Consider the following 115,343-nt stretch of genomic DNA (forward strand, 5'->3'; position numbering starts at 1 on the left):
GGTAACCATCCTGCTCAAACTGATTGAGCTTACCGCCAGGGTAGTTATTGGCTTCATAAACCTCAACGCTATAGCCTTTTACTGCCAAACGGATAGCTGCAGCAATACCCGCTATACCGGCGCCAACAATTAAAGCTTTTTTAGAGAGGGGCATAGGGGTAAAGATAACCGGGATTTGGGGAGATTTTCCTGATTAACTGGATTTTTCTTTGATTTGATAGTAAAATCCGGCCAATCAAAAAAATCCTATAAAAATCCCGGTTCAGACAGTGTGTGTAGCGCAAAATTGATAAAGTTACTCGTCAACCCATAATCCTCAGTACCCTTGCGGCGGATAAAAAAGAAATCGCGTGTTATTTTAAGGCCTTCAACAGGCACTTCAACCAGGTCGCCTTCGGCTAATTGACGAATGATGGATGGCCGGGGCATAAAGCCGAGGCACTGATCGGCCAGCAGGAAATTCTTTAACGCTTCGGTACCGCCAAGGCGAATCTTTACCGAAAGATCTGCCGGTTTAATATGCAATGCCGAAAGGGCTTTCAATACCGCATTCAAAGTACCGGAACCGCGCTCTCGTACAGCCAAGGGTGTTTTTACAAACTGCTTTAAGGTTAATGATTTACCGGCCAGCGGACTTTTAGCCGAGCAAACCGGGATCACTTCGTCGCTCATAAAAGGTTTGTATGATACTGTGGTGAGCTTGTTATCAACCTCAATAATACCGATATCAACCTCATGGTTAAGCAGGGCATTCAAAATATATTCGCTGTTGCGGTTTACCAGTTGTACATCAACATTGGCATACTCACGCTGAAAACCCGAAAGTATCGAAGGTAAAATATACAGGGCAATGGTTGTACTTGCCCCCAAACGCAAATGCCCGGCAGCCTGCGAAAGATTGCTTAATACCGAAAGATCATATTCTATCTTCCGCTCAATCTCCGTTGCCTGTTGCAGGTATTCATTTAGTTTGTTGCCGGCTTCTGTGAGTAAAATGCTGTTGCCCTTGCGTTCAAACAGGGGAACTTTGTATTGATCTTCAAGCGCCTTAACATGCTTACTTATGGCAGGCTGTGTTATAAACAGCACCTGCGCGGCCTTACTGAAACTCAGGTTGGCGGCAACTTCCATAAATACGCGGTGGGCAAAAGAGATCATGAGGGCAAAGTTAATTTTTTACCCGTTCAAAATACTTCCCGGTAAATTTATACACGATATAATTATGCGTAACCTGCCTTTTAGCATCGACCAGCGGACTATGAATGGTTTGCGTTTTAGCATCAAAATAAATAGTAGGGATCACTTTCCAGTTAACAACCGAAAGAAAGTTGTAATCAAAATACAGCTTGCTATGCATGCCTGTTGCCGTTTTAACAAGCAGCACCGTACCGTTTAATTTATCCTTTTCGATGGTAAAAAACTGGATACCCTGGGTTGCATCAATACTTGATCGTACCGAATTATATACCCCTAAATAATAAACTTTATTATTGGCCCTTAAGGTATAAAGCCTGGAATACCAGTAAACCGGGTTATGCTTTTTCCCTACCGAATCCATTTTTAAGGACGAGAATACCTGGCCATTAACTTTATATTGTAAAACATTGTCAAAATCATACCCTGTAGTACCCAGTTTGGTGTCCCATGAATATGTACGGAACAAGCCATCGGCCGAAGTAGCTATTACCACCCGCTCTTTAACCAGTTCGGTAAAAGGATAATTAATGGTTTCGGGATACCTGGAAGTATAATACTTCAGCTTAAAGCCAAAGATCTTATTCATTTTTTCTAACGAATCAATAGCTTTCCACTCTTTTTTGTGAGTGCCGTAGTAGTTCACCCTTTTAAAAATCCGTAACAGATCGGCCTCAATGGCCTGTGGACTTTGGGCAAACAAATTTGCTGAGTAAAAACAGCAGCAGAAAACAATTATAAACTTAAAGGTTTTCATCGGTAAACAAGATACGCAAAAAAAGCAATTCCGATTGATATTCGTATCAAATCGCTATCAGTTGCTTGTTTTTTAGCCTTTTATTTTTTCAAAGTATTGCCCGTTGAATTTATAGTTGATGAATTTTTTAGTTACCTGCCCCTTTACGTCAACCAGTGGTATATGGATGATCTGGGTAGCTTGATCAAAAGTGATGGTGGGGCGTTTTTCAAAAGTGATGTCAACTACCGAAAAGAAATCATAATCGTAATAGATTTTGCTTTTCAGGCCCGATCCTGTTTTGATGATCTTTACATCATCATTTAACTTGCCATTTTCAATATCAAACACTTTAATACCTGTACCGGTATCTTTTGAGGAATAAATATTACCGTAGATACCCAGATAGTAAGTTTTATCGCCTGTTTTGAAAGTATATAAGTTTGAGTAAAAGGGTGCATCTCCGTACTCAAGGTCCCCCGATAAAGTTGACTTAGTTTTACTTTCCACTTTGTATTGTAATACATTGGCAAAAATGTGCTTGGTGCCACCCAACCAGGTATCCCATGAATAAATTCTAATTAAACTGTCAGTCGAAGTAAAAATATCCAATCCCGCTTTTTTAAGCAAATTGAACGAAAGGTTTATCGAAGCCGGGTAAGTTTCAGTATACTGCTTTAACTTCTTACCAAACATGTCATTAGCTTTAAAAAGGGAGTCGCCTGCATTAATATTCCCTTTCTTCTCTTGCTCGTCCCAATAGTCTATCTTTTTAAATGATCTAAATAAGTCGGCCTCAATAGTTTTTGGAGTTTGCGCCAAAAGGCTAACAGGTAATAACAATGAAAAAATGATAAGCGTTAAGGTTTTCATAGAAAAATATTACTGCATAAAAATAGGGATAATCAAGTGACTATCCCTATCCCAATATTTCGAAATAATATTATTCCTTATGCCTCAACCGGCTGACCGATCAAATGCTTTTCTGCCAAATATTCGGCAATCTGCACAGCGTTGGTAGCTGCACCTTTACGCAGGTTGTCAGATACAATCCAGCAGTTAAGGGTATTGTCCTGGCTTTCGTCGCGGCGGATGCGGCCTACAAATACCTCGTCTTTGTCGTGCGCGTCAAGCGGCATCGGGTATTTCAGGTTAGCGGTATCATCAACCACAACAATGCCCGGCGAGTTAGCTAACAGCTCACGTACTTCGCCCAGGTCAAAATCATGCAAAAATTCAATATTAACCGACTCAGAGTGGCCGCCCATAACCGGGATACGCACGGTGGTAGCAGTTACTTTAATGCTGTCATCGCCCATGATCTTTTTGGTTTCGAGGATCATTTTCATTTCCTCCTTAGTATAACCGTTTTCGGTAAATACATCAATCTGCGGGATCACGTTCAAATCGATAGTATAAGGATAAACCTTCGGCCCGTCGATACCTTTACGCTCGTTAAATAACTGTTCAACAGCTTTAACACCAGTACCGGTAACCGATTGGTAGGTTGAAACCACTACCCTTTTAATTTTGTATTTATCATGCAGCGGTTTTAAAGCCACTACCATTTGTATGGTTGAGCAATTTGGGTTAGCGATGATCTTATCTTCGGCAGTAAGTACATCAGCATTTACTTCAGGCACAACCAATTTTTTGGTTGGGTCCATACGCCATGCCGATGAATTATCAATAACAGTTGTACCAGCAGCCGCAAATAAAGGGGCCTGCTGTAATGAAGTGCTTCCGCCGGCCGAGAAAATTGCTACGTCCGGCTTCATCTTAATCGCATCCTCAACAGAAACCACCTTAAACTGCTTACCCTTAAAAGTAATTTCTTTACCAATACTTTTTTCTGAAGCTACGGGAATTAATTCTGTAACGGGGAAGTTGCGTTCTGCAAGAACCTGCAACATTTTGGTGCCTACTAATCCTGTAGCACCTACTACTGCGACTTTCATTTTTTAAATTGTTTTTGAAATGTATCAGGCTGCTTCACAGCGCCTGTTTTTAATTAATTATGTGTTTTAAAAGTTAAACCCTCAAATATGCACATTTTTTTGCTTACGCGAAAATATAAAGTCTATAGTTTTGGTGGGGAATTAGTGAGTGGTTGGCTTTATGGTGAGTGGTTGATTGGGTGGATTAGGTGAGTGGTTGTCTGAACCCAATACTGGCGCAAGTCTTGATCTCATACTGGCGCAAGTCTTGAGCGAAGGCCAGCAGGTGGCGGACTTGTGACTTCTATCTAATTCTAAAACGTCGATATTTTCATATCAGGGATTAAACAGCTTCCAATGTCCCTCGGAGATGACCTCAATTGTCCCGTCGGTTACTTTTATGGCGGTTTGATCATCAATTGCATATGATGGCACCGGTATCGTTGCGGCCAACTTTTCTATGTTGGCTAACGAATTCTTCGGAAACCATTCATGATCCAGGTGCGGATGAATTGCGAAATCGACCAGTCCCAACGATTTATCACTTTCGGCTGGCAGGATATGGTTACCATAAGTGGTTCCAAAGCGGGTCATGATCATACTCCCGGCGCTCAAACCCACATACACCATTTTGTGCAGCAGCGAAGGCAATAGGCCTGCCAGCCCGGATTGCTGCATCCAGTAGCACAGATACTGGCAGTCGCCACCGCCAACCAGCAAGGCGTCGGTTTCCTGTAGCATGGGTACCCAAAGCTCCTGTTTGATACTGGGCAGGGCCGTTAGCTCCAATATTCCCAACGACTTCCAGCCCAACTGACAGAAAGGGTCACCTAATGATCCGCAAATCACCTTTTGGGCTATGCTTGCACCGCCGGCTATAGCATATATTGCTGTGGGGATGAAAAGGGCATTCGCCTCCGCAATCGGTTTTCCCAAAAGTTCAATCAGCGTGTTATGAATACTCATATTGCTGATACCGGCGGAAGTGAGAAGAAGCTTCATAATTTCTTTTTTTGGATGTATCGTTGCTCTGTTTGATACGCCTGTTTATTATGTTAATTTAAAGGCTCAAACCAATTTCGGTAAGATTCCCCACATTGCCAAACTGGATTATAATAACTTAATCAACCACTCACCTCATCAACCCAATAAACCACTACTCAAAAAATCAGCGTAATCAACGCAATCAAAAATAATCAACGGTCAATTTCCTACCTTTGCGCCGTAAACTCAAAATTGCATGAGCGAAAAGATTTTAGTGATAGGCGCCAACGGCCAGATAGGTACCGAATTGGTAATGGCTTTGAGAAATATACACGGGGCCGAGGCCGTAATAGCTTCGGATATTAACAACCCCACTTATGCCATTCGCAACAGCGGGCCATACGAGCTGGCCAACGTGCTTGATAAAGACAACCTGCACCATATATTTGACAAACACCGCCCCACACAGGTGTACCTGTTGGCAGCCATCTTATCAGCTGTGGGTGAACAAAAGCCCAAAATGGCCTGGGACCTGAACATGACCGGTTTACTGCATGTGCTTGATTTTGCAGTAGAGTTTAAAGTATCCAAAGTTTTTTGGCCAAGCTCCATAGCCGTTTTCGGTCCACATTCACCGCAGCATGATACACCACAGTATTGTGTAATGGATCCTAACACGGTCTACGGTTTCAGTAAACTGGCCGGCGAACGCTGGTGCGAATACTATTTTAATAAATACGGACTTGATGTGCGCAGCATCCGTTACCCGGGTTTAATTGGCTGGAAAGCTAACCCCGGCGGCGGCACTACTGATTATGCCGTACATATATTTCATCATGCCTTAAAAACCGGCAGCTATGAAAGCTTTTTGGCCGAAGGTACTGCCCTGCCCATGATGTATATGGACGATGCCATCAGGGCTACCATCAGTTTGATGGATGCCCCGGCAGAGCAAATCGATATCCGTTCATCATATAACCTTGCCGGTATCAGCTTTACGCCCGAACAGCTGGCAGCTGAAATAAAGAAACTGATCCCTAACTTTGAGATCAGCTATAGCGAAAATGATCCGCGCCAGGCCATTGCCAATAGCTGGCCAAAATCTATCGATGATAGCTATGCACAAAACGACTGGGGCTGGAAACTGGAATATGACCTGCCCAAAATGGTAGCCGATATGCTGGAGAATCTGAAAAACGTTATTTAAGGTTAAAGGCGAAAGGATAAAGGTTAAAGGTTTTTATCTGTCGTTATATAAACAAATATTATATTTACCGCCTTGTCTTTATAAGGCAAAGCTTTGTAAAACAACAAGGTTGATCCATGAACCATCAACCATGAACAATGAACTAAAAAAACATGGGAAGAGCATTTGAATTCCGCAAAGAAAGAAAGTTTAAGCGCTGGGCCAAAATGGCAGTGCAGTTTACCCGTTTAGGTAAAGAAATTGTGATGGCTGTTAAAGCCGGCGGCGGTGATGTTAACACCAACTCGCGTTTACGTACCGCGGTACAAAATGCCAAGGCCGTGAACATGCCTAAAGACCGTGTTGAGGCAGCTATTAAACGTGCCAGCAGCCGCGATGAAAAAGATTACGAAGAGCTTGTTTACGAGGGATACGCGCCTTACGGTGTTGCCGTTTTGGTTGAAACTGCAACCGATAATACCAACCGTACCGTTGCCAACGTACGCAGCTACTTTACTAAATATGGTGGCTCATTAGGTAAAACGGGCTCGCTTGATTTTATCTTCACCCGTAAATCGGTTTTCACCTTTGAACCCGGCGAGCGCGACCTGGAAGAACTTGAATTTGAACTGATTGATGCAGGTTTGGAAGAGATCTTTGTTGAGGCTGATGAAAACGGCAATGATATTGCTGTAATCCATACAGCTTTTGAAGATTTTGGCAAAATGCAAAAAGCACTGGAAGAAATTGGTATCGAAGTAAAATCGGCCAAATTGGAGCGTGTACCACAATCATTCCATGCTGTTACCGAAGAACAGGTTACCGATATCATGAAACTGATTGACCGTTTGGAGGAAGACGACGACGTACAGGCGGTTTATCATAATATGGCGGAGTAATTTAGATATCGGATTTCGGAATTTCGATTTCGGATTTAATATAAACAACGCGTCATTGCGAGGTACGAAGCAATCCCCGATCAGCAGGTCCGCCCTGTATAGTTTGGGATTATTAATAATTATAATTTGATTTTTATAGGTATTAATGAGCTCTCTACGTTCGGTTGTCTTCGTACCTCGCAATGACGGCTTAATTAAGCATTATCATGCCACTATTCAACACACGTAAGGGAGAAAAAAAAGTAAAGGTTACCTTTGCTAACGGGCTTCTTTTTGTTGAAAGTGATGGTGGCAAACCTCAGGCTTTCCCGTTGGAGTGGTTCCCGAAACTACTTAACGCTACCGACGAGGAACGTGAAGACTGGAGCCAGACTGATAAAGGCATCCGGTTTAATAAACTGGATGTAGACGTTACGCTTTAGTAGTGTAGACTTAAGACAACAAGAGTCAGGAAGCAAGAAAAAACTAAGAAGCCAAATTTTCATCTTACAATCTTGATTCCTGGTTCTTACATCTAAACAAAAAATGGTTTTTGAAGAATTTTTAAAGAAGAAAAGAATTGACCTTGCAGCTCTTGAACAGGGCGAGCCGGCTTTGTTTTCTGAATTTAAAGATCACTTTGAGCAAATGGGCGAAAAAAGCTTCGACCATACCAAAAAGTACTGGTTCAATAAATTAAGGCGGCAGTTTCCTGTCCCAATTGAGGTTAAAACCGAAAAAGTACACATCAAAAACCCGCTTGCCGAACAAACTATTACCGAAAGCTTGATAGAACCCGGTACACCGGCCAAAGTTGGATTTACACCAAAATTTCGTCCGGGCGTTACTGCCAAACCTGCAGCACCTGCTGAGGACAAAAAGGACGAACCAATTGCAGAACCGGCTAAGTCAGAACCTATAGAAGCTGAAACTACAGCAGCTAAACCGGCATTTAAACCGCGTTTTAATCCGGGCATGGTGAAACCCAAACCAGCTGAAGGCGAAATTATTCCTGAAGAAAAACAAGAGATACCTGCCGAAGACACACAGGTTCCCGCTGTTAAACCGGGCTTTAAACCACGCTTTAATGCAGGTATGTTAAAGCCGAAACCTGCAGAAGCCGATGCAACATCGGACGATAAAAAAGAAATACCTGCTGAAGAAGAACCTCAAGCTCCGGTAGCTGAAACGCCTGCTCCAAAAATGGGCTTTAAACCACGTTTTAATGCGGGTATGGTAAAACCTAAACCGATAGAAAGCGAAGCACCTGCTGAAGATAAAAAAGAAGACGCTCCCGCTGAAGAATCTCAAACCCCAGTTGCTGAAACATCTGCACCAAAGATGGGTTTCAAACCACGCTTTAATGCGGCAATGATGAAAACCAAACCTGCTGAAAGTGAAGAACCGATAGAAGATAAAAAAGAAGAAACTACTACTACTGAAGAACCGCCAGCCACAGAAGCTCCTGCACCAAAACTGGGCTTTAAACCAAGGTTTAATGCGAAAAATCTTCCAAAAGAAGGAGAGGGATAATCTCTTATCTAACTTAATACTATCAATTAAAACCCATTCCTGGTCGAAGTTTAGCGATAGCGTAACTTCGTCCAAAAACGATGGAAGCATCCTGCTTCCGCGATCAAATTACTAACGTAAAACGCGTTCTTCGATATTTTAAAAGCTTTCCGTTTTTAATTATTATATAAGTTAAGCTGAAAGCTTAACCCATTTTAGGACGAAGTTACGCTATCGCTAAACTTCGACCAGTGGAGAGATGTTATTTCTACTACTAACCCTTTACTTACTATGCGAAAACAACCAGTGCAACAAATCCGGCTCATTAAAGGCATTATCCCAGCTGTTATGGCCTACTCCTGGGTATAAAGTAAACCTTGGATTTCCCCCAGCCTCTTTAATAGCATCAACCATCACCTGCGAATGATCTGCAGGTACTACGGGGTCATTATTACCGTGGAAGATCCAGAGGGGGACTTTTTTGGCATACTTTTTTGCGTTCAGGGTATTATCGCCGCCGCAAATGGCAAATGCTGCGGCAAATACTTTGGGTTCGCGGCCAATGATCTCGAATGTGCCCATGCCCCCCATGCTCAGGCCCCCAACATATATTTTATGCTTATCAACGAAAGGTTTATCTAAAAACTGATCTACCAGCCCCATCAGCATGATCATGGCCATGGTTGGCGGCGCATTTTCCTGGAAAATAAATTTGCGCTTGTTGGTTGCCGAGTCAGTAACCTGCTTCACATTGCTCCAATAACTTTTTGCCGGGCATTGCGGAAAAACTATTATAGCTTCATACATTTCACGAACGCTATCCTGCAAAAGTCTTTGCGCCCCATAAGCCAGCTGCGATTCATTATTGTTTCCCCGTTCGCCCGAACCATGTAACACAAACAACAAGGGGTACTTTTGACCCGGGTTAAAATGTTTGGGGAATAAAATACGGTATGGCAGCGTATCTACTTTAAAAATAAAGCTGCCCCTGTCAAACGAAGTCAAATTTTGGGCTCGGGCTAAAAAAGAGAATGCTAAGAGCAAGCTTAGCATTCCGGTAATTCGTATTGCTTTAATCATGGTTAAAATGCTTCTTTGTTTTACAACCAGCGTGATCGCCACTGGTGCTTTAAAACAAATTTAACTTCTTTAACCGCCTTTTGTTTATTTTTTTGTTCCGATTTAATTCTTAGCGATAACCGGGCTTTCAAAACCAAGCTTTTTTAAGCCTCCCTGCACTTCGGGGCAGCTCATGAAAAGCTTCCAGAGCAGGCCTGTACGATAATTTTCAATCATCACAATGATAGGCCCCTGGTCAATGGCTAAATAGGAGTTGGCGTACCAGTTATGCGATTCGCTGAAAGCATCGGTAAAACCATATTCGCCCCAGATCTTATCGCCCAGGTCATAATAAAAATGGCGCAATGCCTTCATCGAATACTCTGGAGTATAGGGGAATGCCGACAGTGCAGCTGTTGGTGTAATTACGCCCAGGTCATTAGTTGGCGAGTGTGCGTTGTACCCCTCAAAGTTGTCACTTGCAGTTAAGCCCCAGCAATTTTCGCCGTAGCCTTTAAACTTTTTAGGGTTATCAACACAGTATGCATGATTGATCAAGCTGTGGTTTTTATTTTGCTCCCAGTAATCGGCATACTCATCTTTTAAGCCTTTGGGGTTAAGGCCAAGGAAAGAATATTGTGAAAAGAACAGCGGACCACCATAATCAAAACCCAAAGGCAGTTTAAAGCCATAAAAAGTTTTACCGTTTTTAAAGAAATCGCTTTGAGCCCAGCCCCGGTGGTATACATCTGCGCTAACCGGATAACGCTCTGCCGATGCAGCCAGCACATAGGTTATCAAACATTCATTAAAACCATGGATCGGGAAATTCATGGCCCAGCCATTATTAGGGCTCCAGTGCCAGTAAAGGGCGTCACGGCCATCGCGGGTATACCAGCTCCATTCCATTTCGCCCCACATCCAACCGATCATATCACGGATCCGGCGTTCTTTCGGGTCATCAGCATTAAAATACTGTCTTGCACATAACAACCCCTGGAAAAGATATGCCGACTCAACAATATCTCCCCCATCATCTTTACGGCCAAAGCGGATCACTTTACCTGTTTCGCCATTTAACCAGTGCGGGAAAGCGCCATGAAAAGCATCGGCCTTGTATAAAAAGCTAACGATCTTCACCATACGGTCAACCGCCTGCTCATGGGTAATCCATTTGCGGCTATCAGCCACAATGAGCGCCATAATGCCAAAACCTGAGCCTCCTGTTGTTACCACCTCATTGCCATAATCAAAAGAAGTATTGCTGCGCTCGCGGGCCAGGCCGCTCACGGGATGACCAAAATCCCAAAAATAACGGAACGTTTGGCGCTGCACTACATCAAGCAGGGCGCTATCAGTAAGGTTTTTGATAATGCCAACAGGTTTAATGCCATCTTCTGCTTTTTTTGCAGCTTTTTGAGCAAAACAGCAAACAGCAAACAATATCAGTACGGGGGTAATAAATAGCTTTTTCATAGGATAATTGTTACGGAGTATGAAAACAATGTTTTCATAAAAGAAAAGAGATTAAAAAGAGGCTGCCCTTTAACCCAATAGGGCAACCTCATAATCAATTGTGTGTATTATAATAGCTAACTAATAGCCGGGGTTTTGTTTTAACCTGTTATTACTCAAATCAATTTGTGCCTGCGGAATTGGGAACAAAGCAGCAGTAGCTTTCCATGTTTTGCCATGGGCGGCAAATGCAGCAGCAGCACGGCCCGGTTTAACTGATTCCTGGCGAACAATATCAAAGAAACGATCATGCTCTTCGGCCAGTTCCATACGGCGTTCGTGCCAGATGTTCTCTAAAGTTGGAGCAGCAGCACCTAAACCAGCCCTTGTCCTGACCAAAGTAAGATCGGTACTTGCAGCACCAGTATTACCTAATTGAACAGCAGCTTCGGCATTAATTAACAAGATATCGGCATAGCGTAAAATCCGCACCTGTTTAGGCAGCCTGTCGGTATTACCGCCGCAATTATCCTCGGCAGTACGGCTGTGGTAAGCTTTATAGCTGTAGGTATCGTTTTGAACAGAATCACGGCTTGGGATGCGGAAACCATCAAATAACGTTGTACCATGAGGTAATATAGTAATTACTGTACCAGCCCTGCGCACATCACCTGTTTCATATTCGTTCAGCAGGCTTGTTGATGGGTTATTAAATCCAAAGCCCAGATCAGACCAGCCGAATTTACCACCGGCACGAGGGCCCTGTGATACGGTGTACAAATTAATACCTGACGAACAAGCTTTGTTTATCCCTGCCTGAATTTCGAATATCGATTCGGAGTTGTTATTACCTCCATCGCCATTTATTGCTTTTTGCCTCCAGATCAGCGAGTAATCTTTCACCAGTGTATATTTACCACCATCAATTACTGCTTTTGATAAATCGTAAGCTTTTTGATAATTTTTCAGATACAGGTAAACCTTTGCCTCAAGTGACTGGGCTGCACTTTTTGTAGCACGACCAACGTCAGTAGCGCCTTTATCAGGCAGGTTAGCTACTGCGAAATCCAGATCGCTGATAATAAATTTATAAACATCATCGGCACTTGCACGGGTTTGATATTTATCCTGGTTTGCTTCGGCCGGTGTAGGCACCTTGTCAAGCAAAGGCACACCACCGTAAAGGCGCACCAGGTTAAAGTAAAAATAAGCCCTTAAAAATTTAGCTTCGCCGATGAGCGCGTTTTTGGTTGCTGCATCAAACGTGGCATTCTGCAATTTATCAAGCGCCTGGTTTGTTCTTGCAACCCCCTGGTAATGGCCTGTCCAAACGTTATTTACAACACCATTACTGGCTGTAGTCTGCAGGTTATCAATTTGTTTGGCATCACCATAATCATCGGGCGAGCTGCCTTTATCTGCATCGTCGGATGCGATATCCGTCATGATCACAAACTGGAAGCTATCTATATCAGGATCGAAGCCACCGATGTAAAATACGTTGTAAATCCCCAATACCAGGTTTTTGGCCTGTGCAGGGTCTGATGCTATCTGATCTTGCGTTATCTGGCCCTGTGGCTGTACATCAAGGTAATTTTTGCACGCATGCAGTGTGCCCGATAATACGGCAAGGCAGGCGACGATGATGGTTAATTTATGTTTATATATCTTTTTCATGACTGTGCTGTATTAAAATTGAACATTTACACCAAATGCAAACGTGCGGGTTACGGGATAGTTAGTTGCATCGATACCCTGTGTTAAGGCTCCGGAGTTAAACAACTCAGGTGATTGCCCGCTGTAACGTTTAGCTGTAAATAAATTTTGCGACGTTAAAAACACCCTGATCTTTGCAATTCCTAATGGTTTAAGCAATGTTTTAGGTACCGTATACCCTACAGTTAAGTTATTTAAACGCAGGAATGCGCCCGACTCAATAAAGTAGGTTGAAGGCGGGGTTTGCTGGGTAATTGTTGCCGGATCGGTTGTCGACGGATTGGCGGTTGTATAACGGGCATCAGCATAGGCAGCCTCAATATTATCATTTTCGGTACCGCGCGAGTTTTTCTTGGCGTTATAAATTTTATTACCCCAGTTGCCGTAAAAATCTGCGCTTATATCAAAGTCATAATAATTTACGCTAAAATTAAAGCCGCCAAAATATTTAGGCTGATATGAGCCCGCATACACACGGTCATTGGCATCAATCTTATGATCGCCATTGATATCGGCATATTTTAAACCACCAACATGGTTTGCCTCACTGGTATAATTATTAGGCGCAGCAGCATCAACTTCGGCCTGAGTTTGGAATACACCAATGGCTTGCAATACATAGTAACTGCCAATGGGTTGCCCGTTATCTGTACGGGTAATGGTTTTACCGTTGGCGCCGCCATCCTCAATAGCTGTACCTCCGTTTAAGCCAATAACCTTGTTTTTGTTATAGCTGATATTTGCACCAACATTATATGATAAATGCTCGTTTATCCTGTCATTCCATCTCACAGCTACTTCAACACCTTTGTTTTGGATGGATGCGGCATTGGTTACATATTTATTATCAGGATCGCCAAGGATACCCGGAAGACCGATATTGATTAATGCATTCTTTACTTTTTTATCGTAGTAATCAATTTCGCCGGTTAGTCGGTTATTTAAGAAAGCATAATCCAAACCGATATCCAACTGCTTGGTAGTTTCCCACTTCAGGTTGGTATCCTTAATATCCTGGATAATTGTACCGCCAACCAGGGCACCATTAAAAAAATAAGGCTGATAAGGTACGCCGGTAATTACATATAACGATGATGGAATATTATCGTTACCCAATTCACCATAGCTGCCACGCAATTTTAAATTATTGAAAACGCCATCTTTCAAAAAGTCCTCTTCTGATAGTACCCATCCTGCACCTACGGTATAAAATGTACCCCATTTTTGCTTGAAGCGAGAGCTTCCGTCGCGGCGAAGGGAACCACTTAACTGGTATTTACCGGCATAACTGTAATTAACACGGCCAACGTATGACTGACGTGTGAACAGATCGCCGTTATTATTGTCAACCGCATTCACATCGGGGTTGCCAACATCTAAAAACCATTGATTTGGGTTGGTAGGAACATCAATGCGGGTGCCGCTTATAAAATTTGATTTACCTTTTTCAGTAACTATACCACCCAAAACAGTTAAATGGTGTTTGCCAAAGGTCTTGTCAAACGTAACGGTGTTATCCCACTGATACTGGTATGAATTGTCGTTTTGAACAAATAGCCGGCTATCGGTATTACGCTGGTTGCCGCCGCCAACAGTAAATGTTGATCCATCCGCTTCAAACGCGTAATCATAGTTCTTTTGATTATTAAAACGCTCGTCAAGATTAAATGCCGAATGGAATGTCAATGATTTTATCGGATTATAATCTAACGCCACGTTACCCTGTACACGGTTGTTCAGTGTATTATCCACGCTTTTATCCAGTTGCAGCAGCGGATTGCCCACATTGCTCCAGGCCGAGGTATTACCATATAATCCGTTCACTATAGCCGGAATTATCGGTGCGGCGCGGTAAACGTTACCATAAATGCCGCCGATATCAACCGGTCTTTCGTCATTACGGCTTAATGAAATCTGATCAGAGAATTTTAGCTTATCGGTTATTTGTACCTGGTTATTTGCCCTGATAGTAAAACGCTTAAAGTTGTTTGTTTTGATGATACCATTTTCATCAATATAATTGGCGCTGATAAAATACAAAGCTTTATCACTACCGCCGGATACAGAAATGTTATGATTGGTTTCAAAGGCTTTTCGTGAAACAGCAGCGGCCCAGTCTGTAGTACCAGGAATTGTTAGCGGCGCTTTATCATCAGCTACCTTTGTTGGGCTTGCAACTTTAAGGTAATCGATGTATTGTTGCCTGTCGGCCAGTTTAACGGTGTTTGCACCTTCCCTGAAACCAACGTTGGCATCATAGCTAACTACAGGCGCGCCAGCCTTACCTCTTTTAGTAGTTATAATAACAACACCATTGGCAGCACGAACACCGTAAATAGCCGCCGATGCATCCTTCAACACATCAACACTTACGATATCACTGTTATTAATGTTACGGATATCATCGGTTAAAACACCGTCAACAACATACAGCGGGTTTGCACCGGCCAATACTGAACCTGTACCCCTGATACGCACAATTGGTTGCGAGTTTGGCTGGCCTGATGACAAGATCTGCACGCCCGCAACTTTACCCTGTAAAGCTTGTGTAGGCGTTTGCACGGGTTGCCTGGTAATTATGTCGCCGCTTACGCTGGCAACCGCACCGGTTACATCGCGCTTCTTTTGCGTACCGTAACCAATAACTACAACCTGTGCCAGTTCTTTAGATTCGGACTTTAGTTTTACATCTAAAGCTGTTTGATTATTGATCGGCAGCGATGAGGCGATATAGCCGATATAGGTAAAAACGAGTGTGCCATTGCCGGGGGCTTTGATGCTAAACGCTCCGTTTACATCAGTTTGTACGCCGGTGGTGGTCCCCTTTAAAGAAACGCTTACGCCAATTAAGGCTTCGCCCGTTGTTGCATCGGTAACTTTACCTTTTACAACAACATCTTGTGCAAATGCAGCGTTAATAAAAAAGAAACAGGAAAGCACCAGCACTGAAACAGTAAAGATTCTTTTCATAGTGGTTAATAGATAAGTAAGCTGTTAGAAAATAATTGGTTTATTATTATTGGTTATTATTTGACAAAGCTGAAAAGATATCAGCCTTTTATCAAAAAATTTAACTCAACATTAATACATCACAAAACAACAACTTTCTCAAGCGCAAGTTTTATTTTTTTTAACCTAATGACAATCAATTGATTAAAATGCCTTAGTGTATGCCACACATACTACACATTAACAGTTTATACTGTTACAAACCAGGAGGCTTATGAGAGGTAATGATGTAGTATTATAGCTCGATGAGAAACTCTGTAAGGTTTTTATCATGCTCAAGGTTGAGCTTTTTACGCAGCCTGTAACGCCTGATTTCCACACCGCGCAATGAAATATTAAGCAGGGATGCCATCTCCTTACTGCTCATGTTCATGCGCAGGTAAGCGCATAATTTCAGATCATTTGGTACCAGGTCGGGGTGACCGGCCTTCAGTTTTTTAAAGAAATTTTCGTGGGCCTCGTTAAAGCTGTTCTCAAAAATGTTCCAGTCGCGGTCATCACTCATACCTTCATCAATCACTTTCTGGATACGGCGAAGCTGTTCATCGGCGAGTTTTTTTCCATGGCCATCTTTAAGGTGCCCAAGCTCGTCACTTATTTTTTGCAGCAGCTCATTCTTATAAACAATGTTCATGGCCGAGTTTGCCAGCTCGCGGCTTTTGCTGGCCAGGTCGGCCTGGAGCTGCTCATTTTTTATGTTGATGATGTGCTGTTCATTAGCAATGGCTTCCTGCTTTAAAAATTCTTCTTTTTCCTTTTGAAGCTTTTGGTGGATGTGCTGCTGATGCCGCTTTAATTTAAGACGGTAATAATGCCTGATGATATAATACGATAGCACCATCAGCAGCAGATAAAACACTATGGCAATTGTTCCGGCATACCAAGGCGGCAAAATGGTAAAGGTAAAAACAGTTTCGGCCGATACCAATTGATCATTGATCTTGGCACGTACCTTAAAATGATAGGTACCCTGGTCAAGATTGGTAAACTCTTTTTGGCTTTGCGGCGCCCAATCACTCCACTGGTGCGAATAGCCATCAAGATAGTACTGGAATTTAATTTTTGCCTGCTTAAAATACGGTAGTGAATAAGCTATGCGGATATTATTTTGAGCATAGGGTATTTCAATCAGATCTTTGCCAAAACCGCCTTCGCTTATCAATGATACTTTATCGGTAACGTTCTCCACCCTCCTGATGAGCACACGGGGGATAGTTGCTTTGTTATCGGCCAGCGCATCGCCATCATTGAGTATTACAAAACCGTCGTCGACACTAATTAAATAAGTTGAGTTGTTAATGCGGTTTATAGTTTCATAATGCTGTACCATTTGCCCGCTGAGAATGGTAAAGCGGTTGGTATCGATAGTTAACTTCCCAGGTACCGAAAGATCGGCAAGGGCCACCCTGCCCTGGTTAATGAACCAATATTTTTTGCCTATAGCTTTTATTATTTTACTTGACGTAGCAAAGGTGCCCAGCTTTTTATTCAACTGCTGGTATTTAAAGAAGCGGTCGGTAATGTCATCATACACATAAAATCCCGAATCGGACGAAAAAACGATGCGGTTATCCAAGTCAAACACATTGATATTATAGCTGCCCGGCAGGCCGTAGCTTTTATCGTAATAAACCCGAGATACTGCCTTTTTCTGATCGGTGCTGAGGGACAATTTATAGATGCCCTTGTAAGCATGGCTTACCCAGATCTGCCCTTTACTATCCTGCTCCACATAACGGGAGGGTTCGCCAAAATCGGCAAGCTTATGACTATAATGCCAGTTTCCTGCTGCATCTTTTTTATAGATCACCAAACCTGTATAAGTACCCTGGATCAGCATATCGGATGCTATTTTTTTGATAGTCCAGCCGCCGGTGATTTCCGAGATTTTGGTTAACGAATTGCCGTTTACCTGGTAAGTACCATCATTATGGCCGCACAGCAATCGGCCATCCTGCAGGGAAAGGTCCCATACCTGCCCCTGTGAGCCCGGGATCAGTTTAAAATCAAATGACTGGAAGGGGCCTTTGTTACTTTCGGGCAGCCAATCACTGTAAAACAAGCCCTGGTTGGTACCCAGGTAGATCTTTTTGTCGAAAATAATGCTCGAATAAACGGTACCGAACAAGCCAGTCTTATCGAAATAAAAATACAGCGGCGAGTTAATTTCAATCCGGTCGATACCGTTATCCAAACCCGCCCAAAGGTTTTGTTCAGCATCGGTATAAAGGCTTAAAACCGTATTGTTTTGCATACCGCTTGCCTTGTTAATGTGCTGCACCACCTTACCTGCCGTATCAACAATAACAATACCGTTAAGGATAGTTCCGTAGGCAAAGTATTTGCCGGAGATAGCCACGCCATTATTAAGCTGGTAAGTTTTTAAAAACTCATTTGATTGGCTGGCCCAGGGCTTTATGGTTTGCCCATCGTAAATGAATAATCCACTTTTTGCCGTACCTATAATGTAGCTGTTATGCTGAAACGGAAGTATAGACAATACCCCGCTTGTACCCAAAATCCCACTGCCTGCTATGTATTCGAGTTTAGTCCCCTTAAGCTCAAAAAGCCCTTTTGATACCTGTTCTACAAAAATACGGCTACCGCTTTTAAACATGAAAAGATATGGCTGCGGCGATTTTATCACAGTTATCTTACCTCCCGAATAAATGTAAATTGAGCCGAACGATTGGAATATGATCCTGTCCTTATCGCAGTAAATTTTCCAGATCTCCTCGTTGATGGGCAAAAACTTTTTGGGAACCAGGTTTATGAGCGATGTATATTTTAAAAACCCTTTATCATCATTTTGCCAGTAGCCAAATTCACCATAGCCTCCCGCATAGATCTTCCCTTTAGCATCGGCACAAACCGAACGTACAATAAGGCCATTGGGCATGTGGTATTGCTGCCAGTATTTGCCGTCAAATGCCAACAGGCCCTGCGCATTGCCGAAATACATAATGCCATGCTCATCGCGCGTTGCCGACCAGTTTTGATTACCAAACTGGTAAAGCGCCTTGGTATAATTTTGCACATACGGAACCCCTATACTCTTGATATCAACCGCAAATGTTTGCCCAACCGAAATACAAAGCAGGTAAATAAAAACTAACAGGGATTTACGCATGGTTAAAATAAGGTAATGCTAATGTAATTCAACTTACTAAAGTAATGTTTGAATCAGATAAAAGAAAAAAGCCTACCCTTACGGATAAGCTTCATATCATTTATAGCTGTGCTATTTTTTAATTTGCCGGTTGCAGTTTGCTTTTGCTCACGTTTACTTGCTGAGGCACCTTTACATAGTAGCCTGTACCATCATAAACGCGTTTACGCGGATGCTCTTTACAGGCATCGCTGCAGCAGCCATCCATAGCAGTGCCACATTCATCGCACTGGGTAAAATGCTCATTGCACTCGGGGTTGGCACAATTGATCATTTTTGGTGTGGTTTTACCGCAATTAAAGCAGGTTGAAATAACAACCGGATTAACGCTGTTTACATCAACCGAAAGGCGGTTATCAAACACGTAACATTTACCCTCAAAATCTTCGCCGCCCGCTTCTTTACCATATTTAATGATGCCACCATGCAACTGGTACACTTCAGGAAAGCCTTCATGTAAAAGCAAGGCCGATGCTTTTTCGCATTTAATGCCGCCGGTGCAATAAGTAAGGATCTTTTTATCCTTGTACTTAGCCAGCTCATTGATCATTGCCGGAAAATCGCGGAAGTTATCGATATCAAGGGTTACCGCATTTTTGAACTTGCCTAAAGAGTGCTCGTAGTTTGAGCGTACATCAAGCACAACAACATCATCCCTGTCCTTCATAGCCAAAAACTCTTTTGGCTCCAGGTGTTTGCCGGTTTGTTGTTTTGGGTCGATGACATTAGGGTCGCGCAGACCTGAGTGTACGATCTCCGATTTATAACGCACGTGCATTTTCACAAACGAAGGCGTATCTACTTCATCAATTTTAAAGTCGATACCGGCAAAACGTTCTTCGGCGTGTAAGGTATCCATATAGGTTTTACAAGCTTCGGCAGTACCCGAAACCGTGCCGTTAAGCCCTTCATCGGCCACAATAATGCGCCCGGTTAAACCTAAGCTTTTACAAAATTTTAAATGATCGGCAGCAAATTGCTCCGCATCAGCTATTGTTGAGTAACAATAGTACAGTAGGGTATTATACATTTCCATAAAATCATCGATACTGCTGCAAACAGTGTTAAATGAGCGGCGCAAATGTACTAATTTGAGCTGAAAGCTCAAAGCAGAAAGCTTAAGGCTAAAAGCACAAAGCAATATTTAAAAAGCTTTGGGCCTTCAGCCTTCGGCTTTAAGCTTACCTGATTCCGTAAAAGATCCTGAACCCCTGGATATATTTTTTGTCGCCGGCGTAGGAGATACCGTAGTCAACCCGGAAGATGAGGCGCTGTACACCTACATAGAACTCGCGGTAATTACGGTTGTTTTTGGTGGTGAGGTAGTTGGCGCCGATGATTTCTTCGAGCTTCCATTTCCTTACAAGCGGGATATGGTTAAACAGTGACCCGGCAAAGTTATGCTGATAATGCGCCTCCAAAAAAGCGCCGTTGGTACTGTAGGTATAAAATGGCAGGAAGTGGAAACTGCCCACATAGGTAGGGTCGAAAGTAGTACCCTGGTTACCTAAAAAGTGGTTATAATCCATATAGTACAGGGTGTTATTATTGAAAAATCCGCCTCCTGATACTTTAAATGATGAATAGCCGGAAAGCCCTACGCGGATATGGTCCTGCGAAAGATCTACGGAAGCAAAATCATAATCCACATCCGAGCCTATAATGTTTTTAAATCCTTTACGATAGTTTACCGTTAATGTTGGATATTTTGAAGGCAGGTTGAACTTGCCTGTAGGCCTGGTTTCATAACGCTGGTCAAAAGTAAACGTGGCCGATGCGTTAAACACCAAAGCCTGGTTATCCGGGAACAGGAACGAATGATCATCAGCCGGGGTTCCCGGCGGAGCTAAGGGGTTGTTGGAAGTAAATTCGCGCTGTTTATTATCTTTTATCTTGCTAAAGGATGTATTATACAATTGCGAACGGCTTGAATAAGAAAAGCCTCCTTTCAAAAACACGCCATTCAGCACTTCGCGCTGGTAGCCAAAATTGCCATAATGGCTGCGGTAATATTTAACGTAATTGTTTTCGCTCAGGAGCGTACTCAGCGTATTGAAATATAACGAACGTGTACCCACATTATTCAGATCGAGTACATCGCTGCCAAAATCGGCATAAAACTTAGCGTTATGGAAAGGATCGTTCTTATAGTCAATACCCATGTTGGCACTAAAGATTTTATTGGAGAAGCCATAACGCACGGCCGGTGTAATTGTCAGGGAATGAAAATCATCAATAGTACGGATATAGCTTACCCTGGCATTTATACCAAAACCCTCAACTGTGTTGTAATAAAAGGTTTGTATAAACGGGAAGATATACAATGAGTCCCTGTTGCTTTTATTACTTGCCGCGTAACCAAAAATCAGGTAGCCCGGATAATTGATATGGTTTTTATGATGCTGAAGCGAATCAAGATAGGTATCCGTCTTTTTATATTCTTCAAAAGCATCTTTTTTACGGTAGTCACGATCCTCTGAGGCTGTTAAGGGTATGGGTCGTGCATCGGCCCAGTAATTAGGCTTTTTACTATTGGCTACGGTATCGTTTTTAAGGATCTCTCCTGAAAAAAAGCCATCAGGAAAAGTTGGATTTATTTTATAATTATTGTAAACAGCTGCGTAATATCCGCCAAACTTAAATCCAAATACAGCCCCTTTAAAGTTATACTGGGTTGATGCGGGCATCCACACACTATCGGTAATGGCTATATATTGCTGCCTGATCTTTAAAGTATCAACGAGGTTAAGATTACTTGTTTTATTTTCAACAAACAGGTCAACACTGTAAATGCGCCAGTCGCCATCAACAATATAAATATCGCCCTGAAAATATTGTCCATGCCCTCGTTTAGGGATCACGTGAATTTTATGAATGGTATGGCCGTTTTCAACCGAGGTGCCTAATAGCTGATAATTGTAAAACAAAGGCCCATATGATGCAACCGGCGACACAAACCCCCGTGTAGCCAGGCCGTTTATGATAAATACATTCTGATAAAAATTGGCCTGTAGGTCAGATGCTTTTTTATAGCCGAAAGCCGTGTTTTGCCCGGCCATCCGGTTTGCAATGGTGATTTCCCTTACTTTATTGGGCTTTTGAAAGTTATATTCAGATAATGATTCGGACTGATAAAGGATCCCCCGGCCGTTCGAGTCAAGGTCGAGCGTTTTCCTTACCTCCTTCCCCAGCATTGATTTAGGCACACTCAGTAGCTTTTGTACACCTTTAATGTAAACCGCACAGGAGTATGATGAGGCTTCTTCAACATAGTATTTGCGCTTTTTCAGTACCTGTTTCATGATGGTATCAGCGGCATCACGGTTTTTGCGATAGGTTTCGGCCACCCTGCTGGTGGCAAATACCTCATCGTCCAGTTGCACATTGTGTTCCTGATCCTGATCGGTTACAGTAACCTGCTCTATTTTTTCGGTATAACCAACATAGCGGTATATCACATTATAAGTACCAGGGCTAAGCTTAAACTGGTAAATACCGTTTTCATTGGCTGTGGTGCCATATGTTGAATTGCGGATGTAAATTGAAACAAAGGGGATAACCTGCCCATTTTTATCGGTTATTTTTCCTGTTAAAAGTGATTGCTGTGCGGAGACTGTTATTACGCTGAAAGCGATGATCAATAGTAGTATGTATTTTCTCATATGTTACTTATGTATAATGCTTTATAGCTTAAAAATGTTTTATTATACACTTAATAATTATTTAAGGTTTAATAAACCTTACCAAATGCCCGCGAATGCTTAATTTTGCCCTCTTTAAAACACGCACACTATGTACAACACACTACAGCCGGTTTTACAACAGGAACTAACCGAAATTGAAAATGCCGGGTTATACAAAAAGGAACGGATAATTACTTCGCCCCAGGGTGCCGATATCACTGTGCAGGGTGGAGCCGAAGTAATTAACTTTTGCGCCAATAACTACCTTGGTTTATCGGGCAATGCCAAAGTGATTGAAGCTGCCAAAAATGCTATGGATACCCACGGCTACGGCTTATCGTCTGTACGTTTTATATGTGGTACACAGGATATTCATAAAGAACTTGAAAAAAAGATAGCCGAATTTTTAGGCACTGAAGATACCATTCTTTATGCCGCGGCATTTGATGCCAACGGTGGTGTGTTTGAACCTTTGTTCAATGATCAGGATGCTATAATTTCTGACGAATTGAACCATGCATCCATTATAGATGGTGTGCGCCTGTGCAAAGCCCAGCGTTACCGCTACAAACATGATGATATGGCCGACCTGGAAGAAAAGCTAAAAGCTACACAGGAGTTACGTCACCGCATTATTGTAACCGATGGCGCCTTCAGCATGGATGGTACCATTGCCCAGTTAGATAAGATCTGCGATCTGGCCGATAGATACAATGCGCTGGTGATGATTGACGAAAGCCATTGCTCTGGCTTTATGGGTAAAAATGGTCGTGGTACGCATGAGCACCATAATGTTATGGGCAGGATTGATATTATTACCGGTACGTTGGGCAAAGCTTTAGGTGGTGCATCGGGCGGTTTTACATCGGGCCGTAAAGAGATCATTGATATGCTGCGCCAGCGCTCACGTCCGTATCTGTTTTCCAATACTTTAGCACCGGCCATTACCGGAGCTTCAATAGCAGTACTGGATATGCTGAGCGAAACCACCGAGCTGCGTGATAACCTGGAAACTAATACGCAATATTTTCGTAAAAAAATGACCGAAGCAGGTTTTGACATTAAACCTGGCGTGCATCCTATAGTCCCTGTAATGTTATATGATGCCAAGCTGGCGCAGGAGTTTGCCTCAAAAATGCTTGACGAAGGTATTTATGTGATAGGTTTTTACTATCCGGTTGTACCACAAGGCAAAGCAAGGATCAGGGTACAGATCTCGGCAGCACATGAAATGCATCATTTGGATAAAGCTATAGCAGCGTTTACCAAGGTAGGTAAGGAGTTGGGAGTTCTTAAATAGTCTTATATTTGCTGTCCTGCGTATAGCGATCAACTCATAACTTATATCTCTGCATCCGAAAAACAATCAGGAAGCCGGGGATAACAACAAAAGAATTACAAACAATACATTATAATGCAAGCTCAGATAGACCAATATACCGCCGAGATCAATGCCTTTTCGCCTGCCAATGCAGATGAACTGGAAGCTTTCCGTATAAAATTTTTAGGCACCAAGGGTATCATTAAAGACCTGTTTGAGCAGTTTAAAAATGTTGGCCCCGAAGAAAAACGCACCTTTGGTAAAGTACTTAACCAGTTTAAACAACTGGCCGAAGCTAAATACAACGATTTAAAGGAAAACGTAACAGCTGATACCGGTGCTGCCAAATCAGACCTTGACCTTACGCTGCCGGGTGATGGTTTTACTGTTGGCTCTCGTCACCCGCTGTCATTGGTTCGTAACGAGATCATCGATATCTTCAAACGTTTAGGTTTTGTTGTTGCCGAAGGGCCGGAAATTGAAGACGACTGGCATAACTTCTCGGCACTTAACTTCCCTGAGGAGCACCCGGCACGTGATATGCAGGATACCTTCTTCATTAAAAAGAATAATGGAAAAGATGATATCGCCCTGCGTACCCACACATCATCGGTACAGGTACGGATGATGGAAGCGGGCAAGCCACCTTTCCGCGCTATTATGCCGGGCAGGGTTTACCGTAACGAGGCCATTTCGGCCCGGGCGCACTGCTTTTTCCACCAGGTTGAAGGTTTGTATGTTGATGAAAACGTATCTTTCTCCGATTTGAAACAAACGCTTTACCACTTTGTGCAGGAGCTTTATGGCGAAGGTACGAGGGTACGTTTCCGTCCATCATACTTCCCGTTTACTGAGCCATCGGCCGAGATGGATATTTCATGTACCATTTGCGGTGGCAGTGGCTGTAACATGTGTAAATACAGCGGCTGGGTAGAGATATTAGGCTGCGGCATGGTTGACCCCAACGTTTTGGAAAACTGCGGTATCGACAGTAAAAAATATACAGGCTTTGCCTTTGGTATGGGTATGGAACGTATTGCCAACCTTAAATACGTGATCCGCGACCTGCGCCTGTTTTCAGAGAACGATGTGCGCTTCCTTAAACAGTTCCAAACCGAAATGTTATGAGGAAATTATTGTTAATGATATTGGTAAGCATCACCTGCTTTTCGTGCGGAAAATCAGGTGATGTGGTGCCGAGCGTTCCAATAAATTACACTGGTCAAAAATTTTCGCCACCATTAAATAAACTGAGCAACGGCGGACCACCTCAATTCATTAGCGGATATGGTGTCGCTGGTTTAGTAATATATAAATCTATACAGGGAACTTACAGGGCATATGACAGATGTAGCAGTTATCAGCCCGAAAAGAAATGTGCGGTTAATGTTGATGATACCGGACTTTCATTAATAGATCCCTGCAGTGGATCAAAATTTTCACTGGAGGATGGGTCACCTGTAAAAGCGCCGGCAACGCACTCACTTAGGTCTTATCAAGTGATAGAGACGCAGTTCACTATCCAAGTTCTTAATTAATATATGGAAGCCGATAAAATAAAAGATAGCATTAAACGTGCGGCGCAGGAACTTTTCCGCAAATTCGGGTACCATAAAACCAGTGTTAATGAGATTGCCAAAAAGGCCAAAATTGCCAAGGCAACTATCTATAAATACTTCGACAGCAAAGAGGCTGTATTACACGTTTTGCTGATGGACTACATCAAAGCCAGTGTTGACGACCTGGTACAAAGCAATGCGAACGATATTGATGAAGAGGCATATCTCAATAACCTCATCATGAAAACCTGCCGTCTCTCCTACACCGTTTGTAATGAGTTTATCGGCTGGGATTTTATCCGCGAATCGACCAATTCGCAGGATTTTTTAAAGAACCTCTCCAACGAGCTTGAAGAACTGCTGATGGCATCGTTTATCCAACTGCCCGGCATCCGCAAGCATGAAACTTACCAGCAGCGCTTACGCTTCCTGATCAAGTGCAGCAAAAGCATTGTATTCAGCTTCGCCTTTACATCGGTAAGCGATTCGGACGTGCGTAAGAATTTTGTTTCTTTTCAGAAAGAGATTTTGCCTTATTTGGTTAAGGCGGCGGTTTCGGTTTAAAATACATTTCAATTAAAAGCTGCCTAAAAAAATCCTACTCATTGCCGTTGACTTTAGTCAACGGTTAAAGAAAGGATCAGCCGGGCTTAGCCCAAATCCAAGTAACATTTTGGCTAAAGCCTCTTTTCTCCCTGAAATTATTCCGTTGACTAAAGTCAACGGAAATGAATTTCGCCTGATTGTTATCTAAGCGATTTTCAAACATTCTCTAACCCTCTTATTTTTTTTATTATTTTACTTTGAAATACAAAGTACTTTATATTATCTTTGTCAAGGCTTAACCAAAGCCTTTCTTTTTGAATAACAACTTTGAAATACAAAGTACTTTATATCTAAACAATCATGATAGAGGAAAACATATCAAAACAAACAACATTAAGCTGGCTCAAGGAATCGGCAACTTTTAAATTTATCTTTATCGGGATATTGGCGCTGTTGCTGTTAATTCCTTCAGCCTTCATCCAAAACCTCGTAACCGAACGTGCCGTCAGGCAGGATGAAATGGCAAAAGAGGTATCAGATAGCTGGTCGGCCAGCCAGGTGATCAAAGGCCCGGTACTGGTTATCCCCTATAAAAAAGGAATAAATATGACCGACACCGCAAAGCAGGCGTCTGTAGAAAACCTGTACATATTACCTGATAATCTGCACATTCAGGCTGGCCTTACAACACAGCTTCGGCACCGGGGTATTTTTGATGTAGCTGTATATAATACCCAGGTAAAAGTAAGCGGTAATTTTTCCAAACTCGACCTCTCATCACTCGGTATAAATATAAACCAGCTTCTTTTAAACAAAGCGAGATTTGAATTTAGTGTGAGCGACCTGAAAGGTTTGAAAAGTAACCCGGTTATAAAAACAACTCAACCCACACTTAGCGCCGAGCCTTCGTTTGAATCTGTGTTTGGGAATGGTTTGCAAGCCGCTGTTGATCTTTCATCAATAAACAATAACGAAATCCCCTTTGATTATACGCTTGATTTAAAAGGCAGTGAGGGGCTTAGTTTTCTGCAACTCGGCAAAGCTACCGATGTACAGGTTAAGGGTAACTGGAGCAGCCCCAGCTTTGACGGCAATTACCTGCCTGATGAGCATAAAGTTGATGCCGGAGGCTTTAGTGCCAGCTGGCGTATGATGTACTATAACCGGCCATTCCCGCAGCAATGGGCCGGTCAGCAAAAAACGCTGGATAATGACAAAAAGTTAGAAGATGCTACTTTTGGAGTAAAGCTTCATCTCCCGGTTGATCAGTATCAAAAAACCATGCGCACCAGCAAGTATGCCATATTTATTATACTGCTCACCTTTATCTCCTTATTTTTAACCGAGATTATCCGCAAACAACCGATACATATGTTTAACTACATACTTATTGGTACGGCTATGGTTATTTATTACACGTTGCTGCTATCGTTTTCGGAACAGGTTGGTTACAATATGGCTTACCTCATTGCATCTGCATCAACCATAGCACTTATATCCGTATTTATATCATCACTATTGAAAAACGGAAAGGCTGCCATGCTGTTCGCCTTCATTTTATCGGTGTTTTACGCCTTCATCTTTGTGATCATTCAACTGGAAGACCTCGCCTTAATGGTTGGCAGTATCGCCTTGTTCATCATTATAGCTGTATTGATGTATTTCTCTCGCAAAATAAACTGGGATAAAAATTAATATCAATAAACATCAGAAGCTTGGGTACCCTCTGATGTTTACAAAAAATACCTTATACCGATTTGGTTTTTAGTTTAAAAATTACTATGTTAGCATAGTAATTTTTAATTTTATGAGCCGCGAACTAACAGACTTTTCAGACCTGATTGATGAGCAATTTGAGATAGAAGATATCGACACCACCGATATGGTTAAATATCTGCTAAGCTTATTTGCTTAATAATCCCGGTTTAATATCGTAACGTCTTTTAAAGGCGAACGGCTTTCTTTTGTCTCTTCCCTCCCATTTTCAGGATTAAATAAATACGGTTAACTTTACAGCCTGATGAGTAAAGCTAACAAACCAAAGTTTTTTGAGAACGTACAGATCATTGACATTGCCGAAGAAGGCAAAGGCGTAGGCAAAGCTGATGATTTTGTTCTTTTTGTAGATAAGGCCGTACCTGGCGATATTGCCGATGTACAAGTGTACCGAAGTAAGAAAAACTTCGGTGAAGGTAAGATCACTGAATTAAAAAAATCTTCAGAATACCGCACAACCGCTTTTTGTGAGCACTTCGGCACCTGCGGGGGCTGTAAATGGCAGCATATGACCTATGAAGCCCAGCTCAAATTCAAACAAAAATCGGTTGTTGATGCCTTAAGCCGTTTAGCTAAGATTGATGTTGATGGCATCATGCCTATTGTGCCCTCTCCTGCTGACAGGTATTACCGTAACAAGCTTGAGTTTACCTTCTCAAACAAACGCTGGCTTTACGATGGCGAGAACAAGGAAGACGGCGCCCTGAACATGAACGCCCTCGGTTTTCATATCCCCGGCCGTTTTGATAAGATCCTTGATGTAAACCATTGCTACCTACAGGCTGAGCCATCCAACAGTCTGCGTAATGAGATCCGTGATTTTACGATACAGCAAGGCTATACTTATTATGATCTGCGTAACCATAGCGGGATGCTCCGTAATCTGATCGTGCGCACCTCATCAACCGGCGAAATCATGGTGATCGTGGTTTTTGCTTATGCAGAACAGGAAGAGATCAATAAACTGATGAGTCATGTTGATGCCCGTTTCCCCGAGATCACCTCATTGCTGTACATCGAAAACCAGAAAAAAAACGATACCATATTTGACCAGGATGTTGTAGCCTTTAAAGGGCCTGAATATATCCACGAGGAAATGAACGGCATTAAATTTCGTATCGGGCCAAAATCATTTTATCAAACCAACTCCATCCAGGCATTGCGCCTGTATGAAATAGCCCGCGATTTTGCCGGTTTTAAAGGCAATGAGCTTGTATATGACCTTTACACCGGCGCAGGCACCATTGCCAACTTTGTTGCCGGTCATGTACGTGAGGTTGTAGGTGTTGAGTACGTGCCAACCGCCATTGAAGATGCCAAAGTAAACTCAGCCATCAACAATATCACCAATACCAAGTTTTACGCCGGCGATATGAAAGATGTGCTGATAGCCGATTTTGTGGCCGAACATGGCAAACCAGATGTGATCATAACCGATCCTCCGCGCGCAGGCATGCACCCGGACGTAGTAGCCCGCCTTATGGAAATTGAAGCGCCTAAAATTGTTTACGTAAGCTGCAATGCCGCCACCCAGGCCCGCGATCTGCTGGTATTGAAGGAGAAATATGATACCGTAAAGATCCAGCCGGTGGACATGTTTCCGCATACACAGCATGTGGAGAATGTGGTATTGCTCACTTTAAGAGATTAGAGGTTGGAGATAAGAGGTTAGTTGTGGTTGGCCTATGGTTCATGGTTCATGGTTGATAGTTCATGGCTATGGCGAAAAATGAGTGTAACCATCATCAAACAATCGGTGAAATCAAAATAAACAATCGGTGAAATCACAAAACAAAAAAAAATCAACGAAATCATCGTAATCAAAAAAATCAACGGTCATGAACCCCGAAGAACTGCTTAACGAAGGAAATGAACGCAACAAGCCGGCGGCGGACAGTCCGCTGATAAGTTTGGAGCGCGACCTGAAATATTTTAATGAATCAATCAAAGAGGTATCAGAAGAGATCATGAACGAAGGTCTTTCTTCTTACCCAATTTTCATTGCCCACCAGCATGAGTTAAGTATTGGTGAGCTGATACTCGACCGGCATGATTTAAACTCCGAATGGAGCATCCACGCCTCAACCCTCGAAGAATTTGTAGAACGTGACGTTATAAAGCCCGTACTAAAGGAGCGTTTTATTAAAAGCTACAAAGATCCGTATGAATATATGTGCGTGTTTGTCGTAGTGCCCGAAGGTGCAAACTTTGTATACTTTCCCTACGTGAAATAATTATTGAAAGTTAAAAACTGCGGGGTTGCTTGTATGAGCGTTACTTGTATATTTACCACAGTTTAGCCAACGTTACAACAATAACATGTCTGAAAAAAAACTCCTCATATTAAACAAGCAACAAATCCAGCAAAAGCTCGACAGAATGGCCTACCAGATACTGGAGGATAATTTTGACGAGGAAGAAATACTGATAGCCGGTATCCTGCCGCGTGGCAATCACATTGCCGAACGCCTGAAAACCATCCTCGACGGCATTGCCCCGTTCCAAAGCCGCCTGCTTACCATCGAACTTGAAAAACAAAGCAGTAGCCTCAGCGCTAATATTGATTTTGAGGTAGAAGAATGCAGCAACAAAGTGGTGATACTGGTTGATGATGTATTGAACAGTGGTAAAACGCTTGCTTACGGCTTTGGCGTATTTTTAGATGTACCGCTAAAAAAACTTCGTACCGCGGTATTGGTAGACCGTAATCATAAAAGTTTCCCTATTACTACTGATTTTGCCGGCGTAGCCTTATCAACCGTTATTAAAGAGCATGTTGACGTAGTGCTTGATGAAGAAGATGGCGAAGAAGATGCAGTTTATTTGAGGTAGGGGTATAATCATTTTCTATAGATCGTCATTGCGAGGTACGAAGACAACCGAACGTAGAGAGCTCATTAATACCTATAAAAATCAAATTATAATTATTAATAATCCCAAACTATACAGGGCGAATTAGTAAAGTTTGCAATGTCGATACTTGTAATCAACTTTTCTTTAATTTTATTGATAAAGATGATAGAAAATATTAATCAACCAACAGATTGGTGGGAAAATTTATCAGAAGCACAAAAACAGCACATTCAGACAGGGATAGCTGATGAAGAAAATGGCAGAACAATTTCTTCCAAAGAGTTTTGGGATAAACTAAAAGACCAAAACGAGAATTAATATTCTTGTATTTTAGGCGTTCCTCCGGCCGGGCTTTACACTCATACTACACCGGCCTTAGCCACAAGGCCGGTATCCGTTTCAATCCCTAACGCAAAAAGAAGGTTTTTTATATGCTTTCCCCCAACGCCTCTTCCAGCTTCTCAACCGACATATCTATCCCTTCAACAATATTACTGGCCTGCAGGTAAAAGCTTTCACGCTCGGCCAGTTTGCCGGTTATAAACTCAACTAACTCATCGCCTTTTTTACCCTGTAATACAGGGCGTATGGTTTTGCTGTTCTCCAGCCTGTCGGCCAGCGTTTTGGGCGATAGCTTAATGTAGAGGGTTTTGCCGTTGGCGTTCATCCAGTCCATATGGTCAAAAAAGCAGGGCAATCCCCCGCCGGTTGAAACCACGGTATTTTTATGATACTCGGTTTCCTTCAGCACCTGCGATTCCAGCTTTCGGAAGGCATCTTCGCCAAAAGAAGAAAAATATTCAGCAATGCTCATGCCTGCTTTGGCTTCAAGCACCTGATCAAGATCAATAAATTCATAGCCCAATTTGGTGGCCAGTTTGCGGCTCCAGGTTGTTTTGCCACAACCCATAAAACCCACAATAAAATATTTCATATAATTTCTTTCAGCTTAATTTTACCCGCGGATCTATCCACACATAAATAATATCCACCAGGATACTGATCACTACAAATATAAACGCGATAAACAATATCGAGCCCATCACCACCGGAAAATCCGACATTTCCAAAGCATCAACCGTAGCTTTACCCAATCCGTTATAACCAAAAATGTATTCCACAAAAAAAGAACCTGCCAGCAAGGATGCAAACCAATTGGCAATGGCGGTAATTACCGGGTTCATCGCATTTTTAAGTGCATGGCGGTAAATGATAGTTCGGTTACTTAATCCTTTAGCTTTGGCTGTACGGATATAATCCTGCCCCAAAACATCAAGCATTGCATTGCGGGTAAGCTGTACAATAATAGCCAATGGCCGCAAACCCAAAGTAATAACCGGCAGCACCAGGTTTTTCAGTGTGATCACCTCGCCTTTAAAAGGATCATAACTATATAAACTGCCCGACATGTTTAAGTGCGTGTAACTGCTCAGCACAAAGCCAAAAATCCAGGCAATGATAATCCCCGCAAAAAATGATGGAGCAGAGATGCCCAGTGTTGAGAAACTGATAGCCAGCTTATCAATCCACGTATCTTTATTCACGGCACTTGCCACGCCCAAAAACACACCTATAATGATAGCGAAGATCATAGCCGCCGCGGCAAGCACCAATGTATTTGGGATCACTTCCATCAACAATGAGGCTACGTCCTTACGGGTTTGGTATGAACGCCGCAGGTAAGGCCATTTAAGCGCCAGCACTTTACTTTTGCTCACCGGGAATAATTTAACGTACCCATAACGCTGTTGCTCATCGACCGTATTGAGGTGGATACCCAAAGGCGAAAGGTCATTCAGGTAATAAGCAAACTGCACGGGAACCGGCTTATCCAACCCAAACTCCTTACGTACGGCCTGTAACGATTGCACATCTGCCCGCTGCCCCTGAGTCATGCGGGCAGGATCAACAGGGAGGATATTGAACAGAAAAAAAACAACAAATACCACCCCCAGCATTACTGCCAGTCCGTATAATAATTTGCGGAGCAGGTAGGGGATCATTTTATTATTTCTGTAAGTACTCTTTTACAATATCCTCGTATTTCGGCACCGAATGGTAATGCCATTTATTCACGACTGTTCCATTCTTGATCAACAACACACCCGGGTTTGAACGCACCATAGATTTCAGCGGAACGCCATCAACATAAAAGATCTCGCTGATGAGCTTATGTTCCTTTGCAAACGCTTTGGCATCCGCGGCCGAATTGGAGGTGAGCAGTATAGTACGGATATTATAATTATCAGTAAGGTTTATAGCCAGTGCATTGAGGCGGTTAATGGCGTCTTTATCCGTTTCGCTTAAATCATAGGCAACTATGAACAGGCTATAAAAAGGACTTGAAAGCAAGTCTTTCGTATAGTCATTACGCTGGGCATCCTGGATAGCCAGGTCACGAATTTTAGGTTCATACCCTTTTTTCACGAGCCTATTTTCCGGGTCGCCGATAACTTCCCAGTTGGCATCCTTCCAGATATTGGTTTTAAGGTATTCCTTATCGTTCATCACCTTGGTAGCCCCTGTCTTTTTGTTTTTGAGGTGATAGGTCAACTCAAACTCATCAAGCGGTGCACCGGGAGGGATCTTCATCTCATCCGGCAGGTTAGCGCCTATTTTATACGGAAGAAAATCAATAACCGGCGAAAAATTGTAGGTGTACACACCAAAGCCCACTGAAACAATAGCAGCGCCAATAAGCCATTTATCACCTGCTTTGGCGTTAAATAGCGGGGTGATCTGTTTACGCTTAACAAACAAGATCAGCACCAAAGCCAGCAAAACCATATCCTTACTAAACGATTGCCATGGAGTTAACGGAATAGCATCACCAAAACATCCACAGGTTTGCACTACCTTAAAAAAGGCCGAATAAAAAGTGAGGAAGCCAAAAAAGATGATCAATAGCAATAATCCCCAGGCTACTTTAACAGCTCTTGCACCAATAAGTAAAGCAAAGCCAAGCAGCATTTCAAGCGCACACAACACAATAGCCATGGTAAGCGCCAGCCCATTCAGAAATGTGATATGAAATACCTCAAAATACTCTACCAGTTTATAAGAAAAACCCAGCGGGTCATTAGCCTTGATTAGTCCCGAAAATATAAACAACAGGCCCACCAATAAACGCGGGATCCATATAACGGCACTGTTTGATGATGTATTTTTCATAAGCCCCCTCTAAATCTACTCCGCCAACCAGCGGATAGACCTAATTTTTATAATTAATAAAGAGTTTTATTTACCGTGATGAACGTTAAGCTTAATCAGCGCGAACACGGCATAGTTCAACATATCCTGGTAGTTGGCTTTTACCCCTTCTGATGCCTCGGTAAGTCCCTGATTATCTTCTATCTGTTTTACGCGAAGCAGTTTCATAAGTATCAGGTCAGTCAATGAGCTGATCCGCATATCGCGCCAGGCCTCGCCGTAGTCATGATTTTTGGCAAACATCAGCTCTTTGGTTTCGTTAACCTTCTCGTCAAACATCTGGCTTACATGATCGGGGTTAAGTTCGGTCGACATTTCGGGTCCGCACTCCAGCTGCATCATAGCAATAACACAATAGTTAACAATACCAATGTATTCGCCGGTAATGTCGTCGCCTACCTTTGATACTTTTTTTTCTTCTAAAGTGCGGATGCGCTGGGCTTTGATAAAAATCTGGTCGGTGATGGATTGCGGACGGAGGATACGCCATGCGGTGCCGTAATCGCGGGTCTTTTTCATGAAAAGGCCTTTACATATATTAATTACGCCTTCGTATTCTGCTGCTGTGTTAGTCAAAGGTTGATATATTATGGTGTTGTAAAGTTTGAATGTTGCAAGGTTGTAAAGCCTAAGCTTACAAAGTTAATTAACTTTACCACATTAAAACTTTACAACAAGCAACTAACCGTGGCAAAAGATACATTTTTCGGTAAAAAAGTTACACTTAACGCCGGCGGCCGGCTGATTGATCTTTCATCACCAAAAGTGATGGGGATCATCAACATTACCCCCGATTCCTTTTTCGCTGACAGCCGCAAACCCAGCGTTGATGAAGCCTTACAACAGGCGCAAAAAATGCTGACCGATGGTGCAACATTTTTGGATATCGGCGCTTACTCATCACGCCCGGGCGCAGTTGATATTTCAGCACAGGAAGAAACTGACAGGTTATTACCTATTGTTGAGGCTATTGCTTTGGCATTCCCGGAAGCCATTATGTCGATAGATACTTTTCGCGCCGGTGTTGTTGAAGCTGCCGTTAAAGGCGGTGCCCATATCATCAATGATATTTCGGGCGGTATGCTTGATGCTGATATGTTTACCACCGTTGCCCGGTTACAGGTGCCATATATTTTGATGCACATGAAAGGTACACCCCAAACCATGAACCAACTGGCAGAGTACGACGATGTTTTCAGCGAGGTGTTTGATTATTTTGTATCAAAATACAGCGAGTTAAAACGGCTTGGCGTACACGATGTGATCCTTGATCCAGGCTTCGGTTTTGCAAAAAAAGCGGAGCATAGTTATGAATTAATGAGCCGAATGAATGAGTTTGATGTGTTTGGATTACCTGTGCTTACCGGCATTTCCCGTAAACGGATGATCTATGGTTTGTTGGAGAATACCGCTGGTGAAGCACTGAACGGAACTACGGTTTTAAATACCATTGCACTTACAAAAGGCGCTGCTATTTTAAGGGTACACGATGTGAAAGAAGCGGTAGAGGCGGTGAAGATTTGGGAGGCTTGTCAATGATATCAGCTCGACAAAACGGTCTTTAGGTTGTTTATAAACCTTATGCCGTTTTCTTCATCAGGCCTTTCATTAAAGCTGCAAAAAAGAGTGCAAATATCAAAAGCCCGGATGATGCCATAACAATACGAAGTGTGTTATAGGTTTCAATGCCCTTGTTCAGCCCGGTAATACCCATTATAATTAATGGAATAAACAAAAGTGAAGACGAAATCAATACCGCTGGTTTATTTTTCATTGCTTTTTATTTATGCTGCAATATAATAAATAAGGCCGGTAATAATACTGAGCTTAAGCTTTAATTTTTCTTGATTCTTATAATCCTGATTCTAATTCCCTACCAGCTCCATCATCTTCAAAATAGCATCAACATACTCCCGGTCATTAGCCAAACGCGGTACCTTATGCTGACCGCCCAGCTTTCCTTTTTCCCTCATCCAGTTAAAGAATGTACCATCAGGAGCGCGGCGTACTATAGGCCGACGCAAAGCAAGGTCTTTAAAACGCTTGGCATCATAGTCGGAATTAATGCGGCGCAGGGTTTCATCAAGCAGGTCAACAAAACGTTCAAATTCGGCAGGCTTCTTTTCAAACTCAATGATCCATTCGTGGGCGCCGCATTCATCGCCGTTAAAATAAACAGGGGCAGCGGTGTATTCCCTGATAATGGCGCCGGTTTGTGTGCAGGCTTCTTCCAAGGCACGTTCGGCGTTGTCAATGATCACTTCCTCGCCAAAGGCATTGATAAAATGTTTTGTGCGACCGGTGATCTGGATCCTGAAAGGTGAAAGTGATGAAAACTTAATAGTATCCCCTATCATGTAGCGCCATAGGCCGGCATTGGTTGATATGATGAGCGCGTAATTTTTATTCAGTTCTACCTCATCAAGGGTGAGCGTTTCAGGGTTTTCATCGTGCAGGTTTTCGAGTGGTAAAAACTCGTAAAAAATGCCATAATCAAGCATCAGCAGCATATCCCCCGCCTCTTTGGTATCCTGGATGCCGAAGAACCCTTCGGATGCATTGTAATTTTCGAGGTAATACATTTCCTCGTTCGGGATCAGCTTTTTAAACTGTTCACGATAGGGCGTAAAATTCACTGCACCATGAAAATACATCTCCAGGTTGGGCCATACTTCAAGCAGGTTATTTTTGCCCGTGATTTCAAGGATGCGTTTAAATAGTACCAGGTTCCAGGTGGGCACACCGCTGATACTGGTAACATTCACATCTTTGGTAGCATGGGCTATCTTCTCAATCTTTTCCTCAAAGTTTTCGAGCAGGGCGATATCCAGATGCGGTGTGCGATGAAACTCGGCCCACATGGGAAGGTTTTTCATAATCACTGCCGAGAGATCGCCAAATGAAGTATCCTGGCTTAGCTGACTGATCTGGTGACTGCCGCCAAGCGTCAATATCTTCCCCGTAAACATCCGGGGGTTGGGTTGATTATTGAAATAAATGGTAAGCAGGTCCTTACCGCCTTTAAAGTGGCATTCTTCCAGGGCCTCTTCACTTACCGGGATAAACTTGCTCCTGTCGCTGGTAGTACCCGACGATTTTGCAAACCAGCGGATCTCTGACGGCCACAATACATTTTTTTCGCCTTTGAGCATCCGCTCAATATAAGGCTTTAGCGTATCGTAATTTTGAATAGGCACCCGCTCCTTAAACTGGCTCAGGTTTTCGATACTTTTATATTGATATTTTTTACCCCACTCCGTATTTTCAGCAACTGATACCAGTTGCTCAAACCATTCTTCCTGCACTTCATTCGGGTATTTCATAAAAAGCTCTATCTGATGGATACGCTTTTTCATGAACCAGGTAAATACGGAGTTAAAGAGGGTCATATGGCTATTATTGAGGGAAAACCTTTCTTTTCAGCACAAAGTTTGCCCCAAGATACACTTTCCTCACCATTTCATTCTCGGCCAATACCTCGGGCACGCCTGATTCTAATATTTTACCTTCAAAAAGCAGGTAAGCACGATCGGTTATCGATAGCGTTTCCTGCACGTTGTGGTCGGTTATCAGGATGCCGATATTGCGGGTACGCAGCTTGGCCACCATCGCCTGGATCTCTTCAACTGCAATCGGGTCAACGCCGGCAAAAGGCTCATCAAGCAGGATAAAGTTTGGCTCGGCGGCAAGGGCACGGGCAATCTCGGTACGGCGGCGTTCACCGCCCGATAGCAGGTCGCCCCGGTTTCTGCGTACCTTGTGCAAACTGAACTCGTCTATCAGTTCTTCCAGCTTATCCTTTTGTTTATCCTTGGGCATGTTGCCCATCTCCAGCACGGCCTTAATATTATCCTCAACCGAGAGCTTCCTGAACACTGATGCTTCCTGCGCCAGGTAACCTATTCCTTTTTGGGCACGGCGGTACATTGGGTCCTGGGTTATATTTGCGTCATCCAGGTGGATGGTGCCTTCGTTAGGTTTTATCAAACCTACAATCATATAAAACGAGGTAGTTTTACCGGCGCCATTAGGTCCAAGCAAACCAACAATCTCACCCTGCGCCACATCAAACGATACATCGTTTACAACGGTACGCTGTTTGTATTTCTTAACTAAATTATCTGCTCTTAGTATCATTATGTCTGAACCATGATTTATGGGATTCATGGATTACCCTGATATTAAATATCTTTTAATCGTCATTGCGAGGTACGAAGCAATCCCAAATTGACAGAGCCACCCGGTATAATTTAAGATTACTTTGTTCCTTATAATGACTTAATTATAATTATTGATTATCAAATATATTTTCCGATCAACTTTATAAATATGGGCGTTACCTGCGGCCCGGGCTTTTCGTTCCAAGTCCTCGCCTTTCCTGCCCTCATTTCCAACGCTGTGGGCTTTCCACTACAATCCCTAACGCGGCCCCCCTCAACATCCCCGGCAAAGCTAAAAACCAATCTCCAATCGCTAACCTCTAACCACTAAATCGTATCCCCTTCACATTCAACTGTATCGTTCTTCTTTCGCGCCAAACGTTTTCTTCTATCGAGTAACACATTTCAAACGGCATGCCCTGTTTTAATTGTTCCAGGTACTGGCCGTGGTTAAAGGCTATGCAATCAAATACTGCCGAATCTTCCTGCATTACGCTCATTTTAATGTGCGAGCCACCCACCAAACCGGCGTTACCACTAACATACACATTTTTACTTATGAAAACCGGCGCCATATTCTCAGGGCCGAAAGGAGCAAACTGATTCAAGATCCTGAAAAATTTGGGTTCTATCTGGCTTAAACGTAATTCGGCGTCAATTTGTATCTGCTGTATTAATTGTTCCGGTTTTATCGTCGAACTTACTACCTCTTCAAACCTTTCAATAAAAGCTTCCAAATTTTCGGGCTCCATTGTCAAACCGGCTGCATACTTATGCCCGCCAAACTGGATCAGCAGATCTTTGCAACCGCAAAGGGCCTCGTACAGGTCATATCCCAAAACAGAACGGGCCGAACCGGCCACATGCCCGTTTGAGCGGGTAAGAACAATAGTTGGGCGATAATATTTTTCGGTAAGGCGCGATGCCACAATGCCGATTACGCCCTTGTGCCAGCTTTCATTGAAAACCACGGTTGATTTACGGGCAACCAGCACCTCATCATTTTCTATCATACCAAGCGCTTCGTCGGTAATGGTAAGGTCATGTCCTTTTCGTTCGGTATTGCGCACGTTGATCATGGCGCTTTTTTCTTTGGCAACGTCTTTATCCGTAGCTATCAGCAATTCAACAGCATGTTTGGCATCATCTATCCTGCCGGCAGCATTTATCCGCGGACCAAGCAAAAATACCACATCCGATATGGTATAGGTCCCCGTGCGGCTAGCTATCTCCATCAAAGCTTTAACACCGATACACGGATCGGTATTTATTTTTTGCAGACCGAAGTGTGCTAACACCCGGTTTTCGCCGGTGATGTGAACAATATCACATGAGATGCTGATCACCACCAGGTCGAGGTAACAGTTCACTTCTTCAACAGGGATATCGTTCTTTTCGGCATAGGCCTGGATCAGCTTAAAGCCAATACCGCAGCCCGATAATTCTTTATAAGGGTACTCGCAATCCTCACGTTTGGGGTCAAGTACTGCTACCGCGGCCGGGATTGAAGCTCCTGGTAAGTGGTGATCGCAGATAATAAAATCGATGCCTTTTTCATTAGCATAATCAATTTTATCAATTGATTTAATGCCACAGTCAAGCGCTATGATCAGGGTAATACCGTGCTCAGCAGCATAGTCAATTCCCTGTGCCGAGATCCCGTAACCTTCCTTATAGCGGTCGGGGATATAATAATCGATGTTAGGATAAAGCTTTTTGAAAAAGCTGTAGGTTAGCGCGACAGCTGTGGTGCCATCTACATCATAATCACCGTAGATCATGATCTTTTCGCCCGCGGCAAAGGCTTGCTCAATGCGGAGAATAGCCTTTTCCATATCCTTCATCAGGAATGGGTCGTGCAGGTGCCGGTGATCGGGCCTGAAAAAATAACGGGCATCTTCAAAGGTAGTGATACCGCGCTGCACAAGCATGGAGCTTAAAACGGTATCGATGTTGAGTTCGGCGGCTAATTTTATTACATCATCATGGTTTGTATTATCCTTTAGCGCCCAACGTTTATTCATATCTTTGCAGCTTGAAACAGTAAATATACTTATGCTCTGTTAAAGAGCCAAAGGTACATTCAAAATCTGATACTACGTTTACTATGGAATTTTTTGCTTTAGGTGAGGGTTCGTATTCGGTTGATGCAACCAAGAAATTTATCCCCTTCAACCCGGAAATGGATAACCCAAAGGATCGTCCGGCTTCATTGTTCATCCACGTTAACCCTTTCCTCATCAAAACAAGAACCGACCTGATAGTATTGGATACCGGGCTTGGTTTTAAAGATACCCGCGATGAACTGATGTTGCATCAAAACATCCGCAACGCAGGTTTTGATCCGGATGATGTTACGTTGGTGATGATGTCGCACTTACATTATGACCATTCGGGCGGTTTGGTAGTGGAGCGCAATGGTAAGTTAGTACCGAGCTTTCCGCAGGCCGAGCATGTGATCAATAAACAGGAATGGGAATTTGGGATCAGCGGCAAAGGCTCATCATACCATGTCGAAATATTTGAAGCTTTGCAGGCAAGCGCCAGGATCACTTTTATTGAAGGCAATGGCGAGTTTAAACCCGGTATCAGGTATGAGCACTCGGGCGGTCACTGCCCCGCACACCAGGTATTTTGGTTTGATATGGAAGGCGAAAAAGTATTTTTTGGCGGCGACGAGCTTCCCGAGCCTGAGCAGTTACTAAGAAAGTTCATAGCCAAGTACGACATGGATGGCCGCAAGGCTATGATGCTGCGTGAAGAATACGGAAAAAAGGCCGCCGCCGAAGGCTGGAAATGCCTGTTTTACCATTCCAAATCATTTGCTATCGGAACGGTTGAAACAGAAGGCGACCACTTTAAAGTTAAACCGGTTTAGCTTTCTGTAGCTACCTCAAAAAGTTCCTTTATTTTTTCAACGTTAAGCGGCTTGGAGATAAAATCCTTCACCAGGGGGTATGAACGCGCTTTGTTGATATCGTTGCTGAAAACGGATGATGAAATGATATAGATTTTGCTTTTACCCAGGGGATCAAGATTGAGGCGCTTATACTCATCCAAAAATTCCCAGCCATTCATAATGGGCATATTAATATCAAGTAAAATATAATCGGGCAGTTTATTAGGGTCTTTACGCTGAATATCTGAAAGCTGCTCTATAGCATATTTCCCGTTCAGGCAAGCCATAATTTCTGTGTTCAGTAAAGCTTTCTTTATCAGTTTTATGGAGATGAAGTTGTTTATCTCGTCATCATCAACCAGTAATACACTAATGGCTTTATTGTTAATGTTCATATCTATAATTTAAGCACTCCCTCTTTATACGAGGCCACGATTTAAAAAGTTATATTCCTTATAGTTGTAAATCCTAAAAATGTGGATCTCGCAAAATTCATTTAAATAACCCATTTATGGGGCATTTTATTTTAGTCAGGAAATTAAATAAAGTATAAAAATTGGGAAACCTAAGGTAAAAAACTAACCGTAGATACTATGATTTAAAAAGTATAATCATGTTCAACCCGGCAAATGCGCACCTTATAATTCAGGTACCATTTATCGCGTCCCTGCTGCTGGGCAAACAAGTGCCTTGCATTAGCTTTCCAATTCTTAATGGCATCCACCGACTCCCAATAAGACACCGTAATTCCGACATTGTTACGCGCCGACTCAACACCCAGGAAACCTTCCTGCTGCCGGGCCAGTTCAACCATTTCAACAGCCATATCGCCGTAGCCTTCGTCAATATTGGTGCGTACAGAAGTAAATATCACTGCGTAGTAGGGAGGTTGTGGGGTTTGGGCAATCATGCTTTAGATTCTTAAATGTGCAGATTTCAGATGTGCAAATGAATAAAAAATGTGCAGACAATTCATCATCATCTGCACATTTGCACATTTATAATTTGCACATCTTTTAAATGTACAGATTTCAGATGTGCAAATGAATACAAAATATACAGATGATAGATGTGCAAAATAAAAAATGTGCAGATAAACATCGTTCACCTGCACATTTGCACATCTATAATCTGCACATTTTATCGCTTATTCAATCACGCTTTCTTCAAATTCATACTCTTCAAGCGGAGGGCATGAACAGATCAGCGTTCTGTCGCCATAGGTATCATTAACCCGGCCTACCGAAGGCCAGAATTTATTGGCAGCTACGTAAGGCAGCGGGAATGCAGCTTTTTGACGGCTATATGGGTGCTCCCATTCGTTGCCGGTTATTACAGCTACGGTATGAGGTGCATTTTTTAACGGGTTGTTTGTTTTATCAGATAAGCCATCAACCACATCAGCAATTTCATGACGGATAGAGATCATGGCATCGCAAAAGCGGTCAAGCTCGTGCTTTGGTTCTGATTCAGTTGGCTCAACCATTACCGTACCCGCTACCGGGAACGAAACTGTTGGCGCGTGGAAACCGTAATCCATTAAGCGTTTGGCAATATCTGTAACCTCGATGCCTGCTGATTTAAATGAGCGGCAATCCAGTATCATTTCGTGTGCACAGCGGTTGTTGGCACCAGTGTACAATACCGGGTAATGTTCCTGCAGCCTTGCTTTAATGTAGTTGGCATTCAGGATAGCGTAACGGGTGGCGTTAGTTAAGCCTTCGGCGCCCATCATAGCAATATAAGCATGTGATATGATCAGGATTGAAGCCGAGCCCCATGGCGCTGCAGAAACGGCATGGATTGATTTACCCCTGTCGATATCAACTACAGCATGGCCTGGCAAATAAGGCACCAGGTGCTTTGCAACACCAATAGGGCCCATGCCAGGACCGCCGCCACCGTGAGGGATACAGAATGTTTTATGCAGGTTAAGGTGACAAACGTCGGCACCGATATTGGCCGGACTGGTTAAACCAACCTGGGCATTCATGTTAGCGCCGTCCATATAAACCTGGCCGCCATTTTCATGAATGATCTCGCAAATTTCGATGATGCTTTCTTCAAATACTCCGTGGGTTGATGGGTAAGTAACCATCAAACATGAAAGTTCATTTTTATATTGCTCAGCTTTGGCGCGCATATCGGCAACATCAATGTTACCGTTATCGTCGCATTTAACCACCACTATCTTCATACCGGCCATAGCTGCCGATGCAGGGTTTGTACCGTGTGCTGATGATGGGATTAAAGCAATGTTGCGGTGGGTATCACCCCTGTCATGATGATAGGCACGGATCACCATTAAACCAGCATATTCGCCTTGAGCGCCGGCATTTGGCTGCAGGCTCATCGCTGCAAAACCGGTGATCTCGCTCAACCAGTTGTTGATCTCATCAAACAGCTGCATATAACCGCCAACCTGATCGGTTGGTGCAAAAGGGTGAATTTTGCTAAACTCGGCCCAAGTAACAGGCACCATTTCGGTAGTAGCATTCAGTTTCATAGTACATGAACCTAAAGCTATCATCGAGTGACATAAAGAAAGATCTTTTGCCTCTAATGATTTGATATAACGCAGCATTTCATGTTCAGACCGGTGGGTATTGAACAAACTGTGGGTTAAGTAAGCCGAAGTACGCTGAAGCTCTGTTGGAATAACCGTTTCAAGGCTTGCATTGATGCCGTCAAAATCAACATCGTTAAGCGTTTTGCCTTTTACTTTGGCGAAGAACCTTACCATGGTTTTGATATCCTCAACCGAAGTTGTTTCGTCAATTGCAATGGTAACTATCGAACCTTCATAGTTCAGGTTCATTTCGTTATTTAAAGCCTCAGAATGAATAGGGCCAGCAAGATGGCCTACATCAAACTTAACGGTATCAAAATAAGCTTCATTTAACTGCTCATAGCCAAGCTGTCCTAAGGTTTTGGCTGCTAACACTGCTAAACCATGAATCCTTTCGGCAATAAGTTTGATGCCATCGGGACCATGGTACACGGCGTACATACCGGCCATAATGGCTAATAGTGCCTGTGCAGTACAGATATTTGAAGTTGCCTTATCGCGGCGGATGTGCTGCTCGCGGGTTTGCAGCGCCATACGCAGGGCATAGTTATTGGCGCTATCGATAGTAACACCGATAATGCGGCCCGGGAGTGAACGTTTATACTCTTCTTTAGTTGCAAAGAAAGCGGCATGCGGGCCACCAAAACCCATCGGCACACCAAAACGCTGCGATGAACCAACAACGATGTCGGCACCCCATTCGCCCGGAGGCGTTAACAGGGCAAGGCTCATGATATCGGCAACAACAGTAAGTTTAATGCCTTTTTGATGCCCTTCTGCAGCAAAATCAGCATAGTTATAAACTGCACCATTACCGGCGGGGTATTGTACTATGGCGCCAAACATATCGTCGGTTAATTCAACGGTACGGTGGTCGCCTATTCTTAACTCAATGCCATAAGGCTCTGAGCGGGTTTTTAAAATATCAATGGTTTGCGGAAACAATTCTTCCGAAACAAAGAAAACATTGGCACTGTTGTTTTTGCGAAGGCTGTACTGCATAAACATAGCTTCGGCAGCAGCCGTACCTTCGTCAAGCAATGAAGCATTGGCAATTTCCATACCGGTAAGGTCAATAACCATGGTCTGGAAATTTAACAAAGCCTGCAGGCGGCCCTGCGCAATTTCGGCCTGGTACGGGGTGTACTGTGTATACCAGCCGGGGTTTTCAAGAATATTACGCTGAATAACGCCCGGTACAATTACATCATAGTAACCTTTGCCGATAAATGACTTGAAAACTTTGTTTTTTGAAGCAGTTTGCCTTAAAGTGTTCAGGTAATCGAACTCGCTTTTTGCTGCAGGCAGGTTAAGCGGTTTGGTAAGCCTGATCTTTTGCGGTATTGTTTGCCCTATTAATTCATCAAGTGAATTTACACCGATGGTTTTTAACATTTTGGCCGTGTCGGCCGCACTTGGAGCAATGTGCCTCGACTGAAACTGCTCCTGATAGGTTGTACTCAACTTCATGAATTAATCGTCCCTCTTAAATTTACCGCAAAGGTACGGTTTTACAATATGAGTAACAATTAGGTAATATGATATTGACAGTACATTTACAGTAAAAAAATGCATTATCCATTGGGTTTATATACTCCTTATTTTAAATCCCCGTAAAAATCGTAACTTACTGGCGGGCAACACCTCCCAACATATAAACCAATTAATTTATAAACTAACATTCAGATTAAGGCGGCGTCATGAAACACAGGTTGTTTCTGTTTATATTTTTTTTGCTGGCCAGTGTGCGTGCATGGTCATCGGTATTTACCGTTACCAGTAATGCCGATGCCGGGCCGGGTACCTTGCGCGATGCCCTTACTAAAGCCGCGGCCAACGGAACCGTTCAGCAGGATGTTATTAATTTTAATCTGCCCAGTCAGGCCCCTATAACGTTGTTTACCCAATTACCCGAGGTTACCTCAAACCTAATTATTGACGGAAGCACACAACCGGGGCAAAAACTTGGTAAAAGCGACGCCAGGGTTTATATAATACCTGATGTAAGTTATACTTTCCCGGGCACCAAAGCAGGCGCATTGATCATGACCGAAGTTACCGATGTTGAAATTTATGGCCTGTGTATAAAAGGGTACAATGGCACACTGACAAATTTTAACGGGAACCTTCTTTTTACTGCTATATCAGCTTATGATTGCACCAATATCACCATAGGCGCACCAGGTAAAGGAAACGTTTTCAGCGATAATATCTATGGCGTTTATTGCGGTACCAACTCATTAACCGATTCAAAAAACAACGATAACATAGTTATCAAATCAAACTTTATTGGTTACGATGAATCTGGAACAAATGTTTTTGAATTAGGCTATGCGCTTGATATCACTGCTGATAATTCAATAGTAGGAGGCAACGCATCACAAGACAGAAACTATTTAGCCACAGCTGTGGCCCTGAACGGGATTGATAATAAATTTATCAATAATTCGCTTTCGCTTGATGTAAACGGACAGTACAACCGCGGTGGCGGCTCAATCCTTTTACGGTTCCAGGGAAGCAACGCACAGATAACCGACAATGATTTTTGCGCTACAACATTTCAGTTTGTATCGGTAAACGGGTTCTCGTTTGTACGCAATAAACAAAGCAGCATACCAAGCAGTATACAAGGTAATTCGGGCATGTCGTTATTTAAATGCAGCAATGCATTTATAGGCGATGATAATGATAATGATATCAATATTTTCAGCAATGATGGCGGCGCGTTCTATTCGGTCGAATCAACCAATATCACTATAGCTAAAAACAGTATCTCCTGTAATACAATACCTTATCTCATATCACAGGGCACGGATATCCCCAATATTAATGTACTTGTAAATAATGCCACCGAATTTTCAGGAACAGCATCGCCCGGGGCCGCTGTTTACATTTATAATGATAATACCGATTGCTCCGTTTGCAACCCGGTACAATACCTGGCTACAGTTACTGCCGATGCCGGGGGGAACTGGAAACTTAACGGCGATCTTCACAATAAAAAGCTGGTGGCAAATGCCACGCTTAATAATAGTTCGTCTGAATATACCCAGCCCTTCATTTCATCAGCAGCAGCCGATTACGTTAAGGTTAATCCAACTTGTTTTAAAAATAACGGATCAATTACCCTGCAAAATTTAAAGAATGTTATCGGGGTAGACTGGTATAACGATCAGAACCAATTGGTACAGTCGGGAGGCCCTAAGCTGGTAAATGCCAGTGCCGGCACCTATTATGCCAAATGTTATAACGGCAATTGTTTTGCTCAATCTATCCCGGTAACTTTAACAAGCTCAAATCCAGGTATAGATGATTCAGGGCTTCAAAAAGTCAATGCCTCCTGTGATGCGGCCAACGGCAGCATCAGTAACTTAAAACTAATAAATACCAATGATGCCACGCCGCCATTAAAATGGACAAATGAAGCCGGGGATAATGTAGGCAGCACGCTGGATATTGACAATCTTCCCGGCGGTACCTATACCCTCACCGTCGACCCGGAAGGCTGTGCTATACCGTATCACGTTACCCTTCTTAACCAGGAGCTTGTACTCGATCCGCCATCGGTGAGCAGTTTCCAGTTATGCGGCCCCGGCGAAGCCATAATACCGGTAAATGCCCCTGTAGCAACATCTACCTACAGGCTTTATGCTAATGAAACCGATGCCACACCGCTCGATGAGGAAGCTAATGGCAAATTTAAAGTGAACGTTACTGCAAACCGGAGTTATTACATAAGCCAGTTTAATAACGCGTGCGAAAGCACCCGTACAAAAGTTGACATAAGCGTAGGCCTTTCAAACCTGAGCATAGCCAATGTAATAACCCCTAATGCCGATGGTGAAAATGATTACTGGCAAATACCTGGCATTGAAAATTACCCGGCTGCAACAATTAAAATATTTAACCGTTACGGGCAAAATGTATTTGATTCAAAAGGATATGCCCATCCTTTCAACGGCACGCAAAACGGCCGTAAACTACCATGCGGCACCTACTATTACATTGTTAACCTTAATAGCAGCTGCGGGATCCGGTCGGGAAATTTAACTATTATCAGGTAAAGCCAGTTGCCTCAGGTACATCTGGATGGTATTTTCCAAACCGTAATATAAGGCGTCGCTTACCAGGGCATGACCAATACTTACTTCAAGCAGGCCGGGTATGTTTTCGGCAAAATATTTCAGGTTATGCAAATCAAGGTCGTGCCCTGCATTGATGCCAAGGCCAACACTTTGAGCTACTTTTGCAGCCTCAACATAAGGAGCAATAGCAAGTTCTTTTCCCTGGTGATAATGGGTGGCGTACCCTTCAGTATAAAGCTCAATACGGTCGGTGCCTGTTTTAGCAGCGCCTTCAACCATTTCTGGCAGGGGATCAACAAAAATAGATACCCGGATACCGGCTTCTTTAAATACCGCTATCATATCTTTTAAATAATGATAGTTGGTGATGGTATCCCAGCCGTGGTTTGAGGTGATCTGCCCTAATACATCGGGTACCAGGGTAACCTGCTCAGGCTTATTGGCCAGCACCAGGTCGATAAATTTTTGTTCCTGGCAATTGCCTTCGATATTAAACTCGGTGGTAACAATTTTTTTGAGCTCAAATACATCGTTATAACGGATATGGCGTTCATCGGGCCGCGGATGCACAGTTATCCCCTGCGCACCAAAACGTTCACAATCTTTTGCAACCTGGATCAGATCAGGATTATTACCACCACGCGAATTACGAAGCGTGGCTATTTTGTTGATATTGACAGATAGACGGGTCATACTTCAAAGTTATACATCATTTAGATAAATTGCCCGATATATTTAACTTTAAACCATGAAGCCTAAACAATTTGTTATCGAGCTGGCTATACTAATAGCCCTGTATTTATTCATAGTTATCGGTATACGTTTTTTATTGGGTATCTTTTTTGGGAATATAAGTTTAGATATTTCACCACATGACACCTATTTCTCACTTCCTTTCAGCTGGATAAATTTTACGTTATTTCCCTTTATACTACTTACAGTTGTTGTTTATTTGATTCGGGCAATAATTAACCGCTTTAAAAAGCCTATTTTAAATATCATACTGATAATAAGCAATCTATTTTTAATAATTTTAACTCTTGAGATTTACAAAATAGTTTTGTTTTTTGAACAGGAAGCAATTCCCGCAGGCAACGGATGGACAATTTATCCTCCCCTTTCTGCACTTCCTAAACAACAGCCAATTTCCCTGTTATCAGAACGTCCGCATTTTGATCATTATGTAATAACTTTTATCATCATTTTTATGTTAATATTGGTTGTAAGCAGTATCCTTACGGGCAAAAACTGGAGAACTAAAACTAATGAACCAACAGCTCAATAAAATAATATTATCCCTTTTTCTGGCAGCAGGTATTTACACAGATGCGTTTTCGCAAACCATCTACCGCAAAATCGAAAACTACAAAGTTTACTATGGTTGGGCGCATAACTATCCGCAGGATTGGATGATCCTGCGTCGTTTTGATAATGAAGGGCGCAATTACCTGCTGATGGTAAACCCGCAAACGCTCGAAACCAAGATAAACGAAAGCAGTTTTTACCAGGTAAAACCCATGACCATGGAGCAGGCCCGTGATTTTTTTAAAAGCACACCCTATAAAAAAGCACTCGACAAAGCCGAAAAACAATCCATAAGTATCCAGGATGCAGGCATTGAAAGCGGCATCCCCAAACAAACCGGCATCAGCCTCACTGCCGATCTATGCCCATCGCACCGCCCGCTGGATAAACGCATTTTCACTGATATTTTTACTGAATTTAAAAAGGTAGAGCGCCCGGTGCCGATAGCACTTTCTGTAACCGGTATTTGGATGCGCCAGCACCCGCAGGACCTGGCCTGGCTAAAACAAATGCAGGCCAACCGCGAGATCTATATTACCTGGATTAATCATTCCTTCAATCACCGGGTAAGCCTGAAAGCTCCGCTTAAAGAAAATTTTTTACTTGAACCAGGCACCGATATCAATTATGAAGTACTGGAAACGGAGAAGGCTATGCTGCGTAATGGGCTGTTACCCTCTGTATTTTTCAGGTTCCCCGGCCTCGTGTCCGATCAGCAGTTGGTATACCAGATCACCAACTTTGGCCTTATCCCGGTGGGTACTGATGCCTGGCTGGCTAAAGGTCAGCAGCCTCAAAACGGGAGTATTGTACTTATTCACGGTAATGGCAACGAACCTGTTGGAGTCAATGATTTTATAAAACTGTTACAATCAAAAACACGGTCAATTGCCGGTAAACAATGGTTGCTGTATGATTTACGCGAAAGTGTGGATGAAGAGTTTAGCGAAGCGCCGTAAGGTTTAGTTAGCAGTAGGCAGTGGCAGTTAGCAGTAGACATGCAGACTTACGAAGTTTTAAAAACTCCGTAAGTCTTTCTAAGCAACAAATTAAAGCCCCTTTCTGGCGCAAGTCTTGTTTGGTTGGCATGCGGGCGGATGACTTGTTGCCTTTAGGACAAGGCAGGCAAAATAAAAGCCCCATAGCACTCGCTGCATGGGGCTTTAAACCTAAACCTTATCACAAATCCGGGTTTGGACACCCGTTATTGAATTGTAAATTTAATATGATTTTTAATATTTGTATCGCGTTTGTTACAATTTAATTCTTTTGTATCGGATAGTATTCCTTGATATTAATTTCTCAGTTTTTCATATTATTTACGAAAAAATTCACAATTGAAACCCAATTCACATATAAACCCCGTTGCATGTTAAAACAAGATTACTTAAGTGTAAACAATGTTTTAAGTCAAGGTACCTTAAAAACACAGGAATTCTTTTGCACGAATCTTGTAAGGCTGGTATGTAGCGGATAATTTGTACTGTAGAAGTCGGAGAAATCGCATTTGCAGTTTAGAATGTTTTATGGTTTAGTCTGATCTTTTACAGCAGTTCTGATTGCAGTAACAATCGCAACAATAAATAACAATGTAAGGTAGATGCATGTAATGGCAACATCCCAAAACAGGAAGGATCCCTGCTTCGCCGGCGCTATAAAACTTAATAACAGTTCCCCATACAATCACGTTTGTGTGCCTGGCCTTCGGGAGGATGACTTGTGCTTTTCGAGTTGGGTTACTGAAAATAATTAAAATACTATAAAGAAAGCTGTTTTTTGCGAAAGTCTTGTGTGGCTGGCCTGTGAGAGGATGACTTGTGCCTTTCGAAATACATTCAGCATTTAAAGCATAGAAAGCACAAGTCCTCCACCTATTTTGGCGCAAGTCTTGTGTGGCTGGCCTGTGAGGGGATGACTTGTGCCTTTCGAAATACATTCATTTAAAGCTTAGAAAGCACAAGTCTCCCACCCCTATTTCCGTCCCTCAAGACTTGCGCTATAAAAGGCTCCTCATTAAATAAAAGAAATAAAGCACGAGCCATCGCTATTCCTACCCTCAAGACTTGCGCTATCGACAGGAACAAAACAAAAAAGGCACGGTTTAAAAAACCATGCCTTTCATATTTTCAAAACAAAAACCTTTCAGCTTTCGCCTTTAACCTTTTACCTAAAAGATTAGTACCTGTAATACTCCGGTTTAAACGGACCTTCAACAGTTACACCGATGTATTCGGCCTGATCCTGGTCAAGTACTTCCAGTTCAACACCAATTTTAGCAAGGTGCAGACGGGCTACTTTTTCATCAAGATGTTTTGGCAGGGTGTAAACTTTGTTTTCGTAAGCACCGCCGTTTGTCCAAAGCTCAAGTTGAGCTAAAGTTTGGTTGGTGAACGAATTACTCATTACAAAGCTTGGGTGACCGGTGGCGCAACCTAAGTTAACCAAACGACCTTCAGCCAATACGATAACATCGCTGCCATCAATAGTATATTTGTCAACCTGTGGTTTGATTTCGATTTTGGTATTGCCGTATGCACTGTTTAACCAGGCCATGTCAATCTCGTTATCAAAGTGACCGATGTTACAAACGATAGCTTTATCTTTCAAAGCACGGAAGTGCTCTTCGCGAACGATGTTTTTGTTACCTGTTGCTGTAACAACGATATCAGCTTCTTTAATAGCAGTACCTAATTTTTTAACTTCAAAACCTTCCATTGCTGCCTGTAAAGCACAGATCGGGTCAATTTCAGTAACGATAACACGTACGCCGGAGTTGCGTAATGAATCGGCCGAACCTTTACCTACGTCGCCGTAACCGCAAACAACAGCTACTTTACCGGCCATCATTACGTCGGTAGCACGACGGATAGCATCAACCAGTGATTCGCGGCAACCGTATTTGTTATCAAATTTCGATTTGGTAACCGAGTCGTTAACGTTAATGGCAGGCATTGGCAGGGTACCTGCTTTCATGCGCTCATATAAACGGTGTACACCGGTAGTAGTTTCTTCTGATAAACCTTTAATTGCGGCAATAAGTTCAGGGAACCTGTCTAACACCATATTGGTTAAATCACCACCATCGTCAAGGATCATGTTAAGCGGCTGGCGCTCTTCGCCAAAAAATAAAGTTTGTTCAATGCACCAGTCAAACTCTTCGGCGTTCATACCTTTCCAGGCATAAACAGAAATACCTGCAGCAGCAATAGCAGCAGCAGCATGATCCTGCGTTGAGAATATATTACATGACGACCAGGTAACTTCCGCGCCAAGTGCAATCAGGGTTTCAATTAAAACAGCGGTTTGGATGGTCATGTGCAAGCAACCGGCAATCCTTGCGCCTTTAAGCGGCTGGCTTGGGCCATACTCTTTACGTAAAGCCATTAAGCCTGGCATCTCAGCCTCAGCCAGTTCAATTTCCTTGCGACCCCACTCTGCCAGCGACAGATCTTTTACTTTGTATTTAACGAATGCAGTTTCTACTGATGACATATCGATTTTTATTTTTGAGAGTGCAAAGTTAACTTATATCCTTGTGAAAATGAAATGTTTGGTTTGGGTGTTTGATGACGTTCGATAAATGAACTTGCAACTTAAAAGCTAAATAGATATTAATTTTCTAAGTCCTTTAATATCCGTTCTAACAACAATGGATCTATCCTAAAGTTTGTTGACTTAATCAACTCAAAATATGGCCTGAGCGATGGGATTTTATTTTGTTGCTTAGCCGCAATCAAAACACCTAAGGTACCGGTAAATTTTATATTAAGCTGGCTGGCGAGTCGCCGACCTTTAAAATCATCTACAATAAGTAAAGCATCCGGTACTTCCTGTGCTAAAGCTATAGCGCTTGCTTCGCCCATGTCAACCTGCAAGCTGTAGATGGTTATTAGTTGGGTATTTCTTACAGGCATTACTTGTACCCATTCGGGTAAAGGCTTTTTGAACTCAGCCGCAACCTCTGCCGTGGTTATGATGTGGTTATAAACAGATTGAAGAATATGCAGTGCCTGAATATTATCTAACAAAATCAAACAACTGGTATCTGTAATAACAACGTATTCAACCATTGATCCGGGCTACATCGGCCAATATATCATCGTAGCTATACTGTATATAGTTAACATTCAGTTCAGCCAATACCGCCGGAAAATCAACCTTGTCTATTCCACACATTTCGGCAGCCTGCCCTAACGATAATTTACCTGCTTCATATAACTTGGCAGCAAGAAAACGCACAGTTTCGTCATGCGCTTTTTCAAGCGCATCCGGCACATTTAAAGTCATCGTAGTCATAATATAAAGATACGGATTTCAATATCAAAACAAAAACAAGACTTACGCCTGCAATTGTTTCTGCTTCTCTCCCTGCTGCATGGTCAGGTTGCCGTTATAAACCCCGCCATTCTCCACCACTAAATTTTGTGTTTTGATATCACCTGTAATATGGCCTGTTGCCCTTATTTCAAGCGAAGTGGTAAAAATATCACCGCTTACAGTGCCGTAAACAACAATTTCTTTGGTGTTGATGTTCCCTTTAACCTGTCCCTTTTCGCCCAGGATCAGGCCTTCATCAATAATTACATCGCCGTTAACCAGGCCATCAATACGTGCAAATGCCGGGGCTTTTAAATTACCCTCCAATACACTTCCTTCACTGATGAGGGTTGAGATTGCCTGCAGGTCGAGCGCAACCTTATCTTTTTTAGAAAAAATAGCCATATTGTTAAAGTCTTAAGTTCAAAATCGTAAGTCCTAAGTCAAATACTATTAATCTCAAAGCCACGGGTCATCCATCACAAACTACTGACTTGTGACTTTAGACTCCTGACTTAAAACTTATTTATTCAGGGTTAAAAAATTTACCGGGTTAATTGGTCTGCCATTTTTACGTACTTCATAGTGCAGGTGTGTACCTGTTGAATGGCCGGTTGAGCCAACCTTGCCTATGTTATCGCCAACCGTAACCTGCTGACCAACCTTTACTTCAATTTTTGACAGGTGACCGTACAGGGTTTCCAGATCATTAATATGTTTTATCCTGATACAGTTACCATAACCACCTGCCCATCCCGCAAAAACAACTTTGCCGCTGGCAGTACATTTTACTTCATCACCACGGTTTCCTTTAAAATCAATACCGGGATGAAATTCGGCATGTTCCGAATTAAAAGGATCGCTCCGGTAACCAAAAAACGAGGTAAATGAGCTGATCCGCGGGTAGCCCATCGGGGTAAATGCAATGGTGCTTGTTAAATGTTTAAGATAGTCGTCGTACAGGCTGTAAGCTTCGGTATCGGGCAGCTTTACCCCTTCTTTATTGCTATCGCCACCGGTACCCTTTATGGTGAAACCCTTAAGGCCCCGCCTTCTTAAATACTCGTTTATAGTTTTAAGTTTTACCTCGATAGACTGGATATATGATTGCGCCGTAACCTGTGTATTTACCGGCGTTTTAATTACCGGCACGGTGCCTTTAAGCTTAGCTATTTGCGCCTGTAACTGCAGGTTTTCGGCTTCCTGTGCAGCGCTTTTATGGTGCAGATAAAACACCAGGCCGCCAAGTACTGCAACAACTGTTGCTATACTCCATGCATAGTGCTTAAGCCTGTTAAGGTGCTTGGTTTTTATTTGTAGTGATTTTGTATGCTGCTGGTTTTTGTTGATGATAACAACGGTACTGATATCAGATGTTTTAGATTTCATCAAGTTTAAATAAGTTAGGGTACGCAAGTTATAAATTACCGATAATAAAACAATATTAAATGTATGTAAACAGGTTATCAATAGAATAGCGTTATACGGCATTCGTCAACCAATTGTTATTATTAAGTTTTTATAAACGTAAACCAAGTATCATTTCTTATTTTTGTAATACTGATTTTATTGTAAAGCAAAAAAGAGATGATGTATCCGGAATATTTAGTGACCCCCATGCGGGAAGACCTGACCAAAGTTGGTTTTGAAGAATTGAAAGATGCTGATGCTGTTAAAAACGCTATTGAAGGCGAAGGTACAGTATTTGTAATGGTTAATTCGGTATGCGGTTGTGCTGCAGCTAATGCACGCCCGGCTGCTAAAATTGCTGCTGCTAACGGCAAACATCCCGATAAACTGGTAACCGTGTTTGCCGGTATGGAAAAAGATGCGGTTGACACTGCACGTAACTATATGCTGCCTTATCCACCGTCATCACCAGCTATGGCCCTATTTAAAGATGGCAAACTGGTACACATGATTGAGCGTTACCAGATTGAAGGCCGTCCGGCGCAAATGATTGCCGATAACCTGATCGACGCATTTGAACAATACTGCTAATTGAGCTTAAGGCTGAAAGGCTAAAGCGGAAAGCTAAAAAACAAAAAAGAGCTGAAGGCAAATCCTCCGGCTCTTTTCTTTTATGTATGATAGTACTCTTCCGGAGAGTCTGCTTTAAGCCTTCGGCTTTTAGCTCAAAACGGGGATAAGGCAAAAGCCGAAAGCTCGCCTTTCGGCTTTTGCAGTTTACAACAATCTCATTTCACCTCTATTGTTTAAACTCCTTCTGTATCCCGTATCGTAAAGATAAGCCCAAATGTAAAATACAAAGCGTTACTGGAATGTTATATTTTGTTGCCGCCGGATAAAGTATGATCATGTCATTATAAGTGAAGCGTGGCAATCGCGTACAATACAGAGCGGATTTGCTTCTGTGCGATTGCTTCGTGCCTTGCAATGACATTTTTGATACTCATCTAATCTCCCTACTCCGTTTTCAAGCTTTTTACCGGGTTCATCGTGGCGGCTTTTATGCTTTGATAACTTACCGTAAGCAGCGTGATCACTATGGCGCCTATGGCCGTTAAACCGAAGATCCACCATGACAAATCAGCCTGGTATTTATAATCTTTCAGCCAGCCCTGCATAAAGTAGTAGGCTGTAGGTATCGCCACTAATAACGATATCGACACCAGGATTACAAAATCCTTCGACATTAATTGCCACAGGCTAAATACCGATGCACCTAAAACCTTCCGTACGCCAATTTCCTTGGTACGTTGCTCGGCCATGAACGATGCCATACCAAACAAGCCCATACAACTGATAAAGATAGCCAGCAAGGTGAAGAACCCGGCCAGTTTACCTATCCGTTCCTCGTTAGTGAATTTGCGGGCGTATTCCTCATCGGTAAACTTATATTCGAAAGGGCTTCCGGGAGCGTATCGTTTGTAAACGGTTTCTATCCTGCCCAAGGCATCATGAGCGCTCATTTTGGGATTTAGCCTGATATCAAGCAATCCCGGCGTATCATTATCCAACAAAAATATCGACGCCTTAACCGGCTCATATGGTGATGACATCACCATGTCCTGTATCACACCTATGATCTTGAATTTTTTGCCCCAGTCAATCGTTTCACCAACGGCATGTTTAAAATTCATGAAACGGGCAGCGGTTTCGTTCACAATCATGTTTAACGAATCAGCAGCATTGTTGCGTTCAAAATCACGGCCCTCAATGATCTTCCACTGGGCCACTTTCCCAAACTCCGGACTAATGGTTATGGTACCAAAATCATCCTGCAAACCGGCCGGTTTATCGCGCCAGTTAAGGCCGCTGTTATTTGAATAAACACTCGTAAGCGGGCTGCCCGATTCGGCTATTTCAATAATAGCCCCCGATTTAAGCAAGTCGTTCCTTACTGCTTCAAAATGCTTGTGAATCTCATTTGTACGCATTTCCATCTGCACCAGGCCGGTACGGTCATAGCCTATGGGCCTGTTTTTGGTAAATTGCACCTGCCTGAAAACAATGATGGTACCAATAATCAGCGTAACCGAAACGGTAAACTGTACCACAACCAGCACCTTGCGCGGTATGGCTGCAAAACGCCCCGCCTTAAAAGTACCCTTCAGCACTTTAACCGGCTGAAACGACGACAGGTAAAACGCAGGGTAGCTGCCGGCTATTAAACCGGTAAAGATGCTGAACCCTATACCCAATAACCAGAAAACAACATTTCCCCAAAGCACGTGCATTGTTTTATCGGCCACGGTATTAAACCATGGCAATATCAATTGCACTAACAGCAACGAAACCAAAAAAGCGAACACCGATATCAATACCGACTCGATAAAAAACTGGGTGATGAGCTGGCTCCTTAATGAACCAACAGTTTTGCGGATGCCTACTTCCTTGGCGCGCTTCTCGCTGCGGGCGGTACTCAGGTTCATGAAATTGATGCAGGCCAGCAACAGCACAAAGGTGCCAATGATACCAAACATCCATACAAATTTAATATCCCCACCGGTATTAAAGCCATCTTTAAACTCCGAATACAGGTGCCATTTATCCATGGGATGTAAAAACACTGCGGCTTTAAAACTCACGCCTACATTATCGCCCTGGGCTTTGAGGCCATCAAGCTTTAAATTTTTGATTTCAGCAGTTACCTTATCCACATCTGCCCCTGGTTTTAGCTGGGCAAAGATTTGCCATGAGTTATTGCCCCAGCGGGTACGGGCATTTTTTAACCAGGGCATAGTGGTCATATACAGATCCCAGGGAGCAACAAAGCCCAGGTCCCTAAAATCGCTGTTATGCGGAATATCTTCATACACTCCGGTAACCTTAACATTCCACTCGTTATCAATTTTAACGGTTTTTAACATCGGGTCGGCATCACCAAAAAGTGCTTTAGCCAAGGAGGCCGAAAGCATAATTGACGAAGGGTCCGTCAAACCCGAGCGGGTACCCTTCAGCATTTTTAAGGTAAGCAGGTCGGGCGCTTCGGCCTGCATGTAATTACCTGTTTTGGTAAGCTTTTTATCGCCATAGGCCATGATGTGGGTATCTGTCCAGGTGGAGAGCACCACATATTTAAAGTCACGCTTAAAATCCTCCCGTAGTTTATAACCAAGCGGGATAGGTATAGCGGTTTGAGCGCTCGTAACACCATTAAACATTTGATTTTGCCACACCTGCACAATGCGGTCATGGCTATCAAAATTTTTATTGTATGATAGCTCGTCCCAAATCCAAAGCCCGATCAGCATAGCCACCGCCATCCCCACCGATAGACCAGTAACATTGATAAACGTATGCGCCTTGTTCTTAACAAGGTTTCGCCACGCAATGGTTAAATAATTTTTAAACATGATATTTTGTTCATTGGTTCACTCGTTCATTAGTTCATTGGTGCCTATCGCTATGTTATATGTCTGAACCGGAATTTCAGGAATTAAAGAATTTATGGAATTCCTTAATTTCTAATTCTGTTAATTCCGAAACCTAACCTCTAATCTCCAACCTCTAATCACTTATTCACTCCTCAAATTCTTCACCGGGTTAGCCATAGCCGCCTTTATTGCGTGATAGCTAACTGTTAATAAAGTAATTACCAAAGCACCCAGGCCCGAAGCCGCAAAGATCCACCAGGTAATGGTCGACCGGTATTCATACTTGAGTAGCCAGTTGCTCATGTAGTAATAAGCTGCCGGTATAGCAATAAACAGCGATATGGTAACCAATACTACAAACTCGGTTGAGAGCAGTCGCCACAGGTTGGCCACCGAAGCGCCAAGTACCTTACGCACACCTATTTCCTTAATACGCTGCTCGGCAACAAACGAGGCCAGGCCAAACAGCCCAAGGCATGATATAAATATAGCCAGCACCGCAAATATGGTAGCCAGGTTGCCTATCCGCTGCTCGTCCGAAAACTTGTGTGCATATAAGTCATCATTAAACTTAAAATCAAATGGACTACCGGGGTTGTATTTTTTAAATACCGGTTCAATCTTTTTCAGGGCTTCCTGCATGGACATAGTTGGCTTAACCCGCAGGGTGATGAAGTTAACCCAGCCAGGCAGCATCATAAACACAGTGGCTACGGGCTTGTTGTAGGGCGATTCCATCACCATATCCTTAACTACCCCAATAACGACATGCGGCTGCCCTTGCCACCGCAATACCTTACCTACCGGATTTCTAATGCCGGAAAGTTTTACTGCGGATTCATTGAGGATAAGACCGCCGGTATCAGTAGGAAAACTTCTTGAAAAATCGCGACCCTGGCTTACCTTCCAGCCAACAGTGTGGCCAAAATCATAAGTTACGCCAATGGTGCCAAATGTTGGATCATAACCAGGTGCCTGGCCCTCCCAGGTAAAACCGCTGTTGTTCGACCAGATCTGCGTGGTGGTACTGTTTGATTCGGCCATATCTTCAACCGCGCCTGTCTGGATCAGGTCGCGGCGCATTACTTCATAGTGCCCATAGATTTCGGGCGTATTCATTTCAACAGAGATCAACCCGGCACGTGAATAACCAATAGGCCGGCTTTTAGCATACTGGATTTGCCTGAAAACGATAATAGTACCAATAATGAGCACAATAGAAACCGTAAACTGAACCACTACCAGCACTTTGCGTGGCATCGAAGCAAAACGCCCCACCCTGAAAGTGCCTTTTAAAACCTTTACCGGGTTAAACGACGACAGGTAAAATGCAGGATAGCTGCCTGCTACAATGCCGGTGAACGCGGTAAACCCTAAAGCCATTATCCAAAACCAAATATTGGCGAACGGCAGGGCAATTTCTTTATCGGCAATTTGATTAAAATAAGGCAGTGTTATCAAAATAATGCCTAAGGTAACCACCAAAGCCAGAAAAGCGAACATTACCGACTCGCTCAAAAACTGGTTAATTAATTGCGACCGCATAGAACCGATAGCTTTGCGGATACCTACTTCCTTAGCACGTTTTTCACTGCGGGCAGTGCTCAGGTTCATAAAATTGATGCAGGCCAGCAACAGCACAAATACGCCGATAATACCAAACAACCAAACCATTTCAATACGGCCGCCAACAGATTTACTGTTTTTAAAATCGCTATAAAGGTGCCATTTACTCATCGGAAATACCTGTATGGTTTCGTCATTAATCTTAAAATGTGGTTTGGTAATATTTTTAATTTTGGCTGATACCTTATCAAAATCGGCCTTGTCGGTCATGAGTGTGTAAATGCGGCAACCATGATTATCCCATGCACCCATTTGGGTGCCCCACCAGTTATTCTTGTTATGAAAAGGCAGCATAAACTTTGTTTCATAAAACGAGGTATTATGTGGCAGGTCTTCATATACACCCACAACCTTCAGGTTAGTTTTATTATCAACCTTTACCATTTTGTTGATGGGGTTGGCGGTGCCAAACAGCGAGGTAGCAACAGACTGTGATATAATAAACGATGAGGGGTCGCTGAAATCAGTATAGTTGCCCTTCAGCATTTTTAACGAAAGTATAGCAGGCAGATCGGCTTCGGCCCACATACCGCTTTGCGACAGTTTTTTATCTCCCACAGCAAGGATATGGGCTCCCCACCACGCCAAAGCGGTGTATTTAAAATCCCCGGCATATTTGGTACGGAGCTCGCCGCTCAAAGGCGTCACTGTCGACTCAAACGTTTGTGTTTCGCTATTGGCCGTTTGCGTTACCATAATCTGCCCTACCCGGTTGTAGCTGCTATGATATTTATCGAACGATAGTTCATCCCAGATCCAAAGGCCGATAAGCATGGCCACAGCCATCCCTACCGATAAACCCGCAACGTTAATAAAGGTATGTACCTTGTTTTTAACAATGTTGCGGAACGCGATTTTGATGTAATTCTTTAACATGGTATTTCGTTCAGTTGTTCATTGATAATTTATCAACATGTCATTTCTTTAATTCCGAAATCGAACATCCGGATTCCAAAATCAAGACTACTCGCTTCTCAAACTCTTTATCGGGTTGATCAATGCTGCTTTAATACTTTGAAAACTTACTGTTGCCAAGGCTATCAAAATTATCATCGCTCCGGATAGCGCAAACATCCACCATTGTATCGGCGTGCGATAAGCAAAACCCTGCAACCATTTTGAAGTTGCATACCATGCTATAGGCGATGCAATAAGCAAGGCTATCACTACCAGCACCATAAACTCCGATGATAAAAGCCCGAACAACGAACTCACACTTGCGCCAAGCACCTTGCGGATGCCGATCTCTTTAAACCGTTGCTCGGCCGTGAACATGGCCAGGCCAAGCAAGCCAAGGCATGATATAAAAATGGCTAAAAAGGCAAATGCATCTGATAGTTTACCAATGATCTGCTCATTCTGATACAATTTCTGGTATTCCTCATCCGAAAAGTTATAATTGAACGGAAAGGCCGGATTGAGCTGTTTGCACAGCTTTTCCATGCTGGCCAGCGCTTCGCGGGTTTTACCGGGTTGGGTACGCAACAGGATACTACCGTAGTTTTCGTTTTCGGCACACCTTAATATCAGGGGCTTAATTTCTTCATGCATAGAGTTAAAGTGAAAATCCTTGATGATCCCCACAATTTTACCATGCTTGCCCCAAAAGGTTAATGGCTGCCCAATTGGGTTTTTATATCCTATCCTTTTCAGTGCAGCCTCGTTCATGATATAGCCAACAGAATCCGTAGCGAAATCTTTCGAAAAATCGCGCCCCTGCAGCACTTTAATATTCATTGTTTTAACAAAGTCATACCCTACCGATGCCTGGGTAAACTGGATACTAACATTTGGGTCTTTACCTATCCAATCAACTCCGCCTGTGCCATTTTGAATATTGGTAGGTGTGGTGGTTATGCGGGTAATTGATTGTACACCCGGCATCTTTAATGCCTCCTGTTTAACAATACTGTATTTGGCTGTTAATGTACCTTCAAGCGGGATGTAAACAAGGTTTTCACGGTCGTACCCTAAATTTTTTGATTGGATGAAATTCATCTGTCCCGAAATAACTACGGTTCCGGTTATGAGCACAATCGACAATACAAACTGAAACACTACCAGCCCCTTGCGGAATAAGGTGGTACCTGTATCAAGTTTCAAAGCACCTTTGAGCACTTTTACCGGGTTAAATGACGACAGGAACAAGGCCGGATAACTACCGGAAACAAGACCAGTTATCAAGGTAATACTTACCAGCTTAAGCCAAAAAGCAGCATCATAAAAGGGCAGTTCAATTTGCTTTTGCGTTACCTGGTTAAAAAATGGCAGCAATACCACAAGCAGCACCAGCGAAACCACAACCGAAAGTGTGGTGATCAATAATGATTCGGCAATAAATTGCCCTATCAAAGCCGAGCGCACAGCCCCAACTACTTTGCGTACTCCAATCTCTTTAGCACGCTTAACCGACCGGGCCGTAGTCAGGTTCATAAAATTAATACAGGCAATCAGCAGGATAAATACTGCCACGATACTGAAAATGCGTACATACTCAATACGGCCGCCTACAAATTTCCCGTCTTCAAAATTACCCCGAAGATAAACGTCGCTATAACGGATCATGCCCAGGTCAATGATAAAGTTTGATGTTTTGCGGATAGTACCATTATAGGTATCTAAAAAGTGCGGGATCTTTTTGGCAAATTTTACCGGGTCGGCATCCGGGCGAAGCATAACAACGGCACTTGGCCCCTGGTTACCCCAATCGCGGGCCCAGGTATTTTCATCCAGAAACTGATACCAGTTCATGATAAAATCAAACTTTTGCGAACTATTGTTTGGCATATCCTCATAAACTGCAGTAACCGTGAAGTTTTTGGAGTTTTCGTAACGGATGGTCTTACCAATGGCCGCATCCGCGCTTCCGAAAAACTGGTTAGCCATTTTATGCGAGATGGATAAGCTGGCAGGCGTATTCAGTGCAGTTTTGGCTGAGCCCTGCAGCAGTTTAAAACTAAAGATCTTAAAATAATCTTCGCCTGCCGATGTGCCGCTGATCTTTAGGATCTTGTTGCCCACCTGGAAAGTATCCCATTGGTCGAAACCCATATTTACGCCGTACTGCACTTCGGGCAGGGTCTTTTTCATTTCCTCGGTTGTACGGCCGGGAGTATTATAGTTACCATGCAGTTTATGATCGTAATTCTGTAACTCATAAACCGAGTAAATACGTGATCCGTTTTTAAACCACGAATCCATATCCAGTTCATTTTGTACCCAAAGCATGATCAGCAGGCTGCACACCAAGCCCACCGAAAGCCCTGCCATGTTAATAAACGCATGCGCTTTATTGCGTAGCAAATTACGCCAGGTTACTTTTAAATAGTTTTTTATCATGATGTTAGTTCATTGGTTCACTCGTTCATTAGTTTATTGGTACTTACCACGTGTCATTGCGAGCGATAGCGTGGCAACTTCGTCGCGTTTAGGTGGTCGTGTTGCATGGCGCTTATGCATTGGCTACGAGATTGCCGCATCGCGCCCTCGCACTATCCAGCCCGCTCCTCGCAATGACATTCTGTATATTTTACGTTCCCCCTAACCTCTAATCTCCAACCACGAACCTCTCTACTCCGCTTTCAAACTTTTCACCGGGTTCATCCTTGCTGCTTTAATGGCCTGGGTGCTTACTGTTAGCAGGGCTATTACCATTGCCAGTGTACCGGCCAGGGCAAACATCCACCAGCTTATAGACACACGATATTCAAAGGCTTGCAGCCATTTATTCATTCCCCACCAGGCTATTGGCGTAGCTATGACAAGGGCTATCAATACCAGTTGTACAAAATCTTTTGATAACAACTGTACAATGCCTGTTACACTGGCGCCAAGCACCTTACGCACGCCAATCTCCTTACTGCGCTGCTCGGCACTGAAAGCTGCCAGGCCAAACAAACCAAGGCAGGAGATCACGATGGCCATCAGCGTAAAAGCATTGATAATTTGGGATAGTGTAACCTCAGTTTCGTATTGTTTTCGCACTTCGGTATCTAAAAACGAGTATTCAAAAGGTGCATCTATAATATCCTTACGCCACAGTGCTTCCATTTTGCTCAACAACGATTTATAGTTTTTACTATCGGTTGATACCACCATTACGTTAAACTGCCGCGGGTCATTGCGGTAAACCAACATGAATGGTTTCACATCAGTATGCAATGAGTTATAGTTAAAATCCTTCATTACACCGGCTACTTCAACAAAGGTTGCCGGGTCCGGATCATATTTGGTATACAACCTGGTACCGGGGGCAGCCAGCGGGCTTATTCCCAACCGCTTACATAAAGTTTCATTAATAAGCACGCGGGTGGTATCACCTATCCGGAAATCCCTGCCGGAAATTATTTTAATGCCGTTTGCCTTGGCAAAAAACTCATCGGTATTGATATTTTGTGCATCAGTAGCGGTAGCCATGTTACCACCCGCAGTGTAAACCCCATGATCATGCGGTACAAACTGGCTCAGGTAATTATCAGCATTGCTTACAGTTTTAACTTCGGCCAGTTGCCTTAAATCATTTGCAAAATTTTTCATTTTGCCCTGGGTAGTTTCGGTATAAAAATTAAAGATGAGTTTTTGGTTCTGATCGAAACCAAGGTCTTTATTTTTCACAAAATTAAGCTGGCTGTAAATCACAATAATACCTGTAATCAGTACTATCGACAGTACAAACTGAAATACCACCAATGATTTACGGATCCCGGCTGCCGAAATATGACTGGTAAAATTCCCCTTGATCACCTTAATGGCTTTAAACGCCGATAGGTAAAAGGCCGGATAGCTGCCCGCCACAAAACCGGTAACCACAACCATACTCACCAGCATTATCCAAAGTTTATAATTGCTAAAAAACGACAAATGAATATCGGTATGCGTTATCTGGTTTAAATAAGGCAGCAGGACTATCAGTAATGGTAAGGCTATAGCTACGCCTATGAAAGCCAGCATAAATGATTCGCCTAAAAACTGTTTGATCAGGTCGCCCTGGTCAGCGCCTATTACCTTGCGTACCCCAACTTCCTTGGCCCGTTTAGATGCACGTGCGGTTGAAAGGTTCATGAAATTGATGCAGGCCACTACCTGTATCAGCACGGCTACCAGTATCATGATATACAGGAATGATGGATCAAGCGTTTTGCTAAGCTCATGCTCGTGTCCCGGCGTGGTATGGATGGTAGTAACCGGCTGTAAATGCAGTGCTTTTTTCATACCAACAGCCTTCATTTGGTCTGCACCATATTTATTTAAAAACTCCGGAAGCTTTTTTTCAAGCGCTGCGGCACTTGCATTGGGCCGTAGTTTTACGTAGGCATATAAAAAGTTATTACCTGCCCAGGCATTGTTTTGCCGGACATACTGCCCCAAGCCGCCGCTGTTCATGGCCATAAACATACTGGCTTTGATATGCGACTGTCCGGCGCTTTCGTCAATAACCCCGGTAACCTTAAAATCATGCTTGCCGAATGAATTATCAATAGAGATCATTTTACCCACCGCATTCTCATTGCCAAAAAGTTTACCAGCAACCGGCTTTAGCAACACAATGGTATAAGGTTCGGCCAGCACCTTATTCGCATTGCCACTAACGAAATGAAAGTTGAACACATCAAAAAAAGTAGAATCAACATAAGCCGCATCCTGCTGATAGAATGATTTTTCCTTGTAACGTAACAGGTGCTGCTTAGCCCCAAAACCTTCAGTAGTTACCAGCCGTGTAAACTGTAATACCTCGCCAAAATCATTTTTCATAGCCGGCGTAATAGGCGGCGAACTTGCAGCGCTGTTATGCTTATCGCCGGTTAGCTCAAGCGTTGTTGTAATACGGTAAATGTCTTTAACATCTTTATGCTGTTTATCATAACTGTATTGGTCCTGCACATAAAGCAAAATGTACAGGCAGCAAAGCGTACCTGTGGCCAATCCTATTATGTTAATTAAACTAAAGGTTTTGTTTTTCAACAAAAACCGCCATGCTGTTTTTAAATAACTTCTGATCATCTTATTGGTTCATTGGTTCAATGGTTCATTAGTTCATTGGTACTTATCGCCGGTTGTCTGAACCTGAATTCCTTAATTCTAAAATTTCCGGTTCAGAAAAAATCGGTGTAATCAAAAATTAATCAGTGTAATCCCAAATAAAAAAATTCCGAAATCGAAACTCCGAAATCCGAAATCAAATTATTCCGTCTTCAAACTCTTAACCGGGTTCATCAGTGCGGCTTTAATGCTTTGATAGCTTACTGTTGCCAGTGCTATCATAATTGCTGCAACACCTGCAAGGGCAAACATCCACCAGCTCAATGGCACACGGTAAGTAAAATCTTGCAGCCATTTGGTCATGGCGTAATAGGCTATAGGTGTTGCTATTACAATGGCAATGAATACAAGCTTTACAAAATTCATGGATAACATAGTGGTGATATTACCGATGGTTGCTCCCAGCACCTTGCGGATGCCTATTTCCTTGCTGCGCTGCTCGGCCATAAAAGCGGCTAAAGCAAACAGGCCAAGGCAGGCTATAATAATAGCCAATACCGCGAAACTCGTGAAGATACGGCCCATCCGTTGTACATCGGCATACATGCTGGCAAAACGCTCATCCATAAAAGTGTAACGGATGGGCTGGTTAGGTGCAAACTGTTTCCAGGTTGTGGTGATCTGCGCCAAGGCATTCTTTACATCACCGGCTTTTATTTTTACCGATACTATTGATTCGCTTGCGCCTAAATGAAGTACCATAGGCTCAATACCATCGCGCATGGATTCAAAATTAAAATCCTGTACTACACCAATAATGGTTTTACCCGGACCGTAATTGACTATCTTTTTGCCTATCGGGTTTTTAAGGCCCAGCTTTTTGGCCATGGTTTGATTTATGATCACCGCCTGCGAATCGGTTTTCATATCCGGGTTAAAGTTGCGGCCTGCTACCAGCTTAATGCCCAGGGTTTGCAGGTAGTCCTGATCTATATCCCAAAACTGGCCGCCAATACCAATTTCTTCTTTTTCTTTACCCTCATTACGAAACTCATTACCATTACGTTTAGTGCCCGAAACAGGCAGAAAATCACTGATGGAAGCACTTTTTACAGTAGGCAGTTTTACCAGCTCACTTTTAAAGGTTTTTACCTGGTTATCAAGTGTATTAGTGCCCTGGATCATCACCACCTGGTCTTTTTCAAAGCCTACTTTTTTATTGAGGATGAACTGCATCTGGTTATAAATAACCACCGTACTGATAATGAGGATGATAGATGTAGTAAACTGAAAAACCACAAGGGCATTCCTGAGCACCGAACTTTTGCTGCCGGTGCTTAGTTTGCCTTTAAGTACATCGGCAGGTTTAAAGCCCGAAAGATAAAATGCGGGATAAATACCGGCTATAATGCCAATCAAAAATGCCGAAGCCAATACTACCGGCACCAGCCACCATTGTGCCCAGGGCATGCTGAGCGTTTTGGATGCCAGGGTATTAAAATATGGCAGCAAGATCCAGGCTAATATCAACCCTAAAACAAAAGAGAAAAAGCTGTATAATAATGATTCGGACAAAAACTGCTGGATTAGCCCGCTGCGTTGTGAACCAACTACTTTGCGCAAACCTACCTCCTTGGCCCTGTTGGCCGATTTGGCAGTAGAAAGGTTAATAAAATTGATACAGGCAATCACCAAAATGAAGCCGGCCACCGCACCAAACAGCCAAATAAACCGCATATCCCCGTGCGACATACCATCATGGATATCGTAAGAGCGTAAATTAATATCCTGTATGTTTTGCACTTTCATGCTAAACACATCCATTACTTTGCTTGCCCGCTTATCGCCATTGCGGGTCATGTTGGGTATGTAATAATTTTTGAGAATGTTATTACTAACCTTTTTTTCAAAAGCTGGTATGTTGGTGCCAGGTTTCAGCACCATATAAATGTGATAGTTGTTGGCATCCCAGGTAGCTTGTTCGCCGTTCCAGAACTCAACGCCGGCAAGGGTTATCAAAAACTTAAAATCGTGCAGGTGCGAGTTATGCGGCATATCCTGCATCACAGCCGCTATTTTAAAAGGCTTGGTTTTATTATTATTCAAAAACATCACCTTACCCACCGGGTTTTGACCGGGAAAGTATTTATCGGCTTTGCTTTTTGAAATTACCATACTTAAAGGCTCGGTAAGTGCGCGCCTGGCATCGCCGTAAACCATTGGTATATTCAATATATCAATCAGGCCCTGATCAGCATAAGCAAAACCTTCTTCATGGGTATTGTCGGCCTGGTCGGCACGTTTCAGCTCATTACTGCCTGCTCCCCAAAACAGCGAGTTTGGCATCAAACGGCCCGATTTTTCCACCTCCGGAAAATCCTGTTTAATCACCTTCCCCATAACGGATGGCCAATCAACGCCTTTTTCATGCAGGTTACCATCATGATAGTCGCCAATTAAGCGGTAAATATTATTGGCATTGGGGTAACTTTTATCAAAACTCAGCTCATCACGAATGTACAGGGCTATTAAAAGGCAGGCTGCAATGCTAAACGCAAAGCCCCCAATTTTAATAGCGGTGTACATTTTTTGCTTACGCAATTGCCTTAAAGCTATCTTCAGGTAATTTTTGATCATCGCTGTACGGTTTAAAAACGGACTATATTGCTTTAATTTTTTAGTACTGTTATGATTAGCTTCCCTAACATTCACAGGCTTAGTTAAGGGCTGCTCGCCGGCTGTAACACCAGATGGTCCTGTGCCTTCAATATCCTTGATCCTTGCCTGTATCCTGTTGAATAAAGCCGAACTATCATTTTTAGGCTTCTCTTCCCCATCATCCCACCATTTGGACATTAGCTTAAGCTGACTATGCAGTTCCGGATTTTCAGCAAGCAAAGCGTTCAGCTCACGCAGCTCCTTATCCGAAGCTTCGTTAGCCAACTTCTTTGAAGCCAGGTTCCAAACATGGTCATCTAAATTCATATCCCCAACAGGTTGTTAGTTTATCAAAAGGCAGTATACTACTGTTAAAGTTTAATAAAACATGTGCCATTTATATAAATAACTAACTATCAGTAACTTAAATAAAAATCCATCTTATTACTGTACGAAAGCGTACATCTGGTGTTCGGTTTTATGCGGGGCACAGTTAGAGATGACCCGTCCTGAAAAACCTATACAGATTTGTGAGTAAATCCTGTAAATACTATACAAGCTATTCTGTTAGTCCTAAGATGAACTATACAGGTCTTTTTTTTAAAGATAAGGATTAATAACTTGTTGCTTGTTTGTCGTGTTACCTTCCGTCCTCTCAGGTATCCTCAAAAATCAGTCGCTTTCCGTAACATAACCCCTTCCCGCGCGTCATAGGTGATTTACGCACAAAACATTTTAGCTGCCGGGATGTATATTTGAAAATTAACTATCCTTAACAGCTTGTAAAAAGCAAACTTTTTGTACCATATATGACTGATCGCAAATTAATTACAAAACTCATGCTGTCGTGTGTGCTTACCACAGCTATGGCAACTGCTTACGCGCAGCAAACTCCTCCCCCCGAAAACCCGGCTTTGAAAATTTACCGGGCTGTACCAACCAAAATCAACGACCTCATCCACACCAAACTTGATGTGCGTTTCGACTATAAAAAACGTTACCTGTATGGTAAGGAATGGGTTACTTTAAAACCTCATTTTTACCCAACCGATAGCTTAAGGCTTGATGCTAAAGGCATGGACCTTAAAAACATTTCGGTAGTAAAAAATGGTAAAAACGTTCCGTTGAAATTTACTTACCAGGACAGCCTTTCGGTAGCTATTAAACTGGATAAAGTTTATCGCAATAACGAAAACTATACCATTTATATCGATTATACCGCCAAGCCAAACGAGCTGAAAGAAAAAGGCAGCGCAGCTATCAACGATGCCAAAGGTTTGTATTTCATTAACCCTGACGGTACCGAAAAAGATAAGCCGACCCAGATCTGGACACAAGGTGAAACCGAAAGCTCATCGGCATGGTTCCCTACTATTGATAAGCCAAGTCAGAAAACTACCGAAGAGATCACGATGACCGTACCGGCAAAGTATGTAACCCTATCAAACGGTAAGTTAACCGCTCAAAAAACAAATGCCGACGGTACCCGTACTGATACCTGGAAACAAGAGTTGCCGCACTCACCATATTTGTTTATGATGGCTGTCGGCGATTTCAAGATTTATAAAGACAAGTGGAAAGATAAAGAGGTAAGCTATTACCTGGAACCAAAATACGCCCCATATGCTAAAGAGATCTTCGGTTTTACACCCGAGGTGATCGACTTTTACTCAAAAACACTGGGCGTTGATTACCCATGGGTAAAATACTCACAAATTGTAGTACGCGATTACGTGAGCGGCGCAATGGAAAATACATCGGCCACCCTTCACGGCGATTATGTACAGGCTACCCACCGTGAATTGATCGATGCCAACTTCAATAACGGCCGCAGCACCATTGTACACGAGCTTTTCCACCAATGGTTTGGCGATTATGTTACCGCCGAAAGCTGGAGCAACCTTACCGTAAACGAGTCGTTTGCTAATTTTAGTGAAACCATCTGGGCCGAGCATAAATATGGTAAAGATGAGGGCGATGCCCACAACTATGCCGATATGCAAAGCTATCTGCGCTCGCCGGGGGCTAACACCAAAAACCTGGTGCGTTTTTATTATGCCGATAAAGAGGATGTTTTTGACGCAGTAACCTACCAAAAAGGCGGCCGCATCCTGAATATGCTCCGCAATTATTTAGGCGATGCTGCATTTTATAAAGGCCTTAATATCTACCTTAAAACAAATGCCTTTAAAAACGGTGAAGCTCAGCAGTTGCGTTTAGCATTTGAAGAGGCCAGCGGCCAGGATCTTAACTGGTATTTTAACCAGTGGTATTATGGAGCCGGTCACCCTATATTGAATATCAGCTACAAATGGGATGAGGCAACTAAAACCGAAACCGTTTACCTGAAACAAACCCAGGACGGCCAAACATTTAAACTCCCAATGGCTATTGATATTTACCAGGGCGGTAAAAAAGTGCGCCATAAAGAGTGGATGAACAACAAAGTTGATTCTATCAGCTACCAGTTAGCGGGCAAACCAGATTTGGTGAACGTTGATGCCGATAAGATCCTGCTGACCAAGAAAACCGACAATAAAACAATTGAAGAGTTTTCGTTCCAATACTTCAACGCTCCTAACTACCTGGACCGTTACGAAGCTATAGACGCGGCTGCAGCCGACCAAACCGGTAAAGAAGCACAAAAAATCCTGATCGCTGCTTTAAAGGATAAATACTACGGCCTGCGTGTTAAAACCACCAGGGCATTAAACCTTACTAAGGATGATGTTCGTAATGCAGCTCAACCAATATTGATCTCATTGGCGCAAACCGATAATAACACATTGGTACGGGCCGCAGCAATTACTGCATTGGGCAAACTGAAAGCAAGCGGTAACATGACCTTGTTCACGCAATCACTTTCAAGCGAGTCATATGCTGTACAAGGTGCTGCTTTAAATGCAATTGCCCAGCTTGACCCGGCCAAAGCGTTAACCTCAGCCAAAGGCCTTGAAAAGGATAACAAAGGCGCGCTAACTGCCGCTATCATGACTTTATACACAACCAACGGTAATGATGCTGAATGGCCATTTGTTTACCATGCGTTTATTGAGTCGGGAATCCAGGAAAAATTCAATGCCCTTAAAAACTTTGCTGATATGACTGCCAAAGTTAACAAGCCAGAATATGCCCAGCAAGGTATTGAGGAACTCAAAAATGCAGGTATCAAATTTAAAGTTTATGGTGCCGCACCATTTGTGGTTACCCAATTAGAAGGTATAAAAGCTGCACGCACTACGATGAAGGATGATGCATCCGCAAAAGCTGCTGATGATGCCATCAAAGCTGTAAACGACGCTAAATAATTAAGCATAAAAGCTAAAACGCAGAAGGCCGCCACTTTTACAGGGCGGCCTTTCTTTTTCATAATAGTTTTGTAGGGCTTATTTTGAGCTTAAAGCTAAAAGCCCAAGGCTTAAAGCTTTCTTTGCAGCAGGGTTTTAGCTTTTTGCTTTAAGCCTTCGGCTTTCAGCTTACTACATTGTAGTAGTCATCGTTATTAGCGTATAGGTAGTAGTCGTTTCGGGTGTGCCTCTGTCAAACATAGCAGGGATGGAATATCAGGAATACCATTTGCCCAAAAACTTATCACATCAACCTTGGCAACCGGCTTATCGGCAGGTCTCGGGCCGGTTGTTAAAACCAAACCAAGATACTGAAAATAAACTTCATAGCCATAAAATTTAAAAACCCCTGTTATTACCGATTACGGAATAACAGGGGTTTTAAGTTTTTATAAACCTTAAAGACGGAGATTGTAGGAGCCAGTACGCCCCTCTAAATCTCCCCTAAAGGGGAGACTTTAAAAGGTCTTTTAAGCCCTCTCCCTTTAGGGGAGGGTTTGGGTGGGGCTATTTCACCAGCGTACCAATATCCTCGCCTTTGGCTATTTTCATGAAGTTGCCTTCTTTGTTCATATCAAATACAATGATAGGCAGCTTGTTTTCCTGGCAAAGGGTTATGGCAGTCATGTCCATTACGTTAAGGCCTTTGTCGTACACTTCCTGGAAAGTGATCTCGTCGTAACGGGTTGCTGTCGGATCTTTTTCCGGGTCGGCAGTGTAGATCCCGTCAACGCGGGTACCTTTCAATACCACATCGGCTTTAATTTCAATAGCGCGTAATGAAGCGGCTGTATCAGTAGTAAAATAAGGGTTACCGGTACCGGCGCCGAAGATCACGATCTTGCCCATTTCCAAATGGTGCATGGCACGGCGGCGGATGTAAGGCTCACAGATCTGTTCCATTTTAATGGCCGATTGCAGGCGGGTTTCCACACCAATGCTTTCTAAAGCATTTTGCAGCGCCATACAGTTAATAACTGTTGCAAGCATACCCATATAATCGGCCTGGGCACGTTCCATGCCCGATTTTTCGGCACTTAACCCCCTGAAAATATTACCGCCCCCAACAACTACCGCAATCTCAATACCGGCATCGTAAACGTTTTTAATGTCATGGGCATATTGCAAAACCTGGCTGTTATCAATACCATATTGCCTTGTGCCCATCAGCGATTCGCCCGAAAGTTTCAGTAATATTCTTTTGTATTTCATTTGGTGTGATTTGCTAATAATAGAAATAGATGAAACCTGCTTTTGTTTATATCAAGAATTGATAAAGCTCTGTTCATATGGGAGTAGTTCGCCAAAAATAGCGAATAAATTGCAGTGTTAAAATTTTATGTTGTCTTTGTTAAAAAATCGCCATTCAATATAGTTTCAAGCACTTCAAAATCAGCATTAAAAACAACAAGGTCGGCATCAAATCCTTTCTCGATTTTACCCTTTTTTGTTTGCAATGCCAGCTCAGCTGGGTATAATGAAGCCATATTTACTGCCTCCGCCAGGTCAATACCAACCATTTTAACACAGTTTTCTACCGCTTTAAGCATGGTAAGGCATGAGCCTGATAAAGTGCCATCAGGCATAGTATATCTATCTCCCCGCAATTCGTGCTGGTAAGCACCTTGTTTTGTTGAAGTAACGGCATCAGTTATCAGGAAAAGCTTATCACCCAGTTCGCGCTTAGCCAAACGCACCATAGCAAAATCCACATGGATGCCATCTGCTACGATGCTGGTATAAGGCCTTTCCTCAAAAATAGCAGGAATATAGCCGGGCTCGCGGTGGTGCATGGATGGCATGGCGTTAAACAAGTGGGTAACGGCCTGTACAGGTTTCTTTAGAAATGATTTTCCCTCGGCGTAAGTAGCGTTGCTATGGCCTGATGAGATGATAATGCCCTGCTCATACAAATAATCAATCACCTCCTGATCTTGTAACTCGGGCGCAATGGTGATCATTTTAATAACACCATCAGCTTTTTCAAGCCAGCCTTTAACCTCGGCCAGGGTAGCCTTTTTGATAAACTTTTCGGGGTGGGCGCCTTTCTTGGCCGGGTTTAAATACGGGCCCTCCAAATGCAACCCCCAGAAAGCACCTTTACTTTTTTCACGATAGATCTTAGCTGCTTCAATGCCGGTTTCCACAATATCATTGGTATTGGTGCCAATGGTGGCAAATACACCTGTGGTTCCTTGGTTTAGCAGGTCATTCTCCAATTGCTCAAGGGCTTCAACGGTGGGTGTACCGGCAAAAAGTTGACCGCCGCTGCCATAGATCTGCAAGTCGATAAAGCCAGGGGCAAGGTATGCACCGTTCAGATCTTTCTTTACAGCATCCGCCGGGATGGCAGTTTCGTCAATAATATCAAGGATGGTACCGTTTGAGATTAAAACGGCTTTGTCTTCGGCAATGTTGCCGGCTGAGATGAGTTTAAGGTTGTGGAGGGCTGTTATCATGTTCTGTATAAATATTCAACCGTCATGTCATTGCGAGCGTAGCGTGGCAACCGCGAACTATGCATGATCGCCCTGTACAATATGCGATTGCTTCGTCGTTCCTCCTCGCAATGACATGGGTTTGGAAATTTACGAAACAATATCGCAAAAAAAATCCCCCGATTTTCATCGGGGGATAATATGATTAAGCTCCTAAAGCTACCCGCTTAAAGGCGGTTACTGTAAGGCCTTTTTCAACCGAGTCAAGGAATTGTGCAACACTCTTAGATGAGTCTTTCACAAACTCCTGGTTTAACAGGGTTGAGTCTTTGTAAAATTTATTCAGTTTACCGGCAGCAATTTTTTCAACCATTGCTTCTGGTTTACCTTCTGCACGGATCTGATCTTTAGCGATCTCCAATTCACGCTCAATTAAAGAAGCATCAACGCCGTCTTTATCAACAGCAATAGGGTTCATAGCAGCAATTTGCATTGCAACGTCTTTACCAGCCTCATCAGCACCAGCAGCAGGAGCGCTTAAAGCTACCAATACACCTAAACGGAAGTTACCGTGGATGTAAGCAACAACTTTTTCGCCATTAACTACTTCATATTTAGATACACCGATTTTTTCGCCGATTTTGCCGGTTTTTTCGATGATAGCATCACCAATTTTAGCACCGTCAATTTCAAGAGCGTAAAGTTCTTCAATTGAAGCCGGTTTAGCTTCAACAGCTTTGTCAGCAATTTCGTTAGCAAAAGCAATGAACTCAGCGTTTTTGGCTACGAAGTCAGTTTCGCAGTTAAGCTCGATGATAACACCTGTTTTAAAATCTTCAGAAGTACGTGCAATAACAACACCTTCGTTTGATTCCCTGTCCTGACGGCTTGCTGCAACTTTAGCACCTTTTTTCCTTAAAAAATCGATAGCTGCTTCAAAATCACCGTTAGTTTCGGTTAATGCTTTTTTGCAATCCATCATACCGGCACCGGTTTGCTGGCGCAGTTTGTTTACGTCGGCTGCAGAAATTTGTACTGTAGACATGTTTTTTTGAGTTTTAAGATTTTTTATATCGGGTTACAAGTTACCGCAATGGTATTATGCTATTGTAACCTGCAACTATTTTTAATATTAAAAATCCTCCCTGATCCTTCTAACGGGATTCAGGGAGGCTTTAAATATTTATTCCTTCTCCCCCTTCAGGGGGCCTGGGGGTAATTATTCTTCTGTTTCAGCAGCTGGCGCTTCTGTTTCAGCTTCAGCAGAAGCAACTTCAGCTACTTTACGGGTTCTTTTACCGCCTTCGTTAACTTCAGGAGCATCAGCTTTAGTTTTTGCAGCTACTGCTTCTTTTTCTGCTTCGTCTTCTTTCTCGCGTTTGCGCTCATCTAAACCTTCTTCGATAGCTTTGATGATGATGCTGGTGATCAATGAAATTGATTTTGTAGCGTCGTCATTTGCAGGGATCGGGAAGTCGATGTTTGAAGGATCAGAGTTGGTATCAACCATAGCAAATGTAGGGATGTTCAACTTTAATGCTTCTGAAACCGCGATGTGCTCTTTCTTAACGTCAATCAGGAACAATGCAGCCGGTAAACGGTTCAGATCAGAGATACCACCTAAAAGGGTTTCTAATTTGATACGCTCACGCTGAATCATCAGACGCTCTTTTTTAGAAAGGTTGCTGTAAGTACCGTCTTTAGTCAATTTATCGATGTTTGACATCTTTTTGATTGACTTACGTACAGTAGCAAAGTTGGTTAACATACCACCTAACCAACGCTCGGTGATGTATGGCATGTTTACGCTTTTTGCATAATCAGCAACGATATCTTTCGCTTGTTTCTTTGTAGCTACGAATAATACCTTACGGCCTGATTTTACAATTTGTTTTATAGCTGCAGCAGCTTCTTCAACCTTAGTTAAGGTTTTATTTAAATCGATAATGTGGATACCGTTACGCTCCATGAAAATGTATTGTGACATTTTCGGATCCCATTTGCGGGTAAGGTGACCAAAGTGTACACCAGCGTCCAGTAAATCCTGATAAGTTGTTCTTGCCATTTTGTTGTCCTCCTGTGATTAACGTTTACTGAATTGGAATCTCTTACGTGCTTTCCTGCGACCTGGTTTCTTACGCTCAACCATACGGTCATCGCGGGTCATTAAGCCTTTAGCACGTAATGCTGGTTTCTTTTCAGCATCAAGTTCAACAATAGCTTTAGCGATAGCTAAACGAACGGCTTCTGCCTGTCCTTTTACACCACCACCTGCAACATTTGCTTTAACATCAAATTTTCCGGTGCTACCAGAAACCTCAGTGCTCTGAGTAACGATGTATTGCAATGGCAAAGTAGGGAAATACTCTTTGTAATCTTTACCGTTAACGATGATCGCACCATTTCCTTCTGTAAGGTAGATGCGGGCAACGGCTGTTTTTCTTCTGCCTGAAGTGTTAGTTGTTGGCATTTTTTTTCTCCTTAAAAATTAAAAATTAAATGGCTGTTGGGTTTTGCGCTGCATGAGGATGCTCTGCACCTGCATAAACATGCAGATTACCGAATAATGCTTTACCCAAACGACTTTTAGGTAACATACCACGCACCGCTTTTTCAATTACGCGTGTTGGATGTTTCGCCATTAACTCCTTAGGAGAAATGAAACGCTGACCGCCTGGATAACCTGTGTACCTAACATAGGTCTTATCACTCATTTTGTTTCCGGTCAACTTTACCTTGTCTGCGTTGATAACGATCACATTATCACCACAGTCTACGTTTGGGGTAAAATCTGGCTTGGTTTTACCACGAATGATCATTGCGATCTTAGTGGACAAGCGCCCCAAAATCTCGCCTTCCGCGTCAACAACAACCCATTGTTTGTTAACGGTTTTTTTGTTGGCTGAGACAGTTTTGTAACTTAACGTATTCACTTGCTTTAAATTAAATTGTTTAAACGTTTACTATACCCCGTATTTTCGGGACTGCAAAGATAGGGTTAATAATCTTATTAGCAAATAGTTTTTGAGGAAAATATTGTGGCGCGATTAATTGATTGTCTGAACCTTGATTTTTAGGATTAAGGGATGATCGGGATTTTGTTTTATTCCTTTGAGGCTGTAGAATAAGCTTTATATTGTCTGAACCGGAATTTATCGAATTTCTGAAATGGAAAGAATTTTAGGAATTCGGGAAATTCAACTAATTCGTTTAATTCCGGTTCAGATAAAGGCAGATAAAGGCAGATAAATCTCTAAACCCTTCTAATCTGGTTTCAGAAAAATCTAAAATTGAACATCCAAATTCCGAAATCAAAATAATGGTGTTGCCTGCGGCCCGGGCTATCCGTTCATACGCCTGCAGGCATTACGCTCGTGGCCGGTATCCACTTCTATCCCTAACACGAGCAGGTTTTTGACCATCTTTTATTTTGTAATAAGTTTTTTACATTCACATGATATAAATATATTAGCAGGAACATTGTAAACCCCTAACTAATTGGCTCCCGCTGTTTACCGGCTAACCTTAACCTTGTTTGTACTTATGAGTACCTGCAAACTATTTGCCCAAACCCTGGCAGATCCTGTTGATTCGTTACAATCACAGGTGGATGCCTCCGGCATCTTAGCTTCCATATTCAGCGGCAAAAGCAGTAAACCGGTTACAACTACGGCACAATCACAAAACCGCACTTACTGGTCAGTACTGCCATCGGCGGCTTATAATCCAAGTGTAGGTTTCGCAGCCGGAGTAATCTCGTCAGGAGGAAAATACTTTGGTGATCCTTCAAATACAACCCTTTCGGTAATCAACGCCGGTTTTTACCTGTCGACAGGCGGGCTTTCCACTTTCGAGTTTAAGCAAAACGCCTTCTCGGCCGAAAATAATTGGAACCTGCAGGGCACCGTTCAAATAGGCAAAACCGTTGCCATGGATAACGGCCTTGGCACCGGCAGGCGCAGCTTTGGCGAGGGCAGTTTTTTTATGGGCAATACCCACTTTGAAAACAATCCCGATGCCTTTCCTATTCGCTATGTTTATATCAAGGCCAATGAGCGTATCTACCGCAAGCTGGCACACCACATATATGTAGGTGCAGGGCTCAGCTTTAATTATTATAGCCATATCGACGATGACCGTAAGGACATCCCCATAACCGAAACACATAACTACCGTTATAGTATCCGCAATGGCTTCCCCGTTAACTCGTACCAGGCCAATGGCCTGCTTTTTAATTTCCAGTTCAACAATCGCGATCAGCCAAACCGCCCGTTCAGGGGTATTTATGCCGATATAGTTTTGCGGAGCAACCAAACCTGGCTGGGCAGCAATCGTAATGCCATGCAGGTAAAAGTAGAATTCAGAAAATACTGGAGCTTATCTTCAACCAACCCCGAACATGTATTTGCAGTTTGGCACTGGTCAAACTACCTGCTCAGCGGCTCACTCCCCTATCTTGAACTGCCCGGGACTGGCAGCGATGCCTACGGACGCATAGGCCGGGCCTTTATAATAGGACGCTTTAAAGGCTTATCATTTGTTTACAATGAGGCTGAATACCGGTTTCCGTTAACAGACAATAAGCTGCTCAGCGGTGTTGCATTTATAAATGCCGAAACAGCTAATAATCAGCAACGCGTAAAACTGTTCAGATATTGGGAACCTGGCGGTGGTGCCGGCCTGCGGCTGTTGTTTAATAAATACACCCGCTCAAATCTCTGTATAGATTATGGCAGGGGTGCATATGGTTCAAGTGGTTTCTTTTTAGGACTTAATGAGGTATTTTAATGATGCCAATTGCCGATATCAGCTATAAATCATAACTGGTGCCATTTTTGTACTTAAAGTTTTTAAAAGGATTAATCATAAAGATGCGCACTCCGTTAACCTCACAGCTACTTGGCGACCTGATTGAAAAACGCTATGAATATGTACTGGTAAAAGTAACTGTAAACCAGCAAACCGAAGAGGTTGTTGACATTACCCTTGTACCTGTTAAAGCCAAACCTGAGCTTAATAATCTGCCTGCAGGCTTTGAAACTTTTTACCGCATAACCCGCGAACCTATGCAACTGGTATGCGGGGTTGATAAAACCAGCATTTTCATTGAATATCAATCGTTTGATGATGAGATAAGCGATAAAGATATTTTTGATGATACCTATTTCAGGATGAGCGAAGAGTTTTTCAGACAGGTGCTTGACAGCCTTGAAGATTATGCAGTTATCACTACCGATAAAAACGGAAACATCAATAGCTGGAACAGTGGCGCGCAAAAAGTTTTGGGTTACGCCGAACAGGAGGTTTTAGGCCTCAACGCACGTATATTTTTCACTATTGAAGATATCGCTGCCGGCAAACCGGAAATAGAATTAAAAAAAGCATTAAGCCTGGGGCGGGCAATTGACGAACGATATCATGTGCGTAAAGACGGATCGCGCTTTTGGGGAAGCGGGTTATTTTTCCCTTTATTTGATGAAGAGCACAACCATCGCGGTTTCACTAAAATAATGCGTAACCAGCGCGAAGAGCAGCAGGCCAAAGAACTTGGCATATAAAACAAAAGCGGCGCCAATTGAGCGCCGCTTTTGTTTTAGTATCTTTAAATAGAGAAGGGATTATGCATTGTAGCTTACGCCGTGGTCTTCTTCTACCTGTGGGTTTAAGAATGGCGAACCTTTGGTAAAGCAACCCACAATTAAAAGGTAAGCGCCAAAAACTAATTGCGGCAACACCATTTTATCGGCAAAATCGTAAACCCACGGTGAGCAAAATAAAAATGAGCCCATAATTACATCGCCAACAAGGTGCATAACCATCGGGAACTGTTTAATGAAACCCATTTCGTTTTTAGCGAAGATTGCCATGATCAGCTGCAACCAGCCGATTAGCAAAGGCAGGAACAAAGCGGCGCCGCCAACGTGCAGGGTACCACCGAAAGTCCATAGGGTTGAGATCATTAACAGGGCTACAACGTAGTTTAAAAATCCGTAAGTTTTGGTTGAGATGAAGCCTTTCATTTTTTAGCTTATTTTATAAAGTATTATATAAATAGTTCGTATCAAAAAATTAATGCAAAGTTAAGCATTTATGCGTGCAGCTCCACATTAAATTTCATATAATATAAATTACTGTCCCTTTACGGGTTATGTGCTTTAAAACCCCTACCTTTAATTAAAACGCATTAATAATACGCGTAAAGACATACGTTTTAAAATTAAAGCGATCTATTCCTTCCTTATCCCCGGGTGGTATATGCCCTCCGTTTCATTCGTCCTGCCGCTATCACTATTAACGGATACAAATATCAGTAATCCGCTAAATAATCAAACATTAAATTAAAAATCATGAGCAAGAACAAACAATCTACCAAAGAGAAAAAGAAACCCGCCGCCGAAGGCAATAGCAAAGCCCCTTCTGATTACCAATCGGGCAAAAAAGATGTAGTAAAACCGATCATCACCCCGGCTAAAAAGAAATAATATTATTTACGAATAACTTGCAGGGATTATACAATCAAAACGAATTACACGAATTTTAAGATTCGTGTAATTCGCCCTGGTTCGAAACGATCAGTATATCATTAATTAGGCCGTTACAATATCACGGAACAGCTGAATATGCCAGCTATCCTTAAACGGGACCTCCCATTTATTTTCCAGCTCGGTTAAGTTTTGCACCAGGTTATTGTAAACAATGGTTTGTTTATTAATACTGCCATCTTTCAATTTGGCCTCAAAATCATGGCGCGGCAATGAAAGTACTTCTTCCCCATCGCGGTAAGCCAAATTAAACCTGTCGAAAAGATTGATACCTAAATGCTGCTGAACCTGCTGCATAAAATGAACCGATTTATCGATAGAACAACCGCTGGCGCCTGCCTGGCTTTCATCAACTATCAATATAAAAAAACGGTTATATCTTACTTCGCCTTTGGCTTGCAGCTGGTTGTTATGGGCTGTCCAGCCGGTGGCAAATTTATCCAGCTCGGGCTGTATCTGCTGCACTTCCTGGTCGGTTAATTTCCTGTCCGACTGATAGATCCAAACTCTTGACTGTGGAGAAAATTTCATTTCCAAAAATATCAATTTATTAACTTCGGGTTACATTTTGTTGTCATGAAAATATCAATTCTGCCATCAATTGGAAAAACAGTACTCATTACAGCATTTTTTGCCCTTATTGCGCTAAATTACGGTTTTAAAGTCGAAATGAGTGAGCAGGAATGGCTAAACTGGAGCAATAAATGCCTTATCAGTTCATTTAGCCCCGCGCCTGATATCAACCTCAAAAAGTGGGAGATAAGCCTTACCGGCGATTATTTTTTACGTTTAAGGAAAACTTATCAACAGGGCAAACAGGAGTATTTTTCCTTTAACCTGCACCGCCTAACTAACGTTGATTACATAAACAGCGATACCACGGGCATGCTCAAATTCAGCACCCAGGCCGATGATATCATTGTACAAACCTATGAAGACCCGGAAGGTAATCTCGATTCGATGGCCACAACACTTGACTTACCGGTACATAATATGAACGTTGCCAGGTTTGACAGCCTGAAGAACGCGCTGAATTATTTCAGGATGAAAAGTTTATAAACCGTTAGCCCTAACCGTAATCTCGGCAATATCCAATACCTGAATCTCCTGTTCCTTATCTTGATTTTTCACGCCATCGGTAAGCATGGTCATGCAAAAGGGGCACGCCGCGGCTACCACCTGCGCTTTGGCCTCAATAACATCAGCAATACGCTCCATGTTAATGTCTTTTTTACCAGGCTCGGGTTCCTTAAACATTTGTGCGCCGCCTGCACCGCAGCACAAGCCGTTTGATTTGCAGCGCTTCATTTCCACCAGCTCTGTATCCAGGATCTCTAACGCCGCGCGAGGGGCTTCGTAAACACCATTTCCACGACCTAAATAGCAGGGGTCATGATAAGTGATCCTTTTCCCCTTAAAGCTTTCGCCACCTTCGGCTTTCAATTTACCGTCATCAATTAACTGCTGGATGAGTTGCGTATGGTGGATCACCTCGTAATTGCCGCCCAGCCCCGGATATTCGTTTTTTATGGTATTAAAACAATGCGGACAACCGGTAACTATTTTTTTGATATTATAGCCATCCAGCACCTGGATGTTCATCATAGCCTGCATCTGGAACAGGAATTCATTGCCTGCCCGCTTGGCCGGGTCGCCGGTGCAGTTTTCTTCAGTACCTAAAACGGCGTAGCTAATGCCAACATGCTGCAGGATCCTGCATATATCACGGGTAATTTTGCGGGCACGCTCATCAAAACTGCCGGCACAACCAACCCAAAACAATATTTCGGGTTCCTTGCCCTGTGCAGCCATCTCGGCCATGGTAGGTATCTTTATTTCGGATTTCGGATTTTCCATTTCGGATTTATTTTAACCGATGCTCATGGGTATTACTTATGATTTGACGCTTCACATACCATGATCAGTAAATCGTCAAATACAGGCAACTGCAAACTTAAAACTGCCCGCTGCAAACTATTTATTCTTCTGCCCAGTTAAACCTGTCGGCCTGGCTGTATTTCCAGGGGGCCCCATTGTTTTCTACATTGCCAAACATATTGTTTAAACTTGCTGGGGCCTGCGATTCTTCCATCACAATGTAACGGCGCATTTCGGTAATGATCTCCAGCGGATTGATATTTACCGGGCAGGCCTCCACACAAGCATTACAACTGGTACAAGCCCAAAGCTCTTCGCGGGTAATGTAGTTATCAAGCAGCGATTTATCATCCTGGTGGTCTTTGCCATGCTTATCAATGTTATTACCAATCTCGGTAATGCGGTCGCGGGTATCCATCATGATTTTACGGGGCGACAGCAGTTTTCCCGTAATATTTGCCGGGCAAACCGAAGTACACCTGCCGCACTCGGTACAGGTATAGGCCTCCATAAGGTTTTTCCAGGTAAGGTCGGTTACGTCCTTAGCACCGAAGCGGGCCGGCTCGCCGGTATTTTCGGGCACGAACGAGGGATCAAGCATCGCCTTTACCTCGTTGGTAACCGACGCCATATTGGTAAATTTACCTTTAGGGTTCAGGTTGGAGTAATATGTATTGGGGAAAGCCAGCAGGATATGAAAATGTTTTGAATATGGCAGGTAATTTAAAAAACACAAGATCCCCACAATATGGAACCACCAGCAAACCCGCTCAGTAATCACCAATGCTGAAGCGCTATCGGGCAACAACGGCCCCAGCAATGAACTCATCGGGAAGCTTCCAGCAGTAACATAATGGCCAAAATGCAATAGCTGTAATTTATAATCGGCTGCGTTCATGGTCAGGAAAGCCGTCATGAGCAATATCTCGGTAATAAGGATATAGTTAGCATCAGATTTTGGCCATTGGGTCATCTCCGTACCTGAAAACCGTTTCAGATGCACAACATTGCGCCTGCACAGGAAAACAATACATGCAGTAAGCACCAGTACCGCCAGCACCTCGAAAGCCCCTATCAGGAAACCATACAAACCGCCAAGCGGCTGCGAAAAGATACGGTGCGAGCCAAAGATGCCATCAATCATGATCTCAAGCACTTCGAGATTAATGATGATAAAGCCCACATAAATAAAAAAGTGCATCACCGCCGCCACGGGACGTTTAACCATTTTGGTTTGCCCCAAGGCAATTTTAGCCATTGTCTTCCACCGCAGGGCGGGCTGGTCGTTACGGTCAGTATCCTTACCCAATAAAATATTGCGCCTTATTTTAGCCACATTTTTACTGAAGAGATAAACTGCGGCCGCCAGGATGATAATAAATATAAGCTGTGCAATCATTATGCGTGCATAGTAATTTATTCAAAGTTAAATGAATTGTTTAAAGCGCGAAATGTTTTGAGATTGAAAAAACATTTGAAAATTAATTGGCTGATTACCTGTACACTTATTTAAAACAGCCGCGCAGAATCAAACTTTTTTCAAAAAAAAGTTTCCAAACATAAAAAAAAGGCTACATTTGCACTCCCCAATCACGGGAACGGTTTGGTACCATAGCTCAGATGGTAGAGCAAAGGACTGAAAATCCTTGTGTCACTGGTTCGATCCCAGTTGGTACCACGCTTAAAAGCTTCTTAGAAAATCTCTAAGGAGCTTTTTTTATGCCTTGAAACTGCTATCAGAAGCTAAAAATGCAGGTTTTACATAATTAACTGTTAATTTCTTGTTTAATCGATTGATTCGTTCTTTTCTGTCTGTTTCGTAAATCAAGGTTGTTTTGAAGGTGCTTTGGCGCACTTTTGGCGCATATTCTTAATGGAATAAATGAATTATGATGCCCATGCACGCTTATAGCAATCAAGTGCAAGGAGGAACGGAATAAACGGAAGGCCGTGTGTGGGATTGTGTTTATGCCGTAGTTCCTTGCCACGCTTCAGCAGCTATAAGCGTAACTTTGCTTAATAATTCATTACTTACTCTTCTTTCCATTTCTAATTTTTTGCAGAATCTTGTAAATACCCTTACTAAAGTAAGAATTATAGAAAAATGAGAATAGAGAATAACTCAATCCTCACCTTACTCATTTAGGTACGACGTGCTCTCATTCTTTTCACTCATAAAATTTATAAACGCAAACATAGGAGGCACGAAGCAATCCCTCGATTAGCAGTACCGCTCTGCATAATTGGGGATTGCTTCGTGCCTTATAATAAGACAATTACAAGTAATTGACTATCAATATTATTTCCTATTTATCATTACATTTTTTTCAGGATTGCGCTTTGATAGTTCCTCGCAATGACGTTTTCTTTTTGTTTTTGGACAGCTTCTTAATTCTTGAACAATTTAATATTGAACACGGTAAAATAACTGCCCGGATTTCCATTCCCGACAATGTTTCCTAAGAATCCGATTGATACCACCTGTGGCGTTGCCAGTGTAAAAGTGAAGGTTTTTACTTCTCTTGAATTTGGACTTGTGCCACCTACACTTGCCCCGTTAAACATGTTTACAGATCCTAAAGCGGTAGATAAGTTGGCAAGTACCGGGATACCACTCCCTCCGGCAGCTGCCACACAATAAACAGATGAATTTGACTGAACCTCCGAATACGAATCAAATGAAACTATATAATTCCCGGCAGGCAGCGGCGAAGATGTAGCCTGGTATACTATCCCATTTACAACGGGCGTATTATTCCATGTTTCCCAGTTAATGGTGCCGCCTCCATCAGAACTGTAGCCCCCATTTGTACCACCATCTTTATTTTTAGCAGCGGCGTTGGTTATCCAAGGAGCAGCAAGTGTTCCCCATCTTCCATCAAAACTATCTCTTTGAAAAGGGCCTGTATTTGACAGATAAATACTGGTAACATCAGCCTTAACACTATGATCCTGGTAATCTGCATAAAAGGTATCAATAGCTGTTTTATTTGGTTTAAATGCGGTACGATAGCTGATCACGCTACCTGCCTTAAACCTGGGCAGTGATGTGCTTAACGCTGTGGGCAACGAGGCGATCAATGTATCATGCTGTTTGTTTGTAACATCGGTATATTTGATCTGCATGGAGAGCAATCCGTCATCAGCATTTACATCGGCCCAGTTAATTAATGCCGAGCCATCTGTTTGCAACTCAGCTTTGGCAATACCCCGGTTAATAAGCGAGCTTTGATATAAGCTGCCATACACATTACCCGCCAGCGTAACCGGTATAGATACGTGCCCTTCATTGTCGTAAGTACGGATCTCGAAGGTCATGATCCCTTCAGGTAAATTGGGTATAAACAATTTTGCCGTATCAACTCCTGATGTACGAGTTACAGGCGTCTCTATCGAATCCTGCTTACTGTTCCAATACACCCGGTATTTTACAATTTTAGGATCAGATGTAAACAGGCCGGTCAGCAAAACCCGGTTCCTGCCCGAAAACACCTGTACTGAATCCAGTTTGCCAGGATATATGATAGGCCCGTTGGGCTCATATTTCTTTTTATAGTCATCCATTTTAGTACAGGCGCTCATAACGAAGGCCGTTAACATTAACAGATAGTATGATATGATTTTATATGGTTTCATAATTGAAATTAAATTGAAAGAAAGCTTCTGCACATTTACTACTTCCCGAATAAGGTAAACTCACTGATACTCATAAAGTATGATCCTGTCCAGTTGCGCAGGCTTCTGATCCTGATATACCTGTACCCATTAGTACTTGCCGGGAAATCATATGCCCAGCCATCGTGTGCGTAGTTATAATCGGCAGCAGTCTCAGTACCCGATGGTGATCCGGATGGTTTTACAACATTACAGGTTACTAACTTTGTCCACGAAGCATCCAGCGCGCCGTTCACGTTTGGTGCATTAGATCCCCATATCTCGAAATCCCGTAAATTTCCCCTTACATAATATACGTTACCAACTTCAAGGAACGGGTTTAGAATAAACCGGCTTAATACTCTTTGCTTGCCAAGATCAAAAGTTACCATTTGCGGACTGCCTGCGCTCTCAACTGTAAACAGGCAATTTGGCCAACCGCCGGTAAAGTTTCCGTCAAAGATCTTGGTTACATCGGTATATGAATACAGGTTGGTAGCATCACCAGGCAATACATAAACTGACCAATCTGATTTTGAAAACTGTTCCTCGTAAAACGGTGTAAGTTTTAAAAATAAAGTATCCGATTTATTTAAAAACCTGTCCCTTACAAAAAATGCATACTTCCGTTCAACAGCCGGTTGGCCCCTTACTGCTGCCTTTATCAAAACACTGTTGCTGTAAATATTATCCATTCCCTTTGGCTGTACATATAAGCCGTTATTGGCGGTGTCAACCATTGGTACAATGGCTAAATTGTCTTTAGCCTCATTATCACAAGTAACATTAAAACCACCGAAAGTAGCAGTTACCTTGAGCGACCGGAATGCGAGCAAATAAGGAGGAGTTAAAGGATTTACGGTAACTGAAACCGGTGCCGAAGCCTTTTCGCTGGAGTTAACCGCATATAGTTTTACCACGTGTGCCAGCGTATCGCCAAAGCCGTCGACAGTTAGATTATTGGTGTAGTGTGATGCTATTACTTCGCGTGTTTTACCCGGTGAAGTTTCATAAACAGCTTTTACATAAAAAAGATCATTGTCACCGGGAAGCGAATAGGTTAAAGTAGCCTGACCATTCAGGTTTTGCACCTGCACGTTGCTAACAACCCCGGGAGCGTTATTATTAGTTATAGTTGGTTTATTAAGTGATTCCTGCTTGCAGCCTGCCATTATTATCATTAATAACCAGATACAGAAAGCGGCTTGTAATTTCCTTGTTTCCATGTTAATGCTTTTAGTGTTGAACATATTATTGCTATGCATTTACCAGTTGGGGTTTTGCACCAGGTTTTGATTAACCAGCAGGTCGCTCTCCTGTATTGGCCATAAATAATCGCGCGGGATCACAAAATGCCTTGAATAAATCGACCGCTCACGGTAGTATAATTCAGGCGAGTTTTCACTAATAGACCATCCTGTTACGTTTCCGTTAAGTTCAACACCTGCGGCTTTCCAGCGAACCAAATCCCAATAGCGGTGCCCTTCAAAGCAAAGTTCAAGAGCACGCTCACGCTGAATTATGGAGCGCATACCATCTTTAGTGGTATACTTGGTTGGGTTGATGCTGTAATTTGACCACGACTCCTGGACAGTAGGTAAACCGGCCCTCGCCCTTATACGATTTACATAGGTATACACATCAGCCACAGGTCCCTGTGCCTCGTTTAATGCCTCTGAATAAAGCAGGTACAGATCAGACAGGCGCATTTCTGGCCATGGATAATTGGTATAGGTAACAGTTGCCCATTCATAATGCCAATTCAATGCTTTTTTCATGTAAAAACCGGCAATGGGTATAGGTGACGATTGCCCTACTTCGGCACCACGGGCTTTCATCCACCAGGTATCTTCGTCAGTTTTGGTTGGGCTGTTGGCCATATACCACACACCCCGGTCAAATCCAAGATCCGCATAATAGCGGGGTTCCCTGTCAAAATTGAGCCTTGCAGTTGTTTCACCTTCTTTAATATTAAAGCGCTCCTCATGTTTACCAACCCGCAACTCTGCTATATTGCTAAAATCAAGCGTTTTATCTTCATTAATAGGTACACCGTTTTTAGTATAGAACATTTTGGCCATCTTTATTGTAGGGCCAAGCAGCGGACGGTTTGCTGATTTTGCGGCATCGGCGTTGTTAAAATCATACTGCCCTGCACACATCGACTGGAAAAAAGAGTTATAGTTGATGTTGTTATCTGCAGTGAGGCCCCATATCAATTCATCGTTCCATTTCTCGCTCATCGCGTTCCTGATGCTCATTTGCGTCATGGTAGTTTGGCTAAGCGGATTGGTTGGCGTAGGAAACGTGTACAGGTGAATGCTCTGAGATTCACAAAAATCTATGGCCTCTTTGCATGCATCGGCCGCATGCTGCCATTTTTCGGCACTAAAAGCCGGGTTAAACAGCTGCTCTCCATCTTTATTTTTAAATGAACTGTAATCAGGATTGCCATTAAAAAGCGGACTTGCGGCGGTTACTAATAATTTAGCTTTCATGCTTAAAGCAGCAGCTTTGGTAACACGTCCCAACTCACTTCCCTCATTGCGGATTGTTAAAGGTAATTTTGCCGCTGCCTGATCATATAATCCTGCTATATAACTCACTACTTCATCAACCGGGCGACGTTTTACCCTGATTTCATCAATAGGAGCATCGATAGGCAGGTTTTTATCGATAATAGGTATCGGCCCGTAAGCTCTGAACAGCTGGAAATGATAAAAAGCTTTTAAAAATTGGGCTTCGGCTATCCAACGTTCACGCGTGTCGATATCCAGGTCGCGCACTTTGGTCTGGTCGCTTACATTTTCAATAAAAACATTACAGTCGCGTATAGCTTTGTAATTTGCTGCCGCATCCCTGGTGCCATTCATGTAGTTGGCAATTGGGTCTGAAGAGTTTTGGAACCCTCTCGGTAACTGTAAAACATTTGTTGACCGGATGTGATTAGCCGGGTCTTCTACCCAAACCTCATCGCTGGCAGTAAGGCCAACGTTGTACGTAGGGTCCGTTTCTGTTGGCAGGTATGAGTAGCAGGTAAACAGGTATTTCTCTGCCTCTGTTTTTGAAACAAAAGCATTGGCTATTGTTGATACGTTATCAGGAACAACATCCAGGAACGATTTTTTGCAGGATGATACCGGCACAATCATTATTAAGGCCACCAGCAACAGGGTGATATTCCCTTTGGGTGTGCGGCTTAATAATGCATGCTTAATTTTTTGTATAAAATTACTTTTCATATAACTGATTTGAAAGCTTTTAAAATTCTACCCTTAAGCCCACGTTAAACACTTTTTGAATGGGATAACCCAATCCTGACGATCCCATCTCCGGGTCCCAGAGTTTGAAGCTGCTTAAGGTTAACAGATTTAAACCGTTCAGATAAATACGCGCACTGTTTAAATGGAGGCCCTTAAGCTGGCTTTTGTTGAAATTGTACCCCAACTCAGCCGATTTAAGACGTATGAATGAACCGTTACGCAACCACCATGTTGATGTTTGAGTATTGTTACCCTGGATCTGGGTACTCAGGCGCGGCCAAAATGCATAGGGATTACGGTTATCTTCAGACCAGTGATCATTGGCTATAGAATTTAATAACCCGCTTTGGTTACCGGAATTAAGACCGTTAAGCTGCAAACCGTTTACCAGGTAAAAAGGTGAAATATCTGCCGAATTGATAACAAAAGATGAGCGCGCCGATCCCTGGAAGAATGCGCTGATATCAAAATTTTTATACCCTACAGAAAAGCCGAAACCATAAATAATTTCAGGTACAAGCGGATACCCTATCGGCACAACGTCTGAGCTGGATATTTTACCATCGCCATTCATATCGCGGTATTTAATATCACCTGCTTTATAATCACCAAAGCTTTGTACCGGCGAGTTGGCAACATCTTTATCGTCAATGAATAGCCGCTCGGCAATAAGACCGTAGATCTGGCTTAACGAGTTACCAACTTTGCTCAGGTATTTTAAATTATCGCTGTAAACTGGCTCTTCATTTTTAAGCAGTTTACTTTTTGAATAAGTAAGCGTACCACGCGATTGGATCCAAAATGAATTGTTAAAGCTCTTCTTATAATCCATGGCAATATCAACACCCTTGCTGGATGATTTACCTGCATTTGAAGAGATATCAGCTTGCAAACCCATTGAAGTTGGTATGGTGCTGCGCACCATCAGGATATTATCGCGCTTTTGCTGGTAGGCATCTACGGTTAGTGTAAAGTTTTTGGCTACCGTTAAATCCATACCTAAATTGGTTTGCCTTGATTGCTCCCAGGTAATATTTTGGTTTTCATAACGGTAGGTAACTACGCCCGGCCGGCTATAGATGTAATTGGTGCCAAACTGGCCATTAGAGCCATTATTTAAATTAACATCTGACAGATAGAAAAAACGGTCGGTAGGCGAACCGATCTGATCATTACCTACTAAACCGTAGGTAAACCTGAATTTAAGGTTATCAATAGTTGACAGCAATGGTTCAAAAAACTTTTCATTTGATACCACCCAACCGGCACCTACAGATGGGAAAAAACCAAAACGGTGATTGCTTGCAAAACGCTCCGAACCGTTATAACCGAAGTTAAACTCAAGCAGGTAGCGGTTATCATAACCATAAGTAAACCTGCCCGATACGCCCTGGTTACGTGAAGGCAATGATAGCTGAAGTGTAGGCGCGTTACCAGTGAGGTAATTACGCATGGTACCTATCAACAACCCGCTAACGGCGTGCTTTTGCGCAAACGTGCGGTTGTAATTTACTGCTGTTTCAATATAGGTGATTGAATTGGAGACATTTGCCGCCGGGTTTTGATTGTAGGTTAAATACTCGGTTGGTGTGGCCCCTATACTGCCCGATGATCCATCGTTAAGCAATGTTAAACCATTGAACTGCCCGTTAAGTACGTTCGACTGGTAATAATACGGGCTATACTGACGTGAAACCGTGAAGTATGAATAACGTGTTGTGTACGCCATTGCACGTGCCGACAGGCCCTGGGTAATAAAATCAAGCTTTTGACTTAAGTTTAATTGCGCTGTTAAGGTACTGGTATTTGAGCTTTGAAAACCCGATAAGGATTGTGCGTAAGGATTTACATATAATCCACCACTCGGGATAATAGCATTACCAAAAAGCGGGTGGTTTACATATGGCAGTAAGTTACCGGGATAAATGGCCGGAAAAGCCACCGGGTTACTCCACAAAGCGTTCAGAAAAGTAAAGCCCCCGCCGCCAATTGGCCCGTGATAACTATCAAACTGGCCCTTTAAGCTTACTACTGCCTCGGTGGTTTTAGTAAGGTTTAAAGTGGTGTTTGATAAAATAGAGTACGATTGCAGCTTAATGTTATTGCTGAAATTGTTCAGGCTGTTCTCGGCCAGGTTACCATTATCGATATTGTAGGTCATAGCCAAATAATACTTAGCTTTTTCCGACCCGCCGCTGGCATTCATATTGAACCTCTGATTACTGGTTTTATTTTTTACCAACTGTTTGATCCAGTTATTATTAGGATAAAGCAGCGGATCATCGCCTTTAGCTGTATGATCTATTTTATTTTGCGAGTAAGGCAAAGCACCAAGCGGGTTACGCGTAAGTACCGCCTCATTGGCCAGTGTCATGTAGGTAATATTATCTGCCAGATCAATGTTTTTAATGTTTGATGAGGTTGAATTTTCACCGCGGATATTAAATTTTACGGCACCTATATCACCGCGTTTAGTGGTTACCAATATTACGCCGTTTGCCCCCCTTGCACCATATAATGATGAAGCAGTAGCATCTTTCAGTACCGAAAAACCCGATATGTCATCCGGCTGAAGCCTTGCCAGGTCGGTAGTGCCCGATTCGATACCATCGATCAATATCAAGGGGTCAACCTTACCCGCGCCAAAAGTGCCTACACCCCTGATGAAGAACTGGGCATTATCAGCACCCGGTTCACCGCTTCGCTGATAGGAGATCATGCCGGGCACAACACCTGCAAGCATAGTAGTAAGGTTACTTGACGGCCCTTTTAACTGCTTAGGGTTTACAGTAGTAATGGAGCTAACAAGGCTTGTCTTTTTCTGCGTACCGTAGGCAACAACGGCAACTTCTTCAAGAGCGTTTTTATCTGCGCCCATTTGTACGTCAATTTTGTAAACGCCTGCGGCAGATAAGGGGTAATTTGAAAGTGCAAACTCCTGAGATTTTGATCCAACAAATGAAAATACGATAATTGAACTCCCCTCTTTTAAATTAAGGGTGTACTTTCCGTCTATATCTGATTGTGTGCCGTTTGTGGTTCCCTTAACCTTAACACTTACACCTGGTAAAGTAAGGCCCTTATCATCAGTAACAACACCTTGTACCTTTTTGGGGACGACAGCCCCCGCAGGTTCTTTTTTGGGTGGACTCACAACTGTCGCGGGTTCGCTTTTTTCGATAACGATGAGCTGATCACGCACTACATAGTTCAGGTTTTTTCCTTTTAAAAGAACACTGAACACCTCTTTCAACTCGGCATTTTTAAAGTCTACGGTAACAAGTTCTTTATCATTCAAGAGATTGTTGCTGTAAAAAACAGTCAGGCCTGTTTGCTTTTTGATTGACTTAAATACATCGGCTAAGCTGATATTAACCTTTTTGAGTGTTACTGGCCCCGTACTCTGTGCCTGCACGGCACTATACCGGGTTACCAATAAAAGAAAAATAAAGGGCAGTATAAGCCGCCGGCTGAATAAAATTCTATCCATATTATTGGGTTTATGATTTGGTTTTCTCTAAGACCTGATCCTGATGAAAACGGGTGAATGGAAATAAGAAAAATTGTATTTTTTTTATTACAATAAAAATCGCTCATATATAATTACCAATAATTCAACATGTTACCGTAAACACATTTCAATTAATGATGACAAAGGATTTCCATATGCTTTAAAGAATAAGCATTAAAATAGTATCGAAAGCAAGCTGTGATTTAACTTAGATATGCATGTTTTACCGTATGTGTAAAACCCCCTCCTTTAAAACGGCCGTGACTCCGGCCGATGCTTTAATATTTTGAATAAAAACATCAATTGGTTTATTTTTTTGAATAGCTCCGCTAATCGCTTCATCAGCTTTCGCAGGATCGTCAAAAACTACTTTTACATCAAACCAGCGCAGCAGTACATCGCTTATATCGTGCAGTTTGGTATCATGGAAATAATAAATATCATTCATCCAGGCCAGTTCAACAGTGGGATCAAACGGTTGAGCCCGGAATCCGGAACCCGATTTATAAACAGCCTGGTAACCTGGCTGCAAAAGCATTTTTTGTTTGTCCCTGCCATTTGTTGATACCGATCCTTCAACCAAAGAAGTTACTGTTTCATTGGCCTGGTAAGTATTTACGTTAAACTCTGTGCCTAAAACCTTTACATCTGTTTGGCCGGTATGTACAATAAATGGATGGGCTGCATTCTTTGCGACTTTAAAAAAAGCCTCTCCTGTTAAATAAACTTCCCTGGTTTTGCCTAAAAAGGAAAATGGGAAGCGGAGACTTGACACCGAATTTAACCAAACCTGGGTACCATCCGAAAGTACAATCTGGTAATTTAATTTTGAAGGAATAACAAGTGTACTCCACTCTTCGCTTTTGTTATTATCCACCTGATAGCTTAGCCCGTTGGCGCCCTTATTTAAATGCGCAAACGGTATGTTGATCACCTTTTTGCTTGTATCAGACAGGTCGATCTGCTGCCCGTTTGCCATCCGGAGTTCAATGGCAGGTGCTTTAAAATCCTTTTTAGCGACAACGGAATTATTAACAGGTATTTGCCGCCAAAAATATCCTACAGTAAAAGCAATACATAATAAAGCTGCTACCGAAAGCCATTTCCAAACGTCTTTACGTCTGGGGTTGATAGACTTTATCCGTTTTATTTCGGGCTCAATTTTATCCCAGGCCTTGTTTTCATCAATATTATTAAAGAAAGTCTGAGCTTTATGTGAATTTAATGTCTGTTGCATTTCGTCCCAAAGTTGTTTTACCTGGGAATCATTTTGTATAGCCTCATTAAGCAAATGGCTTTCTTCCTCACTTATCGTGCCCGCAATTTGCTCAATTATCAATTCCTGAAAATACGCTTTATTGTATGTCATTATTTTAAGACCTCTTTATGGATAAAAAGGGTGAACTTATTTGGCACTTTTTAACCCTTCTTTTAAAGTTTTTATTGCCAGCTTTAAATGAGTTTTTAAAGAGTTTATGCTAATACCCATTTCAACAGCTGCATCTTTATACTTTTTATGTTCATAATGTACCAGGGTAAAAGCCTGCATCCTTTGTATCGACAGATCAGCCAGTATTTTTTCCGGATAAATTTCCGGTACAGGTGCTTCCTCCTCCTCTATTTCAGTAAGTGTGTATTTATAATCAACTAATCTTTTTTGAGTTCGCGTTTCGCTTTCAACTTTTTTCAGGCACCTGTTACGGATTGCGGTAGTTAAATAAGCTTTTAATGACGAATTAATGTTGGTATACAATTGCCTTTCCCAAAGATCAACAAAAAAACCCTGAACAGTATCTTCAGCTTCCATTTCATCTTGTAAAATGTAAAAAGCCGATACATTAAGCAACTTGTAGTATTTTTTAAATACTGCTTCGAAGGCCTCCTTGTTCCCTAATTTTAATTGCTCAAGAATATGAGAATCGTTCAAAATCTCCATGAATTGGTCTTAACTGGTTTATAATTAAATAGGTTGGGCTATTTATAGAAAGCTAAATTTAAAAATTTTTATTGTCAAAACAACAATTATTAAAAAATATTGAAAATAGTTTAGACATTCAAAAGTCTAAACTAAAATAACTACCTGGATATGTTAAAAGAGAATATTTATAGCGAAATTAAAAGCGAACTATGGTAGCAACCAAATGACCTCCTGGCTTGAAAAGCACTTTTATACGCAATCGATATCGGAACCAAATTAATGTATTTAGAACAATTAAATAAGGACACTCACTACCCATGTTACTTTCCGGATCTCTTTTAATAAGTACCTGCAACTTTATTTGGTTCTATTCCGCCATTTGCTTTTAATTTTTCTTTGATGATGAACAGTTTACAAATTAAACTTCACAAAGGGCAGCTTGATGAGCTAAAGGATGAACCTGCAAGCTTATTAAAGTTTATATCGCGGTAAGTCTGAAATGTGTCGGTTACGCTGGCTACATCAGGGCTTTTTTTAGGATGCATAACATGCTCAAAAATGTTCCCGTGTAGCGTTATGGTTGCTATGGCCGTTCACCACCTCCGCAGAGCTGTCTTTTTTGAATGCATCGTTTTTAGCCGCCGGTGGTATATAATCCATCGATCCTGCCAGCATACGGGTGCATGGTAATGTTTTAACCCGTGCAATTTCGGGTTCAAAGCCGCGGCCTATAAGGAGGTACGTTACCGTTCATGTTGTATTAATAACATTCTTATAGATTTGAGGCAATTAAACCACCAAAACAGTCATTTCTTTCCGTGGTTTTCATACTTCTCCTTGTCGAATATGTAAAGAAACGGGTAACGATGTCCTTTCATCTTTTTTTGTTCCTCCAGTTATTTAGCCTGATACCAGTTCCCGCTTTACAAGCATATGTAGAAAATTTATTGAATCATAACGTAAAAGGCCCCTATAAAACAGGGGCCTTTTACATTATTTGACCTTTGACTTTAAATATATACAGGTGCAAATGTCAGAAGGGCTGATCACAAGTATCTATGCTCTTCAATTAAAGTGCAGCTTAAAACTTCGGATCAAAGTTGAAGTAGATCGGGTTTGACAGGGCAACCATATTACCGCTAACAGCGGCAGAACGGGGTACCTGCGGGTAATCGGTAGAAGGTCCTTCAATAATAAGGCGATAGTACATACGCTCAACTAATTTTGGCGTATCGGTAAACTCAACTACAGGGTTGCTGCCCGGCATTTTATAGCTGCCAAACTTACGGCCGTCTTTAATTACATTCACCGTATAAGTGCTATCTGTTTTTACGTTTCCTTTAAGCTCAACACGGAATTTAATTGGCTTACCGGTAGATTTTGCGTTATCTCCCATCATCATATCCATTTTACCATCTTCGTTGATATCAGCATAAAACTCTACACGTGGTGCGTAAGGATTTGCGCTTATCGAAACACGACCGTTTAATAATGCATCTACCACAGCCTGTGAAGTATGTTCGGCCGCAAACACCCAGGTAGTTGGGGTGCCAATGTAGTTAACATCGCTTGGCGAGTGGACATCGCTACCACCACGGCCGGTGATTTTGCGGCCCGAAGCCAGCATGTCTTCCCAAATGAGGTTTGAGTTGGCGTTTTTAGTCCACAGGCAAGAGTTCCAAACCTCCATGACATCAACAAGGTCGTACGAGAAACCGAAATGGTCTTTCGGACCGGCGGGGTGGTTGGCCGACAGGTGGATACCCAGCTCTTTCTTCACTTTAGCGATATCCGCATCACGCTGATCGCGCACGTCGTAAAATTTCTGGTGATCGTAAGGTTTGGCAGAGAAGGTATTGCCATGGCCGCGGGTGGTAGTCCACTCGGCACCGTAAAGCATTAACAAAGAGTTATCCGATTTAAAGGCGGTATCTGCCCAGGTATTGTTCGCTGTATTACCTAAAACATGGTTATCATGATCTGTAATGCCAATAAAACCAAAGCCAACAGATTTGGCAAAAGCTTTAATTTTTGAAATAGGGTGACGCTGAGGGTTGTAGCCACCCTCAGAACTGTAGCTGGAGTGAACGTGCAGGTCACCTTTCAACCATTCGCCTTTGGTAAGGCTGGCAATGGGAGGCAATGCGCCCAGCGGCTTAATCCAGGGGTTAACATGGTCTTTATCTATTTTTTGTTGTGCAGATACCATATTGCCGGTGCTGATCATGGCCAGTACTGCAAATGCGGTGCGAATATTTTTATACATATAGATTGATGATTAAAGTGGTTCTACAATTATTTACTTGGATAGCCAGGATTCTGTGTTAAAGTAGGGCTGCGTACAATTTCCGTTACCGGAATTGGGCGTAACAGATACTTAGTATCAATGGTGGCAGGGTGATTGTGAGCGGTGAAAGCATTGTATTGCGCTGCGCGGGTAAGCAAAGTTCCGGTACGCTTCAAATCCATCCACCGGTTTGATTCGCCAAAAAGTTCGCGGGCCGATTCGTCGAGCACATCCGTTAATGTGGCACTTCCGGTAAGCAGGTCATTTCCGCTCAGCTTGGCCCGTGTGCGCAGGTCATTGATCAATCCGGTAGCTAACCCTCCTTGTCCTTGTTTAACATATGCTTCGGCCAGTAACATCATGGTTTCGGCACGACGGAAGATGTACGTATCACGGTGGCCTTGCGGGTCTACACCAGAGTTGGTATAAACTACTACCGTAGGGTCATAAAACTTCCAGATGATAGGATAAATAGTGTTTGATCCAAAAAACTGATGATACTGATCTGGATTCACCACATAATACGTGGGTTTGTTAGCTGCCAGATAGGCGGTAATATCGCTTGCGCTCATCGCCACGCGGGGCAGGTAGATCACGTTATCGCCTGCTTTAATTGCGCCATTAGGTCCTGTTGCATTGGCGGCAGCCACGATGTGCCTTTGTAAAAACCGCTCAGACGCCCGGTAATCAGTAGCAGCATAGAGGTTGAAAAGGTAAGAAGAAGGCTGATAAGAAGCATCCTGCCGCCAGTACGGTGCTGCCAGCGCTCCACCCGGAAACCTGTCGGTCCAGAACTTGAACTGCTGATAAAGGTTGTTGCCGGTTTTGTTGTTCGCATCGGTGATGGAATAGCGGACCGCAAAGATGACTTCTTTATTGCCACCAGCCGAGTATTGGTCGCCGAAGAGAGCATCCCATGTGCTGAGCGTTGATTTGTTCATAGCGCCTTGCAGATTGCTAACGGCATTTGCCAAATCGGCCGATTGCGCATACGATTTATAGCTGCGTGTAAGCAACACCTTGCCAAGCAGGTGCTGGGCCATGGCTTGGGCTACGCGTCCATAGTCGCTTGGGTCGGCCGGCAACTGGGTAAGGGCTTGATTAAGGTCGGCCACAATTTGTTTGTACACATCTTCTTCAGACGAGCGGGTAAAATTGTAGGTAGCCTGGGTTACCTCGCTGGTAATCAGCGGCACGCCTCCAAAAGTCTCCACAAGGTTAAAATAGGCATAAGCACGCAGGGCCAGCAGTTCGCCAGTGCGGGTGACGTATACTTTCGGGTCTATATTATCTTTTATAGTAGCTCCGCGCGTTAGGGCTGTATTAGCCTTGCTAATCAGGTTGTAGTTGTCGGTCCACCAGCCCTGGCTTTCGTTGCCCGTAAATGTGGTGTAATCGTTAATTGGCAATTGGGTGTCATCTACCACCCCTGTACGATCATACATATCTGTACCGTACCACATATGCGAAGTGTTTTGCAACAATGGGCGCAGGTATCTGTACGTTTCGTTCACCAGCTCCTCATACGAGTTTTGAGTGACGAAATACTTGTCACTCGTCACCGACGAGGGGTTAACTTCTTCCAGGCTGCACGACTGAGCGAATACCAGCAAGCAAATTGCTAATATACAATTGAATATCTTTTTCATGATTAATAACATAATGTGCGTGATCCTTAATGAATTAAAACGCTAAATTGAGTCCGAACATAAACTTACGTGTCATCGTATATCCATAGGTTTGCGTGTCCTTGCCTGCATTTTCCGGGTCCCAGCCTACATAATCTGTAAAGATGAAGGGGTTTTGACATGAGGCGAATACGCGCAACTTGCTAAGCCCTAATTTGCCTGTCAGGCTCTTAGGCAGGTTGTAGCCAGCATTGATGTAACCTACCCTTACGTACGAAGTCTTCTGATAATATAACACTTCCATCGGGCCCGAAGGTACGCCCGGGCGCACCCAGGTACCACTGGTGTTTTGTGGGGTCCAGTAGTTGAGCTTCAGCACATTGAAATTCTCGTTGTCCTCCAGCGAGTACGATCCATGGAACTGCGAATATGAATATTGTCCCTGGCGGGTGGTCACCGTAAATGCCAAATCAACATTTTTATAAGTAAAAGTATTGGTGATACCTCCTGTCCATTTAGGGAAAAGCGATCCTTTAAATACCTTGTCGGCATTGTTTATGGTGCCGCTGTTATCAATATCGCGCACTTTGATACTACCTGGTGCCAGTCCGTATTTTTTCGCTTCTGCAGCCTCGTTTTCACCCCAATAACCAACCTGGTCATAGGTCCATACAACACCTACAGGTTGTCCCACAAACCAGCCGTTGGCCTCATCGCGGCTCGAACCATCAGAAAGGCTTACAATTTTATTGCTATTGGACGCAAAGTTGAGCGATGTATTCCATGAGAAATTATCGGTTTTAATGTTGACGGTGTTTAGGCCAATTTCAATACCCTTGTTGCTAACAGAGCCCACATTGTCTGTCAGGCTGGTAAACCCATTAAGTACAGACATCACCCTGTTCATAATAACGCCGTTGGTGCGGCGGTTGTATATGTCGATCGTTCCGCCGATCCTTCCTTTGAAGAGTTCAAAGTCTAAACCAAGGTTAAACTCGTTAGTTCGCTCCCAGGTCAGGTTTTTATTTGCAAAGCGCGTTATAGACGATGTGTTCACCACATTTGAGGTGCCAAAAAGGTACCTGGCATTGGCTACTGTTGGATAACTGCTATAAGGCGACACGCCATTATTGCCCGATACACCATAGCTAAAGCGCAATTTCAAATTAGAAAGCGGGGTTTTGTCTTTCAAAAACTCCTCTTCAGAGATTCTCCAGGCAGCGGCTGCTGAAGGGAAGAATGCCCATTTGTGCCCTTCCGCAAGTTTAGAGCTACCGTCTGTACGCCCTGTAGCGGTTAAGAGGTAGCGTCCCTTATAGTCGTAGTTGAGACGTCCAAAATACGAATCCAGCTGTTCTTGTATATAACCGGTAGACATGGAAGACATTGTTCCGGCTCCCAGGTTATACCAATCATAAGCATCGGTAGGGAATGCTCTTGCCGCCTCGGCCGAATTCATGATGGATGATTTATAATAGGACGAACCCAAAAGGAAATTTACAGTATGATCACCCCAGGTTTTATCGGCTTGCAACAAGTTGTCCCATGTATATTTTACCGTGCGTCCTGCCTGGTATTGAGCACTGCTATTAGCCAGCGCTCCTGCACCGGTTTTTGTCATCGACCCTATGTACGATCCATATTCTGTATGCGTGATGTCGGGCGCAAAAGTGGTGGTAAACTTCAGCCAGCTCAGCGGTTTCACTTCAAGGTATACGTTTCCAAAAGTATGCGTATTGTTGGTTTGCGTATGCCTGTTCTTCTCCTCTATAAAAGGGTTGGTGATAGTTGTTATTCCGTCAGGATAGAACTTAAGCGACCCGTCGGCATTATACTTATCAGACAACGGATTGAGGCGATAAATGGTTCTGAAGGTTTCGGGGCTGGCTTGCTTAGTGATTTCGTAAGCTGTATAGATGGTAGTCCCTATTTTAAATGTTTTATTAATCTGCTTATTTAGCGATGCATTCAGGTTATAGCGGGTATAGCCGTCGCCGCTAATTTCGCCATTTTCAGAATTGATTGCTGCGCCCAGGCTGTAAGTAAGCTTTTCTGCACTGCCATTCACGCTCAATGCATGCGATTGCGAGTAGGCCGTCTTCAAGATCTGATCCGGCCAGCTAATAGATTTGCCTGCCTGGTAGTTATTGTATGCCGCCTGGCCCAGCAACTGCTGCAGGTCAGGCTGGTAGTTAGGGTTGGTATAGTTTTGTCCTTTGCTACGGTCTATACGATATTGTACCCACTCATCGGCATTGGTAAAGTGGGGCAGGTTCATGGCATTGCTTATCGAGCCTGAGCCTGTATATTCCACAGTATTTCTGCCTTGCTTTCCTTTTTTGGTGGTAACAATGATTACACCATTTGCACCGCGCGAACCATAAATGGCCGTTGAAGAAGCATCCTTCAATACGTCGATCCGCTCAATATCTGTGGGCGCAATGTCATTGATAGAGTTGACATAGATACCATCCAACACATAAAGGGGTGGATTGATGGCACTTAAGTCTGTGCCCGATTTAATGGTGTTCTGTCCGCGGATGGAGATATCGAAGCCCCCACCAGGCTTAGTACTATTTGTTACGATGTCTACACCCGGTAGCTGACCGGCCAGTGCCTGCACGGCGTTGTTGAAGTGCGTAGCTACCAGCTTATCGTTAGATACAGAACTCAGCGCCCCGGTAAGGTCGGTACGTTTCTGCGTACCGTAACCTACCACCACCACCTCGTTAAGCGCCGAAACATCTTCCTGCATAGTTACGGTAAGCGTACCGCGATCGGCAGGGACCTCGATAGTTTTATATCCCACGTACGAGAACACCAGCACCGCGTTTTCATCGGGCACGGTGATTGCAAAGTTTCCATCTTTATCGGTTGAAGATGCCGCGTTGAACGTTTTGCCCTTTACAATAACCCCAACCAGCGGGCTCCCTTTTTCATCAGTTACTTTGCCGGTGATCCTGCGTGGCGGAATTGGTGATTTCCGTTCTTTAACCACGATAGCTTTGTCTTCCTTAGTAATGGTATACGTTAAGGGTTGATTGCTAAAGATCTCTGCAAGTACATCTTCCAGTTCGGCGTTCTTTAAATTAACCGTAACGGGTTTGGCACTTTTAATTAGTTTCAGGTTATAAAAAAAATCATAGCCAGTTTGATTACGAATGTCATCAAACACCTGTACCAGGGATGCTTTACTTCTGTTAAGCGTAATCTTCTGTGCATAGGTACTGGCGCTTACCTGACAGATGGCCATTGTTAGTATGATGATACTGAGTTTCATAATTAACAGGCATTTTTTTAAGACATGGTAAGAAATACCGCGTGTGACTTGTAAAAAAGTTTTATACATTTGTTATTAGGGTTTATTCAAGAAGTCTTGTTTATGTACTATTTTTCCGTTTAGAGAGCGGAATGGTAAGCCCCAAACATAGGCCAGTGGTGGTTCCAAGCACCCCTGGCTTTTTTTGAGCTACCGTTTGCTAATTGGGTTTATTGCATAACGGTCACCCTCCTTCCTTCTATTTTAAAGTGAACATTTCCGGTTAATTCCATAATCTTCAAGGCTGAAGACAGGTTCTTGTAGCGGGAGATCTTTCCGCCAAAGCGTAAAGACGGATCCACATTGTTCGCATATTTTATATCTATATTATACCACCGGGAAATCTTCCGCATCACATTTTCCAGGCTGTCATTAAATTTGAAATACCCGTTTTTCCAAGCCATCACATCTTCCAGGTCAATATCATTAGTTACTTTTGTACCGGCGTCACTTACCTGCGCCTGTTCACCCGGAATCAGTATGCGCGAATAACCGTTATTGGAGATCTTTACCGAGCCTTCCAGCAGCGTCGTTTTCATGATCTCGTCGTCGTCATAGGCCATAATATCGAAATGGGTTCCAAGCACCTCAACGGTCTGCCCTCTGCTGCTTACTTTAAAAGGCATTTTTGCATTATGGGCAACCTCAAAATAGGCCTCCCCTTTAAGCTGAACTTTCCTTTCGTTCCCGGTAAAATAAGTTGGATAAGTGAGGCTTGATTTAGCATTTAACCACACCCTTGATTGATCGGGCAGGATAACCTGCCATTGTCCGCCGGTAGGGGCTTCTATCGTGTTGTATCCGGGCGCAAGATCATCGTCTGTTACCCCGTTCGGCAATTCATAAGCGATCTGACCGTTTGCCGTTTTAGCGATTTTCACATTAGCCTGTACAGCAATCTGCCCGTTAACGGAATCAGTTAAAGTGATTTTTTGGCCATTGGCCAATGTGAGAACGGCCTTATTGCTGCCCGGCCTGATATCATTTTTTTGAGCGATGGTATTACTTTTTACAGGTTTTGAGGCCTGGCGAAAAAGTACGGCAATGGTAGACACCACGATAATTACAGATGCAGCTGCCATTACCGGTTTCCATATTGATCTTTTCTTCTTTGCTATTAAAGGAATTATGTTTGATCCGGCTATTTTTTGCTGAAGCTCCTCAAAATGTTTATCGCGCAGACGTTTATGCGATGCATTACCCAGCATAATGACCGTTCTCCTGAGTTCCTCAATTCGCATCTCTTCTTCAGGATGGTCCGCCAACCATTTGTTCCAATATCTGACATCATCATCGTTTCGTCCGAAACAATAGTTCAGGAAACTCTCCTCATGTAGTAAATACGCAAGATCTTTGTCCAACATTTGCGGTAAGCTTTGGACAATAGAGCAGGAAGCTTTAGATTTTACCTATGCTTTTTGAAAAAAAATTAAAAAAAGAAGCGAAAAGAGAGAAATGGCTGCAGCAAGTGCGCTGGCATAGTCCTGGCCTATCAGTTTTCTAAGCCGCTCGACCGAGTTGTATATCGTATTATAAGCCGTTTTTATGGAGATGTCGTTTATCTCGGCTATTTCTTCGTAAGTAAGGCCGAGATAGAATTTTTGGTATACGATCTTTGTTTGGCTGTCAGATAACTGGCTGATATAACTATCCAGGATCTGTGTTGCTTGCTCCCGGCTTGTTTGCTGAATATATTCAGCTTCTGCAGAAGGGTAAGCCGGCATTTCAGGCAGGTCCTGCAACTCCAGGCTCTCTTCCGCACTAAAGCGTGGCTTTCGGAAGAGATTACGTAAAAAGGCTGTTACCAGGTAGTTATGATGATTCCGTATGTGTTGTAACCGTATCCGGTTTTCGAATACGTAAAGGAAAAGGTCATTAATGCAATCCTTTGATTTATCAAGTGTTGCTCCTTTCAGATTACCCAAATAAATCAGGTAATCGTGATAATGACAATAAAGCTTATAAAAATCGTCATCATCCCCTTCCATAATGAAAGTGTCCCAATGTATTTTCAACGCTATACCGGACTTTCCGTAACTGAACATCACCTCTGAATTGTGGGGAAGCAATCCGGTCACAAAATTGGATGCTGTTTATGCATTCATGGTTTAGGCAGTATTATCAATTTGTTAATAATAGCTATTAAAATAAACCTGGAGGTAGATTGGACGTAAGAATTTTCCTGGATATAAATATTCCCGTGAACACCATTTTAGAATGCAATTCGATAATCGATAAAAAAAGAATTATGTGTTTTACAAAGTCCAATCGGCGCACTTCTTTAAACAATACAGGAAATAGTCGAAACAGATGCTTTACAATATGTGAGAAGAAAAATTCATTTCAGGCCGAATCGATTTTTCTAAGGATCGTATATGTTGCTTACATAATGATCTTGGGATTCGATAAATATAGGATTGTTCAACAACGACATAGAAAACTCGCTATTTGAACCATTTTCAATTCTGGTAAATCTGCCAATCTCTTCAAATCATAAAAGAAATGATTTGTTATACTTAAAGTCCGAACCACATTTTTTTCAAAGATTCTCGATTTCTATTCGGAATCGAGGCTTTTGTTTTTTTATATATTGAAAAAGCTGATGTCCATTGAGGTTACATTAAATGGTTAAAAATGTTCAATGAATTGCCGTATCGATGGACTAACTGCCGTCGAACTTTGGTGTTTCTTTTTACAATTCTTTTAGCAGAAGAACTATAGCGGAACTTTTAGTACTTCAGATAATCTAACTGACTGGGGCCTATATAAAGGACATGATTCTCTATAACTTAATGGCGTTTGGCCGGTGCACTTCTGAAAGAAGGTCGAAAAATTATTGGGGTCGTCAAAACCCATGTGATTGGCAATCTCTTTGATTATAAAACTCGAATTAGATAACAGGTATTTACATTCAGAAATGATCTTGTTATTAATATATTGCTTTGCATTCAACCCATTGTGTTTTTTAAGCAGGAAATTTAAATGATTAGGGTGAACGTTGAGTGTCTTTGCATAAAATTGTACGCTCCTGTGTGTTTTATAATTATATTCCAGTAATTCTGAAAACCTGTGAATAACGGGGTGATATCCTATTTCATTGCCTATAAATGATGTCTTAGAGAACAAACGGTCACAATGGATCAACAGTTCCAATATTTTAACGGCCAGCATATCTTTGTCTTCATTCTTTATTTCATCTGCTTCATTCATCATTTGCTCAAATATCCTGGATACAGATTTGGCTTGTGACTTATTAAGATATAAATAAGGCTTGGAAATGGTCCTGAAGATCTTTCGGTTGATAATGGATTCTTTTGGAAATACGGTTTTAGAAAAAAAATCAAGGTCAAAATGCAACAGGAATCCTATGCAGGCCAAGGTATCATAACGGCTGGATTGAATAACCCTGGCGGGAATTATAAAAAGGGTATTATTAAGTATCGGAAAAGCATGTTGGCCGATATTCTTTAAACCCGAGCCTTCCTTAATCAAGGCAATTGTGTAAATAGACTGCCTGCTTGGGGGCACTGTGCCGTTGAATATCCGTACCACCCTCCCGAGGTCATGCAACAAATACTCAAATTTATACTTTAATCGCTTATCAAGATCGATTACTCCGTCACCTGAAAATTTAGTAAAAGCCTGTAAATATCTGGCTAATACTTTATCCTTTTCAGGTCGGGTTTCAGTAATTTGTAAATTCATAGCACAATAATTAATTGACTTACAAATGAGCTTTTATAAAAATTCGCGATTTTAAATAGTCTTATACAGGCAATTGCCTGCCCGTAACCATTGACATAGACGATCTATCTTTGCAAGGTTCGCCTGTACATCCGGCGCCTGCAATACATTTTCATACAGCCCGAAGGATAACCGACACAAGTTTAACAATTGCTCATATCTCACCTATTGACAATTGTCAATTTATAATCACCTGAATATTATTAATTGGAAAATCGGTAAAAGCTATTCGCTACAAAATTTATCTGATATATTTTTATACAAATGTCAAATTTCCTCCCCTGCTAAACCCTCAACTTTACATTACATAAATCAAAAACACTTATGAAATATAATTTTTTAGGAAACACCGGCCTGGTGGTATCCGAGATCTGTCTTGGTACCATGACATTCGGTGGAAGCAATGGAGGCATACAGGAGGCGGTTGGCAATTTGCAGCAAAAAGAAGTAAACGACCTGATGAAAACTGTAGTCGATTCTGGTATCAACTTTATCGATACCGCCAATGTTTATTCATCAGGCCAGTCAGAGAGGCTATTAGGCCAGTCTATCATAGACCTCGGCCTTAATCGTAATGATCTCGTGATAGCTACCAAAGTACGCAGGCGCATGGGTGAGGGAAAAAACAACGTGGGTCTGTCGCGTTATCATATTTTTCAATCGGTAGATGAAAGTCTGCAACGTTTACAGCTGGATCATATTGATGTTTTATACGTTCATGGCGTTGATCCTAAAACCCCTGTCGAAGAAACGATGAGAGCCCTGAACGATATTGTACTGACAGGTAAGGTGCGTTATATCGCCGTATGCAACTGGCCCGCCTGGATGGTGATGAAAGCCCTTGGCATAGCCGGCAAACATGGATGGAACAAATTTGTTGGCTCGCAATACTACTATTCATTAAGCAGCCGCGATATAGAACGTGAAATATTGCCATTGGCTGCCGATCAGAATTTGGCCGTAATGCCATGGAGCCCGCTGGCAGGTGGTTTCCTGTCAGGAAAATATACCCGCAATAACGAGAAAGCAGGCGATTCGCGCAGGGATACATTTGACTTCCCTCCTGTTAACAAAGAAAAGGCTTATGACATCATCGATGTTATCACCGAAGTTGGCAAGCAATATAATGTTTCTGCCGCGCAGATCGCGTTATCGTGGGTCCGCCTGCAAAAAGGAATTACCAGTACTATTATCGGCGCAAAAAAAACGGATCAATTGCTTGATAATATCCGTTCAACCAAGATCGAACTATCTGCAGACGATTTGAAAAAAATCGATGAAATAAGCGCGTTACCCAAAGAATATCCTGGCTGGATGGTTGAATTGCAATCGGAAGACAGGGAAATTAAATAGTCTGAAAACCGGGAAGTCCGAAAGACGATGCATACAGCTTTCGGACTTCCCGGCTTATACGGATTTTTGGACGCAGAAAGCCTTAAACCTGATATATAAAGCAAGATCATTTATTTAAGCGGCCCATTAATAAAAAAGATGTAACTTTTTTGCAACCTATTGGGCTTTTAGATACACCTTTTTTAAGCGGCTAAGTGTTTCACCGGAAACCCCAAGATAGGAGGCTATCATTCCCTGGGGAAAGCGATGTAAGAATTCGGGATTAGTCTTGCATAGGTCGTCATACCTTTCTTCTGCAGTTAAACTAATAGCGGCCAGAATGCGTTTGTTAATTGTGATAACCGCCTCCGGATAAATGACATTCATCATTGCTGCGATTGCGGGTATTGTATGGATCAAATGATCGAGTTGTGCGTTGCTTACCATCAACATATTTACATTTTCAACAGCCTCTACATAGTAAGGGCTTGGGGTGAGCTGCTTAAAACTCTCATGATCTCCGGTCCAAAATTCCTCGACCGCAAGTTTAAGGACGTGCTCATGTCCTTTTTGGTCAACCCTAAACATTCTTGTGGCTCCGCTTACTATAAAACCCATGTATTTACACACATCTCCCTCTTGTAGGAAATACTGCTTTTTATGGAGTTTTTTTGGCTTGAATTTTTCCTGAATGCGAACCTTATCATCTTCCTTCAAGCTAAGGGATGATTTTTTTTCAATATACCGGAAAAGAATTTCAAAGCTATTCATTACAATTTATCAGTTCTGTTTTTTGACAGATATCAAATTCAATTTATCTGGCACATTTTTACACAAATGTCAATGTTTTTTGATGAAGCCAAAAATTGGCTTCATCTGTTTTGCAAATTTTACTTAATAATAAATAATAGAAAAACATACTTTTTCAATTCCTTGGCGCTTGTAAAACCAATACTATATTTTAAATATTTGTTGCCAAAATTTTCTGTCCCGGCGGGGTCTCTGAAGGGCCCCTGCGTTGTGAAAGCGAATTTTTAACGGGTAAATAATTGAACCAAAATAGTTATACCTCCAGATCCGTTATTAAACACAAATCAGGCATGAAATAGTTCGGGATTTGTGCAGCAGCCACCACAGCAACAAAAAAACTTCTTAACATACCATGGCGATTAGGGGCATCGGATCCTTTCGCAAATCATTTGCCACAGAAGGCCTGGTTTTTATTTGCTCTTCAAAAAACACCTTCTGCTACAGCTTCGCTCTTAATATTTGCTGCAGTTTTTTCCTATCTTATATATGTCATCAATTTAAGTGTTCATCGCTTCGGCCAGTAAACGGTATGATTTCAGTTTCGCATCCTGGCTGTAAATATGCGAAGTAGCCATTAGCTCGTTAATGCCCGTATTTTTTATAAAGGCGTTAAGCTCATTGGCTATAGTAGCCTTGCTCCCGATAAACGAATAGGTAAGCATCTGCATTGCAGCTTCGCGTTCGTACGGGCTCCAGATTCCGTCCATACTCTCAACAGGTGGCGGCAAAAGCTGGCGCCTGCCTGTAATAATACCCTTAAATAATCGTTGCAGTGAAGTGGCCAGGTAATTTGCCTCATCGTCGGTATCGGCGGCCACAACATTCACGCATGCCAGCACATACGGCTCTTGTAAATGCAGGGACGGCTTGAAAGTTTTGCGGTAAAGGTCAATAGCCTGCAGAAAATAAGTTGGTGCAAAGTGGCTTGCAAAGGCATACGGTAACCCTTTTTCTGCGGCAAGTCTGGCACTATCCAGACTGGACCCCAAAATCCAGATCGGGATATCAAGCCCTTCGCCCGGGATAGCGTTAACACCATTCGGATGATCGCCTGCAAAATAATATTGTAGCGCTTCCACATCCCTCGGAAAGTGGAAAGCGGAATTCATGTTTTCACCACGAATAGCGAACGCCGTGGTTTGATCGGTACCCGGTGCCCTGCCTAAACCCAGGTCGATACGACCAGGATACAACGTTTCCAAAGTACCGAATTGCTCGGCGACTACGAGCGGAGAATGATTGGGCAGCATAATCCCGCCCGAGCCTACACGAATTGTTGACGTATGGCCTGCAATATGACCGATCAGCAAACTGGTCGCCGAACTGGCTACGTTAATCATATTATGATGTTCAGCAAACCAATAACGGGTATAACCCAGTGATTCTGCCTGCTGGGCATTAGCTACACTTCCGCTAAAACTGTCTGCAATGGTATGTCCTTCTACTACTGTTGCCAGGTCGAGGACTGAATATTTGATAGATGTCATCAACCAAAGTTAACGAGCAATTAGCACAAGGCCGGGCAAGCCGGCGGAATTTTACTTTTGCCTGTCATCTTTGCCCTGTGCTGAAATTGAGATGATTTTTATCCTATTTCCCCGAAGGAATATTAAGCGTTAAGCGACCGAAAAAGAACGATCCCAATGTCCCCATTTGTACCGGAGCGTATTTAAATACACCAAAATAGCTGTTATCATAGATCTGCTTATCAGGATAGATATTGAACAGGTTATTAGCGCCAATAGTAAGGGTAAGCGGGTTAACAGTATAACTAAATGAAATATCGGTAACTATTTTACCTTTAAACTGCTGTTCTTCGCCAAATGGAAAATCGTTACGGTTAACCGCTCCAAAATATACGTTACGCAGCAGCATGCTAAACTTTTTATAGCTGTAAGTTAATGACAAATTGGTTTTAGTATGCGGTGTCCCTTTTACTATCAGCGTACTGTCGTTAGGTGAAAAGAAGATCCGTTCCTGCCCTTTTAGCTGGGCCGGTACATGAATGCCTGTTATTTTATTGGTGTTGATATTAAAACCCAACGACGCGTTGAACCTGTTATTGCCACTGCGGATGGTATAATCGGCCACCACATCAATACCTTTAGTACGGGTATCAACTGCGTTACTAAAAAAACGGGCAGAGCTTGCACCTAACGGGTTAATGATATCTTGTATAGCCGGCACGGGGTTTCCATCCGGATCAAACCCAAAACTACCTGTTAACACTATCCTGTCTTTAATATTGATCAGGTAACCATCGGCAGAAATGTTCAGGTCTTTTAGCGGCTGGGCTGTAAAACCAAAGCTATAATTAACTGATTTTTCCTGTTTTAATTTGGGGATGCCCAATGCTTTGGCAACAGCACTATTATTGGTAAAAAAGCCAGATGCACCTAAAGTATTATCAGGCAAAATATCTGTACTTACATAGCTGAAGTATTGCTGCTGCAATGACGGTGCCCTGAAACCGTTACTTATGGCACCCCGCAAGTTGAAACCGCTGGCTATTTTATATCGTGTTGCAAATTTGCCGCTCAGCGCCGATCCGAAATCGCTGTAATGCTCAAAACGGGTGGCCCCGCTGATGAGCCATTTTGATGTTACATCCAGTTCAGCATCGGCATAAACTCCTGTATTATTACGGCTTTTATCTACGGCGTTCTGCGGCGAGAAGCCAGGGAACGACTGCGAGCCACCAGCCAGTCCCGAAGGGTTTGAAACGGTACCATCCGGTGCGGTTACCAGCGCGTAGTTTTTCCATGAAGCTTCTTCGCCCGCACGGATCTGATATTTATCAACCCTGAACTCGGCTCCAAAGGCAAGGTTCAATCCCTGCAATACATCAAATTTACGGCTGATATCAAAGTTGGTGGTGTTTTGTAAAAACTCGTGACCGCCTGCCTTAAAGCTGGTTGGCGATTTATCTTCAAGTGAAGCATTAACAGTATTATTTACAAAATAATCAAACCTGTTATCGCCGAGGGTATTGCTCAAATCAGCCTTCCAACTACCCAGCGTGTGCTTAAAACCAAAGGCGATCGACCTGTCGCTGATGTGGGAGGTGGTATTGGGCTGGTAACCATCAGGGAAAATGCTGTAAACATTTACCGTATAATCGCTTGGCAAACGGCGAAAGCCATAACCCTCACCCTGACGATAGCTATACCCGCCAAAGGCATAAAACTCGCCTTTACCATCACTGAACGGAAGACTCAGGTTAAAGAACGACGCTATGTTTTTGATCTTCGCATCCCCTATCTGAAAATTAAACTTATCACGGCTCAATCCCTTCTGTTTCAGCATATCATCATCGTATTTGCGTGAAGCAGCCGGATCATCTGTAAAATCATAAGCGAAGTAATTATTCAACGCCGACTGGTCAAAAATGATGAGATTGTTGTTCTGTGCGCGGGTTGTGCGGTCGCGGATATAGCCTTCACCTGTAATGTTGATATAACCTCCGTTTTTACCCAAAGCGGTGCCGTAATTAAGATTAAGCTGCCCTAAGCCGCCATCACCTTTTGAACTTACGCCGCCCGTGGCTGATGCAAACAGGTCGCCGGTATTTTTTTTGAGTACGATGTCTACAACACCCGCAATAGCGTCAGAACCGTATTGTGCCGAAGCCCCATCACGTAACACTTCTATCCGCTCAATTGCCGAAGCCGGGATAGCATTCAGATCGGTACCAACTGAGCCGTTACCAATAGTACCCTGGTTATTTACAAGTGATGTGGTATGCCTGCGTTTGCCGTTAATAAGCACCAGCAACTGATCAGGTCCAAGACCCCGGATACTCGCCGGATCAATATGTTCGGTACCGTCAGACGATGACTGCCTGTTGGAGTTAAATGATGGCGACGCATATTGTAATAGTTGGTTAAGATCGTTTTGAGGCGTTTGCTGTTGAAGTTTACCTATATCAAATACATCAACCGGTGCAGTGGTATTTAACCGGGTGCGGCCTGCGCTCCGGGTGCCCACCAGTACCACTTCGTTCAGTACATTACCAGATGAAGGCTGCAAAGCAATATCAAACTTGTGCAAACCAGTTATGGGCTGGATGTAAGCTTCATAACCCACAAGCGTAACCTTAATAGCTTTATCAGTATTGGCAGCCGACAGGCGGAATGATCCATCGGCAGTACTGGCTGTCCCCCTGCCCGACGGCTGGGCAATTACAGTTGCGCCATTAACGGGCTTACCTGTATTATCGGTAATGTGCCCTGTAATTACCTTATCCTGTGCAATAGCAAAATGATTGATGAACAGGAAGAGCAAAATAATGGAAGTAAGTTTTTTTGTCATAAGGATAGAATTAAATAAATAATCGCTTTTAAAAACGAGGCACCTACTGAGCCTAAAATCAATTCGAAAACATTTCTACAAGCACGCAACTCCGCTGGAGTTGTGAATTACAAACAATCGGTTCCAGCGGAGTCGCGTGTTTATAGTTTAAAAAATAAAATGTCCGGGCTCCGTAGGTGCCTCCTATTTGCTCCTTGTTCTAAAAGCAATTTCTTTCATCAGTAAACAGTTTATTAAAACCGTTACCGTACATTATGCACCGGTAACGATTTATATCTTATTTTTTTGAGGCAAGCGATACTTCTACACTCCAGTCGTTGCCGCTGGCTATTTTGTGCACGTCGGCAAAACTGGCCTGGTTAAGTGCGAAAGATAGCTGCAGCAGGCTGTTGAGGTAGCTTAAGGGTTTTCCCTGTGCTACCGCGCCAAATGTTTGGCTATATGGGGCATCACCTTCATAAGCTTTTTTACCGCTGTGGTAAATAACAACATGTAAAGCATCGCCATATTGGGGGTTAAGCTGTTTAACCAGGTCATCGCCTATATTTGTCCAGATGTTGCCGTATTGAATATCAAGAATGGCTATGGTGCCTTTCAGCTTTCCGTTTTCCAGCACTGCTTTTTGGTAAGGGATATTTACAACCTGTTTAGGTAATGCAGGCCCAACCTGCTCAAAATTGATTACCCCCGCGGCTAAACGGGCGGCAGTGTAAGCATAAACATCACGACCGTGAAAAGTATAGGATTTACCCGAATCTTTACGACGGTTAACAGCCTCATCTATTTCCCTGATCTCAGCTATTCCCAGGGCCTCGGCAACCAATGTAAGTGTGCCGTTATCAGGCGTAACAATAAACTGGCCTGTATTGGTTTTCAGCACTACCGATTTACGCGTTGTACCAACGCCAGGGTCAACAACCGAAACAAACACGGTACCAGCCGGCCAATAGTTTACCGTTTGGAACAGGCGGTATGAAGCCTCCCAAATGTTATAAGCCGGGATTTCATGGGTAAGGTCATACAGTTTCAGGTCGGGAGATACGCCGTTGGCAACACCTTTCATGGCCGAAACCGCACCATCTTTTAATCCAAAATCCGATTGAAAAACAACGATTTTATTTTGAGCCGAGGCTATGCAGCAGAGTGCTGATAAAAAAACAACACTAACGAATTTGAACAGATGTTTCATAATAAGGTGTATAATATGGTTGTAAATTAATTTTGTATGGAATGACTTAAATAGAGAACGAATAACAGATCGTCATTGCGAGGTACGAAGACAACCGAACGTAGAGAGCTCATTAATACCTATAAAAATCAAATTATAATTATTAATAATCCCAAACTATACAGAGCGGATCTGCCAATCGGGGATTGCTTCGTACCTCGCAATGACGGTTTTCATTATATCATTTCTATAAATAATTTAAAACAATCGTTAGTAGATCAAATTGCATCCTTTTTCAGCAGCTGATCTACCTCTTCGTTAAATTCCCTGATAAACTGCGTATAATAAGCTCCTGTTGCCGGGCCGGTAAAACCGGTATAGATCTTATCTACATTCCCTTTTTTATCAATAAACAATATGGTGGGGAAGGATAAAAATGTATTTAAAGCCGGGAAAGATTCGGCTACTGCTTTTTTATCCGCCAGGCCGCCGAACACTTCGGTGTAGGTAATATTAAACCGCTTTTTAAAATTCCCCATCGCATTTTTCACATATGCAGGATCAGCTTTACGCTCAAACTGCACACCAATAACCTCTACACCACGGCCTTTGTTCTTTTGATACCAGGGAGCTACAAATCCAGCCTCATCAATACAGTTTGGGCACCAGGTACCGCCAATGGTTAAGATTACTACCTTATTTTTAAATTTATCGTCTTTCAGAGAAATCCGGTTGCCATCCTCATCCGGCAGCGAAAAATCAAATGTTTTATAACCTTCTTTTAAATAAGTCAATTTATAAGGATCAGGTAAAGCAGCTTCTGCATTTTTTGCAGCGGTAAACGATGTGCCGTTTGCAGTACCTGTAATCTGTCCTGAATTATCGAAAGTACCGGTATAATAGGCTGCTCCGCCTCCAATAAAGGATGACAGGTAAAATTTATTGCCCTGTACAACACCTTCAAGGTAACGCGAATCGCCTGTAATACTTAAAAAGGTAGCCTCCAGTTTACTCCCCTGTTGTTTAAAGATACCAACTTTCTTTTCATCCGTGCCGTTTCTGCCTTTAAATGTTGCATCGTACTTGCCTGAAATATCTGCCGCAGGTTTTTCACCATTATCGGCAAAGCGGTAGGTTTCACCAAAAGTAGCATCTAAGGGCGTAGTACGGCCCGGGAGATCTTTTTTGCGAAGTGCACCACTGAGTTTTTTATCACCGATCTGAAGCGCCAACTCGTTATCAAACTGATCGAAGGCGATGAATAACGAGTCACCCTTTTGGCTTACTCCGCTGGCAGCGAAACGTTCGGGTCCGTTGATGAGGAAAACTTTAGCGGTAGCAGCGGTTTTTCCTTTAACTTCAAAATTAAAAGGTACTTCGGTACCATTTTGCTGGCGGAAAACACCCCGCCAGGGGCCTTCGGCAATAAAGGATTGGGCATTTACTGTTGTTGCGATAGACAGGCTGAAAAACACCAGTGCATATAATCTCTTTTTCATTTTATCATTTAATTTAAGGGTATAGTTTCCACAGGTACATCCCAGTGGGCAATGACCAGCTCAAAGCGCTGCTGTTCGGCTTTGGCATAGCTTTCCTGGTCAGGAAAAAGCTGTTTCTTGTAAGGATCAACAATGCTGTAATCAAGCGCAAGGTGCTCTGTTTTAAAAGTGAGTGTCACCTTAAAATCCCAGCGGGTATCTTCGCCGCTATGCAGCACCGGTGTTTCGGCTTTAATGCTTAGCACATCCCCTTTTTCCTGCAATTTTTTGAGCAGCGGGTAGTGGTTCTTTTTCCAAAGTGCAATAAATTCGTCGGCATGGCCCCATTTAAGTTTGTAATAATTTTCGATGGTTAGGGGTTTGTCCTGAGCAAATAAAGCAGTACTAAAAAACAACAGTATTGCAAAGAGTTTAATTTTTTTCATTTCTTTATTTTGTAAAAAGGTTGCCTAATCAGGCATATTGTAATTCT

Annotated in this window: 90 protein-coding genes and 1 tRNA gene (2 of these 91 cut by a window edge); 26 read left to right on the plus strand and 65 right to left on the minus strand. The window is 42.8% G+C overall.

All coding sequences use genetic code 11. The features are described from left to right. The 6 genes from crtD to ACFFGT_RS14615 form a co-directional block, all read right to left on the minus strand. Positions 1-154, minus strand: partial view of a 1-hydroxycarotenoid 3,4-desaturase CrtD gene (gene crtD, locus ACFFGT_RS14590; RefSeq protein ID WP_377023273.1) — the 5' portion only. 1,322 nt of this gene lie to the left of the window's left edge; 154 of the gene's 1,476 nt are visible here — the first part of the coding sequence; the start codon lies at positions 152-154; its stop codon lies off the left edge, out of view. Positions 155-246: 92 nt separating this feature from the next. After that, positions 247-1,158 (minus strand): LysR substrate-binding domain-containing protein, encoded by a 912-nt coding sequence (locus ACFFGT_RS14595; RefSeq protein ID WP_377023274.1) that lies wholly within the window; start codon positions 1,156-1,158, stop codon positions 247-249. 10 nt (positions 1,159-1,168) lie between these two features. Then, positions 1,169-1,951, minus strand: a complete 783-nt coding sequence (locus ACFFGT_RS14600) for a hypothetical protein (protein WP_377023275.1) — start codon at positions 1,949-1,951, stop codon at positions 1,169-1,171. Between the two features lie 72 nt (positions 1,952-2,023). Continuing rightward, positions 2,024-2,803, minus strand: coding sequence for a hypothetical protein (locus ACFFGT_RS14605; protein WP_377023276.1), 780 nt, complete (start codon positions 2,801-2,803; stop codon positions 2,024-2,026). A gap of 77 nt (positions 2,804-2,880) precedes the next feature. Next, positions 2,881-3,888: an aspartate-semialdehyde dehydrogenase gene (locus ACFFGT_RS14610; RefSeq protein WP_377023277.1), complete on the minus strand. Its 1,008-nt coding sequence runs from the start codon at positions 3,886-3,888 to the stop codon at positions 2,881-2,883. A gap of 315 nt (positions 3,889-4,203) precedes the next feature. Further along, the gene (locus ACFFGT_RS14615) at positions 4,204-4,869 is read right to left on the minus strand and encodes a Type 1 glutamine amidotransferase-like domain-containing protein (RefSeq protein WP_377023278.1); all 666 of its coding nucleotides are present in this window, start codon (positions 4,867-4,869) and stop codon (positions 4,204-4,206) included. A 238-nt stretch (positions 4,870-5,107) separates the two neighbouring features. Between ACFFGT_RS14615 and ACFFGT_RS14620 the strand changes: the two genes are divergently transcribed. The 4 genes from ACFFGT_RS14620 (at position 5,108) to ACFFGT_RS14635 (ending at position 8,448) form a co-directional block, all read left to right on the plus strand. After that, a complete protein-coding gene (locus ACFFGT_RS14620; RefSeq protein ID WP_377023279.1) occupies positions 5,108-6,058 on the plus strand; it encodes an NAD-dependent epimerase/dehydratase family protein in 951 nt (316 codons plus the stop codon). 152 nt (positions 6,059-6,210) lie between these two features. Further along, positions 6,211-6,936, plus strand: coding sequence for a YebC/PmpR family DNA-binding transcriptional regulator (locus ACFFGT_RS14625; protein WP_110587330.1), 726 nt, complete (start codon positions 6,211-6,213; stop codon positions 6,934-6,936). A 206-nt stretch (positions 6,937-7,142) separates the two neighbouring features. Further along, complete coding sequence (locus ACFFGT_RS14630; RefSeq protein ID WP_377023280.1) at positions 7,143-7,358, plus strand: DUF2442 domain-containing protein; 216 nt, start codon at positions 7,143-7,145, stop codon at positions 7,356-7,358. A 103-nt stretch (positions 7,359-7,461) separates the two neighbouring features. Then, the gene (locus ACFFGT_RS14635; protein ID WP_377023281.1) at positions 7,462-8,448 is read left to right on the plus strand and encodes a hypothetical protein; all 987 of its coding nucleotides are present in this window, start codon (positions 7,462-7,464) and stop codon (positions 8,446-8,448) included. Between the two features lie 261 nt (positions 8,449-8,709). Here the strand turns inward: ACFFGT_RS14635 and ACFFGT_RS14640 are convergent, their stop codons facing one another. The 7 genes from ACFFGT_RS14640 to ACFFGT_RS14670 form a co-directional block, all read right to left on the minus strand. Next, positions 8,710-9,507 carry a carboxylesterase family protein gene (locus ACFFGT_RS14640; protein WP_377023282.1) on the minus strand — a complete coding sequence of 266 codons (798 nt, stop codon included), beginning with the start codon at positions 9,505-9,507 and terminating at the stop codon, positions 8,710-8,712. A gap of 102 nt (positions 9,508-9,609) precedes the next feature. Continuing rightward, the gene (locus ACFFGT_RS14645; RefSeq protein WP_377023283.1) at positions 9,610-10,962 is read right to left on the minus strand and encodes a glucoamylase family protein; all 1,353 of its coding nucleotides are present in this window, start codon (positions 10,960-10,962) and stop codon (positions 9,610-9,612) included. Between the two features lie 120 nt (positions 10,963-11,082). Further along, positions 11,083-12,618: a RagB/SusD family nutrient uptake outer membrane protein gene (locus tag ACFFGT_RS14650; RefSeq protein ID WP_377023284.1), complete on the minus strand. Its 1,536-nt coding sequence runs from the start codon at positions 12,616-12,618 to the stop codon at positions 11,083-11,085. Positions 12,619-12,630: 12 nt separating this feature from the next. Continuing rightward, the gene (locus ACFFGT_RS14655; RefSeq protein WP_377023285.1) at positions 12,631-15,627 is read right to left on the minus strand and encodes a SusC/RagA family TonB-linked outer membrane protein; all 2,997 of its coding nucleotides are present in this window, start codon (positions 15,625-15,627) and stop codon (positions 12,631-12,633) included. Between the two features lie 274 nt (positions 15,628-15,901). Continuing rightward, positions 15,902-18,796 (minus strand): ligand-binding sensor domain-containing protein, encoded by a 2,895-nt coding sequence (locus ACFFGT_RS14660; protein ID WP_377023286.1) that lies wholly within the window; start codon positions 18,794-18,796, stop codon positions 15,902-15,904. Between the two features lie 118 nt (positions 18,797-18,914). Beyond that, complete coding sequence (trhO, locus tag ACFFGT_RS14665; protein WP_377023747.1) at positions 18,915-19,871, minus strand: oxygen-dependent tRNA uridine(34) hydroxylase TrhO; 957 nt, start codon at positions 19,869-19,871, stop codon at positions 18,915-18,917. A gap of 145 nt (positions 19,872-20,016) precedes the next feature. Then, entirely contained in the window at positions 20,017-22,497 is a 2,481-nt protein-coding gene (locus ACFFGT_RS14670) for a DUF5686 family protein (RefSeq protein ID WP_377023287.1), read from the minus strand. A gap of 130 nt (positions 22,498-22,627) precedes the next feature. Between ACFFGT_RS14670 and kbl the strand changes: the two genes are divergently transcribed. The 9 genes from kbl to ACFFGT_RS14715 all read left to right on the plus strand — a co-directional run bounded on the left by kbl (position 22,628) and on the right by ACFFGT_RS14715 (position 30,891). Next, positions 22,628-23,818: a glycine C-acetyltransferase gene (gene kbl / locus ACFFGT_RS14675; RefSeq protein WP_377023288.1), complete on the plus strand. Its 1,191-nt coding sequence runs from the start codon at positions 22,628-22,630 to the stop codon at positions 23,816-23,818. A 114-nt stretch (positions 23,819-23,932) separates the two neighbouring features. Continuing rightward, the gene (pheS, locus tag ACFFGT_RS14680) at positions 23,933-24,967 is read left to right on the plus strand and encodes a phenylalanine--tRNA ligase subunit alpha (RefSeq protein WP_377023289.1); all 1,035 of its coding nucleotides are present in this window, start codon (positions 23,933-23,935) and stop codon (positions 24,965-24,967) included. After that, positions 24,964-25,377 (plus strand): Rieske (2Fe-2S) protein, encoded by a 414-nt coding sequence (locus tag ACFFGT_RS14685; protein ID WP_377023290.1) that lies wholly within the window; start codon positions 24,964-24,966, stop codon positions 25,375-25,377. The genes pheS and ACFFGT_RS14685 overlap by 4 nt, the downstream gene beginning before the upstream one ends. A 3-nt stretch (positions 25,378-25,380) precedes the next feature. Continuing rightward, positions 25,381-25,962, plus strand: a complete 582-nt coding sequence (locus tag ACFFGT_RS14690; RefSeq protein ID WP_377023291.1) for a TetR/AcrR family transcriptional regulator — start codon at positions 25,381-25,383, stop codon at positions 25,960-25,962. Between the two features lie 342 nt (positions 25,963-26,304). After that, positions 26,305-27,639 (plus strand): cell envelope integrity protein CreD, encoded by a 1,335-nt coding sequence (creD, locus tag ACFFGT_RS14695; RefSeq protein WP_377023292.1) that lies wholly within the window; start codon positions 26,305-26,307, stop codon positions 27,637-27,639. 325 nt (positions 27,640-27,964) lie between these two features. Continuing rightward, complete coding sequence (rlmD, locus tag ACFFGT_RS14700; protein WP_377023293.1) at positions 27,965-29,371, plus strand: 23S rRNA (uracil(1939)-C(5))-methyltransferase RlmD; 1,407 nt, start codon at positions 27,965-27,967, stop codon at positions 29,369-29,371. Positions 29,372-29,558: 187 nt separating this feature from the next. Further along, entirely contained in the window at positions 29,559-29,954 is a 396-nt protein-coding gene (locus ACFFGT_RS14705; protein ID WP_243485588.1) for a hypothetical protein, read from the plus strand. Between the two features lie 85 nt (positions 29,955-30,039). Further along, complete coding sequence (locus ACFFGT_RS14710; RefSeq protein WP_110587314.1) at positions 30,040-30,552, plus strand: phosphoribosyltransferase family protein; 513 nt, start codon at positions 30,040-30,042, stop codon at positions 30,550-30,552. A gap of 183 nt (positions 30,553-30,735) precedes the next feature. Next, the gene (locus ACFFGT_RS14715; protein ID WP_377023294.1) at positions 30,736-30,891 is read left to right on the plus strand and encodes a hypothetical protein; all 156 of its coding nucleotides are present in this window, start codon (positions 30,736-30,738) and stop codon (positions 30,889-30,891) included. 109 nt (positions 30,892-31,000) lie between these two features. Here the strand turns inward: ACFFGT_RS14715 and ACFFGT_RS14720 are convergent, their stop codons facing one another. From ACFFGT_RS14720 to ACFFGT_RS14735, 4 genes are all read right to left on the minus strand, one after another. Then, entirely contained in the window at positions 31,001-31,507 is a 507-nt protein-coding gene (locus ACFFGT_RS14720; protein WP_377023295.1) for a shikimate kinase, read from the minus strand. A 10-nt stretch (positions 31,508-31,517) separates the two neighbouring features. Continuing rightward, a complete protein-coding gene (locus ACFFGT_RS14725; protein WP_377023296.1) occupies positions 31,518-32,576 on the minus strand; it encodes an ABC transporter permease in 1,059 nt (352 codons plus the stop codon). Between the two features lie 4 nt (positions 32,577-32,580). Continuing rightward, a complete protein-coding gene (locus ACFFGT_RS14730) occupies positions 32,581-33,744 on the minus strand; it encodes a BT_3928 family protein (protein ID WP_377023297.1) in 1,164 nt (387 codons plus the stop codon). 66 nt (positions 33,745-33,810) lie between these two features. After that, positions 33,811-34,302 carry a DUF1599 domain-containing protein gene (locus ACFFGT_RS14735; RefSeq protein WP_377023748.1) on the minus strand — a complete coding sequence of 164 codons (492 nt, stop codon included), beginning with the start codon at positions 34,300-34,302 and terminating at the stop codon, positions 33,811-33,813. Between the two features lie 168 nt (positions 34,303-34,470). Here ACFFGT_RS14735 and folP point away from each other — a divergent pair, with 168 nt between their 5' ends. Continuing rightward, the gene (gene folP, locus ACFFGT_RS14740; RefSeq protein WP_377023298.1) at positions 34,471-35,322 is read left to right on the plus strand and encodes a dihydropteroate synthase; all 852 of its coding nucleotides are present in this window, start codon (positions 34,471-34,473) and stop codon (positions 35,320-35,322) included. A 40-nt stretch (positions 35,323-35,362) separates the two neighbouring features. Here the strand turns inward: folP and ACFFGT_RS14745 are convergent, their stop codons facing one another. From ACFFGT_RS14745 to recJ, 4 genes are all read right to left on the minus strand, one after another. Beyond that, the gene (locus tag ACFFGT_RS14745; RefSeq protein ID WP_377023299.1) at positions 35,363-35,557 is read right to left on the minus strand and encodes a hypothetical protein; all 195 of its coding nucleotides are present in this window, start codon (positions 35,555-35,557) and stop codon (positions 35,363-35,365) included. Between the two features lie 91 nt (positions 35,558-35,648). Continuing rightward, on the minus strand, positions 35,649-37,172 hold the full coding sequence (locus tag ACFFGT_RS14750; RefSeq protein WP_377023300.1) for a GH3 auxin-responsive promoter family protein: 1,524 nt from the start codon (positions 37,170-37,172) through the stop codon (positions 35,649-35,651). Between the two features lie 7 nt (positions 37,173-37,179). Continuing rightward, positions 37,180-37,920, minus strand: a complete 741-nt coding sequence (gene lptB, locus ACFFGT_RS14755; protein ID WP_377023301.1) for an LPS export ABC transporter ATP-binding protein — start codon at positions 37,918-37,920, stop codon at positions 37,180-37,182. Between the two features lie 343 nt (positions 37,921-38,263). After that, positions 38,264-39,967 (minus strand): single-stranded-DNA-specific exonuclease RecJ, encoded by a 1,704-nt coding sequence (gene recJ, locus ACFFGT_RS14760; protein ID WP_377023302.1) that lies wholly within the window; start codon positions 39,965-39,967, stop codon positions 38,264-38,266. 83 nt (positions 39,968-40,050) lie between these two features. Here recJ and ACFFGT_RS14765 point away from each other — a divergent pair, with 83 nt between their 5' ends. After that, positions 40,051-40,821, plus strand: a complete 771-nt coding sequence (locus ACFFGT_RS14765; protein WP_377023303.1) for an MBL fold metallo-hydrolase — start codon at positions 40,051-40,053, stop codon at positions 40,819-40,821. Here the strand turns inward: ACFFGT_RS14765 and ACFFGT_RS14770 are convergent. The 3 genes from ACFFGT_RS14770 to gcvP all read right to left on the minus strand — a co-directional run bounded on the left by ACFFGT_RS14770 (position 40,818) and on the right by gcvP (position 44,881). Further along, positions 40,818-41,237, minus strand: a complete 420-nt coding sequence (locus ACFFGT_RS14770) for a response regulator (protein ID WP_121233748.1) — start codon at positions 41,235-41,237, stop codon at positions 40,818-40,820. The two genes, ACFFGT_RS14765 and ACFFGT_RS14770, sit on opposite strands and share 4 nt — an antisense overlap. 203 nt (positions 41,238-41,440) lie before the next feature. Further along, a complete protein-coding gene (locus ACFFGT_RS14775; protein ID WP_377023304.1) occupies positions 41,441-41,752 on the minus strand; it encodes an antibiotic biosynthesis monooxygenase family protein in 312 nt (103 codons plus the stop codon). Between the two features lie 237 nt (positions 41,753-41,989). After that, positions 41,990-44,881: an aminomethyl-transferring glycine dehydrogenase gene (gene gcvP, locus ACFFGT_RS14780; RefSeq protein ID WP_377023305.1), complete on the minus strand. Its 2,892-nt coding sequence runs from the start codon at positions 44,879-44,881 to the stop codon at positions 41,990-41,992. A gap of 230 nt (positions 44,882-45,111) precedes the next feature. On the opposite strand from gcvP, the gene ACFFGT_RS14785 reads away from it, so the two are divergent. Then, on the plus strand, positions 45,112-47,475 hold the full coding sequence (locus ACFFGT_RS14785; protein ID WP_377023306.1) for a T9SS type B sorting domain-containing protein: 2,364 nt from the start codon (positions 45,112-45,114) through the stop codon (positions 47,473-47,475). On the opposite strand, the gene ACFFGT_RS14790 is transcribed toward ACFFGT_RS14785, so the two are convergent. Beyond that, on the minus strand, positions 47,458-48,189 hold the full coding sequence (locus ACFFGT_RS14790) for a pyridoxine 5'-phosphate synthase (protein ID WP_377023307.1): 732 nt from the start codon (positions 48,187-48,189) through the stop codon (positions 47,458-47,460). The genes ACFFGT_RS14785 and ACFFGT_RS14790 overlap by 18 nt on opposite strands. Before the next feature lie 55 nt (positions 48,190-48,244). Between ACFFGT_RS14790 and ACFFGT_RS14795 the strand changes: the two genes are divergently transcribed. Beyond that, positions 48,245-48,781, plus strand: coding sequence for a hypothetical protein (locus ACFFGT_RS14795; RefSeq protein ID WP_377023308.1), 537 nt, complete (start codon positions 48,245-48,247; stop codon positions 48,779-48,781). Beyond that, a complete protein-coding gene (locus ACFFGT_RS14800) occupies positions 48,762-49,760 on the plus strand; it encodes a polysaccharide deacetylase family protein (protein ID WP_377023309.1) in 999 nt (332 codons plus the stop codon). Before ACFFGT_RS14795 ends, ACFFGT_RS14800 begins: the two co-directional genes overlap by 20 nt. Before the next feature lie 1,216 nt (positions 49,761-50,976). On the opposite strand, the gene ahcY is transcribed toward ACFFGT_RS14800, so the two are convergent. From ahcY to ACFFGT_RS14825, 5 genes are all read right to left on the minus strand, one after another. Next, positions 50,977-52,293: an adenosylhomocysteinase gene (gene ahcY, locus ACFFGT_RS14805; protein ID WP_377023310.1), complete on the minus strand. Its 1,317-nt coding sequence runs from the start codon at positions 52,291-52,293 to the stop codon at positions 50,977-50,979. A gap of 119 nt (positions 52,294-52,412) precedes the next feature. Beyond that, a complete protein-coding gene (locus tag ACFFGT_RS14810; protein ID WP_377023311.1) occupies positions 52,413-52,871 on the minus strand; it encodes a PIN domain-containing protein in 459 nt (152 codons plus the stop codon). Then, positions 52,864-53,097, minus strand: coding sequence for a UPF0175 family protein (locus ACFFGT_RS14815; protein WP_377023312.1), 234 nt, complete (start codon positions 53,095-53,097; stop codon positions 52,864-52,866). Before ACFFGT_RS14815 ends, ACFFGT_RS14810 begins: the two co-directional genes overlap by 8 nt. 42 nt (positions 53,098-53,139) lie before the next feature. Next, positions 53,140-53,523: a bactofilin family protein gene (locus tag ACFFGT_RS14820; protein ID WP_377023313.1), complete on the minus strand. Its 384-nt coding sequence runs from the start codon at positions 53,521-53,523 to the stop codon at positions 53,140-53,142. Positions 53,524-53,640: 117 nt separating this feature from the next. After that, positions 53,641-54,507: a M23 family metallopeptidase gene (locus tag ACFFGT_RS14825; protein ID WP_377023314.1), complete on the minus strand. Its 867-nt coding sequence runs from the start codon at positions 54,505-54,507 to the stop codon at positions 53,641-53,643. Between the two features lie 201 nt (positions 54,508-54,708). Here ACFFGT_RS14825 and ACFFGT_RS14830 point away from each other — a divergent pair, with 201 nt between their 5' ends. Then, a complete protein-coding gene (locus ACFFGT_RS14830; RefSeq protein WP_377023749.1) occupies positions 54,709-55,119 on the plus strand; it encodes a BrxA/BrxB family bacilliredoxin in 411 nt (136 codons plus the stop codon). Between the two features lie 425 nt (positions 55,120-55,544). On the opposite strand, the gene ACFFGT_RS14835 is transcribed toward ACFFGT_RS14830, so the two are convergent. The 5 genes from ACFFGT_RS14835 to ACFFGT_RS14855 form a co-directional block, all read right to left on the minus strand. Next, positions 55,545-57,938, minus strand: a complete 2,394-nt coding sequence (locus ACFFGT_RS14835) for an ABC transporter permease (RefSeq protein WP_377023315.1) — start codon at positions 57,936-57,938, stop codon at positions 55,545-55,547. Positions 57,939-58,100: 162 nt separating this feature from the next. Further along, the gene (locus tag ACFFGT_RS14840; RefSeq protein WP_377023316.1) at positions 58,101-60,461 is read right to left on the minus strand and encodes an ABC transporter permease; all 2,361 of its coding nucleotides are present in this window, start codon (positions 60,459-60,461) and stop codon (positions 58,101-58,103) included. 87 nt (positions 60,462-60,548) lie between these two features. Continuing rightward, positions 60,549-62,924, minus strand: coding sequence for an ABC transporter permease (locus ACFFGT_RS14845; protein WP_377023317.1), 2,376 nt, complete (start codon positions 62,922-62,924; stop codon positions 60,549-60,551). 231 nt (positions 62,925-63,155) lie between these two features. Next, on the minus strand, positions 63,156-65,585 hold the full coding sequence (locus ACFFGT_RS14850) for an FtsX-like permease family protein (RefSeq protein WP_377023318.1): 2,430 nt from the start codon (positions 65,583-65,585) through the stop codon (positions 63,156-63,158). 180 nt (positions 65,586-65,765) lie between these two features. Further along, entirely contained in the window at positions 65,766-68,549 is a 2,784-nt protein-coding gene (locus ACFFGT_RS14855) for an ABC transporter permease (RefSeq protein ID WP_377023319.1), read from the minus strand. A gap of 512 nt (positions 68,550-69,061) precedes the next feature. Here ACFFGT_RS14855 and ACFFGT_RS14860 point away from each other — a divergent pair. Next, complete coding sequence (locus ACFFGT_RS14860; RefSeq protein ID WP_377023320.1) at positions 69,062-71,530, plus strand: M1 family aminopeptidase; 2,469 nt, start codon at positions 69,062-69,064, stop codon at positions 71,528-71,530. A 546-nt stretch (positions 71,531-72,076) separates the two neighbouring features. Here the strand turns inward: ACFFGT_RS14860 and pyrH are convergent. From pyrH to rplM, 6 genes are all read right to left on the minus strand, one after another. Further along, positions 72,077-72,781, minus strand: a complete 705-nt coding sequence (pyrH, locus tag ACFFGT_RS14865; protein WP_377023321.1) for a UMP kinase — start codon at positions 72,779-72,781, stop codon at positions 72,077-72,079. A gap of 125 nt (positions 72,782-72,906) precedes the next feature. Further along, the gene (gene nagA / locus ACFFGT_RS14870; protein WP_377023322.1) at positions 72,907-74,028 is read right to left on the minus strand and encodes an N-acetylglucosamine-6-phosphate deacetylase; all 1,122 of its coding nucleotides are present in this window, start codon (positions 74,026-74,028) and stop codon (positions 72,907-72,909) included. 184 nt (positions 74,029-74,212) lie between these two features. Continuing rightward, positions 74,213-75,052 carry a translation elongation factor Ts gene (gene tsf / locus ACFFGT_RS14875; protein ID WP_377023323.1) on the minus strand — a complete coding sequence of 280 codons (840 nt, stop codon included), beginning with the start codon at positions 75,050-75,052 and terminating at the stop codon, positions 74,213-74,215. Between the two features lie 174 nt (positions 75,053-75,226). Then, on the minus strand, positions 75,227-76,072 hold the full coding sequence (rpsB, locus tag ACFFGT_RS14880; RefSeq protein WP_377023324.1) for a 30S ribosomal protein S2: 846 nt from the start codon (positions 76,070-76,072) through the stop codon (positions 75,227-75,229). Positions 76,073-76,090: 18 nt separating this feature from the next. Further along, the gene (gene rpsI / locus ACFFGT_RS14885) at positions 76,091-76,477 is read right to left on the minus strand and encodes a 30S ribosomal protein S9 (RefSeq protein ID WP_110587286.1); all 387 of its coding nucleotides are present in this window, start codon (positions 76,475-76,477) and stop codon (positions 76,091-76,093) included. Positions 76,478-76,502: 25 nt separating this feature from the next. Then, complete coding sequence (gene rplM / locus ACFFGT_RS14890) at positions 76,503-76,940, minus strand: 50S ribosomal protein L13 (RefSeq protein WP_377023325.1); 438 nt, start codon at positions 76,938-76,940, stop codon at positions 76,503-76,505. 610 nt (positions 76,941-77,550) lie between these two features. On the opposite strand from rplM, the gene ACFFGT_RS14895 reads away from it, so the two are divergent. Further along, complete coding sequence (locus ACFFGT_RS14895; protein WP_377023326.1) at positions 77,551-78,795, plus strand: BamA/TamA family outer membrane protein; 1,245 nt, start codon at positions 77,551-77,553, stop codon at positions 78,793-78,795. An 83-nt stretch (positions 78,796-78,878) separates the two neighbouring features. Further along, positions 78,879-79,565, plus strand: coding sequence for a PAS domain-containing protein (locus tag ACFFGT_RS14900; RefSeq protein WP_377023327.1), 687 nt, complete (start codon positions 78,879-78,881; stop codon positions 79,563-79,565). A gap of 60 nt (positions 79,566-79,625) precedes the next feature. Here ACFFGT_RS14900 and ACFFGT_RS14905 read toward each other — a convergent pair whose 3' ends face one another. Continuing rightward, positions 79,626-80,027 (minus strand): SPW repeat domain-containing protein, encoded by a 402-nt coding sequence (locus ACFFGT_RS14905; protein WP_377023328.1) that lies wholly within the window; start codon positions 80,025-80,027, stop codon positions 79,626-79,628. A gap of 327 nt (positions 80,028-80,354) precedes the next feature. On the opposite strand from ACFFGT_RS14905, the gene ACFFGT_RS14910 reads away from it, so the two are divergent. Continuing rightward, a complete protein-coding gene (locus tag ACFFGT_RS14910; protein WP_377023329.1) occupies positions 80,355-80,489 on the plus strand; it encodes a hypothetical protein in 135 nt (44 codons plus the stop codon). A gap of 105 nt (positions 80,490-80,594) precedes the next feature. On the opposite strand, the gene ACFFGT_RS14915 is transcribed toward ACFFGT_RS14910, so the two are convergent. Beyond that, positions 80,595-81,080 (minus strand): ABC transporter ATPase, encoded by a 486-nt coding sequence (locus tag ACFFGT_RS14915; protein ID WP_377023330.1) that lies wholly within the window; start codon positions 81,078-81,080, stop codon positions 80,595-80,597. 45 nt (positions 81,081-81,125) lie between these two features. Between ACFFGT_RS14915 and ACFFGT_RS14920 the strand changes: the two genes are divergently transcribed. Next, entirely contained in the window at positions 81,126-81,608 is a 483-nt protein-coding gene (locus tag ACFFGT_RS14920; protein WP_377023331.1) for a hypothetical protein, read from the plus strand. On the opposite strand, the gene ACFFGT_RS14925 is transcribed toward ACFFGT_RS14920, so the two are convergent. Then, positions 81,603-82,406: a (Fe-S)-binding protein gene (locus tag ACFFGT_RS14925; RefSeq protein ID WP_377023332.1), complete on the minus strand. Its 804-nt coding sequence runs from the start codon at positions 82,404-82,406 to the stop codon at positions 81,603-81,605. The genes ACFFGT_RS14920 and ACFFGT_RS14925 overlap by 6 nt on opposite strands. A 121-nt stretch (positions 82,407-82,527) precedes the next feature. After that, positions 82,528-83,826, minus strand: coding sequence for a 4Fe-4S dicluster domain-containing protein (locus ACFFGT_RS14930; protein ID WP_377023333.1), 1,299 nt, complete (start codon positions 83,824-83,826; stop codon positions 82,528-82,530). A gap of 206 nt (positions 83,827-84,032) precedes the next feature. Between ACFFGT_RS14930 and ACFFGT_RS14935 the strand changes: the two genes are divergently transcribed. Next, positions 84,033-84,105, plus strand: a tRNA-Phe gene (locus ACFFGT_RS14935). 710 nt (positions 84,106-84,815) lie between these two features. On the opposite strand, the gene ACFFGT_RS14940 is transcribed toward ACFFGT_RS14935, so the two are convergent. The 13 genes from ACFFGT_RS14940 to ACFFGT_RS15000 all read right to left on the minus strand — a co-directional run bounded on the left by ACFFGT_RS14940 (position 84,816) and on the right by ACFFGT_RS15000 (position 105,712). Beyond that, positions 84,816-86,063, minus strand: coding sequence for a DUF4998 domain-containing protein (locus ACFFGT_RS14940; RefSeq protein WP_377023334.1), 1,248 nt, complete (start codon positions 86,061-86,063; stop codon positions 84,816-84,818). A 38-nt stretch (positions 86,064-86,101) separates the two neighbouring features. Beyond that, positions 86,102-87,307, minus strand: coding sequence for a DUF5000 domain-containing lipoprotein (locus ACFFGT_RS14945; protein WP_377023335.1), 1,206 nt, complete (start codon positions 87,305-87,307; stop codon positions 86,102-86,104). A 39-nt stretch (positions 87,308-87,346) separates the two neighbouring features. Continuing rightward, positions 87,347-89,323 (minus strand): RagB/SusD family nutrient uptake outer membrane protein, encoded by a 1,977-nt coding sequence (locus tag ACFFGT_RS14950; RefSeq protein WP_377023336.1) that lies wholly within the window; start codon positions 89,321-89,323, stop codon positions 87,347-87,349. 19 nt (positions 89,324-89,342) lie between these two features. Then, positions 89,343-92,834, minus strand: a complete 3,492-nt coding sequence (locus tag ACFFGT_RS14955) for a TonB-dependent receptor (protein WP_377023337.1) — start codon at positions 92,832-92,834, stop codon at positions 89,343-89,345. Between the two features lie 244 nt (positions 92,835-93,078). Further along, the gene (locus ACFFGT_RS14960) at positions 93,079-94,224 is read right to left on the minus strand and encodes a FecR family protein (protein WP_377023338.1); all 1,146 of its coding nucleotides are present in this window, start codon (positions 94,222-94,224) and stop codon (positions 93,079-93,081) included. A 36-nt stretch (positions 94,225-94,260) separates the two neighbouring features. Beyond that, positions 94,261-94,791, minus strand: coding sequence for a sigma-70 family RNA polymerase sigma factor (locus ACFFGT_RS14965; RefSeq protein WP_377023339.1), 531 nt, complete (start codon positions 94,789-94,791; stop codon positions 94,261-94,263). Positions 94,792-95,325: 534 nt separating this feature from the next. Next, a complete protein-coding gene (locus tag ACFFGT_RS14970) occupies positions 95,326-95,448 on the minus strand; it encodes a hypothetical protein (protein WP_377023340.1) in 123 nt (40 codons plus the stop codon). Between the two features lie 406 nt (positions 95,449-95,854). Then, positions 95,855-97,039, minus strand: a complete 1,185-nt coding sequence (locus ACFFGT_RS14975) for a CehA/McbA family metallohydrolase (protein ID WP_377023341.1) — start codon at positions 97,037-97,039, stop codon at positions 95,855-95,857. 29 nt (positions 97,040-97,068) lie between these two features. Continuing rightward, entirely contained in the window at positions 97,069-98,709 is a 1,641-nt protein-coding gene (locus tag ACFFGT_RS14980) for a RagB/SusD family nutrient uptake outer membrane protein (protein ID WP_377023342.1), read from the minus strand. A 34-nt stretch (positions 98,710-98,743) separates the two neighbouring features. Next, positions 98,744-101,968 carry a TonB-dependent receptor gene (locus ACFFGT_RS14985; protein ID WP_377023343.1) on the minus strand — a complete coding sequence of 1,075 codons (3,225 nt, stop codon included), beginning with the start codon at positions 101,966-101,968 and terminating at the stop codon, positions 98,744-98,746. A gap of 209 nt (positions 101,969-102,177) precedes the next feature. Beyond that, positions 102,178-103,371, minus strand: coding sequence for a FecR family protein (locus ACFFGT_RS14990; RefSeq protein ID WP_377023344.1), 1,194 nt, complete (start codon positions 103,369-103,371; stop codon positions 102,178-102,180). Positions 103,372-103,416: 45 nt separating this feature from the next. Then, on the minus strand, positions 103,417-103,995 hold the full coding sequence (locus tag ACFFGT_RS14995; RefSeq protein WP_377023345.1) for an RNA polymerase sigma factor: 579 nt from the start codon (positions 103,993-103,995) through the stop codon (positions 103,417-103,419). A gap of 727 nt (positions 103,996-104,722) precedes the next feature. Next, entirely contained in the window at positions 104,723-105,712 is a 990-nt protein-coding gene (locus tag ACFFGT_RS15000) for a helix-turn-helix domain-containing protein (protein WP_377023346.1), read from the minus strand. A 363-nt stretch (positions 105,713-106,075) separates the two neighbouring features. Here ACFFGT_RS15000 and ACFFGT_RS15005 point away from each other — a divergent pair, with 363 nt between their 5' ends. Continuing rightward, complete coding sequence (locus tag ACFFGT_RS15005; protein WP_377023347.1) at positions 106,076-107,104, plus strand: aldo/keto reductase; 1,029 nt, start codon at positions 106,076-106,078, stop codon at positions 107,102-107,104. Positions 107,105-107,260: 156 nt separating this feature from the next. Here the strand turns inward: ACFFGT_RS15005 and ACFFGT_RS15010 are convergent, their stop codons facing one another. The 7 genes from ACFFGT_RS15010 to ACFFGT_RS15040 all read right to left on the minus strand — a co-directional run. Then, positions 107,261-107,854 (minus strand): Crp/Fnr family transcriptional regulator, encoded by a 594-nt coding sequence (locus ACFFGT_RS15010; RefSeq protein ID WP_377023348.1) that lies wholly within the window; start codon positions 107,852-107,854, stop codon positions 107,261-107,263. Between the two features lie 536 nt (positions 107,855-108,390). Next, positions 108,391-109,380 (minus strand): LLM class flavin-dependent oxidoreductase, encoded by a 990-nt coding sequence (locus ACFFGT_RS15015; RefSeq protein WP_377023349.1) that lies wholly within the window; start codon positions 109,378-109,380, stop codon positions 108,391-108,393. A gap of 103 nt (positions 109,381-109,483) precedes the next feature. Further along, positions 109,484-112,204, minus strand: a complete 2,721-nt coding sequence (locus ACFFGT_RS15020; protein ID WP_377023350.1) for a TonB-dependent receptor — start codon at positions 112,202-112,204, stop codon at positions 109,484-109,486. Between the two features lie 277 nt (positions 112,205-112,481). Continuing rightward, complete coding sequence (locus ACFFGT_RS15025) at positions 112,482-113,393, minus strand: SAM hydrolase/SAM-dependent halogenase family protein (protein ID WP_377023351.1); 912 nt, start codon at positions 113,391-113,393, stop codon at positions 112,482-112,484. 257 nt (positions 113,394-113,650) lie between these two features. Next, positions 113,651-114,871, minus strand: coding sequence for a peroxiredoxin family protein (locus ACFFGT_RS15030; protein ID WP_377023352.1), 1,221 nt, complete (start codon positions 114,869-114,871; stop codon positions 113,651-113,653). Between the two features lie 8 nt (positions 114,872-114,879). Further along, positions 114,880-115,296, minus strand: coding sequence for a hypothetical protein (locus tag ACFFGT_RS15035; protein WP_377023353.1), 417 nt, complete (start codon positions 115,294-115,296; stop codon positions 114,880-114,882). A 28-nt stretch (positions 115,297-115,324) separates the two neighbouring features. After that, positions 115,325-115,343, minus strand: the end of a protein-coding gene (locus ACFFGT_RS15040) for a hypothetical protein (protein ID WP_377023354.1). Its footprint extends 584 nt past the window's final position; only the last 19 of its 603 coding nucleotides appear in the window; its start codon lies off the right edge, out of view; it ends in the stop codon at positions 115,325-115,327.

Source organism: Mucilaginibacter angelicae (assembly GCF_042434235.1).
GTDB classification, from domain to species: domain Bacteria; phylum Bacteroidota; class Bacteroidia; order Sphingobacteriales; family Sphingobacteriaceae; genus Mucilaginibacter; species Mucilaginibacter angelicae.

Bases quoted from the DNA above. Each gene is read 5' to 3' on its own strand.
- ACFFGT_RS14595 (WP_377023274.1), bottom strand. From the start codon at position 1,158: ATGATCTCTTTTGCCCACCGCGTATTTATGGAAGTTGCCGCCAACCTG.
- ACFFGT_RS14600 (WP_377023275.1), bottom strand. From the start codon at position 1,951: ATGAAAACCTTTAAGTTTATAATTGTTTTCTGCTGCTGTTTTTACTCA.
- ACFFGT_RS14605 (WP_377023276.1), bottom strand. From the start codon at position 2,803: ATGAAAACCTTAACGCTTATCATTTTTTCATTGTTATTACCTGTTAGC.
- ACFFGT_RS14610 (WP_377023277.1), bottom strand. From the start codon at position 3,888: ATGAAAGTCGCAGTAGTAGGTGCTACAGGATTAGTAGGCACCAAAATG.
- ACFFGT_RS14615 (WP_377023278.1), bottom strand. From the start codon at position 4,869: ATGAAGCTTCTTCTCACTTCCGCCGGTATCAGCAATATGAGTATTCAT.
- ACFFGT_RS14620 (WP_377023279.1), top strand. From the start codon at position 5,108: ATGAGCGAAAAGATTTTAGTGATAGGCGCCAACGGCCAGATAGGTACC.
- ACFFGT_RS14625 (WP_110587330.1), top strand. From the start codon at position 6,211: ATGGGAAGAGCATTTGAATTCCGCAAAGAAAGAAAGTTTAAGCGCTGG.
- ACFFGT_RS14630 (WP_377023280.1), top strand. From the start codon at position 7,143: ATGCCACTATTCAACACACGTAAGGGAGAAAAAAAAGTAAAGGTTACC.
- ACFFGT_RS14635 (WP_377023281.1), top strand. From the start codon at position 7,462: ATGGTTTTTGAAGAATTTTTAAAGAAGAAAAGAATTGACCTTGCAGCT.
- ACFFGT_RS14640 (WP_377023282.1), bottom strand. From the start codon at position 9,507: ATGATTAAAGCAATACGAATTACCGGAATGCTAAGCTTGCTCTTAGCA.
- ACFFGT_RS14645 (WP_377023283.1), bottom strand. From the start codon at position 10,962: ATGAAAAAGCTATTTATTACCCCCGTACTGATATTGTTTGCTGTTTGC.
- ACFFGT_RS14650 (WP_377023284.1), bottom strand. From the start codon at position 12,618: ATGAAAAAGATATATAAACATAAATTAACCATCATCGTCGCCTGCCTT.
- ACFFGT_RS14655 (WP_377023285.1), bottom strand. From the start codon at position 15,627: ATGAAAAGAATCTTTACTGTTTCAGTGCTGGTGCTTTCCTGTTTCTTT.
- ACFFGT_RS14660 (WP_377023286.1), bottom strand. From the start codon at position 18,796: ATGCGTAAATCCCTGTTAGTTTTTATTTACCTGCTTTGTATTTCGGTT.
- trhO (WP_377023747.1), bottom strand. From the start codon at position 19,871: ATGGAAATGTATAATACCCTACTGTACTATTGTTACTCAACAATAGCT.
- ACFFGT_RS14670 (WP_377023287.1), bottom strand. From the start codon at position 22,497: ATGAGAAAATACATACTACTATTGATCATCGCTTTCAGCGTAATAACA.
- kbl (WP_377023288.1), top strand. From the start codon at position 22,628: ATGTACAACACACTACAGCCGGTTTTACAACAGGAACTAACCGAAATT.
- pheS (WP_377023289.1), top strand. From the start codon at position 23,933: ATGCAAGCTCAGATAGACCAATATACCGCCGAGATCAATGCCTTTTCG.
- ACFFGT_RS14685 (WP_377023290.1), top strand. From the start codon at position 24,964: ATGAGGAAATTATTGTTAATGATATTGGTAAGCATCACCTGCTTTTCG.
- ACFFGT_RS14690 (WP_377023291.1), top strand. From the start codon at position 25,381: ATGGAAGCCGATAAAATAAAAGATAGCATTAAACGTGCGGCGCAGGAA.
- creD (WP_377023292.1), top strand. From the start codon at position 26,305: ATGATAGAGGAAAACATATCAAAACAAACAACATTAAGCTGGCTCAAG.
- rlmD (WP_377023293.1), top strand. From the start codon at position 27,965: ATGAGTAAAGCTAACAAACCAAAGTTTTTTGAGAACGTACAGATCATT.
- ACFFGT_RS14705 (WP_243485588.1), top strand. From the start codon at position 29,559: ATGAACCCCGAAGAACTGCTTAACGAAGGAAATGAACGCAACAAGCCG.
- ACFFGT_RS14710 (WP_110587314.1), top strand. From the start codon at position 30,040: ATGTCTGAAAAAAAACTCCTCATATTAAACAAGCAACAAATCCAGCAA.
- ACFFGT_RS14715 (WP_377023294.1), top strand. From the start codon at position 30,736: ATGATAGAAAATATTAATCAACCAACAGATTGGTGGGAAAATTTATCA.
- ACFFGT_RS14720 (WP_377023295.1), bottom strand. From the start codon at position 31,507: ATGAAATATTTTATTGTGGGTTTTATGGGTTGTGGCAAAACAACCTGG.
- ACFFGT_RS14725 (WP_377023296.1), bottom strand. From the start codon at position 32,576: ATGATCCCCTACCTGCTCCGCAAATTATTATACGGACTGGCAGTAATG.
- ACFFGT_RS14730 (WP_377023297.1), bottom strand. From the start codon at position 33,744: ATGAAAAATACATCATCAAACAGTGCCGTTATATGGATCCCGCGTTTA.
- ACFFGT_RS14735 (WP_377023748.1), bottom strand. From the start codon at position 34,302: ATGAAAAAGACCCGCGATTACGGCACCGCATGGCGTATCCTCCGTCCG.
- ACFFGT_RS14745 (WP_377023299.1), bottom strand. From the start codon at position 35,557: ATGAAAAATAAACCAGCGGTATTGATTTCGTCTTCACTTTTGTTTATT.
- ACFFGT_RS14750 (WP_377023300.1), bottom strand. From the start codon at position 37,172: ATGACCCTCTTTAACTCCGTATTTACCTGGTTCATGAAAAAGCGTATC.
- lptB (WP_377023301.1), bottom strand. From the start codon at position 37,920: ATGATACTAAGAGCAGATAATTTAGTTAAGAAATACAAACAGCGTACC.
- recJ (WP_377023302.1), bottom strand. From the start codon at position 39,967: ATGAATAAACGTTGGGCGCTAAAGGATAATACAAACCATGATGATGTA.
- ACFFGT_RS14765 (WP_377023303.1), top strand. From the start codon at position 40,051: ATGGAATTTTTTGCTTTAGGTGAGGGTTCGTATTCGGTTGATGCAACC.
- ACFFGT_RS14770 (WP_121233748.1), bottom strand. From the start codon at position 41,237: ATGAACATTAACAATAAAGCCATTAGTGTATTACTGGTTGATGATGAC.
- ACFFGT_RS14775 (WP_377023304.1), bottom strand. From the start codon at position 41,752: ATGATTGCCCAAACCCCACAACCTCCCTACTACGCAGTGATATTTACT.
- gcvP (WP_377023305.1), bottom strand. From the start codon at position 44,881: ATGAAGTTGAGTACAACCTATCAGGAGCAGTTTCAGTCGAGGCACATT.
- ACFFGT_RS14785 (WP_377023306.1), top strand. From the start codon at position 45,112: ATGAAACACAGGTTGTTTCTGTTTATATTTTTTTTGCTGGCCAGTGTG.
- ACFFGT_RS14790 (WP_377023307.1), bottom strand. From the start codon at position 48,189: ATGACCCGTCTATCTGTCAATATCAACAAAATAGCCACGCTTCGTAAT.
- ACFFGT_RS14795 (WP_377023308.1), top strand. From the start codon at position 48,245: ATGAAGCCTAAACAATTTGTTATCGAGCTGGCTATACTAATAGCCCTG.
- ACFFGT_RS14800 (WP_377023309.1), top strand. From the start codon at position 48,762: ATGAACCAACAGCTCAATAAAATAATATTATCCCTTTTTCTGGCAGCA.
- ahcY (WP_377023310.1), bottom strand. From the start codon at position 52,293: ATGTCATCAGTAGAAACTGCATTCGTTAAATACAAAGTAAAAGATCTG.
- ACFFGT_RS14810 (WP_377023311.1), bottom strand. From the start codon at position 52,871: ATGGTTGAATACGTTGTTATTACAGATACCAGTTGTTTGATTTTGTTA.
- ACFFGT_RS14815 (WP_377023312.1), bottom strand. From the start codon at position 53,097: ATGACTACGATGACTTTAAATGTGCCGGATGCGCTTGAAAAAGCGCAT.
- ACFFGT_RS14820 (WP_377023313.1), bottom strand. From the start codon at position 53,523: ATGGCTATTTTTTCTAAAAAAGATAAGGTTGCGCTCGACCTGCAGGCA.
- ACFFGT_RS14825 (WP_377023314.1), bottom strand. From the start codon at position 54,507: ATGAAATCTAAAACATCTGATATCAGTACCGTTGTTATCATCAACAAA.
- ACFFGT_RS14830 (WP_377023749.1), top strand. From the start codon at position 54,709: ATGTATCCGGAATATTTAGTGACCCCCATGCGGGAAGACCTGACCAAA.
- ACFFGT_RS14835 (WP_377023315.1), bottom strand. From the start codon at position 57,938: ATGTTTAAAAATTATTTAACCATTGCGTGGCGAAACCTTGTTAAGAAC.
- ACFFGT_RS14840 (WP_377023316.1), bottom strand. From the start codon at position 60,461: ATGTTAAAGAATTACATCAAAATCGCGTTCCGCAACATTGTTAAAAAC.
- ACFFGT_RS14845 (WP_377023317.1), bottom strand. From the start codon at position 62,924: ATGATAAAAAACTATTTAAAAGTAACCTGGCGTAATTTGCTACGCAAT.
- ACFFGT_RS14850 (WP_377023318.1), bottom strand. From the start codon at position 65,585: ATGATCAGAAGTTATTTAAAAACAGCATGGCGGTTTTTGTTGAAAAAC.
- ACFFGT_RS14855 (WP_377023319.1), bottom strand. From the start codon at position 68,549: ATGAATTTAGATGACCATGTTTGGAACCTGGCTTCAAAGAAGTTGGCT.
- ACFFGT_RS14860 (WP_377023320.1), top strand. From the start codon at position 69,062: ATGCTGTCGTGTGTGCTTACCACAGCTATGGCAACTGCTTACGCGCAG.
- pyrH (WP_377023321.1), bottom strand. From the start codon at position 72,781: ATGAAATACAAAAGAATATTACTGAAACTTTCGGGCGAATCGCTGATG.
- nagA (WP_377023322.1), bottom strand. From the start codon at position 74,028: ATGATAACAGCCCTCCACAACCTTAAACTCATCTCAGCCGGCAACATT.
- tsf (WP_377023323.1), bottom strand. From the start codon at position 75,052: ATGTCTACAGTACAAATTTCTGCAGCCGACGTAAACAAACTGCGCCAG.
- rpsB (WP_377023324.1), bottom strand. From the start codon at position 76,072: ATGGCAAGAACAACTTATCAGGATTTACTGGACGCTGGTGTACACTTT.
- rpsI (WP_110587286.1), bottom strand. From the start codon at position 76,477: ATGCCAACAACTAACACTTCAGGCAGAAGAAAAACAGCCGTTGCCCGC.
- ACFFGT_RS14895 (WP_377023326.1), top strand. From the start codon at position 77,551: ATGAGTACCTGCAAACTATTTGCCCAAACCCTGGCAGATCCTGTTGAT.
- ACFFGT_RS14900 (WP_377023327.1), top strand. From the start codon at position 78,879: ATGCGCACTCCGTTAACCTCACAGCTACTTGGCGACCTGATTGAAAAA.
- ACFFGT_RS14905 (WP_377023328.1), bottom strand. From the start codon at position 80,027: ATGAAAGGCTTCATCTCAACCAAAACTTACGGATTTTTAAACTACGTT.
- ACFFGT_RS14910 (WP_377023329.1), top strand. From the start codon at position 80,355: ATGAGCAAGAACAAACAATCTACCAAAGAGAAAAAGAAACCCGCCGCC.
- ACFFGT_RS14915 (WP_377023330.1), bottom strand. From the start codon at position 81,080: ATGAAATTTTCTCCACAGTCAAGAGTTTGGATCTATCAGTCGGACAGG.
- ACFFGT_RS14920 (WP_377023331.1), top strand. From the start codon at position 81,126: ATGAAAATATCAATTCTGCCATCAATTGGAAAAACAGTACTCATTACA.
- ACFFGT_RS14925 (WP_377023332.1), bottom strand. From the start codon at position 82,406: ATGGAAAATCCGAAATCCGAAATAAAGATACCTACCATGGCCGAGATG.
- ACFFGT_RS14930 (WP_377023333.1), bottom strand. From the start codon at position 83,826: ATGATTGCACAGCTTATATTTATTATCATCCTGGCGGCCGCAGTTTAT.
- ACFFGT_RS14940 (WP_377023334.1), bottom strand. From the start codon at position 86,063: ATGAAACCATATAAAATCATATCATACTATCTGTTAATGTTAACGGCC.
- ACFFGT_RS14945 (WP_377023335.1), bottom strand. From the start codon at position 87,307: ATGGAAACAAGGAAATTACAAGCCGCTTTCTGTATCTGGTTATTAATG.
- ACFFGT_RS14950 (WP_377023336.1), bottom strand. From the start codon at position 89,323: ATGAAAAGTAATTTTATACAAAAAATTAAGCATGCATTATTAAGCCGC.
- ACFFGT_RS14955 (WP_377023337.1), bottom strand. From the start codon at position 92,834: ATGGATAGAATTTTATTCAGCCGGCGGCTTATACTGCCCTTTATTTTT.
- ACFFGT_RS14960 (WP_377023338.1), bottom strand. From the start codon at position 94,224: ATGACATACAATAAAGCGTATTTTCAGGAATTGATAATTGAGCAAATT.
- ACFFGT_RS14965 (WP_377023339.1), bottom strand. From the start codon at position 94,791: ATGGAGATTTTGAACGATTCTCATATTCTTGAGCAATTAAAATTAGGG.
- ACFFGT_RS14970 (WP_377023340.1), bottom strand. From the start codon at position 95,448: ATGCTGGCAGGATCGATGGATTATATACCACCGGCGGCTAAAAACGAT.
- ACFFGT_RS14975 (WP_377023341.1), bottom strand. From the start codon at position 97,039: ATGTATAAAAATATTCGCACCGCATTTGCAGTACTGGCCATGATCAGC.
- ACFFGT_RS14980 (WP_377023342.1), bottom strand. From the start codon at position 98,709: ATGAAAAAGATATTCAATTGTATATTAGCAATTTGCTTGCTGGTATTC.
- ACFFGT_RS14985 (WP_377023343.1), bottom strand. From the start codon at position 101,968: ATGAAACTCAGTATCATCATACTAACAATGGCCATCTGTCAGGTAAGC.
- ACFFGT_RS14990 (WP_377023344.1), bottom strand. From the start codon at position 103,371: ATGTTGGACAAAGATCTTGCGTATTTACTACATGAGGAGAGTTTCCTG.
- ACFFGT_RS14995 (WP_377023345.1), bottom strand. From the start codon at position 103,995: ATGGAAGGGGATGATGACGATTTTTATAAGCTTTATTGTCATTATCAC.
- ACFFGT_RS15000 (WP_377023346.1), bottom strand. From the start codon at position 105,712: ATGAATTTACAAATTACTGAAACCCGACCTGAAAAGGATAAAGTATTA.
- ACFFGT_RS15005 (WP_377023347.1), top strand. From the start codon at position 106,076: ATGAAATATAATTTTTTAGGAAACACCGGCCTGGTGGTATCCGAGATC.
- ACFFGT_RS15010 (WP_377023348.1), bottom strand. From the start codon at position 107,854: ATGAATAGCTTTGAAATTCTTTTCCGGTATATTGAAAAAAAATCATCC.
- ACFFGT_RS15015 (WP_377023349.1), bottom strand. From the start codon at position 109,380: ATGACATCTATCAAATATTCAGTCCTCGACCTGGCAACAGTAGTAGAA.
- ACFFGT_RS15020 (WP_377023350.1), bottom strand. From the start codon at position 112,204: ATGACAAAAAAACTTACTTCCATTATTTTGCTCTTCCTGTTCATCAAT.
- ACFFGT_RS15025 (WP_377023351.1), bottom strand. From the start codon at position 113,393: ATGAAACATCTGTTCAAATTCGTTAGTGTTGTTTTTTTATCAGCACTC.
- ACFFGT_RS15030 (WP_377023352.1), bottom strand. From the start codon at position 114,871: ATGAAAAAGAGATTATATGCACTGGTGTTTTTCAGCCTGTCTATCGCA.
- ACFFGT_RS15035 (WP_377023353.1), bottom strand. From the start codon at position 115,296: ATGAAAAAAATTAAACTCTTTGCAATACTGTTGTTTTTTAGTACTGCT.